This window comes from Mediterranea sp. ET5 (assembly GCF_023337025.1).
Taxonomy (GTDB): Bacteria; Bacteroidota; Bacteroidia; order Bacteroidales; family Bacteroidaceae; genus Phocaeicola_A.
On the sequence record NZ_JAMBLN010000002.1, the window covers coordinates 230,686 to 327,857 of the forward strand.

At 49.0% G+C, this 97,172-nt stretch carries 79 protein-coding genes and 3 pseudogenes (1 of these 82 running past the window's edge); 38 read left to right on the top strand and 44 right to left on the bottom strand.

From position 1 onward, the window contains the following. The 4 genes and pseudogenes from M3087_RS02455 to istA form a co-directional block, all read right to left on the bottom strand. A protein-coding gene (locus tag M3087_RS02455; RefSeq protein ID WP_249093486.1) for a relaxase/mobilization nuclease domain-containing protein crosses the window boundary here: on the bottom strand, positions 1–498 show its beginning. The gene continues 1,062 nt to the left of window position 1, outside the view; the window shows 498 of its 1,560 coding nt (coding positions 1–498); the start codon lies at positions 496–498; its stop codon lies beyond the left edge, outside the window. 39 nt (positions 499–537) lie between these two features. Continuing rightward, positions 538–924, bottom strand: coding sequence for a plasmid mobilization protein (locus M3087_RS02460; RefSeq protein ID WP_087330311.1), 387 nt, complete (start codon positions 922–924; stop codon positions 538–540). A gap of 1,227 nt (positions 925–2,151) precedes the next feature. Further along, positions 2,152–2,940, bottom strand: coding sequence for an IS21-like element helper ATPase IstB (gene istB / locus M3087_RS02465; RefSeq protein WP_249093488.1), 789 nt, complete (start codon positions 2,938–2,940; stop codon positions 2,152–2,154). Between the two features lie 11 nt (positions 2,941–2,951). Beyond that, positions 2,952–4,516, bottom strand: a pseudogene (istA, locus tag M3087_RS02470) (IS21 family transposase). A gap of 171 nt (positions 4,517–4,687) precedes the next feature. Here istA and M3087_RS02475 point away from each other — a divergent pair. Then, on the top strand, positions 4,688–5,266 hold the full coding sequence (locus tag M3087_RS02475) for a lysine exporter LysO family protein (RefSeq protein ID WP_289551390.1): 579 nt from the start codon (positions 4,688–4,690) through the stop codon (positions 5,264–5,266). A gap of 41 nt (positions 5,267–5,307) precedes the next feature. Here the strand turns inward: M3087_RS02475 and M3087_RS02480 are convergent, their stop codons facing one another. The 8 genes and pseudogenes from M3087_RS02480 to M3087_RS02515 form a co-directional block, all read right to left on the bottom strand. After that, positions 5,308–6,000 (bottom strand): LrgB family protein, encoded by a 693-nt coding sequence (locus M3087_RS02480; protein ID WP_249093491.1) that lies wholly within the window; start codon positions 5,998–6,000, stop codon positions 5,308–5,310. Further along, a complete protein-coding gene (locus M3087_RS02485; RefSeq protein ID WP_205110691.1) occupies positions 6,000–6,356 on the bottom strand; it encodes a CidA/LrgA family protein in 357 nt (118 codons plus the stop codon). Before M3087_RS02485 ends, M3087_RS02480 begins: the two co-directional genes overlap by 1 nt. A 10-nt stretch (positions 6,357–6,366) precedes the next feature. After that, entirely contained in the window at positions 6,367–6,942 is a 576-nt protein-coding gene (locus M3087_RS02490; RefSeq protein WP_249093493.1) for an AAA family ATPase, read from the bottom strand. A gap of 205 nt (positions 6,943–7,147) precedes the next feature. Beyond that, a pseudogene (locus tag M3087_RS02495) lies at positions 7,148–7,336 on the bottom strand (tyrosine-type recombinase/integrase); the annotation flags it as partial. A 185-nt stretch (positions 7,337–7,521) separates the two neighbouring features. Then, positions 7,522–9,015: a tyrosine-type recombinase/integrase gene (locus tag M3087_RS02500; RefSeq protein ID WP_177894694.1), complete on the bottom strand. Its 1,494-nt coding sequence runs from the start codon at positions 9,013–9,015 to the stop codon at positions 7,522–7,524. 555 nt (positions 9,016–9,570) lie between these two features. Next, entirely contained in the window at positions 9,571–9,870 is a 300-nt protein-coding gene (locus M3087_RS02505; protein ID WP_249093494.1) for a hypothetical protein, read from the bottom strand. Between the two features lie 110 nt (positions 9,871–9,980). Then, positions 9,981–10,364, bottom strand: a complete 384-nt coding sequence (locus tag M3087_RS02510; RefSeq protein ID WP_249093496.1) for a hypothetical protein — start codon at positions 10,362–10,364, stop codon at positions 9,981–9,983. A 521-nt stretch (positions 10,365–10,885) separates the two neighbouring features. Beyond that, complete coding sequence (locus M3087_RS02515) at positions 10,886–11,185, bottom strand: hypothetical protein (RefSeq protein WP_249093498.1); 300 nt, start codon at positions 11,183–11,185, stop codon at positions 10,886–10,888. 115 nt (positions 11,186–11,300) lie between these two features. On the opposite strand from M3087_RS02515, the gene M3087_RS02520 reads away from it, so the two are divergent. The 18 genes from M3087_RS02520 (at position 11,301) to M3087_RS02605 (ending at position 21,884) form a co-directional block, all read left to right on the top strand. Beyond that, the gene (locus tag M3087_RS02520) at positions 11,301–11,495 is read left to right on the top strand and encodes a hypothetical protein (RefSeq protein ID WP_249093499.1); all 195 of its coding nucleotides are present in this window, start codon (positions 11,301–11,303) and stop codon (positions 11,493–11,495) included. Positions 11,496–11,507: 12 nt separating this feature from the next. Continuing rightward, a complete protein-coding gene (locus tag M3087_RS02525) occupies positions 11,508–11,780 on the top strand; it encodes a hypothetical protein (protein ID WP_249093501.1) in 273 nt (90 codons plus the stop codon). Positions 11,781–11,799: 19 nt separating this feature from the next. Then, positions 11,800–12,768, top strand: a complete 969-nt coding sequence (locus M3087_RS02530) for a recombinase RecT (RefSeq protein WP_249093503.1) — start codon at positions 11,800–11,802, stop codon at positions 12,766–12,768. Between the two features lie 33 nt (positions 12,769–12,801). Further along, the gene (locus M3087_RS02535) at positions 12,802–13,998 is read left to right on the top strand and encodes a hypothetical protein (protein ID WP_249093505.1); all 1,197 of its coding nucleotides are present in this window, start codon (positions 12,802–12,804) and stop codon (positions 13,996–13,998) included. 2 nt (positions 13,999–14,000) lie between these two features. Next, positions 14,001–14,672 (top strand): hypothetical protein, encoded by a 672-nt coding sequence (locus M3087_RS02540; RefSeq protein ID WP_249093507.1) that lies wholly within the window; start codon positions 14,001–14,003, stop codon positions 14,670–14,672. Positions 14,673–14,676: 4 nt separating this feature from the next. Further along, positions 14,677–15,114 (top strand): DUF1367 family protein, encoded by a 438-nt coding sequence (locus tag M3087_RS02545; protein ID WP_249093509.1) that lies wholly within the window; start codon positions 14,677–14,679, stop codon positions 15,112–15,114. A gap of 7 nt (positions 15,115–15,121) precedes the next feature. Further along, positions 15,122–15,316 (top strand): hypothetical protein, encoded by a 195-nt coding sequence (locus tag M3087_RS02550; protein WP_249093511.1) that lies wholly within the window; start codon positions 15,122–15,124, stop codon positions 15,314–15,316. Continuing rightward, on the top strand, positions 15,304–16,734 hold the full coding sequence (locus M3087_RS02555) for a DEAD/DEAH box helicase (protein ID WP_249093513.1): 1,431 nt from the start codon (positions 15,304–15,306) through the stop codon (positions 16,732–16,734). Before M3087_RS02550 ends, M3087_RS02555 begins: the two co-directional genes overlap by 13 nt. A gap of 1 nt (position 16,735) precedes the next feature. Then, the gene (locus tag M3087_RS02560) at positions 16,736–16,918 is read left to right on the top strand and encodes a hypothetical protein (RefSeq protein WP_249093515.1); all 183 of its coding nucleotides are present in this window, start codon (positions 16,736–16,738) and stop codon (positions 16,916–16,918) included. Further along, positions 16,896–17,168: an HU family DNA-binding protein gene (locus tag M3087_RS02565; protein ID WP_249093516.1), complete on the top strand. Its 273-nt coding sequence runs from the start codon at positions 16,896–16,898 to the stop codon at positions 17,166–17,168. Before M3087_RS02560 ends, M3087_RS02565 begins: the two co-directional genes overlap by 23 nt. After that, positions 17,165–17,797: a DUF4494 domain-containing protein gene (locus M3087_RS02570; protein WP_249093518.1), complete on the top strand. Its 633-nt coding sequence runs from the start codon at positions 17,165–17,167 to the stop codon at positions 17,795–17,797. Before M3087_RS02565 ends, M3087_RS02570 begins: the two co-directional genes overlap by 4 nt. Continuing rightward, the gene (locus M3087_RS02575) at positions 17,787–18,200 is read left to right on the top strand and encodes a VRR-NUC domain-containing protein (protein WP_249093629.1); all 414 of its coding nucleotides are present in this window, start codon (positions 17,787–17,789) and stop codon (positions 18,198–18,200) included. The genes M3087_RS02570 and M3087_RS02575 overlap by 11 nt, the downstream gene beginning before the upstream one ends. A gap of 2 nt (positions 18,201–18,202) precedes the next feature. Then, positions 18,203–19,003: a DUF4373 domain-containing protein gene (locus M3087_RS02580; protein ID WP_249093520.1), complete on the top strand. Its 801-nt coding sequence runs from the start codon at positions 18,203–18,205 to the stop codon at positions 19,001–19,003. After that, positions 18,987–19,652: a hypothetical protein gene (locus tag M3087_RS02585; RefSeq protein WP_249093521.1), complete on the top strand. Its 666-nt coding sequence runs from the start codon at positions 18,987–18,989 to the stop codon at positions 19,650–19,652. The genes M3087_RS02580 and M3087_RS02585 overlap by 17 nt, the downstream gene beginning before the upstream one ends. Positions 19,653–19,733: 81 nt before the next feature. Beyond that, positions 19,734–20,366, top strand: coding sequence for a hypothetical protein (locus tag M3087_RS02590; RefSeq protein ID WP_249093523.1), 633 nt, complete (start codon positions 19,734–19,736; stop codon positions 20,364–20,366). Between the two features lie 159 nt (positions 20,367–20,525). Then, positions 20,526–20,723, top strand: a complete 198-nt coding sequence (locus M3087_RS02595; RefSeq protein WP_249093525.1) for a hypothetical protein — start codon at positions 20,526–20,528, stop codon at positions 20,721–20,723. After that, positions 20,720–21,592 carry a phosphoadenosine phosphosulfate reductase family protein gene (locus M3087_RS02600; protein WP_249093527.1) on the top strand — a complete coding sequence of 291 codons (873 nt, stop codon included), beginning with the start codon at positions 20,720–20,722 and terminating at the stop codon, positions 21,590–21,592. The genes M3087_RS02595 and M3087_RS02600 overlap by 4 nt, the downstream gene beginning before the upstream one ends. A 76-nt stretch (positions 21,593–21,668) precedes the next feature. After that, entirely contained in the window at positions 21,669–21,884 is a 216-nt protein-coding gene (locus tag M3087_RS02605) for a hypothetical protein (RefSeq protein ID WP_249093529.1), read from the top strand. A gap of 442 nt (positions 21,885–22,326) precedes the next feature. Here the strand turns inward: M3087_RS02605 and M3087_RS02610 are convergent, their stop codons facing one another. Then, positions 22,327–22,527, bottom strand: a complete 201-nt coding sequence (locus M3087_RS02610) for a hypothetical protein (protein WP_249093531.1) — start codon at positions 22,525–22,527, stop codon at positions 22,327–22,329. A gap of 209 nt (positions 22,528–22,736) precedes the next feature. On the opposite strand from M3087_RS02610, the gene M3087_RS02615 reads away from it, so the two are divergent. After that, positions 22,737–25,679, top strand: a complete 2,943-nt coding sequence (locus M3087_RS02615; RefSeq protein WP_249093533.1) for a hypothetical protein — start codon at positions 22,737–22,739, stop codon at positions 25,677–25,679. Positions 25,680–25,773: 94 nt separating this feature from the next. Here M3087_RS02615 and M3087_RS02620 read toward each other — a convergent pair whose 3' ends face one another. The 14 genes from M3087_RS02620 to M3087_RS02685 all read right to left on the bottom strand — a co-directional run bounded on the left by M3087_RS02620 (position 25,774) and on the right by M3087_RS02685 (position 40,355). After that, entirely contained in the window at positions 25,774–26,304 is a 531-nt protein-coding gene (locus M3087_RS02620) for a hypothetical protein (protein ID WP_249093535.1), read from the bottom strand. A 31-nt stretch (positions 26,305–26,335) separates the two neighbouring features. Then, positions 26,336–26,848, bottom strand: coding sequence for a hypothetical protein (locus M3087_RS02625; protein WP_249093537.1), 513 nt, complete (start codon positions 26,846–26,848; stop codon positions 26,336–26,338). 9 nt (positions 26,849–26,857) lie between these two features. Further along, the gene (locus M3087_RS02630) at positions 26,858–27,307 is read right to left on the bottom strand and encodes a hypothetical protein (RefSeq protein ID WP_249093539.1); all 450 of its coding nucleotides are present in this window, start codon (positions 27,305–27,307) and stop codon (positions 26,858–26,860) included. Positions 27,308–27,405: 98 nt separating this feature from the next. Further along, the gene (locus tag M3087_RS02635; RefSeq protein ID WP_249093541.1) at positions 27,406–27,915 is read right to left on the bottom strand and encodes a DUF6808 domain-containing protein; all 510 of its coding nucleotides are present in this window, start codon (positions 27,913–27,915) and stop codon (positions 27,406–27,408) included. Between the two features lie 62 nt (positions 27,916–27,977). Then, a complete protein-coding gene (locus M3087_RS02640) occupies positions 27,978–28,553 on the bottom strand; it encodes an N-acetylmuramoyl-L-alanine amidase (protein ID WP_249093543.1) in 576 nt (191 codons plus the stop codon). Between the two features lie 106 nt (positions 28,554–28,659). Continuing rightward, entirely contained in the window at positions 28,660–29,031 is a 372-nt protein-coding gene (locus tag M3087_RS02645) for a hypothetical protein (RefSeq protein ID WP_249093545.1), read from the bottom strand. A gap of 73 nt (positions 29,032–29,104) precedes the next feature. After that, positions 29,105–29,491 carry a hypothetical protein gene (locus M3087_RS02650; RefSeq protein ID WP_249093548.1) on the bottom strand — a complete coding sequence of 129 codons (387 nt, stop codon included), beginning with the start codon at positions 29,489–29,491 and terminating at the stop codon, positions 29,105–29,107. Positions 29,492–29,493: 2 nt separating this feature from the next. Further along, positions 29,494–36,036, bottom strand: a complete 6,543-nt coding sequence (locus tag M3087_RS02655) for a leucine-rich repeat domain-containing protein (RefSeq protein ID WP_249093550.1) — start codon at positions 36,034–36,036, stop codon at positions 29,494–29,496. A gap of 144 nt (positions 36,037–36,180) precedes the next feature. Continuing rightward, the gene (locus M3087_RS02660; protein WP_249093553.1) at positions 36,181–36,354 is read right to left on the bottom strand and encodes an MFS transporter; all 174 of its coding nucleotides are present in this window, start codon (positions 36,352–36,354) and stop codon (positions 36,181–36,183) included. Continuing rightward, complete coding sequence (locus M3087_RS02665; protein WP_249093554.1) at positions 36,351–36,929, bottom strand: hypothetical protein; 579 nt, start codon at positions 36,927–36,929, stop codon at positions 36,351–36,353. The genes M3087_RS02660 and M3087_RS02665 overlap by 4 nt, the downstream gene beginning before the upstream one ends. Continuing rightward, positions 36,926–37,564, bottom strand: a complete 639-nt coding sequence (locus tag M3087_RS02670; protein ID WP_249093556.1) for a hypothetical protein — start codon at positions 37,562–37,564, stop codon at positions 36,926–36,928. The genes M3087_RS02665 and M3087_RS02670 overlap by 4 nt, the downstream gene beginning before the upstream one ends. Positions 37,565–37,575: 11 nt before the next feature. After that, positions 37,576–37,974 (bottom strand): hypothetical protein, encoded by a 399-nt coding sequence (locus tag M3087_RS02675; protein ID WP_249093558.1) that lies wholly within the window; start codon positions 37,972–37,974, stop codon positions 37,576–37,578. A gap of 88 nt (positions 37,975–38,062) precedes the next feature. Next, complete coding sequence (locus M3087_RS02680) at positions 38,063–39,505, bottom strand: hypothetical protein (protein WP_249093559.1); 1,443 nt, start codon at positions 39,503–39,505, stop codon at positions 38,063–38,065. 61 nt (positions 39,506–39,566) lie between these two features. Beyond that, positions 39,567–40,355, bottom strand: coding sequence for a hypothetical protein (locus tag M3087_RS02685; RefSeq protein ID WP_249093561.1), 789 nt, complete (start codon positions 40,353–40,355; stop codon positions 39,567–39,569). A 139-nt stretch (positions 40,356–40,494) separates the two neighbouring features. On the opposite strand from M3087_RS02685, the gene M3087_RS02690 reads away from it, so the two are divergent. From M3087_RS02690 to M3087_RS02705, 4 genes are read left to right on the top strand one after another with little or no spacing between them, the layout of a single operon-like run. Beyond that, positions 40,495–40,908 (top strand): hypothetical protein, encoded by a 414-nt coding sequence (locus M3087_RS02690; protein WP_249093563.1) that lies wholly within the window; start codon positions 40,495–40,497, stop codon positions 40,906–40,908. Beyond that, positions 40,869–41,378 carry a rhomboid family intramembrane serine protease gene (locus tag M3087_RS02695; protein ID WP_249093565.1) on the top strand — a complete coding sequence of 170 codons (510 nt, stop codon included), beginning with the start codon at positions 40,869–40,871 and terminating at the stop codon, positions 41,376–41,378. The genes M3087_RS02690 and M3087_RS02695 overlap by 40 nt, the downstream gene beginning before the upstream one ends. Continuing rightward, positions 41,375–43,468, top strand: a complete 2,094-nt coding sequence (locus M3087_RS02700; RefSeq protein WP_249093567.1) for a terminase — start codon at positions 41,375–41,377, stop codon at positions 43,466–43,468. The genes M3087_RS02695 and M3087_RS02700 overlap by 4 nt, the downstream gene beginning before the upstream one ends. An 18-nt stretch (positions 43,469–43,486) precedes the next feature. Continuing rightward, positions 43,487–43,852, top strand: a complete 366-nt coding sequence (locus M3087_RS02705; RefSeq protein WP_249093569.1) for a hypothetical protein — start codon at positions 43,487–43,489, stop codon at positions 43,850–43,852. 223 nt (positions 43,853–44,075) lie between these two features. Here M3087_RS02705 and M3087_RS02710 read toward each other — a convergent pair whose 3' ends face one another. The 5 genes from M3087_RS02710 to M3087_RS02730 all read right to left on the bottom strand — a co-directional run bounded on the left by M3087_RS02710 (position 44,076) and on the right by M3087_RS02730 (position 67,523). Next, entirely contained in the window at positions 44,076–44,546 is a 471-nt protein-coding gene (locus M3087_RS02710; protein ID WP_249093571.1) for a hypothetical protein, read from the bottom strand. 52 nt (positions 44,547–44,598) lie between these two features. Beyond that, the gene (locus M3087_RS02715; RefSeq protein ID WP_249093572.1) at positions 44,599–46,536 is read right to left on the bottom strand and encodes a hypothetical protein; all 1,938 of its coding nucleotides are present in this window, start codon (positions 46,534–46,536) and stop codon (positions 44,599–44,601) included. A 118-nt stretch (positions 46,537–46,654) separates the two neighbouring features. After that, complete coding sequence (locus M3087_RS02720; RefSeq protein ID WP_249093574.1) at positions 46,655–65,629, bottom strand: LPD38 domain-containing protein; 18,975 nt, start codon at positions 65,627–65,629, stop codon at positions 46,655–46,657. A 286-nt stretch (positions 65,630–65,915) separates the two neighbouring features. Then, entirely contained in the window at positions 65,916–66,998 is a 1,083-nt protein-coding gene (locus M3087_RS02725; protein ID WP_249093576.1) for a hypothetical protein, read from the bottom strand. A gap of 9 nt (positions 66,999–67,007) precedes the next feature. Then, on the bottom strand, positions 67,008–67,523 hold the full coding sequence (locus tag M3087_RS02730) for a hypothetical protein (protein ID WP_249093577.1): 516 nt from the start codon (positions 67,521–67,523) through the stop codon (positions 67,008–67,010). Positions 67,524–67,606: 83 nt separating this feature from the next. On the opposite strand from M3087_RS02730, the gene M3087_RS02735 reads away from it, so the two are divergent. After that, positions 67,607–67,906 carry a hypothetical protein gene (locus M3087_RS02735; protein WP_249093580.1) on the top strand — a complete coding sequence of 100 codons (300 nt, stop codon included), beginning with the start codon at positions 67,607–67,609 and terminating at the stop codon, positions 67,904–67,906. A gap of 561 nt (positions 67,907–68,467) precedes the next feature. Here the strand turns inward: M3087_RS02735 and M3087_RS02740 are convergent. Beyond that, complete coding sequence (locus M3087_RS02740; RefSeq protein WP_249093582.1) at positions 68,468–69,949, bottom strand: tyrosine-type recombinase/integrase; 1,482 nt, start codon at positions 69,947–69,949, stop codon at positions 68,468–68,470. Positions 69,950–70,187: 238 nt separating this feature from the next. After that, positions 70,188–72,914, bottom strand: a complete 2,727-nt coding sequence (gene ppdK, locus M3087_RS02745) for a pyruvate, phosphate dikinase (RefSeq protein WP_022383586.1) — start codon at positions 72,912–72,914, stop codon at positions 70,188–70,190. Positions 72,915–73,109: 195 nt separating this feature from the next. Between ppdK and rlmD the strand changes: the two genes are divergently transcribed. Together rlmD and M3087_RS02755 are read left to right on the top strand one after the other, a co-directional pair. Continuing rightward, positions 73,110–74,543 (top strand): 23S rRNA (uracil(1939)-C(5))-methyltransferase RlmD, encoded by a 1,434-nt coding sequence (rlmD, locus tag M3087_RS02750; RefSeq protein ID WP_249093583.1) that lies wholly within the window; start codon positions 73,110–73,112, stop codon positions 74,541–74,543. Between the two features lie 37 nt (positions 74,544–74,580). Beyond that, positions 74,581–75,549: an RluA family pseudouridine synthase gene (locus M3087_RS02755; RefSeq protein WP_249093585.1), complete on the top strand. Its 969-nt coding sequence runs from the start codon at positions 74,581–74,583 to the stop codon at positions 75,547–75,549. A 680-nt stretch (positions 75,550–76,229) separates the two neighbouring features. Here the strand turns inward: M3087_RS02755 and M3087_RS02760 are convergent. From M3087_RS02760 to M3087_RS02770, 3 genes are read right to left on the bottom strand one after another with little or no spacing between them, the layout of a single operon-like run. After that, the gene (locus M3087_RS02760; protein ID WP_249093587.1) at positions 76,230–77,036 is read right to left on the bottom strand and encodes a Cof-type HAD-IIB family hydrolase; all 807 of its coding nucleotides are present in this window, start codon (positions 77,034–77,036) and stop codon (positions 76,230–76,232) included. A 53-nt stretch (positions 77,037–77,089) separates the two neighbouring features. After that, positions 77,090–77,620, bottom strand: a complete 531-nt coding sequence (locus tag M3087_RS02765; protein WP_022383581.1) for an FHA domain-containing protein — start codon at positions 77,618–77,620, stop codon at positions 77,090–77,092. Between the two features lie 14 nt (positions 77,621–77,634). Further along, positions 77,635–78,753 carry an SPOR domain-containing protein gene (locus M3087_RS02770; protein WP_249093590.1) on the bottom strand — a complete coding sequence of 373 codons (1,119 nt, stop codon included), beginning with the start codon at positions 78,751–78,753 and terminating at the stop codon, positions 77,635–77,637. A gap of 120 nt (positions 78,754–78,873) precedes the next feature. Here M3087_RS02770 and M3087_RS02775 point away from each other — a divergent pair. After that, positions 78,874–79,023 (top strand): annotated as a pseudogene (locus M3087_RS02775) (dTDP-4-dehydrorhamnose 3,5-epimerase family protein); the annotation flags it as partial. Positions 79,024–79,069: 46 nt separating this feature from the next. Then, a complete protein-coding gene (locus tag M3087_RS02780; RefSeq protein WP_249093592.1) occupies positions 79,070–79,882 on the top strand; it encodes a DUF4738 domain-containing protein in 813 nt (270 codons plus the stop codon). A gap of 74 nt (positions 79,883–79,956) precedes the next feature. On the opposite strand, the gene M3087_RS02785 is transcribed toward M3087_RS02780, so the two are convergent. Both M3087_RS02785 and serB read right to left on the bottom strand, forming a co-directional pair. After that, positions 79,957–81,276: a DEAD/DEAH box helicase gene (locus M3087_RS02785; RefSeq protein WP_249093594.1), complete on the bottom strand. Its 1,320-nt coding sequence runs from the start codon at positions 81,274–81,276 to the stop codon at positions 79,957–79,959. Between the two features lie 49 nt (positions 81,277–81,325). Further along, entirely contained in the window at positions 81,326–82,567 is a 1,242-nt protein-coding gene (gene serB, locus M3087_RS02790; protein ID WP_022383576.1) for a phosphoserine phosphatase SerB, read from the bottom strand. Positions 82,568–82,854: 287 nt separating this feature from the next. Between serB and M3087_RS02795 the strand changes: the two genes are divergently transcribed. Continuing rightward, positions 82,855–83,349: a thioredoxin-like domain-containing protein gene (locus M3087_RS02795; RefSeq protein ID WP_022383575.1), complete on the top strand. Its 495-nt coding sequence runs from the start codon at positions 82,855–82,857 to the stop codon at positions 83,347–83,349. Positions 83,350–83,535: 186 nt separating this feature from the next. Here the strand turns inward: M3087_RS02795 and cbiB are convergent, their stop codons facing one another. After that, positions 83,536–84,474 carry an adenosylcobinamide-phosphate synthase CbiB gene (gene cbiB / locus M3087_RS02800; protein ID WP_249093595.1) on the bottom strand — a complete coding sequence of 313 codons (939 nt, stop codon included), beginning with the start codon at positions 84,472–84,474 and terminating at the stop codon, positions 83,536–83,538. A 10-nt stretch (positions 84,475–84,484) separates the two neighbouring features. Then, a complete protein-coding gene (locus M3087_RS02805) occupies positions 84,485–85,498 on the bottom strand; it encodes an aminotransferase class I/II-fold pyridoxal phosphate-dependent enzyme (protein ID WP_249093631.1) in 1,014 nt (337 codons plus the stop codon). A gap of 242 nt (positions 85,499–85,740) precedes the next feature. On the opposite strand from M3087_RS02805, the gene M3087_RS02810 reads away from it, so the two are divergent. The 4 genes from M3087_RS02810 to M3087_RS02825 all read left to right on the top strand — a co-directional run bounded on the left by M3087_RS02810 (position 85,741) and on the right by M3087_RS02825 (position 90,560). Then, positions 85,741–86,823, top strand: a complete 1,083-nt coding sequence (locus M3087_RS02810) for a UDP-N-acetyl glucosamine 2-epimerase (protein ID WP_249093597.1) — start codon at positions 85,741–85,743, stop codon at positions 86,821–86,823. Between the two features lie 145 nt (positions 86,824–86,968). Continuing rightward, positions 86,969–87,949, top strand: coding sequence for a 6-phosphofructokinase (gene pfkA / locus M3087_RS02815; RefSeq protein WP_022383570.1), 981 nt, complete (start codon positions 86,969–86,971; stop codon positions 87,947–87,949). 213 nt (positions 87,950–88,162) lie between these two features. Beyond that, a complete protein-coding gene (gene aspS / locus M3087_RS02820; protein WP_249093599.1) occupies positions 88,163–89,923 on the top strand; it encodes an aspartate--tRNA ligase in 1,761 nt (586 codons plus the stop codon). Positions 89,924–90,065: 142 nt separating this feature from the next. Beyond that, positions 90,066–90,560 (top strand): hypothetical protein, encoded by a 495-nt coding sequence (locus tag M3087_RS02825; protein WP_022383568.1) that lies wholly within the window; start codon positions 90,066–90,068, stop codon positions 90,558–90,560. Positions 90,561–90,664: 104 nt separating this feature from the next. On the opposite strand, the gene M3087_RS02830 is transcribed toward M3087_RS02825, so the two are convergent. Further along, complete coding sequence (locus tag M3087_RS02830; protein ID WP_249093601.1) at positions 90,665–91,549, bottom strand: carbon-nitrogen hydrolase; 885 nt, start codon at positions 91,547–91,549, stop codon at positions 90,665–90,667. A 6-nt stretch (positions 91,550–91,555) separates the two neighbouring features. Then, positions 91,556–92,671 (bottom strand): agmatine deiminase family protein, encoded by a 1,116-nt coding sequence (locus tag M3087_RS02835; protein ID WP_249093602.1) that lies wholly within the window; start codon positions 92,669–92,671, stop codon positions 91,556–91,558. A gap of 207 nt (positions 92,672–92,878) precedes the next feature. On the opposite strand from M3087_RS02835, the gene M3087_RS02840 reads away from it, so the two are divergent. Further along, positions 92,879–93,661 carry a Nif3-like dinuclear metal center hexameric protein gene (locus M3087_RS02840; protein WP_022383566.1) on the top strand — a complete coding sequence of 261 codons (783 nt, stop codon included), beginning with the start codon at positions 92,879–92,881 and terminating at the stop codon, positions 93,659–93,661. Between the two features lie 4 nt (positions 93,662–93,665). Beyond that, on the top strand, positions 93,666–94,427 hold the full coding sequence (locus tag M3087_RS02845; protein WP_022383565.1) for a zinc ribbon domain-containing protein: 762 nt from the start codon (positions 93,666–93,668) through the stop codon (positions 94,425–94,427). A 130-nt stretch (positions 94,428–94,557) separates the two neighbouring features. On the opposite strand, the gene M3087_RS02850 is transcribed toward M3087_RS02845, so the two are convergent. Then, positions 94,558–95,007 carry a type I restriction enzyme HsdR N-terminal domain-containing protein gene (locus tag M3087_RS02850; RefSeq protein WP_106484909.1) on the bottom strand — a complete coding sequence of 150 codons (450 nt, stop codon included), beginning with the start codon at positions 95,005–95,007 and terminating at the stop codon, positions 94,558–94,560. Between the two features lie 60 nt (positions 95,008–95,067). Here M3087_RS02850 and M3087_RS02855 point away from each other — a divergent pair, with 60 nt between their 5' ends. Together M3087_RS02855 and holA are read left to right on the top strand one after the other, a co-directional pair. Next, positions 95,068–95,844, top strand: coding sequence for an AMP nucleosidase (locus tag M3087_RS02855; RefSeq protein WP_022383563.1), 777 nt, complete (start codon positions 95,068–95,070; stop codon positions 95,842–95,844). A 17-nt stretch (positions 95,845–95,861) separates the two neighbouring features. Then, on the top strand, positions 95,862–96,881 hold the full coding sequence (gene holA, locus M3087_RS02860) for a DNA polymerase III subunit delta (RefSeq protein WP_022383562.1): 1,020 nt from the start codon (positions 95,862–95,864) through the stop codon (positions 96,879–96,881). Positions 96,882–97,172 lie beyond the last annotated feature (291 nt).

Here is a 97,172-nt window from a genome sequence, read left to right on the forward strand (position 1 = left end):
ATATTGCCTGGCCGCTTCAATGTCGTCGGCGGTCTTCTTCTGCCTGTCCGTGCCAAGAATACGGTCTATGACTTCCTGGGAACGCCTGCGCTCGTGGCTGTGTGCTATCTTCCTGCCGTCGGGGGCGACCCGTGAGGTGATGATATGCAGGTGAGTGTTGTCGGTGTCATGGTGGGCGTAGATGAGCCACGGTTGTCCGGGTTCGGCATATCCCATTTCCTTGAGGTAACGGTGCGCGAAGTCCAGCAGCTCGGATTCCGTCATCTCACGGCCTTTGCAGCTGACGGCCACATGGAATTGGGGTTTTCGGATGCGGTTATTGGTGGAACTGTATTTTTTAAGATAGCCGGTAAGTTCTTCTGTAGTGGGTCTGTCTGCCAGGCCGACCGTCCCGAAGTTCCGCATCTCGATGAGCCGGGCAAGCCCTTTCGACACCTTGTGCTCGTTGTAACCCACGGCATGAAAGTCCGCGCTTCCGGGTAATATGGTCGCTATCATCTTGGGGTGGTGTTATCTGGATTGGTGATATGTCTGGTTCTAAGGCTTGTTTATTCTTGATGTGAGGATGTCAAGTTGTCTTTTTATCCCGTTGACGGTTTCCTGTGTGTCCCGGATGAGCGGCAACAGAACTTCCCGGATATAGCTTGGGGGCAGCAACCCTGCAACCGCCAGCTCGTTGGCGCGCTTTACTGCCTGGTTGAGGTTTCCGCCTATATGGGACAGTTCGCCCTGGTATCTTCGGTAAAACGAACCGAGTTCCTGCATGAGTTCAAGCTGCTGCCTGACGCTTACGTTTGAATACTCTTCGAGTGCCTTGCGCACGTAGTGGCTTACGGTCTTGTATTCAGCCGATTTCTCCTTGAACTCCCGGACTTCTTCCGGGGTCATCCTTACCTTGATGTACTTGTTCCTATGTTCCTTCATGTTCCGGTTTGTTTGCAACCGGGATTGTCTTACCTTATTTCGCAGGGCGAAACAGCGGCGGTGCCGCTCCGGTGCAGGGCATCCGGCAAGTTACTTTTTGGGGAACAAACGGAGTTTTGCATGAAACAAAAGTACAACTTGCTTGGAGAATCCTGCAACGCAGGGCAATGTCATTCCAGGTTCTTTTTTGCACCAAAATTACCGTGGAAAGTGGCTTCCGTACAAAATGCACAACACTATTCTTCAAGGAGCGTACCATTTTGACCGTGGTATCAAGGACATCCGATTGCCGGGTATGCCAGTGAATTTTGCTTTGTATTTATGTATATGATGTTTTTCGATTGTGTAGAATTTCGATATATGGGATGAAGATTAGGCTAGTTTCAGGTGGGTGGTTATGTCGATTCATCCATCCGTGAATTATCGGGAACATTATCCGCTCGTCCGACAACAGGAGGGAAAAGGAAACTGCGGTTTTCATTTAACAGATTAGTAATGAGCTTGGATTTTTCAGTAGAATACAATAAGGTTATGGGTGGTTAAGTAGTCCATTACATTCCTTTGCATCCATTCATCAGACTTGAATAACCAGAAATATATGCACTTGACAACCTTGAATTTTGGGAAATACGACACTTGTCACCCGTATCTTCCAAGCTATGGATATGAAGCAATCTTGATATGCAAGCGTAATGGATATTCATCTGACAATTAGTGATTTTACCGGGAAATAGTTGCTGTAAAATTTCCATATCTCGTTGATTTTTAGTATATTTAAAGTGAAAAAATGGCCTCGTTTGGCTTATGGCTTTACTTAAATTTGAGTATATGTTTGAACTGTTACTGATAATATACCTGGTACCGGTCATCATCGTGCTTTCGCTGTTGTTGCGATTGGTATTATAGCTGGCAAGGAATGTGTTGCGGTTTGCCGGATGGCTGGTGGAGAAGGAATGTGTAGTACAATGGAACAAAACCCACAAAGCAACCGTCAGCAAATAGGTAACAACAGAACGTAACCCGTTTGAAATGAGCAGTTTTTCATTATTCTGCCAAATGCCGGAAACGCAACGGAGTGCGGAATATTGCACCATTTCAGTTACCAAGCCGTTTGGAAAAGCCACGCGACTTTGACCCTTTTGGCCAAACAGGATTTGCCCACCTTTGGCTACAATATGATTGCCCCTTTAAAGTCCTGGTGTTGGGGGTCAATTTTATTTTACCCTTTTAAAATTTCCCGTTTTTCTTAGACCTTAACTTTCGCATACTTTCACCATATAACTCTATGGTATGAGCCGTATGTATGATGCGGTCAAGGATTGCATCGGCTATTGTCGGGTCACCTACCATGTCGTACCAGTTGGAGGAGGGGTACTGCGATGTGATGATGATGGATTTCCGTTCATGCCTGTCCTCGATGATGTCAAGCAGTATGGGACGCTCCTTGGCGTCGAGAGGCACGATGAACAGGTCGTCAAGGATGAGCAACTGGCATCGCTCAATCTTCTTGAGTTCCGTCTCAAGTGTACCTTTGACTTTGGCGACTTTCAGCGCTCCGAGCAGTTTCGGGGCATTGGCATATAAGGTACGGAATCCCCTTTTGCATGCTTCGTGGCCGAGGGCGCAGGCCAGATAGCTTTTCCCCGTTCCTGAAGAACCGGTAATTAAAAGGTTCTGTGCCTTATGCACAAAATCAAGGGTGGCGAGACGTTCCATCTGGTTGCGATCCAGCCCCCGGTTCGTGGCATAGTCGACCTGTTCAATATAGGCCTTGTAGCGGAATGCCGCATTCTTGGTAAGCCGTGCAATGGCAGCCTGCGCACGATAGTCCCATTCGCGTGCAAGGAGCATGGAAAGGAACGTGTCCGCAGTCATGGATTGCGGAGTGGTGCCGGCAAGACTTTCCCTGAAAGCCTCTGCCATGCCATGCAATTTCATACGGTTCATTAAATCCAGCGATATGGTATTCTGGTCCTGTTGTCCCGTAACGGGAGCTGTTTTATTGTTTACTTCCATAAATATGAGTTTTATTGTTTGTCCTTTCTGTAATATTCACGTCCACGTATGTTTTTGTGGGTCAATGGAGCCGGGGAAGTCATGTCGGGCTGTACTTTCCCGTCCTCATCGGGAAGGAAATCCGCGTCTTCTCCCAGTTCAAGCACCTCGCGCAAGGCCTGATACCCGTATTGCAACTTCTGGTCCGCACATGCGCAAGCCGCAACCAGACGGTCGCGACCGTATTTTTTCTCCAACGTCAAGATACCCCGGCATGACCTGAACGCTTTTGGCGGATATTGCATGGCACGCTCCACTTCCCGTAGATAGTTCAATACGATATTGTCTATTTCCGAGGCACGTCGGAAGAGTTCCTCCAAGTCCTTGTCATAGGGGCCATAGTGTCCCGGCAGGTTGTGCTCCTTTTTCCAGGAATAAGCGTAGGGAATGTCACAGCGGTCATGGGTGGCGACAAGGTTCATGCCACAGTAGATTTCCACCGTGCCGGCATCATAGAGAATCGTCATGCGCCTGCCTACATACTCCTTCGGAACGCTGTAATGGTGCTTGAACAACGAGACGTAAGAGTTCTTCCCGACAGTCATCAGCTTCCTCTCTTTCATTACGTAACGTTTCACGGGAAGCGGCCGAAGATAATCCTTCTCTCCCTGAAGGAACATTTCCTTGCGTGACACCTCCCGTCCGGCCATCACCTTTTCATTGAAATCAAGCAGGGAGACATGGATGGCGGCATTGAGTTCCTCCAGGCCGGAGAATGTCATTCCCTCTATTTCAAGGTAAATGGAACGGTAGAGAAGCTTTACGGCATTCTCTACCAAAGCCTTGTCTTTGGAATGACGCGCACGGGCGGGATAGACCGCACAGCCGTAATATTCGGCAAAAGCGGCGAAATCACCATTGATGACAGGCTCGTTGCGGTCGCTTCGTGTGACGGCAGCCTTCAGATTGTCGGGGACGATAGCCGCAGGAACGCCTTCAAAATATTGCATGGCATTCTCACATGCTTTTATCAGGTCTTCCTTGCGTTGAGACCACACGGCTTCGCAGTAGGTATAATGGCTGAACGGAAGGAAGGCAACGAACACCTCGGCTTTCTTCGTCTCGCCCGTCATTTCATCAACGACTTCAAGCCTGTCACCGGCAAAGTCAATATACATCTGGTCGGCGGCATAGTGCTCGACATGACCGACGACCTTGATGTGAAACTTGTACTGACGGACAGCCCGTTTGAAGGAAGACAACTGATAGCCGTCAGGATATTCGGCATGGTATTCCTTGAACAGTTTTCGGACACTCATGCCTTTGCGTGACAGGCGGGATACATATCCGGGAAGCAAGGCCTCCAGTTCAATCCTCCTGGAAGAAGGCTCCCGATGCCGGGATGCCGTACAGCCGAACAGTTCATCCAACTGCCCGTCGGACAGGGAAAGAAGCTGTTCAATACTCTTGCCGCTTGAAAGGAACAGGCGGACATACCTGCGGACAGTATTACGGGAAGTATGAAACGTGGACGCCGTTTCCTTGATTCCATGCCGGCCGCATAACATCTTAAAATGTTTTTGATTCGTTTATCCATTTGTATAGATTTTATCATTATCCCCGTTACACCAGGACTCGGGCACTCAAATCTACACAAAAAATCTATAACAATAGGTGAGCTAAGTGGTCAATACTATTTTGGCCAGAAGGGTCAATCATATTGTAGCCAAAGGGGACAATCCTGCTTGGCCAAAAGGGTCAAAGTCGCGTGGCTTTTCCAGCAGGCATAGTGCTGGGCCGGCTTCACGCCGTGCCCGCCACGGCAGACCTCGACGCCATAAGCCTCGGGGTGCTCTGCACACTGATATTCTTCGTGGGCTACGGCATAGGCAACGACACCACCATGCTGGCCCGGTTCCGCAGCCTCAGCCCCGGACTGGCACTGCTGCCGGCCGTGTCGATACTGGGCAGCCTGGCCGGAAGCCTGGCCGTGGCCATGCTCGCCGGAGGCCACAGCCCGGCCAAATGGCTCGCCGTGGGCAGCGGCATGGGCTACTACTCCATATCGAGCGTGCTCATCACCGGCTACCGGGGCACGGAACTGGGCACCATCGCCCTGCTCTCAAACATTGTGCGCGAGATGATTGCACTGCTCGGGGCAGCGCTGCTCGTAAGGCTGTTCGGCACACTGGCACCCATAGCGGCTGCAGGGGCCACGGCCATGGACACCACGCTGCCCGTGATAAGCCGCACATGCGGCCCGAGGCTCGTGCCCGTGTCGATATACTGCGGCATGGCCACCGACTTCAGCGTGCCGTTCCTCGTCACGCTATTCTGCTCGATGTGAGCCCACGGCGGCAGCCACGGTCAGCCAGGCCACGGCCGGCATCACAGGAACAGGGCAAACACCGAGGCGCCTATCACCGTAAGTATGCCGCTCACCACTATCGACAGGCCGCTCGTGGCTCCCTCGACCACACCCATCTCCATGGCCTTGGCCGTGCCTATGGCGTGTGAACTGCTGCCTATGGCTATGCCCTTGGCTATGGACTCCTCTATCCTCAGCAGCTTTAGGAACTTCTCGGCGAAGATGTTGCCGAGCACGCCGGTGACAATGATCGACACCACGGTGACCGACACTATGCCGCCCAGCTCTTCAGACACACCCATGCCTATGGCCGTGGTTATTGACTTCGGCAGGAAGGTGACGTATGCCTCGTGGCCGAAGCCAAACGCCAGGGCAAGCAGCAGCACCGTGACGAGGCTTGCAAGGGCACCGGCCGCGATGCCGCACACTATGGCGCGGTAGTTTTTCTTGAGCAGCTCCACCTGCTGGTATAGCGGCACGGCAAGGCACACCGTGGCCGGGGTGAGCAGGTAGCTCAGCCATGCCGCCCCGCGGCTGTAAGACCCATAGTCGACACCGAGCACAAGCAGGGCTGCAATGACAAGCACTATCGACACGAGCAGCGGGTTCATGAAGCCCCAGCCCGTCTTGCGGCGCAGGGCCACGCCAACGGCATAAGACACCAGGCTGATGCACACGCCGAAGTAGACCGAATCGCAGAACAGGCGTTCCATCAGCGACCCTCCTTTCCGCGGCGTATCATCCGCTGCGTAACCAAGCCGGCCACACCCATGACCACAAACGTGGTAAGCACGGTCACGGCCACATAGGCCACCAGATGGCCGGCAATGTCGGCCCACGAGTCAACCAGTCCGACGGCCGCCGGGATGAACATCACCGGCATGACAGCTATGAGAAACGTGCTCACCTCGCGCACATCCTTCACCTTGACCCATTTCATCTGCAAAGCCACAAACAGCATCACGATGCCGTAGATGCTGGCCGGTATGGGCAGCGGCAGCATGGCGTGCAGAGCCTCACCCGCAAACGAGAAGGCGAGTATTATCAGAAACTGTGTGATATACTTCATGACAAAGCCCTCACTTTATGCCAATGCCTTCGATATATTGCCTTATAAGTGCCACGGAACGCTCGGCCCCGAGCCTCACGCTGTCGAAGCACAGGTCGTAGTCGCTCGAGTTGCCCCACTGCAGGTGGGTGTAGTACCTGTGGTAGCGCACCCGGCTGTCGTCCATGTCGCGCACTATCTCGCGCGCCTCGGCCATGCCTATGCCCTGCTCGGCGACCACAGCCCTTACACGCTCGTCCTCGCGCCCCTTGAGGAACACCGACACGAGGTCGGCCCTCCGGCGGAATATGTAGTTGCCGCAGCGGCCTATTATGATGCAGTTGCGCTGCCCTATCATGTCAGACAGTATGTCGAGCGCCCTGCTGTGCACCGGGCCCTCGCTGTGGCCGAGGGCCGAGATGGCAAACAACAGTTCGTCGACGGGTCGCTCCTCAAAGAAGTCGTCCATCTCTTCGAGCACACCCTCTGCGCGGGCCATCTCCAACAGGCCCTTACGCGTGTAGAACGGTATGCCGTAGGCGGCGCCCAGCATCTTGCCGATGGCCAGTGCGCCACACCCGTATTGCCGGGCTATAGTGATAATCATTGGCGTTTGATTTTAAGAAAACGGATGCAAAGTTAGCAATATTAGCCGAGAAGCGTATGCACCCGGCCATGTTTTTTGCCTCGCGCGCATTCCCACGGCTTGTCACTTCGTCATCACATTCCGCAAATCGGCATAGCTCTCCTCCACATCGCAGGTAACGGTGGAGCTGGATATGGTGGCAAAGTGGCGGCGGGCACACTCCAACTCATTGCTCTGCTATCCCAAGAAACTTGTTCATACGCTCAATACATTTCTTTTTTTGATGGATGTTTGGATGAACATACAGGTTGAGCGTTGTTGCCACATTTGAATGACCGAGTATGGCGCTTACCGTCTTGTAATCGCATTGGCTCTCTATGCAACGGGTTGCAAAGGTGTGGCGCGAGCAATGGAAGGGGTTGTTGCTGTTAGTCGGCATCTTCTTGGGGCGATGTGGCGCAAACCGTCCGCCGAATTCAAGATAATGGCGAAACAGCAAAGCCGCACCTGTCTCGAAAGGGCAGGTACGGCTTCGTGCTGTATTCGGATGGAATGGTGTTTTTCCCTCATGTCAGGTGTTAGCCCTTACTGACAAACGGGCTAAAATCCTTTTCCCTTGCTTCTCTCATATACCACTTCCTTCTGGGTGTCGCAGTTGGTGATACGGAACTGTACGGTGCATCCGGTCGGTATGTCGCTCGGAAGCTTGTTTGCCAGCTTGGCAATCACTTGGTCAACATTGCTGAAACCGATGTCCGTAAATTCGGAAAGCACCTTTCCTTTGAAATAGGCCCGTCCGAGAATCATCATCTTTTTGGATATGCGGAACAGCTTGTCTGCCGGAGCCTCAATGTCACGCGCTTTGCCTTGCTTGCTCTTCTCGTCACTGAAAAAGATGAAGTCGATGACCTTGGCGTTCAGCCTCCATGCCGGGGTGAAGTCTATCTTGACATAGCCACGGGTGACATTCAGCCCGTGGCTGTGGTTCATGCCGAACGCCACTTCATAAAGGTTGGCATCACAGTCATTTTGGGCGATGGTCGCCCACGTGTGCCGGAACGTGTAATAACAGTAGTAGTCCTCCTTTTTCATGCCCATGTCGGCGCATATCTTGCGTATTCCGATATTCACGTTGGCATTGAAACTGTCGGAGTTGCTGTAACGGCTGTGGAATACGAACAGGTATTCATCATCTTCGCCGGACAAATACTTCTCAAAAGTGGACTGGATAAATGGTTCGATACGCATTTCCATGTATGCCTCGTCTTTCCGGCTGTTGCGGGTCTTGGCTCTTTTATAGCCGATAATGCCATTGTTGTAGTCCTTCTTTTTGAGTTCGTAAAGGTCAACGGTATTGATGCCACCAATGCACAACGAAAGAAGAGCCACATCCCGGCCAAGCTCCGGAAGGGGAGACAGCATCTTTGTTTTTGGAAGCGGACGGTTGAAGAACTCACGGCAAGCTTCCGCACTGATTGCCCTTTGCACTGTGCTATCTGATTTTGGAATCTTTATTTTCAGCCAAGGGTTGAACTTTATACGCATGATGCCACGTTCTTCATCGTTTAACTCGATAATGGCTTTTTTGAAAATCTGTCTCACACAAGTAGGATACATTTCTTTGGCTCGGTTTGTTTTTGCCAGACTGTCTATCCATTTTTTCAAAACAACAGAGGTAAGTGTGCTGAACATAATTTGTGTCGTTCCCAAATATCGCTCAAGATGATTAACGGCAAGCTGATAATTTTTTGCATTTCGAGCATGACCACCATTTATCATTTGAGCAATGAAATTAGCTGCGAACTCACTAAAGTTTACATCACCATCCGAGTGCTGAAGAAATTCTATCAACTCAGAGACTGAATAGTTTGATACCTCATGACGATTAATCATATCAGAGTAGCGTAATATTTCACGCGAACAAAATTCATTCACTACCGCATCCTTAATTTCACCAGCTTTGGTAAGTTGCTTATCGGTGATAAACTTGTCTGTCTTTATATATCCCATTTTTGAGCGGTGAACGACACGGATATAGACTTGGTAGAAGCCATCGGCTCTCTTGTACCTTACGATTGCTTTAAATGTTGCCATAAATTGTTGGTTTGTAATGAATTACTTTTGTATGTCCTTTTGTATGCGCAGCATCAGAATTTCGTATGTAATTTGTATGCAAGAGCCGTTTATTTGGCTCAATTTATGCGGTCAAATGAACGAACCGTATAAAAACAGTTTAGGCTGTAATGCCTGTCATACAGGACATTACAGCCTAAATCAATGCCTAAGATATTTTTAGAGAGTATCCTCTACTGCAGCCTGCGCCGCAGATAAAATCCCTTATTTATCAACCTATTAGATATATTAGGTAAATGTTCTCATTGTCTCTTTTAATTTTTCTATTTTTATTTCTTCTTTCATTAGATATTCGAAATACTCATCACTGACAATTCTATGGAATGCTTTCAATTCCATAAGCCTACTTCATTTCCTCAAAACTCCCCGTATCAGGATTGAATATCAATGCCTGCTTTGTCCATTTATCAAAGTATACAGCTTGTTCTGCGTGTGAGTATCTGCCATTCAATGCAAACAGGTACAGAATCACCAGCACAAAAAAGGCAATAATTGATTTAATGACAGTTGATTTATTCATTTCTTCTCCTCCATTACTCTTCTATTATCAATGCTTCTTGCTATTGTAATGATGACAAACGGTATCAACATGGAAATTGCAAATAACCATTTCGAAGGGTCCACAAAAGCTAAGTACACTGCGAGTAGTTCTATCAAAGCCATAATTACAATAGGAGAAACGGTATTCTTCTGTTTTGACCAAACAATGGCACTTCCATAGGCTATAAACCATACTCCAATTGCCATTGTCAAACACGTAGTGTCAATGGCATTTTCCACGCATATACCAAGTTTGCCTCGATAAAAGATTCTCATGCATTCATCATTTATACAATCGTGATGCTTGCAATTAAAATAGGCTATAATAGGTAAAAATAGGGATAACAGAAATAATATAGAAATCATATTGTCAATCCGTCTCGTTTTCATTTCCTCCCCTCCATCAATACCTGAATCAACCTTTCCTTCTCCGCCAACAACGCCTCAAGTGCCTTCACACGTTCCTGAAGAAGTGCTATCTCACCACCCGCAACCACGTTGCTGTTATTATTGCCGTTTACAGCAATGGAACCATTGCCAGTGGCTGTTGCTGAATTGTTAGTTTTCAGCATCTCTCCTTCACCATTACCGAGCAACCAGTCTCCTGATATTCCTTCGCATTTTGAGTATATTAATTCGGCATCAAATGTATTACGAGCACTCCATGTATTAATGGTCTGAGGTTTAACCCCAATGATAGCCGCGAAACGGGCTTTGTTTCCGTCTGTATAATAATTAATTATACATTCAAGCATGTCTGATTTTTCCATATTGAATAGGTTTAAATTTCGAATTGAGAATAAATTATTCGCATTTTGCTTTTATGATATTCTCATAATGCTTATATTTGCACCATAAAGTTAAACATTAATCATTAAAGACAAGAAGAAAATGCCGAAAAAACAGACGTTTACAAGCGAATTAGAGCAAATGAAAGTCGGGGAAGTAAGGGAATATCCGGCGGCAAGATGCACCTCCGTGCGCTCAATGGCAAGCACGTTGAGTTTCCGCTTCAACCGAAAGTACACCACCGAGAGCGACAAAAAGCGTCGCATTGTTACAGTTACACGTGTACAGTAATAATAAAAATCATGAATTATGGAAAAAATAAGAATCACCCTGAATAATGAACCCTTAAGCGAATGGGGACAGACAGTTTCGATTGAGATTACAAATCTTGACTTGAAGCATGTTTCGAACCTCAACAATCTTCCTGAAATGATAATGGAGCAATACAGGCACGTCAACAAGCTATGCGGCGTGCCTGATGAAGTTACGGAGAGAATGCTGTCTAAGATTCACTGCGAAGCTCAATCACGGTAATGAATTTCTTCAGGACAGATTCAAGCTCCTCGAAGTGCCTTTTGCCGTAGATATTCCCATATCCCTTGCACCATTCGCGCATAGCGCTCACTATTGGTAACAATGGAATTTTGGGGTCAAAGCTATATAGCAGTAGTTCTATATCCAAAGCGAGCTCATCTGCTTCCTTTGATTTGCCGTAGAAATAGCTTTCACTTTCGGTGGTATTGGATATACATTCTTTTACCCTTTCCAACAAGGCTTTTGCTGCATTTTCAAATTTACACATAGTTCTTAATTTTTTGATTAGACACCACAAAGTTAAGAATTCCCCGCGAAGACACGTCTTCCAAGCCCGGGTGAGCTTACCGGGGCGGGAACAAGAAAATTAAAACAAAAAGATTATGGACAAAACATTCTCATTCATTCAACTGATCATCGCCGCCGTGCTGTTCCTCTGCGTTATCGCCAGCGTAATAGGCCACATCGCTATGGGGCACGTCACCTCGTTCCTCGGCTATCTCACGTGCCTGGTGTTCATCGCCCTCTCGTGGGCGTTTCTGCGCATCGCGTTCAAAGAGCTTCGTGAAAACCCCTAAATGTGTCCTGCCATGCTTACTCTCGATTTCTCCGACAAGTCCGTGACCTACGCCACATTCGTCCGCGATGTGGCATCCGAAGTAGTACGCCAACTCAAGGAGCAGCGCGACGAACCTGAAATGGTCAGCCAAAACAAAGCGTATGCAATGTTCGGGCGCAGCAATGTGGACCGCTGGAAAAGACAAGGAAAAGTAAATCCTTTCATCCGACCAGGTAAGATTGAATACTTTGTCACCGAATTGAGAAAAGCGCAACGTACCCAGCAAGATTATTTCGATTTATAACCCTATAAATAACAAGATTATGAACAATCAAGAAACATTAAACCAAGCGCACATCATCGCGTCGCTCAAAGCTACCGAAGTAGTACGAAACGAATACGTGCGCCAGCAGTTCATCAACGTCTACAATGCCATTTGGAAAGAGGGCGGCGAGGGCGCGTATGAGCGTGAAGCAATGTATTTCAACAATCAGCTACGTGAAAAAGACAACCTGCGTAAATGCACGGGAATGTCTGTGTTCCTTGCATTCATCGACCTTGCCGTCCGTGGTCTTTCGCTCGAACCGGGCGCACAGGCGCTCTGCTACCTCCTCCCGCGCAACTACTGCATCGGCAAGAACCAGCAAGGCCAAAACATCTACGAATCCCGTTGCAGCCTCACCATTTCCGGCTACGGTGAGTTGGTGCTCCGTGCCAAGGCAGGGCAGATACTCCATGCCGACAACCCCGTCATCGTCTACGAGGGCGACGGCTTCGAGTTCGGCGAGAAGGACGGACGCAAGTATGTGAACTACTGCTGCCGCATCCCGCGTCAGTCGGACCGCATCATTGCCTGCTTTCTCAAGATCACCCGCCCCGACGGTACGGTAGACTACTCCGTGATGACCGAGCAGGATTGGAAACGGCTCTCCGACTTCTCCGGCAAGGCCAACCGCTACTGGGACAACGATGCGCGCCGATACGTCGAAACCCCTAATCAGCTCTATACCTCCGCAGGTGGCCAGATTGACACCGGCTTCCTCAAGGCCAAGTGCATCAAGCATGCTTTCAAAACGTACCCCAAGATAGCCATCGGCAAAGGCACGCAGCTCGAGAGCGAAGTCCTCGAAGAAAACAACCAGCCCGAAACGTCCTTCGACCCCTACGGCGGCATGTCCGGTGGCAATGCGCCTGTGCCGCAAGAGGAGCAGTCGTTTGCACCGGCTCCCGATGTGTCTGCCGGGGTTACGGTAGACCCTGCGGCTAATGGAAACAACGATGACGTGTTCTGACTATGCAAAACCTAACCTAAAAAAGAAAACAATATGAACAACAACGAATTGGCTATCATCCGGCCCGAAAACATACAAACCATCGTACAGGCTGCCCCCCAGTCCTACAACGACAACAAGACATCCCACGACCGCTGCATCAGCTTCGGCCTCACCATCCTCAACACCGTGCGGACGCAGGGTATGAATGACACCCTCGACCAGCAGGCGGCATCATTCATCGAGAAGGCTCGCCGCACCCTCAAGGCCATGAACGAACGCCGCTCGCCCGTCACCAAGCTGTTTGACGAAGTACGCTCCGCCTTCACCACCCTGGAGAACGAGGTCGACCCCTCCAGGCCCGGCACCGTTGCCTACGACCTCCAGCAGTTCCGCAACCAGTACGCCGCGCAGAAACGCGCCGAGGAGGAACGCCGCCTGCGCGAGGAAATGGCACGCCGTCAGGCGGAGGAAGCCCTGCGCAAGTTCCGCCTGGACGTGGAGGACGACTTCAAGCGCAAGTTCAAGGAAATGGTGAACGACACGATCAACCAGATCAATGACATTGATAACGGCCTGACTCTCGACAACTACGACAGCTCACTGAAGAGATTACACCTGATCAAGGGAACGACCGACAACTGTGTTCCTGCATGGATTGACACGCTCCACACCTCCTGCCGCATACCGTCAGGCATCAAGGTGGCTGACGTCGAAAAGGAGGTGAAGCAGAAGCTCTGCAAACAGCTGACAGACCAGTATCTGGCGGAGGTAGGTAATACGGTGGACTACACCATCGACCGTCTCCCCTCCAAGCGTGCCAACCTCGAAAAGATAGCGCAGGCAAACGCCGAGGAAGCGGCTCGAATGAAAGCCGAAATGGAAGCCCGCCAGCGCGCCGAGGCCGAATGCATGGAGAAGGAACGTGCCGAACGCGAGGCGGAGGAAAAGCGCAAGGCGGAACTGGAACGCAAGACGGCTGAAATGACCTCCCTCTTTAACGGTCAGGCAGCAGCTTCCACCTACCGGCCCAAGGCAAAGGTTTCGAAGAAAATCAATATCCTCAACCCCGAAGGCATCATGCCCGTCATCTCCCTGTGGTGGAGCAAGGAGGGCTGCAACCTGCCTGTTGACGAGCTGGTCAAGATGTTCAAGAAGCAGATCACCTTCTGCGAGAAATTAGCCAACAAGGACGAGATTTTCATTCAGAATGAGAGCATTGAATACGTCGACGAAGTAAAAGCAAAGTAATCATGGCAAACCATAACCCCGATGAATACTACAACCGGACGGAGGTGTCGAACAGCGACCTCACGGCCCTGCGCGACATCCTCCACCCACGTCCGCAGTTCGGCAACCGCGAGGCGGCGTTCCGCTTCGGCACGTTGGTCGATGCGCTCATCACCGAACCGGCACGGGTGGACTACTACCGCTACACCGTCGACGACGTGCAGTACACCGACGACGAGTTCCGGCACGCCCGCGAGATGCAACGTTCTCTCCGCATGGAGGCGCGGCGCGACCCCTTCCTGGCAAACGTGCTCGAACTGGCGGACACGCAACGTTTCATGGTCAACCACGGGCAGCAGTTCACCTACTGCGACTGGCCCTTCCACCTCGATACCCGTTGCAAGTGGGACTGGTACCTGTCCGCATTCGGCTTCGGCGGCGACCTGAAAACTACCTTCGCCCGCTCGCAGGCGGAGTTCGACGAGGCGGTGGACTTCTTCGACTGGGACCGCTCGCGGGCATGGTATATGGACATCGCTCACTCCGACCGTGATTTCATCTACGCCATCAGCAAGAAGAATTGCAAGGTGTTCAAGAAGTTCATCAACCGGGACGATGCCATCTACACACGCGGCCGGGAGAAGTACGAGGAGCTTGCCTTTCAATGGTGGCTCTTAACCCCTCAAACTGCATGAAGCTATGGACATCTATTGCCGCGTAACTCCGTATGGTCTTGTTCCGCTCTACGATAGCGACCAAGATTTGAAACAGCGTTTGCGTGTAGGCTCAACTGTGCGTTGCCGCGTCAGCCTTCCGCGAAACTACGAGTTCCATAAAAAGTTTTTCGCCCTGTTACGACTGACTTTCGACAACCTGCCCCTGCCGCTCGTCGAGCGATGGAACATCCGCAACGAGCAGGACATGCTGCGCCGATTCAAGCGCGACCTCGGTTACTTCACCAGCAACCGGAACGAGTATGGTGAACTCGAAATCGAATACCTCAGCATCTCGTTCGCGGCAATGGACCAGAAGGATTTCGAGGACTTCTACAACGAATGCATCGACCTTGTCCTGCATCGCTACATCAACGGCCTTGACCGTCAGGACCTGCTCGACGAAATAGAACGATTTAAATAAGACTATTATGAAACCGAAAGTAGGACAATATTGCTACATGCCTCGCGGACGGGTGTTCCGCATTTACCGCTACGATTTCGTGTCGGCGACGGCATCCACGCTTGCCGCCGTCCCCGAAGAGCCTGTTTACTACGACCGCGAGGAAGCCCGCCGCCGTGTCTACGAACTTAACGGATGGAGATACAAGCCATGCAAGAACTGAAACATCATCTGCGCGTTGAGCCGTACCCCTACCAGCGCGAAGGCATCCTCTACGGGCTGGACAGGAAACGCCTCATCATCGGCGACGAACCGGGCCTGGGGAAGACCCTCCAGAGCATCGGCATCGTCGATACGGCGGGCGCTTACCCCTGTCTCGTCATCTGCCCCTCGTCGCTGAAGATAAACTGGCAGCGTGAGTTCGAGAAGTTCACCGACAAGTCAGCCCTTGTCCTTGACAATGCCGTGCGCACCACTTGGCCCTACCTGCTCCGCATGGGCATGCACCATGTTGCGATTGTCAACTACGAAAGTCTCCGCAAATACTTTGTGTGGGACATACGGGGCGGCAAGTCGTTCCGGCTGAAAGATGTGGTGTTCTGCCCGCCAATCAAGATGTTCAAGTCCATCATTATCGACGAGTCGCACCGCGTGAAAGACCCGTCGGCACAGCAGACCATCTTCACCAAAGGATTGTCCGTCGGTAAAGAGTGGATTATCCTCTTGTCAGGAACGCCGGTTGTCAACCGTCCCGAAGATTTGGTGTCGCAACTCTCTATCATGGGTCGCTTGCAGGACTTCGGCGGAGCTACACAGTTCAAGGCCGACTACTGCACTGACCCCAAGGACAAGGACGCCGAACCTGCCGTTCCGCTCTCCGTGTTGAGCCGCAGACTATATGATACCTGCATGATCCGCCGCGAAAAGGCAAAGGTGCTGCCACAGCTTCCCGATAAGACACGCGTTGACCTGTATGTGGACATCAGCAACGCGCCGGAGTACAACCTTGCCGCTGCCGACCTCGCCGAATATCTGAAGCAATATACGGAATGCTCCGACTGGGAGATTCGCCGGAAGATGCGCATGGAAGCTTTGGTGAAGTTCATGACATTGCGCTCTTTGGCCACCAAAGGCAAGATTGCACAGGCTGTGGACTTCATAAAGACCTTTTTGGACAGTGGCAAGAAGCTGATTGTATTCTGTTCGCTCCACGACATTGTGGACGAGTTGAAAAAGGCATTTCCAAAATCGGTTACCGTGACAGGTCGGGACAATACGGCAAACAAACAGGCTGCGGTCGATGCTTTCCAGAACAATCCTGCCGTGCAGCTTATTATCTGCTCCATCAAGGCGGCTGGCGTGGGACTGACACTTACGGCTGCTTCCAACGTGGCGTTCGTCGAACTCGCTTGGACGTATGCCGACTGCTGCCAGTGCGAAGACCGTGCCCACCGCATCGGGCAACGTGACAACGTCACGTGCTACTACCTGCTTGGACGTGGCACCATCGACCAGACCATCTACTCGCTCATTCATCAGAAGAAGTCTATCGCCGCAGAGATAATGAGCTCCGACGATGACATTCCCACCGATGAAATGTACTTCGACGAATTGGTTTCATCGTTCCTAAATTCAGACTGATATGGATGTATGCAAGACCGATGTGCGGCGAATCATCCAATACCTCGATGATGCAGCCAAGCTCTACGATACCCAGACGGGGCTGCGCTCCTCATGCCGGGCACAGATGCTGAGAAGATTAAGTAAGAAACTGAATAACAAACTTTCAAAAAATGAAGAAAATGACAAAGCAACAACTCATTGAACAGATTTCGGAACAGACGGGCCTCCGCCGTTCCGAAGCGAAAAAAGCCGTCGAAAGCACGATGCAGATTCTCTCGCAGGCTTTTGCATCCGGTGATAACGTTTACCTCCGTGGCTTCGGCACCTTCGCCGTCCGTTTCGCCAAGGAGAAAAAGGCACGTATCGTTGCCACGGGCGAAACGTGCATCGTTCCTGCCCACCGTACCGTGAGCTTCAAACCGAGTAGTGACCTTAAAAAACTGATGAAATGAAACTATTTGAATGTGGCATCCGCTACGAAAAAACTCTTGAAAATGGGATGCAGAAGAAAGTGACGGAGCTGTATATCGTAGATGCGATCTCTTTTACAGAGGCCGAAAGCCGCATCATAGGTGAAATGTCCGCCTTCATCAGCGGCGAGTTCGCTGTGGTTTCCGAAAAGATTACTAACTATTCCGAACTGGTAGAAACCGTGGGTGGCGACAAGTGGTATAAGGCCAAAGTCAACTTCATGACACTCGACGAAAAGACCGGTAAGGAGAAGAAACAGGCGTTCTATTACCTCATTCAGGCAAACGACATCGACCATGCACGTTCCCGCCTCACGGAATTCATGCACGGCTCGTTGGCCGACTGGGAATGCGAGGCGTTGCAGGAAACCAAAATCATGGATGTGTTCCTCTATGCACCTGACGCTCTCATGGGCAAGGCACAGACTTACGAAGGCAAGGTTCTTCAAGAGGCATCGGAAGCTGTCGCCGCTTCTCCGAGTTGCCAGCGTGCCGCCAAGCGTTTCATAGACAGTATTCCCGACGGGCAGAAGGTCACCATCAGCGTGCCGGGCTGCAAGGATGTGGTGATTGACAAAACGCACGGTCATGAAACGCAGGATGACGCTTGACGAAATGCTGGCCCGCTCCAACGCTGGGGCACGGCGCAAAGCTCCCTCCGACGAGGAGCACCGTATACAGCAAACCTGCGTGCGGTGGTTCAACCTCAAGTATCCTCATCTTCGGGGAAGGCTTTTCGCCGTGCCCAACGGCGGGCGGCGCGATGCCGTGACTGGTGCCAAGCTGAAGGCCGAGGGTGTGGTTCCGGGTGTGTCCGACCTCATCCTCCTCAAAAGCAATCATCATTACGGCGCGCTGCTCATAGAAATGAAAACGGCGCGAGGTCGCCAAAGCGCCAGTCAGCGTTGGTGGCAGTCGGTTATCAGTGAAAACGATGAGTATAAATACGTGGTCTGTCGCTCGCTCGATGATTTCATGCGCGAGGTGACGGCCTTCTTAAATGACTGTGAATGAATATGGCACGTACCGCAAAGCAAGGTTTGGGATATTTCCCTTTCGATATCGACTTTTTTCAGGACTTGCGCATTAGGAAACTAATCAAGTATCAAGGTGGCAAGGCTATTACCGTATATGCTCTCCTGCTATGTCTTATCTATCGTGATGGGTATTACATCAGGTGGGACGAAGAGCTGCCCTTCATAATCTCGGAACAGACTGGGTATGACGAGGCGTATATACGCGAGGTCATCACGTGCTGCCTGAACATCGGGTTGTTCTCTAAGGAACTATACAAGGCCGAAAGCGTGTTGACATCGAAAGGAATACAGGTAAGGTACATGAATATCAACCGTCTTTGCAAGCGTGTGGCTACCGTCACGGTCTATAACCTCATCATGGACAACATGGGTAGTGGACAATCCGGTAAGGACATACCGAAAAAGCGTAACCCCAAACAGGCTACAGCCAATCCCTGTGAACCACCTGCCGGACAATTCCCGGTTTACTCGCTCACGCTTGATGAAGAGATAGCGGCGTTGAAAGCCGAAGCCGCCTGGCTTGACCAGCTTCAGGTGCTCCACCACATGGATGTGGAGGCGTTACGCGCCAAGCTCGATGAGTTCCGGCTTCACTGCGCTTCCGATGGTAGGGAAAGGCACGACAGCCTTACTGATGCCAAACAACATTTCAACAACTGGCTGCGCATAGTGGTCTCAAAACAGAATAACGATGTTAAAAATAGAACCGAATCAAGAAATAGACGTAAAGGAAATCTTCTCGTCCCTGATGAGCAGAAAACGTATGGTAGCTCGTTTTAGGCTTCCTTATACCGCGCGTCAGGTCTACGTCCTCCTGCTTGCCGCCTGTCAATCCGAAGTGGCGTTGCGTCATCGCCAGTTTATGGCTTCTGCTGCTTACTTGAATCATATCGCCGATATTGCCCGGTGGCTCACGTCTGATGATACCACTTTTGGCCTATTCCTCTGCGGCAACCGGGGCAACGGAAAGACTACGCTGGTAAAGGCCATGAAGTCGCTCTACAATTACCTTCACTCCGATGAGGGATACAGCACACGCGAAGACCGCTTTCCTTCCTACGGCTTCGAGATAATTACGGCCAAAGAACTGGTCTTGCTCGCCAAGTCTTACAACAACCGCACCCGTGACAATGCTTCCGATGTCGGGCGTTACAAGCGTCTGCGCGATGTGGAAGTGCTCTGCATAGATGACCTCGGTACAGAGCCGCGCGAAAGCCTCAACTATGGCGAATATGTCAACGCCGCTATGGATATGGTGGGCTACCGCTACGAGGAACAACTCTGCACCATCGCCACCAGCAACCTCGCTCCCGACGAGATACGGACGTATTACGATGAGCGCTTTGCCGACCGCTTCCGAGAAATGATGCGCATCGTCGATTTCGGCAACGAAACGTCTTTCAGAACCATTAGCAGGATTGAGCCATGAACGTAGCGTTGCTTGCCGTAAGATGTATGCAAGAAAGCCTGAACGATAATCAATATCATAAACTTTTGGAATAAGAAAATCATGAAAAAAATTATGTTCTCAGACAAATACGACCTTACGAAAGCTGTGCTTGAAGGTCGCAAGACGCAGACAAGGCGGATAATGAAAGGCAAACCGCTCTTTCCAGCCGATGAAATAGAGAGTGCTGGTATTTTGGGTGATGAAGTGCAAATCATAGCAAACGGAGGGGAAAGTCTTATCACAATGAAACTGCCTTTTCGAGTTTGTGAAGTAGTTGCCGTGGCGCAAAGTTATCGTGATTGTGGCGGAATAAATGAAGAAGGAGTGCCCATGTGGGAGATTATATCCCAAAAAGTAGGAAGCACGAACGCTGGATGGAATAATAAAATGTTTGTTGTTAGTAGTTTAATGCCACACCAAATCCGCATAACCGATGTGCGAGTAGAGCGTCTACAGGACATTTCGAACGAGGATTGTATCAAAGAAGGAGTTGAATTGAATACCCGCCAATATGAATATGATGGAACCAGATACTATTGTGTCCGCGGATTAGGATATTGGCGAGGATTTGGCTGTACAAACTTTCATACTCCCCGTGAAGCCTTTGCCGCCCTCATTGACAAGGTGAGCGGCAAAGGAACATGGGAGCGTAACCCCTACGTGTTCGTCTACGACTTTGAACTTGTAAAATGAATAATGATGAAAATATATATCAGTCTCCCAATCACCGGCCATGACATCGAAGAAGTCGAAGCCAGTTGCATTTACGCCTCCGGAGTAATCCAAGCCAAAGGTCACATCCCAGTGTCACCGTTCGACATATCGCCAGATCCGGATGCACACGCACTTCATATGTTCTCAGACCGTGAAGGAGGCCTGACAGACGAGCAGTTCTGCGACGAAGTCCAGGATTACGTCCGTGAGAACCACTACGACGACCGTCTCGGTGACATCGCACAGGACTGGTGTCTGCCCCTTCACGGATTGGTGAAGAAGATTCTCCAGGAACTATCAATCGCAGACAGGACTGTGGAAGGAGGTGAGAAATGAAAGCAGTAGTAAGTTGGAGCGGTGGCAAGGACAGTCAAGCCAGTCTTATATGGGCTGTTGAAAACTACGGAGTGAAACATGTGGAAGCAGTGTTCTGTGATACAGGTTGGGAACACCCATTGACCTACCAACACGTCCAAGAGGTGGCTGAACAACTTGGAGTGAATTTGACAGTGTTAAAGTCAAAGAAATACACCGACTTTGTCGATATGGCAATTAAGCGTAACAGATTTCCTTCTTCACAGAGTCGGTTCTGTACTCGCGAATTGAAAATAATTCCCATGATTGACTGGATGCTCTTGCAAGATGAGAGTATGATTGTCATTCAAGGAATTAGAGCAAAAGAAAGCCGATCACGGGCTTCAATGGATGCCGAATGTGCCTATTTTAAAGAATACTTCGGAGACACAAGAGGTAAATCGCTTTACCGAAAGAAGGATGTATTGTCTTGGTGTAAGACGCATGATGCTTTGGTACTTCGTCCGATATTTAACTGGGATGCACAACAGGTAATTGATTACATATTGGATCACGGCCAGCAGCCGAATGAACTATACCGGAGAGGTTTTTCCCGTGTAGGATGTTTCCCGTGTATTATGTGTCGCAAGCGTGAAGTACAGCTGATTTCTAAGGACACTTGGGCAGCAAACCGATTGATTGAAGCCGAACAGAGAAGTTATCGTGAAACAAAACGAGGCTCTTCTTTTTTCTCCCCTGGTTATATCCCTAGAAGGTTTTGTACCAATCGAAAATATCCAACGGTGCAAGAAGTGTTTGACTACGTAAATCGTAATGATGCACAGCTTGATATGTTTGAATCGGAGGACGAATATAGCTGTATGTCCCCCTATCACGGTTTATGCGAGTAATAAAATAACAGAGCAATTTAAAAATCATGAAAAAGAATATGCTCATTGAAATAGAAAACCTAAAAATAAAGTGATTATGCAAACTACAGTATTGAAAGAAATCATCGCCTTTCTCTTTGGTCGTAAGTACTACGCCAACATCGTAGGTACGAAAGGCACTGCCGAAATGCAGATTTGCTCGTTCATATTCCGAACTAAGGAAGATGCAGATAAGCACCGGGATAGCCTGATGGGTACATTGTCCTTCCGATATATTGAGACCATCTCGTTTCGCTCACGCAAGGAATACTAATAACAGTTGCAGAGCCGGTCGTTAAAACATAAACCTCCGGCTCTGCCTAAATAGACTATTTTCGCAATATGATATTCTTTAAGCTTATACGCAAATGGCAGTCGCTTCGTTACTACGTGATAGCCGACCCTGCTGACAATTCCCTTACGCTTTCCAAACGTCTATTCCAGCATATCAGGAGCAACGCAGAGGAGGGCAGGGATACCTCCGTGTTCATGTTCCGCATACCGGGAACCGGCACATTCGGATTTATGGCAAATCACGGCATCGCTCAGCCTACCCAGCTTTGCCAAATCCAGTACAACGGCAAGTACCGCTGTATCGGCTTTGAAACACTCTGCCCATCAGTCGGGCGCATCCTCTACGAATACGGACTTTCTGCATTTCACCCGGTCAAGCTATCCGTTTCCATCAAGCGCACGCCACAAGACAAAGTGTATTATCAGATAGACGTTCCAACCATTAAACAACCCCGCTTATGCAAAGCATCCTTGGCAATACGCGCAAAACGGACATAACCTTTCACGCCAATGGGCGCATCGATATTTCCGCCCGTGTCGTCAAGGCTTTGTCTATCCAGGAAGGAGATGTGCTCGACATCATGGCCGATGAGGGGGAATATTACCTCTACGTTCGTTTTCATGCCCCTGTTGTCGGCAGACACGAAGCCACTTGTTTCCCTACCAATCCGCGTAGCAATCACTTTCGGGCTTGGTCATCCCGTCTTTGTCGTTTCATGTTGGAGCAGAGTGGGAGTGTAGCCGATTCCGTACCACTCGGTTTGGGGATGCCCGTCATTTTGCCATGCTTGGGCATAGCCCTACCTATAATATGCAAACACATATTAAAACCATGATACAAGAGATTAAATATAACGGTTTAACAGCCATCCCGTCTGACTACGAATGTGACGACGGGAATCTTTCCCTGTCGTTGGGCATGTTGCCCGAAGACGGCGCACTGCGTCCCGTCCTTCCGCCAAAGACTGTATATCAGTTAGACGACGGAGAAAAAGTGGAGTTTATTCATCAGACCTCGTCTTTTCGTCACTATATCGTAAGCCAAACGGGCCGTATGGACAACGTAATTACTGTTTATGCTGACCAGACCGTCACCTGCCAATATCCCCTCCATTCCGACCTGACACTTGAAATTGAATGGACAGATGTCGATGGCATTCATTTCACCCACGAGACCCTGTTCCTCCCTGCCGGTACTTACAAAACGCAAACTGCCAAAACATATGATGCCATACACAGCGTCACGGTAAGCATTCCTCAAGACGAAATTTTCAAATACAAGGTAGAAAGAGACTTTTATTATGCTGGGAGTGGGGGATATTCCACGCAGCCCATTACCTCACTTCCCTTTCGCTTGGGCTATTTCACCGACGAAGTACCTCAAGCACAGGAAACCTTACACACTTTTCCCGATGGGGTGGAACTGCATGGTTACAATGCCATCGGCAACACGCTTGTTGTCTTGGCTTCAGATGGTATGCACTATTTCCTTTGGCGCAAGGATGCTTATGTTCACCTAGGCACGCAGATGCCGCATCTGCCCCTCACGCTGGGTTTGCAGGGAAATCTGGTAAACAAAACTATGAAGATAGGAATAAAGGGTGACTATTCCGCCGTGAAGAATGTTTCGCAACCTATTGGGACACGATATTATCTCACTGAAGAAGACCGCGCGGCAGTGAACGAATCGCTTCCAGCCTCTGTGAACAAGCTACTGAACGATGAGACAGAACGTAACCACTTTGTTTTTCCCTTTTTTGCGCGCTGGGGATATGAAACGGTATTCGGCGACATGCTCTTCTCGCCGCCTGTGCTGATGATTCCCAACAGCGGGGGAACGGTCAACGTGGAGACACAGCTTGAACAGAGTGCAGATTGCAATTTTTACGTATCTTTCTTCTCCACGGCACTGGACTACCATCTGCCCGACATGGAAACGTGGAAAGCCGAGTTGGACAAGTGGAGAGACGTCATCACGGGCATTAGCTTTTACGTATCCACACCCATTGCTGCCTACGTGTCCGACGGGCAGTATTCCGAAGTGTGGAACGACCAAACGCCTGGCACTGAATCGATGGATCGGCGGGCTTCCGGTTTTGGTATCTTGGGAAACGAATACGAAGACTATTGGATGCAGTCGAGCGAAAAGCAGTCTTACCACATCCATTTACAAACCCCTGTCATCACGAAAAAGGAATATATTGAGAAGTTCTCTTCAGCATCCATATTCTGGAAAGTGGCGACCATCAAGCCCGATGACTTGGAAGCGGATTCCTTGGTAAAGATGGAGCCAAATACGGTGCCCAACCTCGCTACGCAGCCGCATATCGAGACGGAGGCTCTTAACGAACACGATACCCTTATTCCACGTTACTCTTTCATCTATAATTCCCGTCTCAACATTGCACACATAACAAGGCGTTTGCACGCTTTCCCTGCCGAGACACTTGTCACTCGTTGGGATGGACTCCGGAATCAAATTAACTACCGCTATGCGTTCTATGTATATTGCAACGACAGCGGTGGGCAGCAAGTGGTACAATGCGTCGCCGAAGGAACAACACAGGCTACCACGTTTCATTGGCTCTATTACCCTAATCCGTCAGCCTACAAGATGATTATCGAGCAGATTGCCGAGGCTGACGGCACGAAGAAGTACGCCGAAGTTACGTTGAAGGAACACCCCATGTTAAACGGAGCTTATTGGTTCAGCGGTTTTCAAGACCTTATATTTGAAACAGATGTTTCGTTTGTTCCACCTGCGGAACAGCCGTTGGTAGATAACCCCAATAAAATCTATACATCTGAAGTCAATACTCCTTTCTATTTCCCGACGCTTGGCATTAATACCGTAGGCACCGGTCCAATCCTCGGCATCAGTACGGCGGCAAAGGCTCTTTCTCAGGGTCAGTTTGGCCAATTCCCCCTATATGCCTTCTCCACGGACGGTGTTTGGGCATTGGAGGTCTCCTCCACAGGCACATACTCTGCCAAACAGCCCATCACGCGCGATGTCTGCATCAATCCCGATAGCATCACGCAGATTGATAGTGCCGTTCTTTTTGCCACCGACCGGGGCATAATGCTCATCAGCGGTTCGGAAACCGTCTGCCTGTCCGATAGCATCAACAGCCGTGACCTTTTTTCTTTGTCCGATTTGTCCGCCGCTGATAAGCTTGTCAATGTGTTCAATCATTTTTCCAACGAACAGGAGCGCATAACGCTCGAAAATGTTTCACTACTCCCGTTCCGTGAGTTCCTTGCCGGGTGTCGCATGATTTACGACTATACAGGGCAACGTATATTTGTATACAATCCGTCCGTCACTTATGCTTATGTCTATTCCCTGAAGTCTAAGGCATGGGGCATGATACACAGCAAAATCACGGACAATGTAAATGCTTATCCCGATGCGCTCGCTATGGTGTCCGGCAATAAGTTGGCAAACTTCTCCACCTCCGATGCAGAAGGCATAACAGCTCTCATCGTCACACGTCCGTTCAAATTGGGCCAGCCCGATTTGCTCAAGACGATAGACACCATTATCCAACGTGGATATTTCCGGCGCCGCCATGTAGCCCAAGTCCTCTATGGTTCTCGTAACCTCTTTGATTGGCATCTCGTATGGAGCAGTACCGATGAATATCTGCGCGGCTTCCGTGGCACGCCATACAAGTATTTCCGTCTTGCCCTCATATGTCAGCTCGACAAACACGAAAGTCTCTATGGATGCACCGTGCAGTTCACACCACGGCTCACAAATCAGCCAAGGTAAAGCATATTGTTTATAGGCTAGTTTTTTAGGTAAGATTGTTATGGAAAAAGCCGGGATGCGTGATGCACCTCGGCTTTTTCCTGATAGCAACGCCCTAGAACGGCTTCAACTTCCGTCTGATCTTCCCGCTTCTCGACACCAGCGTGGTCTGTATCTTCTTACGTAATGTGGTAAACTTACGTTGCCAGTTTGCTTCGCTCTCCGGGTTGGTGATGCTCATCCAGTCGGCAAGCACCCTGCACACCAGGTATTCATGTATTAGCTGCTCCAGCAACCGCAAGGTGGTCAGCGAAAAGGTTGCAGGCAGCGTCAGCCTGATTTCGTAGGCTTCAGGCTCCTTCAGCACATCGTCCAACGCTTCCTGCCCGTCCGGAATCTCTTCCTTGGTGTAGGGGTAGAGCATCTCCACACATTCCGCATGGACGGTATTCAGCACCCGCGTCACCCGGTTCACATTCCCATCCTGTGCGATGTCAAACACCTGGTGCCGCCTGCACTCGTTGCCCTCCGGAATGATGTCCCCTTCTACATACGAGTAATTGCTCGCATCATAGATTAGCTCTGCACGCTTGAAAGTCAGGACTACTTCCTTATGTTTTGATTCTTTCCCGCAACAGTACGCCATAATCTACCATTATTAATTTATCATTCTTCATTTAAGCGTATGTCGGACGTTCAGGTCGGCTTCGCTTGTACAAAGCCCGTTTCACGGTTTCAAGGCTAGCCGTCGAGTGGTTCAGATAATCAGCTGCGTCATTTTTGTTCGTGATGGTGAACCATTCATACAGGGCCATATCCACCAAGTAGGCATGGATGCCGTTTCCCAGACTGTCAGCGGAGGCATTGTTATAGTTCGAGGGTAGTTTGAACGCCAATACCAGTTGCCCGTCATTGTCAATCTCCGTGGGAATACGGTCGTTTGAGGATGTCTTGTCCTCGTCCAAGTATTCACCGAGCAGGCTTTTCAGGCTGCTGAATGCGTTGGAGAGGCTTCGCCTCAACTGGTAGCTGTTTTCGTTGTCCTCCGAGGCTTGCATGTTTGAGCTGGCCTCATAGGTCATGCCTCCGGCTTCTCGTGCCTGACCGGTCAGGTAGGCTTTGTTCATGATGTCATACATCAGTTCTTTCACCTCTTGGGTGACTGTCAGTGTCTTTTTGTTCTCAGCCATAGTCGTAAATTAGTTATATGTGGGTCTCCGTGGCTTTTTCTTAAAAAAAGCCTTGCGCATGATGTCCTCTAAGTTCGTGGCCGCTCCTGCCGCATAGTCGGTTGCCTCATTTTTATTAGTAAACGTGTACCATTTAGCGGTGATGTTCATCACAAAGAAGCTGAACAGGCTGCGCTCCATGCTTTCCAACAGGCTATCGTCAAACGATGCCGATAATTCCAATGTCAGCGTATAGGTGCCGTCCATTTCTGTTTCATTTTCAAGAAACTTTTTCAGGTTTCCGGCAATGGCATTCTTGCTCTCGTTCCAAAAACGTTCCAGCATCGCCTTGTCTTCATCTGTGGTGAAGATGCGCTCGTAAGCCGTTACGTCATCCATTTTGGCACCGGTGTACGAAGTGGTCTGTGCTACTTCCTCATACACCATGTCTTTGTTCACGCGCAATGTGTATAGTCCCATATTGTCAGGTTTTTGTACAAATGTATAGGAGATTTTTGCTCCCTGTAGTTTATCTTCTTACAAGCGTGGACCGGACAGTTCGTTTCGATATACCGTCTTCACCACTCCCAAATCTTCCACCCCACGCTCAAACCGACAACCGGTTCAAATTGCTTTGTGGAAGGATTCCATCCCACCGACACCCCGGTGCTGAGCACCCACCGTTTCGGTTTCGTTTCTTTGGGCTTTAGGTAGTATCTTTTCGGATATAGACGGATGCTGTCCAGCCGGGTACAGAAGCCCGACACCCAAGCCTCGTAGTCGTCTCCCCGGTAATGCTTCTGCGTGATAGGGACAGACACGGTCATCGAATCATTCGAAATATTTCCCGTGTCAATGTTGCCATTTTTTTGAATATTTTCCATGGAAATGTTGCCCACCACTGGAAGCCTTACCAACTCATACCGCAATACCACGCTGTCGCGCGGCACAATTCGGTTGTGTACGATAGTGTCATACACCGGAATCGTGTCCCACACCGTCTCGTGTCGCTCCGGCATGTTCCCGAACCGTTGCCAGACGAGCGCACCCAGCAACGTGGCGCAAATTATCCAAGGCAATGTTTTCATAACGTTTCATTCGTTTTAACCCAAATCATTAGACTTAAAGCGGTCTAATGACCGATTGGGATTTAAGTCAATTGTAAATAAGAGCATATCCCCTTCACATGCAGCTCCACGACGGAAGCCTTCCCTGCTGCAGACAGCAGCAAGTCCACATCCTCACGGTTGTCCTGAAAGAGGTTCTCCGTCAGCACCGCTGGGCAACGCGTGTGTTGAAGAAGATAAAGGTGCCCCTCCTTGTCAGGGTCGCCGTCGGTGCTGTCCTCGCGCGTCTTGAAGCCCTGAAGGCGGGCCGCGTCGTAGAGGCACGTGGCCAGCTTGTCCGCCTTCGTCCGCCCAGGAGAAGTCCAGCACTCCCAGCCGCGGGCCGACTTCCATTGGTCGCCCATGCCCGCCGCGTTCACGTGGATGGAAACGAGCACGGCCTCCGATGCCTTATATTCGTTCACGCGGCGAACGCGCTCTGAGAGAGGCACGTCCAGCTCTTCCTTCACAATGCGCTCGGACTCGATGCCGCGCTTGCGCAGTTCCGTCTCCAGCCGCTCTGCAATCTCGCGGGCATAGGCATACTCCCTCAGCTGCCCGTCGGGCGACCGCTTGCCCGGGGTGTTCGCCCCGTGGCCGTTGTCTATCAATACTTTCATAGGTCTTTAGAATTTTTTATGGGGGGGGGGAGGAGACAAGTTCAGTGGACCAGTTAACAAGGGTCTCCTTGCCAACTAAATCCTCATCCCCTCGTTAACTAAAAAATCAGTAATCGCTCGGCGGTCTCCTGTCCTTGCAGCCGCGTACCTCGCACTTCTTGAATTTCAGGGCTTGGTTCTCCAGCTCCAGCTGTTGGTTGCGAGACATCAGTTCGCGGATGCTGCCACGGTCGTCATTCTTCTCGGCATAGAGCTGGTCGATTTTCGCGTTCAGCTCCTTGTTGGTAGCTTTTTCCTCCTCATAGTTCTTACGCCACTCGGCAGCGTAGCTGGTGATATTGTCCGCTTCGGCGGCGCGGGCTGTAGCCTCTTCCTTGCGCCGCTTTTGGTCGTGGTAGAGCAGCGCGCCCAGCAGCGGTAGAATGATACTCGATACCATCCCGCCCACGATGCTTACCCATTCGTTTAAATGTTCCATATTTTTTTAATTGATAATTGATAACTACGACGTCGCATGTATAATCCACGGAACGTACCTCTGTCAATCCTATTTATCCTCCGTTTCCCTCCACAGGCAGTGCCAGCACCCTCTTTGCCATGCCGGCTGACCACTCGCGCCACGCCTGCATCCGTTCATATTCCTCCAGGTCCTCTCCACCGTTCTCACGGTTGAGCATGATGGCTATCTGGTCATCGTTCGAGTAGCGCATTCGGATGAAGTATCGCTTGTACTCGTCATATCCATACTCCGGATGGTATGCCATCACGATGTCTCCCCCGGAGCATACCAGCAGTCCCTCACGCACCGTCAGGTCCGTCAGGTCGATGTCGTGTTCAGTGAAGGTGGAAGCATCCCCCTCCACGTCAAACCCGATGAAGCCGGTTCCCTTCAGGTATTTCCCGGGCTCTGCATAAAGATGATTCTTTTTCGTATACATACTCATAATGTTTGTTGTAGAGTGAAGCCACATTTTTCCTTGTTCAACAGGATGTCGCCCCAGTCTCCCCAAGTATAACAACTAGATTCAACTGGGACAATTAGTCGGTTTTCCCCAGTGTTGTAGGTATTCCGTCCAGTATAGGTTGTTTCGTTAAATCCAAAGATATGACCATATGTCGCTCTATATCTGTCCCCATAAGGGCCTGGATTTCTTTCCAACACGGGGGCAGTTTTTGGCTTGCATATAATAGTTCTTAAGTTGATGCACTCATTAAAAGTGGCATTTAAGTAGGTGACCGATTCTGGAATAGTGATACTTTCCAATACAGAGCAGCCGGCAAATGTGCCTTCTAACGAAGTGATACCTTCCGGTAGAGTCACTTTACGTAACTTTTTACAATCAGCAAAATTTCTTCCTAATGATGTAACCCCATCCGGTACCCTCATCTCTTCGATATCGGTTCCGCTAAAGTTAACAAAGCTGGTATTTCTGAGAGCTGCTGGCGGAATGGATAGGTGGGTGAGCCCGATAGCGTATGCAAAAGCGCTCCCTACCCACGTTACCGTCTCCGGTATAGGGAACGTCCCATTCTTCATCCGTACATTAGAGAAGAAGTAGTTCGGGATATAGTCAGTAATTTCTGGATAGTGATAATTATCTATGTCAATGATACATCTTCTAAATGTCGTAGGTCTTAAAAGATGTAGGGGCGGCAAGCTTTTCCATGTCACTTCTACAACTCCTGAGCTCTCAAAAACATCGTCACCTAGACCTGTTAAAGACCTTGGGAAGGTAACACTAGTCAACGAGGAACAACGCTGGAAAGCATAACTCCCTATCTCTTTCAACCCTTCAGGAAAGGTAACACTAGTCAACGAGGAACAATCGGCGAAGGCCTCTCTGTCTATAGTTTCCAACCCTTCAGGCAAGATCACACTAGCCAACGAAGAACATCTGGAAAAGGAATTTTTTCCTATAGTCCTCACCCCTTCAGACAAGATCACACTAGCCAACGAGGAGCAACCATTGCACATAAAAGAAGGAGTGGTCTTCATATTCTTCTCTATGATAAGCTCTTTCAGTTGCAGACATTCACTTACTATACCTGTATCCATTGTAATATTTTCTGTTACGCGGAAAGATTCAATTTTAGTATTTTTGAAACAGGACATCCCCAAGCTTATAGGGGTTGAGGGTAGAGTTATCCGTTTGAGCGAACTTCCCAAAAAAGCTTCTGCAGAAATGTTTTTAACAGACGATGGGATCTCTATTGATTCAATTCCGCAGAAACTAAAAGCGCGATAACTAATGCCCGTCACCCCTGAATGCAGTGATACTTTTTTCAGTTTTGAACAGTAATAAAAGGATTTTTCGGGGATACCAGTGATTCCCTCCGGAATGGCAATACTTTCAATGCTGCTTCCCTGAAAGGCGTTTGATTGGAGAATACGTAGTCTTTTAGGTAGCATCACTTCTCCGCTGACATAGTTCATGCCAGAGAAGGCTCCGGAGAGTATTTCTTCCACGCTGTCAGGAATGATTAATTGTCCTTTCCCTCTGAAACCAGAGAAAGCATCACTTCCGATCCTTCTCAAATTATGAAAACGTTGTAGTGGTTCTATAGGTTCTACTGGCGTGGCTTCGTAGGATTCTACCTTACAGACTCCTTCTGGGAACTCTATTACTTTATCCGCCTCCTCCTGCGTGAGCTTATTGGGGGATGCGGAAAAACCGGCGCGGTGCATGCGGAACATGAATTTTGGATTGGAGACGGAAGTCATCACGATATCTTCCCCGAGAACCGTAACACTAAAGGTATTGCTGACGATGGTTTTTCCGCCCATATCCTGTGATAGTTCCAGCTTGAGTGAGTACTCTCCCGGTGTTGCATCCAGCACCTTGACCTTGCAACTGGTTGGTGTTGGGTCTACTATTTGCAACCGTGTGTCTGCCCCCTCTCCGGACAATGTCCACTTAGGGGTCAGCTGGGTTTCATAGTCCGCTGGGGCCAGGCTCGCGGTAAAGACATTTTCTTCTCCGCTCTTCAATAGAGCTCTTCCGTCAATTTCTGCCGTTTCTAGACCTTTAAATCCGGTTGTGTATACCGTAAACACTTTTGTGATACTCAGCTCTCCGACAGGTTTAAATAGAACTTTGACGCTTGTACGAAATCTTCCACCAATGAATTTGCGGGTCGTAGCAAGTCCGTCTTTCGTGATGTCAAAATGGGAAGAAGATTCGTTACGCTTAAACTCCACTTCCCCCTCCATCTTTCCTTTCGTGTTGAACGCCACGACACGGTATTGCTCAGACTCTCCGGCTTTGAGTTCCGTGCGGCCAACGATGAAGAGGCTCTCCGGGGCAGAGAGGGAGAACACCGCGCCCAGCTCGAAGCAGTCGTTGCCAAGCAGGGCGGACAGCTGCGACACCTGCTCCTGCGTGATGGCCCGCAGGGCGGCACGTCCGCGCACGTCAAATGTGGCAGCCGTCCGTTTCAGCGACAGGAAATCTATCAGCTCCTGGGCATCCACGTCGTGCCAGTTCACCCCGTGCAGCGTCAGGCTGCATGCGGCATCCTCCGTTGCCTTGTTCTTGCGCCAGTCGCGCCAGCGTGCAAAGTCCCCTGTCAATCCGGGACAGCCCTTCACGTCGATGTACGACACGCCGTTCATCTCCACCTCCAGCGTTGCCAGTATGGGCTGCCTCGTCAGTTCCAGCCGGGTGACACCTGCCGGCAGCGACAGCACCTCCAGCGAGCCGCCTTCCGGAAGCGTCAGGCTGCTCAGTCCGCTGCCCGCCGCATACAGCTTCCTCAGCCGCCGGTGCTTCGACAGGTCCAGGGTGTGCAGAGCCTGTAGGCCGCGGACGTCCAGCTCTTCCAGGTTGGTAGCCTTACCCAGTCCCGACAGCGCGGTCAGGACCGTGTTCGTCTTTTCCGGATGCCCCACCACGAGCCGCTCCAGCCGGGTGCCCAGCGTCTCCTCGCTCACCTTGTCCAGCGAGAGGATGGAGATGCGGTCTGCCATAGCCGACAGGTCCAGCCCCTTCAGGTAGGGCGCCGCATAGATACGGATCGGATCCCCCAGGTTCAGCGTCTCCGTCGTGGTGAACCGGTGCGTCTCATTCTCGCGCAGGGCGACATTCCCCTCGCGCGGCACGTTGTTGATGCCATAGCCATACTCCATCTCCGCCCCGGCGGTGATGGAGAACTCCTGTCCGGCAGGCGTGTTGTTGATGCACTTTATCTCCAGAGAATTCGCCTTATAGCCACCCGAGATGTATTTCGCGTCGAAGTGGGCAAAGCGCCGGGCAATCCAGTACCGGCGGTGCTGCGACCGCGTGCCCTGCAGCATGAACAGGTTGTCGATGCCCTCGTTCACATACGGACCGATGTACTTGTACTGCGCGTCCCGGCTGTACACCCGTTCCACCCAACGTCCTGCCTGCAGCCCGTCGAACATCTCGATCACCTTGTCATAGCGCAGCCCCGCCGTGTAGAGCGCGTTGTCCACCTTGCGCACCACCTCCATGAACTCGGCATCCTCCTCCAGGCGATTCCACAGCACCGACTCTCCACCGGCATAGTACGGCTGCCCGTCCGCCCCCAGTGTCGTCCGCGTCGCGGTGGGAGGAACAATCAGACGCCCGTCGTTCGTCAGGCCGTTCACCGTGTCGTTGTCGTAGTTGATGAAGAACCAGTGCACGCCGTCCTCGGTCGTGAACATCGCGTTCTTCACCGTCTGGTCCACTGCGCCGAAGCGCATCAGGTAGACATAGTAGGCAGCCACCTTCCACACGTCCAGGTGCTCCCACTTCTCCGTGCGGAAGCGTTCCGCGTCATCCTTGCAGCCCACCATCCAGGCGGCAAATGCCTTCAGGTCGGCAGTATCCTTGTTCCCGTCAGGATAGCGTCCCTCGAACGCCTTGTCCCAACCCGTATCCCAGTCCTCCACGTCCTGGAACAGCGCGAGCCGGTTGCCGTTGTTCAGCACCTCCCAGCACTGCATCCGGCTGTTGTCAAAGCCCGGTATGCCCTCAAACCCGAACACCGATTCGGTCGACTTGTCGTTGTTGAAGTTATACTTGCCGATGAAGATGAGCGGGTCGTTCTCGCTCATCCTGTAGAACAGCGCAATGGGGAATCCGTCCACCGTCGTCCGCACGTCATACTCATAGCCTGCCTTCACCGCCGCCTGCTGGGCCTGCGTGCGCAGCCGGTACTCCCCGTCGACGACGGCATCATACATCACCTTGTTCCACAGCCGCGCCACACCCGTGTTGTGCGTCCCAGACGACTCCGCATAGTCCGCTTTCAGGCACCAGCAGTCCACCGGTTGTGCTCCCCGCTTGAAGGCATACAGGCGGTCCTTCACCACCTTCCCGTCAGCATCCAGCAGCACCGTGTCGTCCCTCCGCCGGGTGTAGAAGCGGAAGTTCTTTTTCGGGTATCCCATCGACGACGTACCCTGCGGGCGCAGGGCGGCACGCTTCAGTGTGAACGAGCGCGACGGGTCCTGCAGGTTGCGGTATTCGATGTCCACCACCGTCTGCAGGTTCTTGTCGGTCGTGTTCTCCAGCAGAGGGATGTCACCCGTGATGACCATCACCGGCAGCCGTCCCGCCATCCGTTCGGGGGAGAAGTCCGTAGTCCCCTCCTCGTAGATGTCGTTCCGCTCATACACCGCGGTCATCTCCTCCACGCTCTCGCGGTAGAGGATGTAGTTGTTCAGCAGCTGGTCCGAGGAGAGGGGAGCGTCATACAGGCGGATGCTCCGCAAACGCATGCCCGCAGCTGCCGTCCCTGCGATGCGCAGCGCCTTTTCACACCGGAAGCTGTCTCCCGGCAGGTAGGCGGCGGCGCGCTCCGGCACGCCGTTCACGTAAATCATTACCAGTCCCTGCAGCGACTCCCCCGTGCGGCGGTGCACCACCACGGCTATGCGGTTGTTCTCCCCGTCCTTGTAGGGAGTCTCCACCCGGACGCCCGCCTTCGAGGTCAGGCTGACGCGGGAGGCTGTCACCAGCAGTCCGGTGCCGGCATTGTCTGTCAGGTCGAGCAGCACCGCCCCGTCATCGCGCACCCCGGTCGATGCGAACTCCATCTCCAGCGTCAGCCCCTTCACCGTCACGTCGCCGCCCAGCGGACGCTCCGCAAAGCTCAGCGAGTTCCCCTCGGCGAGCAGCAACGCGTTGCCGTCCCAGCCAGAGCGCTCGTTCCACTCAAATCCCTCCAGGGTGGCAGGCTGTCCGCCCGTCTCATACACTTCGGGGTGTTCGTCGTGGTTTGTCCGTCCCGTCGCGTCGAAGCTCAGGCGCAGTCCGTTGCTGATTTCCCCGATATTCATGCTCGTGGACTGCACGTCGCAGAGAACCTCGTGCGTGACGGTCCCGTCGCTCAGGCGCAGCGTGTGCGCCCCGTCGGCCTTGGGCAGGATGACCGCCTCGTTGGCTATCCCGTTGGCAGACACCAGCGTCGAGCACACCGTCCCGTCCAGGGCTACCGTCATCGTCACCGACTGTGCCGGGGTGGGAGTATAACTGGCGAAACGCAGCCGGTAGGGCACGTACTGTGTCAGGCCGTACAGCCTGCGCTCCCGGGCGATGCCCTCCTTCGCAGGAATTGTCGTCTCGATGGCAAAGAGCGTATCGCTCCCCGCGCCGGTATAGACCATGAACTCCCGATAGAGCGTGTCGCTGAAGAAGTCCTCCCCCTCCACGTTCGTCCGTGCCCGCACCTGCAGGCTGTGGGTACCCTGTTGCAGGTCCGCCAGGGGGATGTAGCGCGTCCGGCGCGACGACAGTTCCACCACCTCGTCGTCTTCCTTCGACGCCGGCAGCAGCTCACCGTCCAGATAGCACTCCACCACCTTGATTCCGTAACCGCTCACGTTCACCACGGCCTCCAGTGTCTGTGCGCCCTCGCTCAGGTCGTACACCCGTGCCACGTCCGTCTCACAGGAGATGCTCAGGTTCACCACGCGATAGGTCAGCGTCAGGCTGGTGGCAGCCAGGGTGTTCACTCCCTGGATGGCTACCGTCACATGGTTCGTCCCCTCGTTCAGGTAGTCATCCAGGGGGAAACTCACCACCTTCCCCGGAGCATACTGTTCCGTCACGGTCTGCTTGTACGTCCCCCGGCGGATGGTGTACGTGCACAGCACATTCTCACCCATCGACTGCCCCTGCTTGTTCTGGGTGTCGAAGCTGAACTCCACCCGGTTGCCCTTCGAGCCTGCCTGCACCGCGTTATACATCGGGGTGAGTAGCTCAATCTTCGCCGAGTAGTTGAACGGCGCATCGAATGCACCCAGCAGCAGGTCCTTCAGGTCCGGATTCTCCAGGTACCGGTCCCGGCTCTCCCCGTCGGCAAACACCAGGTACCGGTTGTTCGCCGTGTCGTAATGGAACACCCCGGCACGCCGTCCCAGCTCTCCCTTGATAAATTCCTGCACACGTCTTCCCGACACCGGCAACCCGCCGGTCGACTCGTCGCCGCCCCAGTCCGTTGCCTTCGTTATCTTCTCGTCATATAGTTTTGCCATAACCTGATTGATTAAAACACGTTACACATTATCCATTGTCAATTGAATAGGATGTCCATTGAAACGATTGTCAATTGTCCATTGTCAATTGTCAATTGAAACGATTGTCAATTGTCAATTGTCCATTGTCAATTGAAACGATTGTCAATTATTCCTCCAGCCTTCCTCGTTCAGCCAAGGCTTTACGTTCACCCATAAGCCCGCCCCGAAGCAGGAGCGCACGGCCTGCCATACCAGCCGCGCACCTTGGTAGATGGTTGACAGTGCACGGTGTCCCGCATAAACGGCTCCAATCTTGCGTCCCCCGATACGTATCATCCTGCGCCTCCTTCCTCATCTTCATAAACGAGGTACAGCTTCGCGGGGTCTTTCTCTACCAAGGCTGTATACGCTGATTCGCTCAGCACCACGTGAGAGGCTTGCAGAGAGGCGATGTTCTTCGACATGGTTTTCAACTGTTCGTTCATCGTTTTTTCCCTTTCAGCCATACCGGCTTCCATGTTATCCAGAGTGTCTTCCACGGTCGCCTCCCATTCCTCTATGGAAGTTTGAAGCCCTTGGTAATAGGTATCCAAGTCTACCTCTGGGTTGCCTCCCGTTCCGCCGGTGTCCGTCCATGCGCCTTCATGGCCTACGTAGATGGTTCCTGGCAACGACTTGCCCACAATGGCCCACCATCCCTCTTTGGGGTTGGGATAGGCGGCATCGAGCTCTTCCACACTACGAAACATGCCCTTGCTGGCTGCTTTCACGTTCTTTGCTTCCAACCAGCCGTCCACTTTCAAGCCCCCTTTCACATGTCCGCTGCCCTGTGTGGTGAATTTTCCTCCAATGTTTACGTTGCGACCAACTGCCACGTCACCATCCACTTGTGTTGTCCTTATCGAACTCATATTAATGCAGATTTAGCTAGCTCGGCCAACGCGTTGCTCTTCTCCACGTCGCCGTATGTTGTCAATACCAATGAAGCCGCAGTGTAAATCACGGCCATGTAACACCGGCGGCAGATTTCAATACCTCCGGCGTCATCAATTCTAGGATAAGGTAGGTAGACGGCCTTGCTTACCATTGCCTTCGTGCTTTTGCAGGAATAAAATTCCAGCACCCTCCCTTCCGGACGTATGCCGATGGCGCATACCGGTTTCTGGGAAGTGCCCCGTATGCCTTTGAACCGGCTACTCTGCAATTCATATTCTGGGTCGTCCTCACTGATGGCATGGTACACGGCTCGTGCCCAATCGTTCATTTGGAACACCACCAGTCGCATGAAATCCTCCGGCAGCAACACCCAGCCGCTTTCTAACTCTCCCCAATACACGGCATCCCCGAAATTGTAACCTCCATCAAGCAGGTACGAAGGGGCTTCGCTGTGCACTCGGGTCACGGCTTCTGTAATCTTCGATTGGATGATTTCATCCAGCGAAAGGGTATCCACGTCCCTCAGCTCGGCCAGCACGTCGCTTGTCATGTTATGGTCAAGTGCGATGCGTACATCCTTGGCAATCTCATCAAGTTGGTATATGGCCATCTTCTATGATTTTACAGTCCGTCAAACTTAATGCCATGCTCCTGTGCCGCTGAGAGGATGGCTTTCTCCGATCGCAGCGAAGTACGGCTGATGCCGAACGTATCGGCCAAGAAGTCTTTTGCCGCCGCCAAGTCGCTCACTTCCACTGTCCGGATTTTGCTCTCCGGATTTTCATCCGTTGTCTCGGGATTATGGCTTTCGGGTTCCTCTTTATCGTCCCTTGCGTCCACGAGTCTGAACAGCTTGCCATACTTGTAATGGTGCTCCAGCGCATATTGGATGTTGGCATTGTCGGTCACATACACGCTGCTACCGTCCGATTGGGCGGCAAATGCAATGTGTATGCTCTTCTTGCTTGGCAGTACGACATTGACGCTGATTGCGGTCTTTGATTTATATTGCTTTATCATATACTATCCTCTTTGAAAGGTTTATTCAGGGAGGTTTTCCCTCCCTGAATTATTACATATTGTTTAACTACCGGTATCTCCGGAATCACTACGCAGTGGGCGCTTTGGCCAGTCTCATGCGGGCGTGTGCCTTTGCGTAGCGCAGGTACAGACAGCTTACCTCCTGAATCACTACCGCATCCGTGCGGCGGATACCGGCTTTTTGCAAGTCAAGCACGTTGCGAGCCCAGCTTACATGAGTTTTCTTCGACAGGTATTCGGGATCCATCGCAAAGCCGCAGTCGCTCATGCCGTTCATGTCGAACAGTTCATGATGGATGGTCAGCACCTCGCCGAAGTCGGTATCCCAGCTTTTGAACTTCAGGTTCCACACTTCCACCGTCTCCTTCAGGCGGAACTTCTCGCTCTTGATTTTCGAGAAGGCGGAGAGCATATCCGAGCCGCAGAACAGAATCTTGCGCTTGTTACCGATGCCCGTGCCTACGAACAGGTCTTTCGTGATGTCAACCAAGTTGTCATCCGAAATGATGGCACATTGCTTGTCGGCATCCCATTCGCCTACTTCGATATCCTTGCCTGCCATCCACCACAAGCCGCCGGTGAACCACGTAATCATGCCGTCTTTCGTCACGTGCTTGATGGCGTTCTTCACTCCGAAAAGATAAGTATTCTCCATCGCAAGGCGCATGTCATAGATGCCGTCCTCCTCGATGTCGGAGAAGCTCCAGTTCACCTCCTTCTTGGCAATCTTGTCAAATGTGGACTGCTCGATTTGAATCATGAAGTTCTGGCAATACTGCGTCTCGGGCATCGGGATGTTGTTGAAGCGCCCCGTCTGCACGTCAAGCTCGCCGCACGCCTTACCCATGCGCACAAGTACCGTGTTCTGTGGAATGGATGGAACCCATATCGGTTGCTTGCTCGACGAATCCATTGCGCCGTTCACGGCATACACCGTCGGCATGTTCGTTGTCGCGTCCTTGCCGCACACGCACAGCACAAGGTCAGGCGTGTTGGGGTCTTCTGCGTCGTATGCCTGTCCTGTGTCGGGATTGGTCACGCCCTTGACACCGACTACGCGGATAGTGTCGTCCAGCGTAAACATGTTGGCATCACTTACCGGAAGTTTCGTGCTGGCACCGCTTGACATGGCGGTAACGGCATCGGTGGTCATACACTTGATTTCTCGCGTACCCACGCTGTAATACTTCACCTCGAAGCTGTCGCAACTGGTAGATTTGGCGTAGCGGCTGATTTGGTCGATAGGGCTTGCCATAGGGCGGATTTTGACAATGCGCTTGTCTACGTCCGCCATGTAGAAATTCGGGTCGCCGTCCACACGTCCCTGTGTCTCAGTGGCAATACCGGCAGTAGAGTCACTGCCTCCGTCACCTTCCGCACCTGCGTTGGTCTTACCGGCATCGGGCAGATTGCTGGCTGCGGCCATCGTCACGCCGCTCGATGCGCCAATCACGAATGCCAGCAACGTCAGCATCACGTGATACAGAAAACTTGTACTTTTCTTTAACATCTTCATTTCTCTGTGATTTTAATTGGTTATTGATTATGAACTGTTTTCTTTAAGTTGATTCTCATCGGACAGGTCTTCGTCGTTCCCCTCCGCGCTCCCAAATGGTCTGACCGCCGTCGTCATAGCGGTTCAATGCACCCAGGTCGGGCATGTCCCTTGCCCTGCCGCCGCCTCCGTTCTTTCCGTCAAGGTTGGCGGTACCGTCTCCGCGCTGGTTGCGGCGAAGCCGTTCCTCGATTCGGGTGTTCCGACCTTTCACTTCGCCTTCCCGTGCAGCGGTTTCTACATCCGCATCATGGTTTATTGCACGGAAGGCCATTTGTATGCTTTCTGGAGAGAATTTCCCGACAATGCCGTCCTTTACGATGCCTACGAGGAACTCCATGGCACGGTCAATCTCATCATCGCTCACACCATCTGTCTGTTGCATGGATTCAAGGGTGTTCAGTGTTTCGGAGATGTTCTTTTGATACTGCTCGTCAAATTCCTTTTCTTTGGCAAGTCGCTCCGCATAGTCCTTGCTGGCCTTGGCAAGCTCTTCCTGCTTGGCAGGGTCTTTTAGTTCCTCTAAGAAGTCATCACCGAACATACGCACCAGTTCCACGGCAGGATTGCCGCCTTTGCGCCAGTTCGTCAGGAAGGCCGCGCTTCTCGGGTCACTGGTAAACAGGTCGGAGAAGGCTTTTTCCCGTTCCTTGTACCCGGCCAGTTCCTTGTCGTAACCGTCGTAATCTTCATTAACTTGCCCCCACAAGGCTTCATCGTCTGCGTATTCACGGTCGGGATGTGCCGCCTTCGCCCGTTCCGCGTATCGGTCGCGGTTGCTCTTAACTGTTGTCTTATCAGGCATATTCTTGATTTTTAATTGATTCTTGATTTGTAACAATGCAAATTTAGAGTAACGGAAGCGGATACACGGTATAACTTTTTACGCTCCAACACTTAACTTTGAAACATAGATAACGGATTCTATGAAGCACCACGGAGCAATGATGGAATACACCGAAGAGCGTATGCAAGACCTTATGCGGGCGTATGACGAATACATTTCGTCCTGCGCTTATATCCGTATGCCCGATGTGTATGCTGCTATTATCAACATGGAATCCATGCGCTTTTGGGTCAGCGAAATACGGGCGACCAAGGTCATATACGCCATGCTGAGAGGTGTTCCGTTGAAGGGGATGCGTCCGCTGAAACGTGAGATGTTCGAGGAAATACTGAAAAGAGTGCTTGATTTGAAGAAAAGGAGACCGGAACTCACTGTCAAGGAATGTTGCTGCATTGTAGTGGCGCAACCTGCACCTAAGTTTTATCTCGCTCCGGGAAGTGCGAAAATCATGATTTGTAAGGCTCGTAAGAAATGGGTGCAGGAAAAGTTGAAAAGATTACGGCTGTTGTGATTGCATTGGGGGAGACGGTCTTGTCGTGCTTCCACATTGCCGACTGGCATTCGGTTGGCATCTATGCGCATGCCCCTTTGGCTGGGCGTTTGCTATATCCCTTCTTCCATTCAGGTGTGCTTCATGCAACGTTGAACGCTTGGTGGTTGCTTTCATTGGCGTTTCTCTACAATGTTACGTGGAAGCGGATGCTCACAGCTTATCTTATAGCCGTTACTGTGCCTGTAAATATGCTCGGTTCATTCTTGCCTTTCGATAATCCTACGGTTGGACTTTCGGGCGTGGTCTATGTCTTGTTCGGCTCGATCTCCTTCGAGGTGCTGCGTAGGGTGTATTTCCAATGCTGGATGCTCTTCTACATCGCTATCGGCTTCCTCATGCCGAACACCAATGCCTGGCTGCATCTGTACTGTTATCTCTGCGGCTTCATGGCCGCCTTGCTAAACAAACCAATACACATAAAGCGATGACGGTACGGGAAAAGGCCATACAGGAGATTATCAAAGAGAACGAACGGCGCAATGCGGAGATCTACGCCAAGTTCGACCCCGTTACCGGATATGGTTCGGTAGGGGAGCGGAAGAAAATCGTAATCGACGATTTTCCCATTCAAACGCAATGGGTGCCGGTCGAAATGATGAAAGTGCCGCTTGTTCGCCAGCTTGTCGAGTGTGGCTCTATCCGTGCGTTCCTGACAGATTGCATGGAAGTCAAATACAACGAGGCAGACCGCCTGAAGGTCATCGAGCAGTTTGTCCGCCTGCGCTACCGCTACGACTTCGCTTTCTGGGCGGCCACGCTGGTCTATATCAAGAACAAGGACGGCGGCGACGATGTGCTTTTCCGGCTGACACGTCCGCAACGGCGGTTTGTTGAAAGGCTTGAAAAGCTGCGAAAAGCAGGGAAGCCTATACGCATAGTCCTGCTTAAGGCTCGCCAGTGGGGAGGCTCTACCACTTCACAGATTTACATGGCGTGGCTGCAACTTATCCACAAGGTGGGTCTGAACTCGCTCATCATTGCGCACCAGGGAACAGGCTCTGATGAAATAAAAGACATGTTCGACCGCATGATCAAGGCATATCCGGTCGAAATGCTTCATGAGCTGAGCGAAGCCTATAAAGAGAATGAACCGAAGCTGGTGGGTGTGGGCAAGTCGGGCAGCATCTACCGGGTTCCGCAACGTAATTGCAAAATAAAGATTGGCACGGCGGAACGTCCTGATGGTTGCCGTGGTGGCGACTACAGTCTTGTTCATCTTTCCGAGGTGGGCTTGTGGAAAGCCACCGAGGGGAAAAAACCGGAGGATATCGTGCGCTCCGCCTGTTCGGGTGTCCTCTACCGACCTTACACGATGATTGTCTACGAAAGCACGGCAAACGGAACGGGCAATTTCTTCCAGCGTGAATACGATGCGGCAAAGAAAGGTGATTCGCAGTTTGAAGCGATGTTCGTGTCGTGGTTCGACATTGAGAAATATTCACAGCCGCTAGACGACATCAAAGCCTTTGCAGCCCGTCTGTACGACAATCGGGAGAATGCCAACGTCTCTTCTGCACGTGAGGAAAGCGGACGCTATCTTTGGGCATTGTGGGAGAAAGGGGCTACGCTAGAAGCCATCAACTGGTATATCCTCGAACGTGCCAAGTACAACGACCATGCTTCAATGGCTTCCGAATATCCGTCTGATGATATAGAGGCGTTCGTCCATTCCGGAACGATGGTGTTCGACAAATATAAGGTCGAGGACTTCGACCGCTATTGCAAGAAGCCGCGCTACGTGGGTGACGTCTATGCCGATGCCGACGAGGGAAAGAATGCGCTGAAGAACCTGCGCTTTTCAGAGGACAGGCAAGGGATGCTTTGGGTGTGGGAGTTGCCGGAGGTGGACGAATCGGAAAAGGTACTCAATCGTTACCTGACGGTGGTCGATGTGGGCGGTCGCTCCAATAAGGCGGACTGGTCAGTTATCGTCGTTTTCGACCGTCTGTTTATGGCGGACGGAGGCAAGCCGGTGGTCGTGGCGCAATGGTACGGCCACTGTGATATCGACTTGCTTGCATGGAAGGCGGCACAGATTGCAGCCTTCTACGACAATTCCCTACTGGTCATTGAAAGTAACACCCTCGAAACTCACGACAAGGAACGGGACGTGGACGGCGACCAGTCGCAGTTTATCCTCAATCAGATAAAGAACGTCTACCCGAACCTCTATGCTCGCAAGCAGTCCGAAGAAGATATTATGGCAGGACTACCCACCAAATACGGCTTCCATACCAACGTGGCCACCAAGCCGATGGTCATTTCTACGCTCGTGAAGGCCATCCGCGAGAACGCTTACATTGAGCGTGACCGCCGTTGCCTCGATGAGTATTTGGTTTATGAGAAGAAGCCCAACGGGGCTTTCGGTGCGGTAGTTGGCAAGCATGATGACCTTCTCATGACACGGGCCATCGGGCTGCACATCTGTTTCTACGAAATGGAACCGCCCAAATTCGTGAAACGCACGAAACGTATGTTGGTGAAGAAGAAAAAGGCTGTTTCGGCAGCGACAATATAAACTAAAAACGGATTTGTTATGAACGTATTTCAGAAATTGAAGGCAAGCCTCCGGTTGCGTGAGGCGGTAAAGAAAGCCGAGGACGCACACTGTCAGACGGGCGAGCGTTATTATGTAATGCCTCTTTCGGGGAGCAAGGGAAAACTTATCATCATGGACAGGTTCAACTTCCGCAAGCTCAAACAGAAAGGGTATATTTCCTATGATGCACACGTGCGCGACCTCGAAACGGAGTGCTTCTACTTCACGGCTTATCGTAATGGAACGTGCGGCATTGTCCCTGAAGTGGAGAATTTGAAGCGGCAGCAGTTTTACCACTGGTATGCCGGATGCATCAGAAACCATAAAAAGAAGAAACGCCATGAAGTACACAGCCAAAAGTAAACAGGACTTGGACGGCATTCGGACGCTGACTGGTGACCCGCTCGTAACTTATCAGGTAGTTGGGAACGGCGGTAAGAAGATAAAACGTCCTAAGAAAATCAGATGAATAAATAAAGGCGGACGCATCATTGCTGTGCTGTCCGCCTTTTCATAATCCGTTGGGGAATGGCATACCCATAATCATGTGAGGGGTGCTTTTTGCCAACGGAATGATTGTTGTATGTTACCAACTTGAGGTATCGGCTTTTATTCTTTTCTCATTGCCTCGCTCCCAAATGCTATCCTCCGTTTTCCCGAAGTTGGCCAATTGTTCCATTTCCTTTTTCCTGCGTTCTTCCCACGGCTCGAAATCGAGTATTTCTCTCACGAGCCACTGGTCCCAAGTTCCTCGGAAACAAATACCTCTGTCATCAAGATACACGTCGGCTATCAGTTTGCCGCTCGTGTTTTCGGGCTGGTTGGGGTTTTCATTGATGTAGTCGTAAGTAATGTTGTGGTCTTTCAGCCATTTCTCTAACTTGTCCGTTTTCTTCCTCGTGGTGAAGATGATGATTGTCCAGCCTTTCTGTTTCAAAACGGACGTGCCTGTATCTGCGTTCGGTATCATCTGCCCGAATTCATCAGCACCTTGAAAGCCCTTGCTGTAATCGTGGATTACGCCGTCGAAGTCAATGCAAATTGTTTTTTTATCCATAACTTTATACTTATTTTTTGATTTTGTACTGATACAAAGGTAGTACAACCATTTATGCCACCATTGCGTTATGCAGCATGTTTACTGCTTGCATGTTTGCGCCTTGTTGTGCCTGTTGCATGAGTTGTGGCGATATGGCCTCCGGCGTTCCGCCTCGCTCTATTTGCTCACGCTGTGCCTTGATGCTCTGCAATAGTTCGTCCGCAAACGGAAAATCGCCGAATTCCAGAAGTTGTTCCACGCTGATAGCCCGCGATTGGAACAGTTGCATCAGGATGTCATTGGCAAGCTGTCGGTAGGCTGGGGTAGAAGTGCTTTCGCTAATCGACAAGTCAAATTCCACGTCACGTATCTTCTTCGGGTCGTATTCAATCTGTGCTCCGCTCTTGCCTGCAATGTTGAACACACGCTTCGTATCGTAGAACTGCTGCATGTTCTTCACGTCCTTATAAGCACCGTCTATCGTGAATTGGCTGTAACACTCCAGCATATCCAGCAAAGCCATTGTCGAGTTCTGTACCTGCTGGTTATACATGGATGCACTTTGCCCTGAGAATCCGGGTTTACCTTGCAGTGCTCCGTTCACGCCGCTGATGTCCTCAAAGAATTTCAGTTGCAGATTGAGCAGCTCCGTGATTCCGATATTCGTCGAGTTGTTGGCAACCTGTTGTGGAACTTGTCTGCTTGACGAGGGTTTGTATACAATCACACCGTTGAACTCCGCCCAGCTTTCCGCTATGTCCTCCATGCTCACCCCGTCTGGCAGGCAGTCTTCTGGCATCAGCAATACGCCTTTGGCGGAGGCACGCATAATCCAGTCGTACAGCGTAATCAATCGGTTGGTGTAACGCTGCTGGTCTATCACGTCCGACACAAACGAGTGTATCTCGCCGTCAATGAACGGATATGCCTTGAACACGTAGGGGTGGCTTCCATGCTCGTAGGGCGTTTCACCTTCTTTCAGGATGTCGCCGAACGGTGAAAGGTAGTAGAAGTACCAGTAATCATCCACAAACCACGTGGCTTTGATCAGCGGGACTTCTTCTTCAGGCATTCCTGCGGCTTTGGCCATTTGCATACGCCCGCGGTTCACTTGCTCCACTTCCGTAGCGTAGTCCTCGATGTCTATCTTGAAAATGTCGCCGTTTTGATAATCGTGGCATCGGTAACGGGGTTTCTGCTCTTTCCGCCATACTTCTATCACCCTGCATCTTCCCGGCTCATTAGTCAGCAGAAAATCGTAGTTTTCCAAACGGCTGTAACCGAACCGTTCGGCATAGCTGGCAATATACTCCCTGCGTGCGGCCCATTTGTAGATGTCTCTCAGCCTGCGGTAGTCTTGTGGCGTATGGGCGAACTGTTCGCACAACTGTCCGAAACTCACGTCATGCACTTCGCCAAGACACGTCACATCCCACCCTCGGAAGTCTCGCATATTATTGTCAATGAAAAAATTGTTTGGCTGAACATAGTCTGTCCAGCAATCCTCCTTGTTATTCCGCCAACCGTAGCTTTTCCGGTGAACGATGAAGCCTGAAATCAGGAATTCTTCCATCGTCCGGGCGTTCACCTCGTTCATTCGGTTCAGCTGCATGTTGCATTGAAGGATAGTACTCATCGTTTCACCCAGCTTCTGTTCGTCACGGTCACGGGCGGTACAGGTAGGTTCTTTCATTTGGCTGCGGTAAACGCCAAGCACGTTGCGAACCAACCTTCGGATGAGGTTGTTTTTCAAAGGGATGTTGCCTTGCATTTCAATGTATGCCTCCTCCGTCATGCTCTTGCCGTCCACGCATATCACGTCATCCCACTGTCTTCCGTAGGTGTATCGCTTGTTGCGCTCCCTGTTATGCCGGAAGTCGTCCATTTGGTTCCAGTAATGCTGCGCTTCCATGAGCACGTCAAATGCCCGGCGGTCGCCGAAGTTCTTCTGCGAGAACGCCACGGTGTCTATTCCCGTATCGCCGCGTTTCGGTGTGATTCGGCTCATCGGGAACAGTTTTGTATTCTTATTCGTGTGCTGCATATCGTTTCATTTTAGGATGCTTGGAATGTTACTTATGCTTTGCCAGCAAAAATAACCATTCCAAGCATATGAGACTGTTTAACTATTTACGAGTCGCGTCCATGTCCTTTATCATCATCTTCTTGACTTCTTTCAACTGGGCTTCGATGTCTTTCACCGCCTCTTTGTCGCCGTTGGCATTGGCTTCTTTAAGGAGGTTATACAGATCGTCAATGTCAGACCGATAGCTTTCGAATATCTCATACCTTGCATATTCGGGTGAGTTATAAAGGAAATCTATCTTCTCCGCATAGTCGAATACGCCGTTGTCGGTGTCCCGTTCGTAATTCCTTAGCCGTGTTCTCAACTTGTCATGCTCTTCTTTCAGTCTGAAATACTCGTTGTTGATAGCCTTGTATTCCGTTCGTTCATCACCGTTTTTCAGGATACGGTTAAGCACAAGGAAACTGTTTGGGTCATACTCACGTTGGCCAATAAGGGTTTCACCCATTTTGGTCATGCGGTTTATCGTATTAGCAATGCCGCCGAAATAGCCGTTCAGTACGTATTCCACCTGTGCCGGGTTAAAATCAACAGCTCCTTTCGTGTATTGGTCGCCGCCGGACATTTCATTGAGTGTTTCTGACAAGTCCACGAGGTATTTGTTCGCACTCTTGTAAGCTTTCGTCCATTCGGGCATATCCTTGTTATAAGGAGTATCCTTATACAGAGGAAGCCCTGTCCAGCTCTTTTTGTAGCCGTAAGCCTCGGCAAACGGCTTGATGGAACTCGGAATGAAAGCCTTGAAGCCTCCTCCTCCCTCCATGAAGTCAAGCGGCAACAACTGGCTTACCTGTCCGGCTATCTTGCCTGCCAGCTCTCCGTCCGTAAAGTGTTCTTTTCCGCTCAACGTGCTGGTCATAAGTTCGCCAAGTCCGTACACGGCTCTGTATTCCACAGGCAACGGTATGCTTATCCATTGGTCACCGGCACGGAACAACAGGTTGCTTCTCCTTACGTATTCGGGCAAGTTCCAGTAGTTGTTCTTGTCGTCCTCATCGTCATCACCATAACCAAGTGAAGCTACGATTGCACCGAGCAGGAACATCGCGGCAAGACCGGTCAGCGCCTTTGCAGGGTGTCTCTTGGTCTGCCGCCCGAAGTTTGCCGTGCCTTGTATCGCGGCGTTCCAAAATACAAAACCGCTTCTTCCGAGTCCTGACATGAATGCACTGGCATTGCCTAACTTGGTCTGTCCGGTGGCTCCCATGAATTTGGCACCGCTCCCTTTCTTGTTAAAGTTCACGCTTATCTCCTTTGCATCGTAGATAGACCGGTCTATTGTCCTGCCCATTTCGCGCGATGTCATGAAGGCGGCAAAACGTGCGCAGTTTTCCACGCCACGGTTCACCTCGTCAAGCCGTTCAGCCAGCAAATCCCATGCTTTACGGATGGGCAGTTGGCCACCGGCCTTGCGTATTTCCCTGCGGATGTCGTTCTTATGCTTCTCGATGTCACGCATGTTGGAGTATCCTGTTTCGCCTCCGTTCATCATGAACTGGTGGAACATTCGTTCGGTGTCGTTGCTCATGTCGAGTTCATTTTTGCGATACTTCGCAAGCAGCATCTTCATCCTGACAGGGTTCACCTTAGCAAAGTTCCGATGGAAACGCAGGGCATAATTCGGACTCTCCTTTATCCACATCATACTGTTTGAATACAGCATATCACGGATGAAGTTCGACACCACGAAGTCGGGGTTGCGTGTGGTATAAAGCGCACTCAACTCACGGTTAATCCTTTCACCGGCTTTCAGTATCGCGCCAACTGCGCCTGACATATCGTTGTCGGGGTTGGTCTGTCCGTTGAGTGCCTGTGCTGCCCTCGGATTGCCGTTTATCGTGATGACGTAATCCCTTCCGCCACGTTTCACGACAATTTGGTGCTGGCGCAGGTCGCGTTTCTCTACTACCCGGTAGGGTATGTTCACCGTGTCTTTGCCGTGCTTGTACAGGTCAGGGTCTTGCTCGGCAAGCTCTTTCATCTTGTACTCGAAGTCCTGCATCTTGCGTTCCACTTCTGATGGTGTGTCGTCTGCGTTGATGTTGTCCGGGAACACGGGTTTCCATTCATCTGCCACCTTGTTATATTTCAGCCAAATGTCGCTCACGCTGGCGAGGTCGCTCGGATGATTGAGTACGAAGTTCAGGAACTTCTGCTTCACCAACTTGTTGCGGTTGCCCTGCACGATGGCACTTTCCGCCATGCTTTGCAAGTAGGCGAACGGATCGTCTGCTTTCGACTTTCGTCCTTTGGCTGTCTTTATCGGGGCATTGAACGCACTGTTCTTGCTGTTAAGGTAGGCGTATGCTTCCTCGCCGGTCTTTTCGTCGAAGCCGCGAAGCGGAATGTAGTAATCGTACATGGAGCGGATATTGTCGTAAGTCTCCTTTGACATCATGCCGCTCTCGTACAGCTTGGAGAGTGTCGCATCGCTCACTGCGTTGGTGCGTTTCCAAAGCGTATCGGTGTCGTGGCCGCTCTCATAGTCATTAACCATTTGTTGTGCTTCAGCTTCCGCATCGGCTACGTTGTCGGTATCGGTCAGTGCGGTCAGTCCGGCAAAGTCGCGCTTGTCAATGACTTCAAACTTGTCGCCAAACTCATCTTCTACCTGTTTGTTCCAATCTTCCATAGCCTTGTCGAAAGCATCCATTTTCAGGTCGTAGTCGTCATTGTCGATGTTCGGCTGCTGGGGCTTTGTCTTGGCTAATTCGGAGTTGGCAATCAGTTTCTCTTTCTCACGTTCACGCATCACTCTGTTGCGTTCCAGTCCGTGTTTGGCCATCATATAGTCGGTCAGTTCCTCTCGTGCTTCTTTGGTAGGAGCAAGTTTTGCCACCTCGTCGAGCAAAGGCTTGAACAAAGTATGTGCGAAAGCGTCGGCTTCTGCTTTGTTCACCGAGGAAAGCCTGTTTTCGCCAAAATAGGCATTCTCGAAGCCGTCAACGTCTTCTATGCGTATTTTCTTCTTGCCCTCTCCTTTGAGTATGGCTTCCATCGCTTCACGCAGTCCGAGCATACTGTCTTGCAAGGCTTCCTGCGTCTGGTACACGCCGCGTTTCACGCGCTGCTCGTATCTGTCGCGTGCCAACGTCCGCTCATGTATTTCGGGGTCGCCGTCCCTGTATAGCTCATCGCGGCCTTCCGCCACGTTGCGCGTCGCATTATCTGTTACGGTATAGTTGCCTACTTTCAGTTCGTTCTGCTTGGCCACATCCTCGGCTTCTCCCAATATGCTGCGGTATCTGCCCGGCTCGGCAAGGTTCTCGTAGCTCCGCCAAAGGATGTAGCGCAGCTCGTTGTCCGACAAGGTTACGCCTGAGAAGTTTTCAAAGCCAATCTTATGCAGCATACGCAAGAACAGCTCCTTTATCTTGCTCCACCAGCTTGAATTGGTATTCTCGAAGTTCGTCTCCTCGGCCAGCGAGGCAAGGTATTCCTCGGTGGCTGTCTTGCGATAGTCCCCGTTCCTGCGTTTCTCATTAGCTTCAGTCACAGCTTCCGCACGGGCAAATACACCACCTCCTTTTTGTTTTGCACGTTCCTCGATATCTGCTTGGTATAAACGTTTCTCCATTTGGCTGATACGCTCCTTTATACCAGTTTCTGCGTTTCGGAAAACGTTGTCAAGAAACGTATCGAAATGCTCGCCGAACAACTGTCTTAGTCCGTAATGTGCCACGGCCTCATGCAGCAATGTCTGTTCCGCATCAAACACACTACTGTGGTTCGGGATCACAATCGTAATCTTACCGGTGCTACGGGAATAGAACCCTTTGGCTTTGCCTCTTCTCCCTTCAAGAGTGGAGGCATCAGTAACAATCTCCACATTGTCAAGATGCAACTTCTCAGCTAGTTCCTGTATATGAGCGATCATGCGTGCACGTTCCCGTTCGGCAAACCGCTTGTACTCCTGGACAGTCCGGACAGACTTGCCCAATACCTTGGACACGGGATCGTTCGTCATCGACAACTCATCATCGGTCAAAGCACCGTCCCCATCGCGGAGATTATCTTCCTCAACACTTGAATTCTCGAAACTTTCAACTACCTTTGCAGCAGAAGATGTACCGGGAGCGACAGCCGTGCTCCCATAAGTGCCATCAACGGGAGCCTTGGTGGTGGCAGGTGCATCTTTATTATAAGCCGTCAGAACCCAGTTCTTGTCGGCTATTTTTATACCCTTTTCTCTTACGTTACGACGTATCGTAACAAGATAACCATCCTTCACCAATACAAGTTTGTCGGTATTAGAATGTCGTTCGTCAATCTCTCCTTTGTTTATGATGTCTTCTATGCGAGATACCAAATCCTTAACACTCGGGAAATCCTTGTCGTTGACATGCTTGTTCAGAATATGGCAGAGTCCGCCACCTTCATCGCCCCAAACCATATCAATATCACCTATATCATTTCTATGGAATACTCCAAGCAAATCTCCGCTTTCGTGATTGACCAAGAATTTCACGGCTTGAAGAACTTTACCCTTGAACTGATTATACACGTTCCCGAATATGCTACGTCCTATTGGCTTGGGCTCATTGGGCTTGTTTTTACCATCCCTGAACATGATGTCATTATTCTCCCGCGAGAACTCACCATTGTTCCCCGTGGCAGACTTGATGTTGTTCGGGTCATACACCACGTACACGTCATGCGGAGCGTCATCCTCCACCTGCGTCCCGTAATCCCGGATGTTCCGGAAGATGATGCCGTCACGGTCATCATGTGTCAGGTCGACATCCCTCGTTGCCAATCCCGAGCTCAGTTCCGGATCAGCCGAACGGAAGTACCGCTCCATCTCCTTGCGCAGACGGCGCATCTTCACCAGGCGGGCTGCTGCCGCAAACACATTTCCCGGTTTCTCGCTCTCTACCGCACGATAAGCCGACAGCAGACGGGGCACACGCAGCTCGCTGAGACGCTGTGCATACTCGTCAGCGTTGCCGCCACGTCTCCTTCTCGCTTCCACTTCCGCTTGGTACATCCGTACAACTTTCTCCGCATGTTCCACCACGTCTTCACCACTGTTCCTATCGTAAGGTTGAGCCAACGTGAGATCCTCCCAGTTGCGCCCACGACCGTCAAACTCATACACCTCACGCAGGTTCAGGAACACCGGCATCAGGTGCTTGCCGCCCTTGTAGCTCGCAGCCATCTCCTTCGAGTCTGTGAAGTACATCCCTCGGTGAGCGCCGTCCCCACGCTCCGGGTCGAACGTGGTGAACTCGGCATCCGTACCGTGATACACCACCAGCGGCTCGCCATTCTCGTCCAGCACCACCGTCGCATGCTCCGGGTCATTTTCCCAGTCACCTGCCCACGCCTTGAAGGCAGACGTGCGCACCTGCACCCATTGCCGGGAGTCAAGCTTCGACTGAGCCCCGTTGGGAGCCTTCATATACCGACCCTCACGCACAGCATCCTCCATGATGGTAGACGCTTCACGGGTGGATTCAATAGTGGAGGGGGCACTATTCAACCGCTCTATCTCATTTGCATCATCTACTATTCGGAACAAGTCGTTGGCCTCTTCCCCGTTAGTCATATAGTCGTCAAGCCTATATAACACGTCATCCTCTTTAGCTTCTTCCTGTACCTTTACACCCAACTTCGACAACTCCTTTACCACGCTTTCGATATTCTCTGCCGGAATGTCCGCACGCAGCTTCCCCCGGTATGGATAGAAATTGTGCCCATGAACGGCGTTGAGAATCGCATTGTTCTCGTAGTAGACGGAGCCGTCTTTCTTTGTCTTGGGCACAGCTAGGTAATATATTTTCGCCCAACTGCTGCCTGTTATTTCCACTTTACCGTCATGGCTGGTGACTGGTTGGTAATCTTTTATCTGCTTCAACCGGCTGATGATAGGTACACCGCTGGTTTTCAACATAGACCTGTTCCATTTGTCGGGCATCAATATGCCGTCATGCACGTTTCCGTCAATGTCGGTGTAACTGATAAGCTGGCCGGGGAAACCTCCTCTTTCGTCTTGGGTGTCAGCGATGGCTTGCAGGATGTTCCCCGTCATGATATAACCGGTCTTTCGTGTGCCTGTTGGTATTTGGCTGTCCCAATTATCAAGCGTTGTGGAACGCGCGGCATCCCAATTGTCATTGGTTGTCTTGTAGATGCTTCGCAGTGCCGCTATATCGGATAGTTTGACTTCAACGCGTCTGCGACCGTCAAGGGTCGCGAATACAGCAAGCGTGGTAGAGGCGGTTATCTTGCTGTCCTTTGCCTTGTAGCCACAGAATATGGCCGGTGTGGAGAAGTCAAACGCCATAGTATCAAGGTTGTCGGGCATTAGGTACGACTTCCCAACCTCAAACATGCGCAGACGTTGTTTCAACATGTCGCTGTTCGTGTTGAGGCGAACCAAATTGTCGCTGTGCTTGGCTTCCACATTTTCATGGGTTTCTTTCGCATAGTCGGCAATAGCGGCTTGCTTCTCTTCTGCGGAACGTTTCTGCTGGCGGTTTATTTTCTCGGTCTGCTTGGCAATATCTTCCTGCGCCCTTACCTTCGACCGCTCGTAACGGGCTTCCTCGGCAGCAATTCTTGCCTCGTCCTCCTTTTCAATGGTGGAAATTACTTGGCGTATGTAATCCTCCGGACGTTTCCCTTTATTAACCTGCTCGATAGTCTTGCGTATCTCGGCTGCTTTCATCGGCTTGCGCAGCACGTCCATTTCAACCTGCTCAACATATGAGTTTTGTGCAAAGGGATTGGTGCCGGTCGGGTCTATTCCTTCAGATGACACACGCTTTTCCAACGTCTTGGCACGGAGCGGCATGACGGTAATCTTCAAATCATTGTTCCCCGTGTCGTTCAGGTACTTGATGAGTTCGTTATACCGCCTTACCACATCATCATAAAATTCTTCCTGTTCTTGGGTATTCAGCAATGCCACATAGCCGGTTATCTTACGTGCGTCATCCTCTTGCGGCTTGTACTCGTCAAGCTCGGCTATACTAACGGTACCGCCGTTTTCACCATTCTTTTTCAATGGCCTGCCCATCTTATCGTAGACGTCGGGATTGTCACGCAGGTATTCCACGACTACTTGGCTACCGTATTTGTTCAACAGGTCGGGAGCTTCCACTTCGTTGCTTTCGCTGTCCTGCGAGGTGGTCGTATTGGCATTCAGCGATTTCAACTTGGTGGACAACATCATCAGGAAGCGATTCTCCGCAGGAACTGGTAAACCGAGGTTGATGTAATATCCCCTGTGTACCTGCCCCGTGCGGTCGATGCGGCCAATCATCTGCATATAGTCGTTGATGTCGCTGAGTGGCTGGGCGATAATCATTGTTCGTTGACGCTGGTCGCTGAACTTCTCAGATGCGTGTAGACTGATACCGGTCGAGGCGGACTTATTTAGGATGAGCACGTCAAGTTCACCGTTGTTGAACTCACGCTGCATCCTCTTCTTGTCCTTGTCCGTCCTGCGCTTCACGACAACACGGTCCTTATCATCACGCTCCACGTACATATTGCGCCCTGTCAGCTCACCAATCTTATAGCCCATTTCATGCAGACGCTCGATAATGGCATCAAGCGGACTGATGAAAATGTCGCTGGTGCTCTCCCGGATGAAGTCCTGCAATTCATAGTAAGCTTTCTCCCCGGCTTCGCCTAACTGCTTAGGCGAATAACGTGCGTGTTGTTCTTTCCCGTTCTCGTCCTTGATGGTATATTGCATCACGGTGTCAAGTCCTCTCAAAAGACTGGCACTGAAGGTCGGCTCTACAATGACTTCACCTGCGGAATAGTCCTTGATACTGCTTTCCATCGTGCTTTCCAATGCGATGACCGGGTGTCTGCCTGCCTTAATCTCAGTATCTACTTCATTGGCTATGGCATCCACTTTAAGGGCAAGCATGAGTTGCTTGGTATAGTTGTAGGTCTTGCTGGCAAACGGAACGTTATCTATGCCCATTTTATCCGTACCCCTCTTAATACCCGCACTCTCGGCCATGGCCGCAAGCTCCTTATCCATTGTGTCAACCATCGGCTTGACATAATCCTCCTGGAATTTGATAATGGCGTTGAATGCAGCAATCGTACGGTCGTAGTTCTCTCTCGCTCGCCTGACGGTTTCAGGGTCGTTTATCGTTTTCCAGTCGGTCACGACATCGCTCATGTCGCGTTCCCTGCGTACCATCTGCCCGGCATTGGTCAGTTCGCGGCTCATTATCTCCTGCAAGGTCACTCCACCTTTCTCGATGATGCTTATCAGCTTGTCGGGTTCTACCTTGGCTTGGCTCATGGCGGTCCGTATGGCATACAGGGGCATGGTGTCAGGACGCTTGGCGAACGTCGCACTGGCAAACGTGGCCGCTTTTGCGCTGCGGAGAATACTTTGCAAGTATGCACCCGTATTGCTCGAACCTGCTGCAGTGTGGCTCTCGTCAAGGAACAGGTAGTTGTCCTCGGCAATGGCACGCAGGAAGGTAGCTTTGGGTGTGGCTTTCCCATCCTTTGCACTCTTGCTTTTCTTGGAACGGGTCTTATTCTTCTTGGCGGCTTCCTCCATTTCCTTTTGGCTCACCTCGTCACCTGTATTCACTTGAGAATAGGTAAGGACGGCATAGTCGCATTCGTCAGGTAGCTTGCCTGTAGCCAATACTTTTTTCATCTTCGCATCAGACAATCCTTTATACACGACCTTGCCGTTTGCATCCACCATCTCGCCTTTGTTCTCCTTGGCTGACGGAGAATTGAATATGAACGGCACAAGGTCGCCGCTTCCAATGTCTACCAAGTCTCGGTAAATATCGGAAAACAGGTCGGCTTTTTGGGTAATGAAAATAGGTTTCTCGCCCTGTCTTACTGCCCAGCGGATAAGTGCGGCCATTTGACGGCCTTTTCCTACGCCGGTCTGGTCGCCAATGATAAGTGCCTGCCCTTGCTTCATCTGATAGATGGCCATTGCCACGCTGTCAACCTGCTCAGCGGCAAGTGCCTGATGCAACTCGTCCGTCGTGTCATAACCGAGTTCCTTTCTTACGAACTCGTCTATGTGCCCGTACTTCTTTTCAATTAGGGAGAGGGTGCGGTCCATTGCCTCCACCATGGCGGCGGGAGCGACGCTTTGCAGGGAAAACGCACTATTGTGTGGTCTGTACGCACTTTTTTCTTCGGTAAGGGTGCGTCTCTTCGGCTGTTCGGTGCTTGTCGGCTCTAATCCCACTCGCTCCGTGGAAACTCCCACTGTTTCCACTCGCTGAACGTCAGGTTCTGATACTCCTCGGCTTCCTCCTCCGGTATTTCCTCCAGTTCTTCGCCGGGTTTCACCATCTCCAATATCCGTTCTATGTTCTCCTCGTAGAACCACCTCGCCCGGCTCCTGAGTTCTTTCCACGGAAGTTCTTCCTCCAGGTCTGCCTGCATCATCCTTTCGAGGTTGTTCAGTATGTCGCTCTCTGTCAGCGTTCCGGGATGGTTGGTCAGCGACAGGTAAGAGTTGCCCTTGCTGGCTACGTAAAATTTCTGTTCCATTTGTCTTTTCCTTTGAGTTGATTATTTCTTCAATGATGTCATAAAGTGCTTCAAAGCTGTCTCCCTTGCGGATGGCCTTACTTTGCACAGGTGGATATACGGCACTCTGCGCTCGTTCTTCCTCGCTTCTCCGGCCGTCTATCAGTATCATTCGGGTGGGGTAGGTAGTACCTTGCTTGGCATACAGGCTACCGTCCATGTCCACCACGCCCTTCACGTTGTAGTGGTCGTATAAATAGGTGAAGAAAGGCTTCATGCTTTTCAATCCACCGTTGGAAGCGTACTCCATGTTACCGCCAATAATAATGGCCGCACGCCCGTCATCCTTCATGCTGGCGAGGGCATTGAGCGTTATCTGCGGATCAAGACCGCTTATCAGCTTTCCGTCATAGTCCACAGCCTCACGCTTGCCAAACGGTGGGTTGGCTACCACCGCGTCATATTGCTTTCCACCCTCGAACGGCTCTGTGGCATCCTGCTGCGTCACCTGTGCAAAGCCTTGTTCACGCAGGTTGGCCAGTCGTGTGCCATCAAGCTCGTTGGCGTGTACTTGTCCGGCGGGTATAGCAAACACCAGCATGCCGTTTCCGGCTGTCGGCTCCAGCACCTTGCCGTCTTTCTTCCCGGTCATTGCGAAGCGGACCGCATTCCATGCCATGGGGAGTGGGGTGGAGTATTGCTGCATCTTGATGCGGTTGCTGCTCCGTGCGGCAATGGTGGGCTGCATCTCATACAGCTTGCAGATGAGGTCGTAGGTTTCCTTGCTGTCACTTCCGTGACGTTTCACCACCTCACGGGCTGCTCTCACCAGTCCGTCCTCTACAAGTTCCTGAAGGAGAATGTCGGTACGTCCGTCATTGTCCACTTCCATTCCAAGACCGCTTGCACGTTTGCGCAAATCCAAAATGCTTCGGTACGGCTTCGTGCCATTGTCAAGGGCTGCAAGCATGTCGTTCTTGACCGTCATAGCGAACTTGCGGTGAAGCTCGTTGTCTTGGCTTTCTGTGGCTTCCGGATTTGCTTCTTCCTCAAACAGTCCTCCGAATAAGTCGGCTACCTGTGTTTGCGAAAATACTGTTTTTTTCTTATTCCCAGCATCTTTTGGTTTGTCATTCTCACCGATTTCCTCCTTTACGGGAATATACTTTTTAGATATTCTCCGAATGTCTTTTAGTAAATCAGAATAGGTCACATCCGAATCTGCAAAGTTGTTGAACTCGTATCGTTCACCGCCATTCGCATTTGGCTGCTCAATACGGTACATGATTCTTTCAACTTCAAGATTGTCACCTTCCCAACGTCCGCCTTTGCCTCTATCTATTAACGGTATCGAGGCATTCCGCTCGTATGTGGGTGCCAAACCTATTGACAGATAAAGATTGGCTTCACTTGATAAAGGTAGATAAATGGAAATATCGCCTCCTGCCGGAGCGATATTCGCCACAGCATAACTCTTGCGTTTTTTGCCTTTCTTGTCAACAATCGTATCCGGGTCAATGCCCAAATCATTCACAAGTCGCTTGGCGAGGCGGTTAGCGTCCCTGACGGCTTTTTTCTCGGCATTGCGCATATACCCGTATGCCTCGTTGAAGTCGCTCTCCACTGGCTCCGCCTCATAATAACCGAGCAACGCAAGCTGCTTGTCAACCTCTTCCAGTTGCTGGTCTATGCGCTCAACTACTTTGTTTACTTGCTGCTCAGTTGTTGTAGCTTTGATGTCGCTTTCCGCTTGGCTTGCAACAGCCTTTGCTTGGCCTGCAATAGCTTCTGTATCTGCTGTTGTTTGTTCATCTTCTTTTCTCCTTTGTTCGTTACGTTGTTCAATCAGTTTCTCTTTGGCTTCGTCGGCCTGTCTGTTCACTTCCTGCTCCTGCACCACCATTTCAGCGGTGGCCAAAGCGTCAGAATGTCCCTTGTCGAAGTTGGCCACATCAAACGTGCGCACCTCGTCATACGGGGTCATTTCATCGGCAAGACCGGATTCCTGTGCCTCTGGAGATTCCCTTACACCATTATAGAACATTTTAAGGTAGGGTCTGTATTCATTACCCACTTCATCAATCATGACCTTCGCATAATCTGCGAACTTCTTGATGCCACGGTCTATGTACCCTAAGGTCAATTCTATTCCAAGTAGCATGGTTTCTGGGTCTAAACCCATATTGAGCTGCCCGCGTTTCATCTTCAACCTCCTCTTTATTTCTTCCATGCGTTCATCACTCACGAAACCGAACTGACCGCTGTTTTTAGGATTTGACTGTGTTTCTCGTGTCGAAATATCCTCTTTCTGTTCCGATTGTGGTACATGGTGTTCGCTCAGCTTGGCTTCACCGTTCTCTCGTATCGCCTGCATCAATCCCTCAACATCAACCTGTCTCATTGCCGGCTCTTCTAACTTGCGTATGTCGGCAATCGACAACGGTTGCGCATTGCTCACGACTTCTTCATTGCCGGTTATAGTGTCGGCCAGTTTCCGTGCGCTTTCCTCGCTGCGCATCATGAAGCCGCCCTTGTCGCGGTCATACCATCCTTTTTCTGCCTTGGCAAGTTCCTTTGCCGCCCGTTGCTGTTCTTTGGTCAATGGTTCTGCGAAGGTCACAAGGAACATGTCAAGCACCTTGCCACGCTTTGTGGTGTACTGTGTAGGTGCAATCTCAAATCCAGCCTCCGGCGCATTCGTCTCATTGGCCACATTCGCCTTATTCACGCTTTTGTACTCCGCAAACGGCTTTGTCTTTCTGTGGCTGCTGTTTATCCACTTCTCGAAGTCAGGAAGGTTGACCGAGGACATGACGAGTTTATGCTTATATTCCCAGCCCTTTTCATAGTTGGAAAGATAAGCGTCCTGTGCGTCGGCCTCGTCGTTGAAGCCGAGCATCACCTTATGTTCGTCAAACGTGCCGTCCTCGTTGTACTGATCAACAATGTACACACGCCTTCCGTTCCAGCCGTCAATATCGTTCGTCAGGAACACGTCGATGTGGTCTCCGTCTACGCCCTCCGTGCCACGGATGTAGCCGTAGGTGTTTTGCATCGTATGTTCCCACGCCTTGCCGCTGGCATCAACACCACGGCGCACGCTGCCCTTCGGGTTCTCAACGGTGATGTCAAACTGCCCGATACGTACATGCCCCTTCTTGTAGTTACCAGCCTCTTTCTGTCTCTCCGTAGGCTCCGTATTGGTTTCCGCTTCCGCTTGGGCAATCTTCGTGGCAAGTGCCTGACCATTATCGATGTAATCTACAATTTCGGCAATGTCCCCAAACCGCTTGTTGTCGAATACGAAATAGGAACCGGTATAATGTCCGTTTTCGTCAGGCTGATCCACTTGCGTGGCGGTATGTTTACCGTCAATGATGATGCTCCGTTTGTAGATCGGCTTGTCAGTGTCTCCCTCTTGCCAATCATCATCACTTACTTCCACCCGCGAAGCCAGTTCTGCTTCACGTTGCTCCGTTTCTTCCTCCGTTTTTGCAATTTTTTCGCCAATAATTTGAGTAACTGATGATTTATCAGTTTCTTTGTGGAAAGAAACAGTTGGCTTACCGTTGGGTTCTGAAGATGTAATGCCGCCCCTCTCATTTTCAGAAAGCGAAGAGCCAGTCGAAACGGCATTATTCGGTTGTTGAGGTTCGGTCTTAACAGGTGTTTCAGGAACGATATTAGAGGCAGGAGCGTTCATGCGGGAGGAAGTAGTTGTGCCGCTTTGTTCCACTTCTTGCGATGCTCCAACAGTTTCGGCAGACTGTTCGTCCGTAGCATGGAGGATATGTGCCTCGTCATTCTTTGAATGACTTTTGCTTTGGTGTGAAGCGCTGCCGGACTGTTCGCCGCTTAATGGACTCTTACCGGTGGAAACACTTGCAGATGCGGCATCTGTAGTAGAGGATTCTTTTTTCGCGCCCCTCTCCCAAAGCAAAGGTCTTTTACTCAGTCCGTTTACAGTCTCATATCCGGATGTCTTCAATCCATAGAACTTTCCATTATCCGAATTTATAAGTATGGTGACGGCTCTTTTGCCTGTACGTTTGCGTCCATTTTCAATAGAAAATATTAACGCTCCATCATATCCCAATCGTACATGGTCGAAATGTGTCATTACATCAAGCACAAAACGCACAGTATCTTCCACTGTACTTACGCCCAATTCTTTCCCATGCCCGTTGAGTACATGAAGTATCATACTCGGGGTAAGACGGAACGGAGCCTTGCTGTATCCAATCTCGTCAAACACTTCCTGTGGAATATCCACAAGGTCTATGTTCCCACTTGCGTCTTGATAGAAGTGTTCACCATTTCCTGATTGTTTGGAACTTAGTGTGTATTCTTCTTGCTTTGACGAACTATTTCCTTCAAGCTGGCTATTGTCGCTTCCCTTTGCTTGTCCTTGTTCGCCAGATATTTCAGTTCGTCCACTACTGTCATCAGCCCTTGCTGCGTCCGTTCCTCGTCCTCCAGCCGGAGCACTTCCATCGCTTCCTTGTCGCCCTTGTTGGCCTGCTGCACTACCGACAGCCAATACATTGCTTCTCCGTTGTCCATTGTATATAAAGTTTCCGTTTAACAATAATTCTTCTCTCAGGTTGCTCAATGTCTTGTTGATGGCTTCCACCAACGTACGCGGCGTGTTGTCCGGCTCATCGAATAAGGTCGTCTCCTGCGTGCCTTGCACAAGGTCGAAGATGTTCCCCAACGTGTTTTGGATGAACATCTGCGACTGCCCCTTGTACATCGTGGCCAGCAACAGCGCAAAGTTACTGAACCTTTCCGAGGGCAGGTAACTTTCGCCCGTCACATCGTCAAAGGCAAGCTGTCTTTTCCATGCCTCCGCTGCCATACGCGCTTCCTTGTAGTTCTTGGCTCCGGCAAATGCTACATCTTGCGACAGCGCGTAATATGCGTTTATTGAGTCCTGTATCTCCGCATTCATCCGTTCTGCGTTCGGACTGTCATAGTCACGATACGCAGTGGCGAGTATGGCCTTTTGCGCCTTCACCGGCAAAGCATTGAACATCTCCTCCAAGTGGGTGTTTCCATTTTGGAAAATACTCTGGTACATCACACCCTTCAGGTCGTTCTTGGTTTCTGCCGTCAGTCCTCCCTTGCTGTCGAATGCACTCTTATACTGTGTCGGAGTGATGTAACCTTTCTGCTGCATCCATTTCAGTACGCCGGGTCCGTTACGGTCCACCAGTTCGGCGAACGACATTTCTTCATCCGGAGAGGCAAGCAGTTGTCCCGCAAAGCTGCGCATGTCATTTCCCATCTTCTGCACGATGTTCTTGGGCTTGATGCGTTCCGTGCCGCCGCTCTCGGTGTCCTGCGCCACGAATTGCCCCAACGTGATGGCTTCATCGTCCGTCACGTCCAGCATGTTCACCAGCACGGGCTGCTGCATGGTTTCCACATCTTCGGGTGTCAGTCCGAAATCTGTGGCATGTTCTGTCAGGTATTGCTTGTACCGTGCAGCCTGTTCGAGGTGTGCTGCCCACATCTCGCGCAAGGCAGCACTGCGGTTGTTGCCCTGTATCACTTCTCCACGGCTGTTTACAGTGGGCGCACCGGTATAAGCCGTAACAGACGAGGTAATTTCTTCCGGCCGGATATTGGCGGCAATCTTCCGTGCCGACATCACGCTGGCCTCGTCGTTGCGTTCTTTAGGCTGCGCCTCGTCAATGAAGTGCAACGGATTGCGCAGACCATTGATATGGCTCGGCTGCAACTGCGATGCGTCAATCAAGGCTACATGCCCGGTCGGGATGTTGTTATCGTCAAACTTCACCTGCACCTCGTTGCCCTGCTTTGCCGGTATCGCCTGTTGGCGGTCCACCTTGTTGCCATTCACCCTGCGGTAGCCTCTTGCCCGTGCGTCCTGCGGCGTGTCTTCAATGAAATCAGGCACACCGTTTAAGGCTTCCCTGCGTATACGCTCGGCTTCCTCTCGTTCGGCACGGAGTTTTTCTTCCTCTGCCCGGCGAAGTTGCGCGGCTTCCTCGGCGGCTTTCGACTGTGCGGCAAGTGCGGCCTGCTTCCTGCGGATCGGAGTGTTTGCAATATTCCGCCAAATAGCAAGCCGCTTCTTTGCAACATCCACATTGGCTTGTGCTTGGCTCAGCTGTTCTTTGGCCACTTTCTTTGCAGCAATACGTTCATCCATTGTCAGGGGAGCATCGCCTTTTTTCTGCTGCGGCTTACCCTCTTGAACTTTTTTTAATTCCTTTTCAGCAGCTTTCAAAGCCTTATCCTGTTCTTCCACCAAATCAGCAACCACCTCGCCGACTATCTCCTCATCGCCTCCGGTCTGCTCAACGATGGCATCCCACGCCGTTTCCGGGTCTGTCTGTTCATACAGAGGTTGCCCTTGCTTATCCTTCGGGATGCGCTCAAGAGCCGACCAAACACTGGCACCTGCTTGCAAGGTCTCATCCGATGCAGGAATAATTTGCGGCTCACTGTTGCTATTCTGCGTTGAGGAGTTTCCAGACGCTTCCCCGGTTTTCCATAATGTATGGCCGTCCTCGTTCCTCACTTCCTGCATCCTGTTGTCAAGCTCTTCTCGCGAATAGGGAATGACGCGCTCTCCCTGTGGGGTGTCTATTTGCACAAGCATGTAACCGTCATCGTAATTGGCATCGACGACGATGCCCTCAGTCAGGCTTCCGTCATCGTTCCTGAGCGTTACCCCGTAGTTCAAGGCATACTCCGGCTGTTCGGAACTGCCCGTTTGCTCGTCTGCTGAAAGGCTGGGGGAGGCCTGCGCCACTCTTCCGTCTATGCGGTCGGCTTCCTGTTGCCCGTACTGCTGCCGTATGGCTTCCGCCGCCGTCATCTTCTCCGTTTCAGGGTCTACAGGCTGTTCCATTCTCAATATCACCTCGGGAGACACCATTTCCATTGCTCCCGTGTCTGCGTCGCGTACGATGATGCTACCATCCGACTTGTCATGGTCGATGCCCGTGCCGTCTGGAAGCATTACGAGGTTACCACTTAGTACATATCCACGGCGGTCATTGTGATTCTCATCCTGTATCTTCATGATAATTCCTTGTATCATGCCTGTATCGTGGTTGGTACGTTCGTCTACTATTCTGTTGCTCTGCTCGATGCGCCCGTCAATGTCGTCACGCATGCGCTGCACCATGCCCTCGTAGGCAGACCGGGCGTTTGCATAGTCCACCGCTGCCTGCACCCGTTCCTCGTCGCCCAGCTTCCGCTGCTCCTCGACAAACCCGAGCGGGTCGCCGATGTGCCCGTCCACCTCCGACGGATTGTCCAGTCCCAGAATCTCCGCCAGCCGCTTCCGTTCAGCCTCCATCCGGCTCCTGACAGCTTCCATCCCCTCGGGGTCGGTCGTCTCATAGCCGGTGTCATAGCTCGCGTCATACATCCGTGCGGCAGGTTCCTGCTCGCCGTTCTCCACCTTGTTCTCCTGTGCACGCGACAGCCCCTCGTACTTCTGTGCCGCCTTGACGAAGCCCAGCACGCCCTTGCGGAATGCCCAAGGCAGTTCCTCGTTGTTCATCACTTCACGCAGTGCGGACTCCTTCTCCTCGTCCGTGCCGATGAGGAACGTGTTCCGCCACTTACCCCATTGCTCCATCAGGGGATAGTTCCCTTCCAGGGCGCTGTCAATCGCCTTCCCGGCTTCCGACATCTCGTCGAGCGCCCGACGCTTCGGACCACGGTAGGACACCATCTTCGCTCCGGCAAGGAATCCGCCCATCAGCCCCACGCCCAGGAAGGTCTTGATGTTCTCCTCCCGGTTGAACACACCGCGCCCCTCCTCCGTGTCAAGTGTGTTGTCGCCCACCAGCAGGGCATTCTCGATGCCGCCGGCAACCTCCTCGGCATACTCCTCCACCGTGCCGTTCCATCTCGTCCGCTTCTTGAAGTCGTCCAGCATCCGGGCGGCATTCGTCGCGCCGAGGTCGTCGATCAGCCGGTTCACCTTGCCCAGTCCGATCTTCTCCATCCCTTTCCGTCCCAGCTTCGCGGCCTTGCCCAGGATAGGAGCGAAGTAGGTTCCCAGCATCTCCGAGTGGTTCTCGATGGTCTGTGCGCCGAATGCCTTCAGCAGTGCGGTCGCCATGCTGTCCTCCGCACCCTCGCGTCCGTCATACACGATCCGTCCGTTCCCGTCCTCGCGGAACTGCACGTCACCCGTCATCCGGTTGAGCATGTCAGCCGTCACACGTCCCTGTCCCGTCGTGCCCGCCATGACCGCCGCACCGGCAATGTCGCCCGCCACGCGCGTGCCGATTTTCGCCGCCAGGTACTTCTTCGCCGCAGCCTTCACCGCAGCCTTGCCGTAACGCTCGACAGCCACACGCATCATCCGGTTCACCGCGGTCTGCCCCAGCCGCGACGCCGGGTTCAGTATGAATTCCATCATGAACGGCAGACTCTCTCCCGTGATGTTCCCGGCAGCGTAGCCGTATCCCAGGTCCTTCCCGTACTTCGCCTGGATGGCGTTGGTGTTCGCCGCCAGGTTCAGCAGGTCGCGCTCCTCCTGGCTGATGTTGTCAATCCCCTGCCTGTCCGCATCAGTGGCAGCCTGATACAGCATGGCATTGTTCGCCATGTCCGTCATCCCCATGTCCCAGGTGCTGACCTTCCCGACGGCATGCGCCAGCCCGCGCCAGCTCCCGATGCCGAATGCGGCAAGCTGCTTGGCCTTCCTTGCAGCCCAGTTCGACGAGTCGTCGATCCACCGGTCGGCAGCCTTGTTCCGCTTCGACGCGTCCAGGACGGCAAGCCCCTCGTTCACCTGGTGGAGCTGCGCCGTCAGTGCCTTGTACGCAGGGTCCGCCAGACGCCCGTTGACCGTTGTCGAGTTGTACGTGTGCACCAGGGCGCCGCCTCCGCGCGGCATGTCACGCCACGAGAACCCCGCCGACTCCACATCCAGTTCCTTGCCTCTCTTGCCCATCTCCGCTTCGATGCGCCGCTTCTCCTTCAGCAGGTACTCCGTCTGCACATCCTCGGGCTGCTCCGGGTCCAGCCCCAGGGTGCGCATCCGGTCCGCCAGACGTTGCTCGTCCCGTGCCTGACGCGCCGCATACTCCGCATGCTCCGCATCCATTCGCGAGGTCGTCAGCGAGCCGTCCGGCAGCACCCATTCCGTCCGGGGCTTCCCGTCCTCATACACCACACCGTGAGGCACGGGCGACTGTCCGCTCGCCTTCACCTGCTCTTGCTCCTGCACAGGAGCATCACCTGTCGGGCTCTCATCCTTGACGGCAGCCTTGGGCACACCCAGCACCCTCGTCGGCGTCCCCGCTACGTGTGCGGCCCATTCCGCCTCCCGTGTCGCCTGACGTCCCTGTGGCGTGTTCCTGTCAGCAATCCGCTTCGACCGCTCGATGACATCCTCCGTGCCCGCGGCAATCCATTCACGTTCCCCTTGCAGGAAGTCGCTCATCTCGTCAGGTGTCAGCATCCGGGCAGACTCTTCCGCCTCCTTGCCTCCATCCGGATTCTTATCCTCCTTTCTCCATGTGGAAGTTTTCATTTCCCATCCACCGATTTCCTGAGGAGCCAAAGGCACAGTGATGCCTTCATTTTTGCTAGAGGCTGCTTGCGGGGCTACAAGACTGTCAAATTCGGCTTGGTCTTTCCCTACGTTCAACCCCTTGGCCTTTGCTGTTGTGTATGCCCATTCACGCGAAGCCTTGTTTGTACGCATGAGATTGTCAAACTCGTCCACGTCCCGGCCCACTTGATATCCTTGTTTGGTTAGCTGTTCATACAACCATATTGTGCTTTTATTGTCTGTCGGCATAGTTGTTCGATTTAGATTATTTTACTCCCGGCATGGTATTGCCATTATTCCAAGGTACAGCGTACTGAAATGTAGTGTTGTCGCCAACTCCCGGCATGATGATACCGTATGGACTGTTTTCCTTGAGCTTTTCTTCCGCGTCGCGTCTTTCCACTTCCGCCGCGATGAGCGCAAGGTCTTTGTTATACCGCCGCGTCTTGGTCGGGTTGCCGTTGTAACCACTACGTTCTGTCACGACTTCTTCATAGGGTAGGATGCCATACTCCTTGGCCGCATTCAGCACGTCCCTTTCATAATCTGCCTGCGTCTTGTAGTCTTTCTCCCTGAATCTGCCGTAATACTTGTTCGCACCCGAACCGCCTCCATTGCGGTAATAGTTGGCCCGTTCCTGCGAAGCGATAGCAGATGCTTGGTTCTTCTGTACCTTCGATTTCTCATAAGCGCCGGCATATTCGGCTGCTATTTCGGCTGTCTTAGCTTTGCCCTCGGCTTCCCGTACGGCATACGGATGCAACTCCTTTTTTCGTTTCTCTTCCTCCTCCGCACGTGCGTCCGCCACTTTGTCCCGTTCAGCCTTTGCCTTGTCAAGACCAAGCTGGCGTTCCCACGCACGTTCATTATTGGCATTTTCATCATCCATCTGCCGCGCCCTCATCAGTCCGTTGATGTAAGCCGTCATGTTGGCATTTCGGTCAGCCGTAAGTTTGTCCCAACGGTCTTTAACCCGCTGTGAAGCCGTGTTGCGCCCTGAATACATGTTCGGAGCATATTGCGTGGTAAAATACAGGTTGGAGAGTGCCGATATGCCGTCACCAATGGCGGCAAATATTTGCTCCCGCCGCTGTTTTTTCCGTTCCTTTTCCAAGTCCTGCTCGGTAGGAGGCTGGTACGGATTGAGTTTCTTGAACATATCTTCGTAGCCGATTCTTTGCGGCTTCGGTGGTTCTGTCGGTTGCTTAGGAATGGGAATGGCCTGTGATGGGGAAACGCCCTTCTCTACGCCCGATATAAGCTTGTCGGCATATTTCGGCACAATCGGAAGGGGAGTGGTCGTTTTCTTCTCTCCACCCAATATGGTGTTTAGTGTCTCTGTTGCCATAACAATATTTTAAAGTGAAATATCCTTGCTACCAATCTTGACCGTACCGAAGTCCATACTACCGACTGCATTGCCCAATGCACTTGTTGCTCCTGCAATAGCCTGTGCCTTACCTATCTCAAGCTGCTGCAACTGGTTCTGCAAGTCTGCGTCACGTTGCAGGTATTGTTGTTCGATCTGGTCCTTCCTCTGTTCCCCGTTCACAGCAATCTGCGCCGTTGCATCGACAAGGGCTTGGTTGTTGGCCGCTTTCGTCGCTGCCGTGCTCTCGTCAGTACCTCCCATGACGGCCTGAGTTCCTGCCGCCTGGCGGTTGCGGTTCTTGATGCTCTCCTCTGTCATTGTGAGGACGCGTTGCGCATCAGCCCGCTGCGTGGCATCTTCGTTATACCTACGGTCATACCAGTCCTGATTCTTCTGCATCTGTTGCTGTACATTCTTCTTTGCCTTCTTCATCGCTTTCGATGCGGATATGCCGCCGAAGATGCTGCCGACGGCTCCCAATGCGCTGCCAATTAATCCCATATCTGTCTGTTATAACTTATCATTATGCGGCGAAGTTAAAGCCTTATATTTGCAGCTAAGGTTTAACTTTTTACACACGTATAATGCGAGGAAAGAAAACAGGAGGAAGGCAAAAAGGCACTCCGAATAAAATAACAGCATTGGCAAAAGAGATGATTGAGAAATGGCTTAGGGCACATGACACTGTTCCCAAAGGAGAAGCCATGACGTTAATGATGAAAGATTTCATGGAACTTGACCCACGAGACAGGGTGAAAGTTTCCATGGAGTTTATCAAAATCATCATGCCTCGGAATATCAATATTGATGATAGCGAAGTTCATCTTACCATCGAGGACAAACTTCTCGCACTCTCTTCCGATGAAAGTTCGGACGAAGATTAGCTCCGTCTATTTCCCTCTACTTTAGACCGACTTCTTTTTCATTTGTGCTCATAACCAATGGCGGTGCCTTACATTCCGGGCATCGCCTTTTTCATGGGTAAAAACCGCTATTCTTTACCCATTTATAGCTATTTCTTCGTAATAAAAGGGTATTTCTTCCGAAGTTATGCCCATTTCTTCCGAAGAAATACGTATTCTTTCCGAAGAAAAGTCTTTTTCTTCCGAACATACACAAAAACAGGGCGAAAAAGGCCGTTTTTAAGGCAAAAAACAGGTCTGAAAACCGCTTTATTTCTTCCGAAGAAATAGGCTTTTCTTCCGAAGTTATTGCTATTTCTTCCGAAGGAATCCGCATTTCTTCCGAAGAAATGCCCTTTTCTTCGGAATTTGGGGAACAAAGAAAAGAGAAGAAATATATAAGTATATATATTTCCTTCTACTTCTTCTTCTCCATCGCGCGCGTAGCGCGTGCGCGTGAAGGTTCAAAAAGGCAAAAAAAGAAAGCCCACAAAAAAGTAGCGTTTCTTGTGGGCGTAAAAAGATAAACCACAATGTGTAGGATTAAAATCCTTTCCCCTTCATCCGCTGGTACACCACCGTCTGCCCCTTGTCAACGTTCTCTATCCTGAACATCATCATCGAACGTGTGGGAATGTCGTCAGGCAATAGCCCTGCCAGCTTCGCTATCACCTCATCCACGTTGTTGAATCCTGTATCGGTAAGCTCTGCCACCGTTTTCCCCTGAAAGAAAGCCGTGCCGTGCACTTGGTAGCGGTATGACAAGCGGAAGTGCGGCTCCTCCTCCTTGCGTCCCCCGACCGATGGCTTGTCCGAGAAGAAAATGAAGTCCACCACCTTTTCATTCAGTTCCCATGCCGGGGTGAAGTCCAGTTTGATATAGCCGCGCGTCACCTTGTGGCCGCTGCTGTGGTTCATCGCAAACGCAACGTCGCTGATGGACGCTCCACAATCGTTCTGCGCCACCGTACCCCAGGTATGCCGAAACGTGTACGATGAATAGTCCTCGTCCTTTGACATTCCCATTGCCTGGCACACTTGCTTGATTCCCCCGTTCACATTGGCACAGAAACTGTCATTCGTCGTATGCCGCTGACTGAACACAAACAGATGATCATCCTTCTCATCCATGTTCGCATACTTCTCGAACAAAGGCTGGATGATGGCCGGAACACGCATTTCCATATACGCACCGTCCGCCCTGAACTTCTTGGTCTTTGCTCTCTGGTAATGGATGATGCCTCCGTGGTAGTCCTCCCTACGAAGGTTGAACAGGTCGACCGTGTTGATTCCGGCAAGACACAGCACCATCATCGCCACGTCACGGCCAAGCTCCATGAGCGGCAGCTTCATCTTGCTCTCCGGCAAAGGAAACGAGAAGAACTCTCGGCAGGCCTCCGGCGTTATCGCCAGCTTCTCTGTGCGATCCGCCTTTGGTATCTGCACCTTCACCCACGGATTTGTTTTTATGCGGATGATGCCGTTGTCGTAGTCATTCATTTCCAGCTGCGCCGCCTTGAACACCTGTCTCATGCAGATGGGGTACATTTCCTTCGCCCTGTGCGTCTGTTCCAACGACTGTATCCACCGGGCCACAAAGTTGGAAGTAAGGTGCGAGAACATAACCCTTGTAGTACCTGCAAACCGCTCCATGTGCTGCAACGCCAGTTCGTAGTTCCTTGCGTTGCGCTGCTGCCCCCGGTCTATCATGCGGTCAATGTGCTTACGCGCATAGTCCGAAAAACAGATATCGCTATAACCACTCTTAAGATAATCCACAACGTCCTTGACTGTCCAATTCTCCGTATCAATCTTGTTGAGTATTTCCATGTACTCCACGATACGGGCCGTACAGTACTGCAACACATACGGGTCATCAATCTCTCCCGTTTTGGTCAGTCCCTTGTCATTTACCATCTTGTCAGTCGGCATATAAGCCACTTTCTTGTGATGTATCACCCTGATATACACAGGATAAAAACCGTCTTTTCGTTTTGCTTTGACACAAGCCTTTAATGTAGCCATGTTCCAATCATTTTATGAAGTTATTATTCGGTTCCTTTGTTTAAGTATATAACTTGTTGAACTTATGACTTTTATCTTGGTAAACCTTGGGTAAACCACCACTTAGTTTTAGGTAAACATTTGGTAAACTTTCCTGCATATTCTGCATGAAAACCATGTAAAACCGTACAGAAACAAATAGGCGGTAAACCCTTTACCAATAAGGGATTACCGCCTATCTTACTGATAGTTAGCTATTTTATAGCGTATCTTCAACCGCTGCCTGCGCCGCAGCCAGACGTGCAATAGGCACGCGGAACGGAGAGCAGCTTACGTAGTTCAAACCGACACGGTGACAGAACTTGACAGAAGAAGGTTCACCTCCGTGCTCACCGCAGATACCACATTTCAGGTCGGGGCGTACAGAACGTCCTTTCTCGGTAGCCATCTTGATAAGCTGACCTACACCATTCTGGTCAAGTACCTGGAAGGGGTCGAACTTCAAGATCTTCTTCTCCAAATAGATGGGCAAGAAGGAAGCGATATCATCACGCGAATATCCGAAGGTCATCTGGGTCAAGTCGTTTGTACCGAAGGAGAAGAATTCAGCATGCAATGCAATACGATCAGCAGTAAGGGCTGCACGCGGAATCTCGATCATGGTTCCCACCTTATATTCGATGGAAGTATTCATTTCACTGAACAACTTGTCAGCCTCTTCACGGATAATCTTTTCCTGTGCTTCGAACTCGTAGCGAATACCGGTCAGCGGTACCATGATTTCCGGACGGCAGTTGATGCCTTCAGCCTTCAACTCAAGAGCTGCGCTCAAAATGGCGCGAGTCTGCATTTGAGTGATTTCAGGGTATGTATTACCCAAACGGCAACCGCGGTGACCCAACATCGGGTTTTGCTCCTTCAAAGATTCCACACGTTTTCTGATGTAGTCCAAGCTTACGTGCATGGCATCTGCCATTTCCTGCTGGCCCTTGTCATCGTGAGGAACGAACTCGTGCAAGGGAGGATCGAGCAGACGGACTGTTACAGGATAACCATCCATTGCGCGGAAAATACCCTTGAAGTCTTCCTTCTGATAGGGAAGGATCTTTTGAAGAGCTTTTTGACGTTCTTGAGAGGTTTCAGCGAGAATCATCTCACGCATAGCCTTAATCTTTTCACCTTCGAAGAACATGTGTTCTGTACGGCAAAGGCCGATACCTACAGCACCAAAGTTACGTGCAACCTGTGCGTCGTGGGGAGTATCGGCATTGGTACGAACCTGCAGACGGCTGTATTTATTGCAAAGGTCCATCAAGTCGGCAAAGTCTCCGGATACTTCAGCAGCCTTTGTCGTCACCTGACCTTCATAAACTTGTCCGGTAGTTCCGTTGAGTGAAATGAAATCACCTTCTTTCAATGTTAATCCGTCAACCTCAATGGTTCTTTCCTTATAGTTAATGTTCAGCATGCCTGCACCAGAAACGCAGCATTTACCCATACCACGTGCAACCACGGCAGCGTGTGAGGTCATACCGCCACGAGCAGTCAGGATGCCTTCAGCCACCTGCATACCGGCGAGGTCTTCAGGTGAAGTCTCGATACGAACCATGATGACTTTGTGACCATCTTTAGCCCATTTTGCTGCATCATCAGCAAAGAAGACGATACGTCCACAGGCAGCACCCGGAGAAGCGGGCAGACCCTTGGCGATAACTTTAGCCTTGGCCAAAGCTTCCTTCGCGAAGATGGGGTGGAGAAGTTCGTCAAGCTTGTTCGGTTCGACACGCATGATAGCTGTCTTTTCATCGATCATGCCTTGACGCAACAAATCCATGGCAATCTTGACCATGGCAGCACCAGTACGTTTACCGTTACGGGTTTGGAGGAACCAAAGTTTGCCTTCTTGTACCGTGAATTCCATATCCTGCATATCGCGGTAGTGGTTCTCCAATTTTGTCTGGATGGCATCAAGTTCCTTGTAAATTTCAGGCATGGCCTCTTCCATCGAAGGATATTTGGAAGCACGAGTCTCCTCGTCAATACCAGCCAAAGCGGCCCAGCGACGAGAACCCTCCAAGGTGATCTGTTGCGGAGTACGGATACCGGCAACGACATCTTCGCCCTGAGCATTGATCAGGTATTCACCGTTGAACAAGTCTTCACCGGTAGCTGCATCACGGGAGAAGCAAACACCAGTAGCGGAAGTGTCACCCATATTTCCGAACACCATAGCCTGTACGTTGACAGCAGTACCCCATTCAGCGGGAATACCTTCCATCTTTCTATACAGAATAGCACGTTCGTTCATCCAGGAATCAAAAACTGCGCAAATTGCGCCCCACAGCTGTTCGTGCGAATCGGTCGGGAAGTCTTGTCCGGTTTGTGCTTTTACGGCAGCCTTGAATCGTTTTACCAATTCTTTCAGGTCTTCTACATCCAACTCATTGTCCAACTTCACACCTTTGGCTTCTTTCACCTCTTCGATGATAGCCTCGAAGGGGTCAATATCGTCTTTATTGGTAGGCTTCATACCCAATACCACGTCACCGTACATCTGTACAAAACGACGATAGGAATCCCATGCAAAACGTGTGTTACCGGTTTTACGAGCCAATCCTTCTACAACTTCATCGTTCAGACCTAAGTTGAGGATTGTATCCATCATGCCCGGCATGGATGCACGTGCACCGGAACGTACAGACACCAACAACGGGTTCTCTACATCACCAAACTTAGAGTTCATCAGATTTTCAATATGTTGGACGGCTTTTGTCACATCATCTTTGAGCAACTCTACCACTCTTTCCTTACCTATGGCATAATATTCGTTGCATACGTCAGTCGTAATTGTAAACCCGGGAGGCACAGGAACACCGATGAGGTTCATTTCTGCAAGGTTAGCACCTTTACCTCCTAGTAGATTTCTCATGTCTGCTCTACCTTCAGCTTTTCCATTGCCGAAGATATACACTCGTTTTTCGGTCATAAGATTTTGTCTATTAGTTAAAAATCACATTTGAGTTATTCGCGCGCAAAACTAGTTCTTTCTTTGGAATACAAAAAGCATATTGTCGAAAAAAATAGGGCCCCTTACAAAAAAAATAAGAGTTTCATAATAACTTTCATCATTCTCATGAGAAAATATCTATCTTTGCGAAAATTTTCATTAGATTGACTAAGAATGGCTCGAAAGAAAAAACAGCTGCCCTTGTTGGAAAAGGTATTGATAACCGATGTCGCAGCAGAAGGAAAGGCCTTGGCGCGTGTAGATGATTTAGTCGTATTTGTACCTTATGTGGTACCGGGAGACGTCGTCGATTTGCAGGTGAAACGCAAAAAGCATCATTATGCAGAGGCTGTTGCCGTACATTTTCATGAATATTCCCCCAAGCGTGCAGTTCCTTTTTGTCAGCATTACGGTATATGCGGAGGATGTAAATGGCAATGCCTTCCTTATGAGGAACAAATCAAGTATAAGCAACAGCAGGTAGAGGATAACCTGACGCGGATTGGGAAGATTGAATTGCCTCCGATTTCCCCTATATTAGGCTCTGAGAAGACTGTATTCTACCGCAATAAACTGGAATTTACGTTTTCCAATAAGCGTTGGCTGACGGAAGAAGAAGTGAACCAGAATGTGGTCTATGAACAGATGAATGCTGTTGGCTTCCATATCCCGAACGCTTTCGATAAAGTGCTCGCTATTGAAAAATGCTGGTTGCAGGATGATATTTCCAATCAGATACGTAATGCTATTCGGGATTATGCGTATGCACATGATTATTCATTCTTTAATTTCCGCGCCAAGAGTGACGAGCCACGTGGGCTGCTGCGAAATCTCATGATACGTACTTCTTCGACGGGAGAGCTGATGGTGTTGCTGCAATGTTGTGTCACCAACGAAACTGAGCACACACAGATGACCAACCTTCTGCAGTATGTAGGGGAAACCTTTCCGCAAATTACATCGCTACTTTATGTTATCAATAATAAGTGCAATGACACTATTACTGATCTAGAGGTTCATACCTTTAAGGGGAATGATTATATTTATGAGGAAATGGAAGGTCTTCGCTTCAAGATTGGTCCTAAATCATTCTATCAGACCAATAGTGAACAAGCTTATCAATTATATAAGGTTGCACGTGAATTTGCTGGTCTGACTGGAAAAGAATTAGTCTATGACTTGTATACCGGAACTGGAACGATTGCGAATTTTGTATCGAGACGAGCACGTCAGGTTATTGGTATCGAATATGTACCTGAGGCCATAGAGGATGCTAAAGTCAATTCGCAGGTAAACGGTATCGATAATACGTTGTTTTTTGCCGGTGATATGAAAGATATCCTTACGGAAAGCTTCATCAGGCAATATGGGCGTCCTGATGTCATCATTACAGACCCTCCACGTGCCGGTATGCATTCCGATGTCATCAATACCATACTTTTTGCTGCCCCAGAGCGAATTGTATACGTCAGCTGTAACCCTGCCACTCAAGCACGGGATTTGCAACTATTGGATGTATCTTATCAGGTAAAGGCAGTTCAACCTGTTGACATGTTTCCTCACACTCATCATGTTGAGAATGTGGTGTTGTTGGAGAAAAGAAAATAATGAACCGAGATTTTAATAGTACTCTAAATCGCATTGTATGAGCAGAACAACCAAAGACCGCATACCACAGCGCCCCCGTGCGGCTTCACAATATACGACGTTTAATGTGTATGAACCGGAGGAGTTGATGACTTTTCTTTTGAAAGTCATGTCAGGTATTAGCCGGAACAAGGTAAAGGCATTGCTGACCGGGCGTGCGGTATATGTTGATCAGGTGATCACTACGCAGTATAATTTTGCCTTAAAGCCGGGGATGAAGGTACAAATCAGTAAGAAAAAGGGACAAAAAGAATTCCACAGTTCGCTGTTGAAGATTGTTTATGAAGATGCGTATCTCATTGTAGTAGAAAAACGTGAAGGACTTCTCTCCATTGCAACTAATCGCGAGAAGGAGCGTACTGCTTATTCTATCCTGACAGATTATGTACAACGTTCAGGCAGACAGCACCGGATATTCATAGTTCACCGCTTGGATAAGGATACGTCGGGACTGATGGTATTTGCAAAGGACGAACAAACAAAACGCAACTTGCAGGATCATTGGCAGGAGATTGTAACCGATCGCCGTTATGTGGCTGTGGTATCCGGAGAAGTTGAAAAAAATAATGGGACCATCACTTCCTGGTTGAAAGATAATAAGGTTTATGTCACCTATTCCAGCCTCTCCAACAATGGGGGAGACAAGGCCATCACTCACTATACGGTAATCCGTCGTGCCAATGGTTATTCATTGGTGGAACTAGAATTGGAAACAGGCCGTAAAAACCAAATTCGTGTGCACATGAAGGACCTTGGTCATCCGGTTGTAGGAGATACTAAATACGGTAATGGTGATGACCCTTTGAGACGTCTGGCTCTTCATGCCTTTAAATTATGGTTCTATCATCCTGTTACCGGCGAACTGATGAAATTTGAGACTCCTTATCCTTCCTCTTTCAAGAATCTGGTGACAGGTAAATCATCTTCAGGCACGGCATTGCAAAACGCCGAACCGACACGACAATAGGTTGAAAAATGAATTTCAGATGTATATGCGGATAAGGCTATAGGCTTCCGATTTATATACAATGTGTATTTCTAAAAGATACCATTCTGTGTATAAATGGAGACAATAGATAGCAATTTGCTGTATCTCCAGACAAATTTCAAGAAGGGAGTTGGCCCTAGCCTTATCTTGCGTATACATAAATTAACTCTTATACATCACACTATCATTTAATTTTGGGAAACTTAATATTTTATTGTAGGAAAAGATAGATTTTGAGGCGAGATTCCTGGAAAACGTTGCGGTGAAATTGGAAAATTGATGCGACGAAATCTTGAGTTTTATCCCATAAATCCGCATTTTCCTGCTGTGAAGGGATTAATTTGACGATTCAAAAGTCGGTTTTCTGATTTTTCCGCCTTGGGATGTCTTAGGAAATGCTTGTTTTGTATTTGACGAAATGAATGCATAAGGCATGCATTTCGTACACTAATATACTTTATGTAAGGAATACCCGTAGCAACTGCTGCCAGGTTTTATCAATATAGTAGCATCCTGTTATCTGTGAATTACATGAAATGGCAAAGAAGATTCCTTTCAACCGGGCTGAGTGCGAAAATGGAGTCACCTCAGAGGACCTCATTTGACAATTTGACAGAATGACATTTCGGGGAAAACAGTTTTGTATCTATAACCCTGCTTCATAGAATAAACTCTTCCACCACATGAGCGACACCATCCTCATCATTGGATCGGGTCACATAATCGGCATGTTCACGCACCACCGGTTGTGCATTGGCCATGGCAACTCCTAGTCCGGCATACTTGATAAGAGGCAAATCATTAAAGCCGTCCCCACAAGCAATCACTTCCTCAGGAACAATATCCAGCCTTTTAAGCAAGACCGCAAGCGACTGAGCCTTGTCGATTCCTTTAGGAACAAGTTCCAGAAAATAGGGTTCAGAACGGAAAACTCCCATCCGGTCTTTCAAATAATCAAACATTTCTTTTTCTAAACGAATCAAACGTGCCGGATCACCGACAATCATGCACTTTACAACAGGGAATTGTATGGCATCAAGAAAATGGTCCACTTTTTTCAGCTGCATGACATTCAACAAGGCCTCCTTTTGTACGTATTCGTCATCAGGATATTCAGTAATGACGAATTCATTATGATAAGTCACAATGGCAAAGTCATTCTTTTGGGCGCATTCGTATAAATAAGGAAGGGCTTCCGGTTCGAGTACATTTTCATAAAGCATTTCTTTGCTTTTCCAATCCACGATTTCTCCACCATTATACGATAGAATGTATCCGCCGAAATCAGTCAAACGCAGTTTATCAGCTACCGGTGCCACTCCATAAGTCGGACGTCCTGAGGCCAGGACTATTTTAATTCCTCTTTCCTGTGCATGAATTAATGTTTCCAAGGTATGAGGAGTAATTTCTTTTCGGCTGTTTGTTAATGTTCCGTCAAGATCAAGAACCAGAAGTCTGTATGCCATGTTCGTATTGATTAGATAGGTTATATCCGATTGAAAATATAAGGTTACCGAGATTATTGTCTTTCTTCAGCGGCACGTAAGATCACAGTGGTGGCTCCCAAAGTCAGAATAGCTCCGTCCTCAATACGCACCTGTTCACGATCTCCGACCAACTCATTCATGACGAATGTTCCACACAGGCTTCCATTGTCACGCAAGGTATAGAGAAGTTTTCCCTGTTTATTCCGTTTGACATTGATTGTGCAATGCTTCCGGTCCATATTAGGATCATTCGTTTCAATAGGCACCTCAATATTCATGCCTTTATTGCGTCTACCGATTACGTTGTCACCTTCCTTCAATGGTAGCACTTGTTTGTAAGCAAATGCATTTTCGACAACTACAATACTTCCGAAGCTGTCTTTATTTTCTTGCTCATCAATCTTTTCTTCTTTCCGGATGGCATTAAGTTTAGATGCTCCAATACGAATACTGAACTGTTTCTTGCATTCATCACAAATAAATACAAGCGATTGTCCCTCTTCATACTTGGTCTCATCGAAAATAATGTAGTGATCACACTTCGGGCAACGTACTCTTTTCATCTTTACTCTGTAGGTTAGTTTCGCGTTGTAAGCATCCACGCACCTTTAAACATGTCATTCTTTCTCAGTTGGAGCATACGGTTATTCAACGTTTCCTTATCCGTTCCTGACATCAGTGCAATGCGTACACGACCGTCACGTTCTATGATCATTGCTCCCGGATAACCTTTGGCCGCCAAGTCTTTCACGGTCTTTTCCGCATCAGCCCGATTGCCTACACTTGCCACAATGATGTGGTAAAGTTTTCCTGCATGCACTTTCTCGCTTTTGGCTGCAATCGCATTTTGTTTTTTTTCAGACGTAACAGGTTTCTTCTCGGCAACTGTTTTTGTTGCACTAGGCTTCGTCTTTTCAACCGATTTGCTTACCAATTCGATTTTCTCTTCATGAATTGTCGGGTGCGTTGTTTTCGTTTCCTTCTCTTTTTGCGGAACAGGAGTTTGTGGCGCAGCCAATAGGGTAGTGGCAAGCGAACGAGAACGCAGCTGGTCAAACCATTCGCGATTACCCAGCGAAGCATAACTTTCTGCTTCCACATAAGTATTATCTACCGGAGTGGAAAGAAAGAAGAAAAGAATGACGGCTGCTGCAATCGCTACCGCATTATTTAGCCACGTGCGGTTAATATTGATAACTAGTGTATTGCTCTTTCTGTTGCTGTCAATATGCTGCGGAAGCATCGGTTCCATTTCCACCTTTTTACTGCGTAAGTCTTTTAACTCACTCATTTCAAAAGCACCCCATCCATAGAGACTCATGGATTCAACATGCTCTTCCGCCGGCTTAAAGTGGATTGTATTGTCAATATTGACAGACAGTCTTCCCAGTCGTCCAATCTGTACTTCACCTTCTTTATACAGGACCTCGCACAGTTCATTCACGGCACTTTCCACCATCTGGTGTGCAACCGGATAACTGACTTCGTAGGTTTGCATGTAAGATTGGATAAGCAGTCCATCATTCATGCGTAACAAAGGATTGAAACCGATGGTACGATAGGGGGGAAGGAAACGGTTTTCGCTGTCAATGTGCCGTGCCGGTGTATAATAGGTAATAAAGCCACCTAAATCCGGTATGATAACACATTCGTTGTCTGCCAACAGCCTCTCAATATGTAATAACAATACTTTCATACTGCAAATGTAGCCTTTTCCTTTGAAAAACGGGGTATGCACCGGAGATTAATTTTCTTTAATAAGAGTGTTATTACCTGACGAGTTTTATGTACTTTTGTGTGATAAAAAACAAAAGCAATGAATTACATTCCTACAAATATAGAAGGAGTATGCCTGATTGAGCCGCGTGTGTTCACAGACTCAAGAGGCCATTTTGTTGAAGCTTTCAAACGTGCCGATTTTGGACAACATATAGGAGCAATAGATTTTATACAAGAACATGAATCATCAGAAAAGGATCTGAAAGCCGTTTGGCTACGCAATGCTGAAGGATATGAATAAGTTGATACAAGTCGGATGTGTTCTTGGAGCGGCTCTTGGAAGTCTATGTGCCTGTCATCGCCCGATGGAACCGGCTGAGACAGCCATTGTGGTTGAAGACACTGTCGCAAAAAAATCACTGCAAGGTATTTGGGCTGACGATAGTGGAGATGTTGTCCAGTTTCGTGCTGAGGGTGATTCGCTCTATTATCCAGGAAGAGAGTCACAACCGCTTTATTTTAAAGTGCTCAATGGACAACTGATGATATGTGGGACCGATACGGTTTCTTATAGGATTATGCAGCTGGATAGCAACAAATTCTGGTATCATTCCATTACAGGTGAACTCATCAAGCTCCATCGTTCCGAGTATGAATTGGATTCGTTGGAATTTTTAAATGTTCTCCGTGAGCCTATCGCTCTTTACGACAGTGTGGTTCAAAAGGATTCCGTGGTAATGTTTGATCGCCATCGCTATCGAGGTTATGTATATATTAATCCTTCGACCATGCGTGTCGTCAAAACATCTTATAATGAGAATGGAATAAAAATAGAACAAGCCTTTTATGACAATGTCATTCACATCTGTGTGTATGAAGGGAAAAAGTCACTTTATGCCAAGGATTTTACCAAAAAAGACTTTGAGGCATTAGTTGACGCCAAATTTTTGCAGAATGCAGTATTGGGCGATATGGACTTTATTGGAGTGGATAGCCGAGGATTTTGGTATGAAGCTTCTCTATGTATTCCTGACGAGACCAGTTGCTACCAGGTTTATATTCAGATATCTCCAGAAGGGGAGATGTCACTTCACAATGAGATGTAAACTGCTCCATGAATAAAATAAAGCCCCTTGAGAGCTGAAGGTATTGTTTCCTCCTGTTTTCAAGGGGCTTATTTTTATGACTGCTTTTGTGAAGATTGTTGCTTACGCTTGCGAGAGGAATGACCTCGACGGGAATTGCCGTTCTTTTTCCCTACAGGTTTTTCTTCTACACAACCCTTCTTGGGTGTTTTATCATTCCGTCTACGTCCATGTGCGCCTTTTCTGCCACCATGTCCAGTTGTGGGCTTGTATTCCGGAGCCTCACCTAATTCGGATGGAAGAGGTAGCTTGTAAATATCTTTCTCCAGGAAGTCTTCAATCGCTTTGAAGTTCGTTTGCTCCTTTTCACTCACAAATGTGATGGCGCATCCGTCATGATTGGCACGAGCCGTACGTCCGATTCTATGTACATAATCCTCGCAGTCATGAGGTACATCATAGTTAATCACCAAACGGATATCATCAATATCAATACCTCGCGCTACAATGTCAGTGGCAACCAATATGTCAATACGCCCGTTCTTGAATTCATGCATGATATGATCACGCTGTTTCTGATCCAAGTCAGAGTGCATCTCTCCGACATTCAGTTTCATGCGTTGCAGTGCCCGGGTGACATCTTTCACCTTAAGTTTGGATGAAGCAAAGATAATAACCCGTTCCGGCTTGGTTGTGGCAAACAATGATTGGATGATACCTAATTTCTGCCGTTCATAGCAAATGTATGCGGTCTGTATAATCTTTTCGGCAGGTTTGGACACAGCAAGTTTCACCTCTACGGGGTCATGGAGTATGGTCTGTGCCAGCTGCTGAATCTTGTTAGGCATGGTTGCAGAGAACATAATCGTTTGTCGTTCCTTAGGCAAGCGATTGACAATCTGCATAATGTCATCATAAAACCCCATATCAAGCATGCGGTCGGCTTCATCGAGAATGAAGAAAGAAACCTCAGAGAGATCGACATTTCCCAAATTCAAGTGACTGATAAGGCGTCCAGGAGTTGCGATGATAATATCGGCTCCCAAGGCTAACCCTCTTTTTTCCTGCTCATAGCGTATTCCATCATTTCCTCCGTAAATGGCAACACTGGAAACCGGCATAAAGTAGGAAAACCCTTCAATCTGCTGATCAATTTGCTGGGCCAATTCACGGGTCGGAGCCATAATCACACAATTGATGGCATCCTCTTTATAAGTACCCCGACTTAACTGATTCAGCACGGGCAGGAGATAGGCTGCCGTTTTTCCAGTACCTGTCTGAGCAACACCTATCAGATCTTTCCCTTCCAATAGAATGGGAATTGTATGTTCTTGAACCGGGGTGCATTCGCGGAAATTCATCGAATCCAGCGCATCCAGAATGCAATCCTCTAGGTCTAGGTCGGAAAAGTTCATAGATTATTTTCTGATTAAAAGTTTTTAGAATGTGTTTATTATAATGTGATCAAGAAAGTCTTTTTCCACGTTCATCCAAGTAGGAATCCTTAAACCCAAGGAAATATAGGACACCGTCCAAGCCTATGGTATTGATTGACTGTTGGGCAGTAGCAACCACCTTGGGCTTGGCATGGAAGGCGATACCCAATCCGGCCAACGAAATCATCGGAAGGTCATTGGCACCGTCGCCTACAGCAATCGTCTGTCGTATATCTACATTTTCCACTTGTGCTATCAGACGTAACAGTTCAGCCTTACGACGCCCATCCACAATTTCTCCTACATACCGTCCTGTCAGTTTGCCATCCACAATTTCCAGCTCGTTTGCATAGACATAATCAATGCCAAACTTGTTTTTCAGGTAATTGCCAAAATAGGTAAATCCTCCGGAAAGAATTGCAATCTTATATCCATAGCGTTTAAGAACATACATCAGACGTTCCACTCCTTCCGTAATAGGCAGATGCTCGGCAATGTCCTGCATGACGGATTCATCAAGCCCCTTCAACAGTGCAACACGTTCACGGAAGCTCTCGTTAAAATCAATTTCACCCCGCATGGCTCGTTCGGTTATTTCCCGAACCTCCTTTCCGACTCCTGCACGATCTGCCAGTTCATCGATAACTTCTGTCTTGATAAGCGTTGAATCCATATCAAAGCAAATCAGGCGGCGCATACGTCGGTACATGTCATCCAACTGAAAAGAAAAGTCCATTTCCAGGTCGCGCGACAGTTTCATGAGATCTTCTTGCATCTGTGCTCTGTTATTCGGAGTTCCACGAACTGAGAATTCGATACAAGCTCTCGTGCTGGCTGCCTTCTCATCGAGTGGTATACGGCCGGTCAAACGCTTGATGGCATCAATATTCAGTCCTTGATTTGCCAAAATACGAGTGACAGCTCCGATTTGCCGGGCAGTAAGTTTACGGCCCAATAATGTCAATATATAGCGGTTCTTCCCTTGCAGGCTTACCCAATTCTCGTATTCTTCGGTTGAAATCGGATAGAAACGAATGTTAACCCCTAAATTTGAGGCCTCAAAGAGTAACTCCTTCATGATATTGCCCGATTGATCTTCACGTGTCTTAAAGAGAATACCTAACGACAAGGTACTGTGTATATCTGCTTGTCCAATATCTAGAATTGTTACATCATATCGAGCTAATATCTCAGTCATAGAGGCAGTTAAACCAGGTCTATCCAATCCGGTAATACGAATTAGGATAAGTTCTGTATTGATGTCATTCATATCTTTCTTCAGTGGTTATGGTTTAGAATGAACAAAAGTAGTTATTTCGGACGGAAGTGAATGAAAATGCTCCTTGAAAAAGGCGCAATATATGTTATAAAACATGATTTTCTTTAAAATGCTTGTCTGTTAGCGAAATATGTTGGAACTTTGTGCCCGGATTTCATAATTATGATATCTTCTATCTCTTGTTATTGTGATAGAGGATAAAGAGGTAATAGTCCGGATGGAAATCACTGTCATCTTTTAGGGCAGGTCCGGATAAGTATGAACTAAAATCATATTGCATGAGACATGTAAGATGGATTTTTGTTGCAGTATTACTTTTTTCCTTAACGGCTTTCATTGATAAAGACAAACCAACAACCGGACTGAGTGTTGGAAACAAAGCTCCCGATTTTTCAATTGAAGAGCATAATATGAGAGCCTGTCTTAAAGCACTGAAAGGTAACTATGTGCTTTTGAGCTTTTGGGCAAGTTATGATGCATCGGCACGTGTGAACAATATGTTGCTGGACCATGCGCTCAATGACTTGCCACGAAATGTAAAGATGGTCTCAGTCTCATTTGACCGTTATCAGTCAATATTTGACGAGACCCTCAAACAGGACCGTTTAGGAAATGCCCGTTATTTCGTGGAACCTGACGGTGAAGCTTCGAATTTGTTTAGTCTCTATCATTTGGACAAAGGCTTCAAAAACTATCTACTGGATGAGCATGGCGTGATTATAGCCATGAACGTTCGTGTAGAACAACTCCCGAACTATCTTCATAATAAGTAGTTGGGTAACTGATTTGATAAGGTTACAATGAAAGCCTTATCCAAAGGAAATAAAGAGGTATGCAACAAGGCGTCGTATCCAATTGGGGTACGGCGTTTTTCGTATTATTTCTGCCCATTCCATGTGTTATCTTTATTCTTGCTACTGAGTAATGTCATTTTTGAGTACCGGAGCCACTCCCATATTCTAGAGATACATTACCAGTTGTATGGCTACTACAAGTAATACCATCATGCATTCTACACGAATATTGATTTGTAGGGAACGTTCCAGGTCTACGGTCGTCAAAAGCCGCTCTTGGGTACCAATGTATGGTTTCCAGACCGTATTGCCAAAATAATCGTGCGGACCTCCAAAACGGCATTGCAGGATGCCGGCTAACGCTGCTTCCGGATAACCGGAATTGGGACTGGCATGCTGGTTCCCATATTGCCTTACAAAATGAAAAAGCTGCAGATGACCGGAGGCAATGACCATCAGCAAGGCAGTCAGACGTGCCGGCAGGTAATTTGCCATATCATCCATACGTGCGGCAATACGCCCAAACAGATTGTAGCGTTCCGTCTTGTATCCAATCATGGAATCAAGTGTGTTCACCATCTTGTATGCCATCATTCCGGGAACTCCTAACAGCAGATACCAGAATAGGGGAGCTACAACACCATCACTCAAATTTTCGGCCAATGTTTCCAGGGCTGCCGTTCGTATTTCTTGAGAAGATAGCGTATGGGTGTCACGACCAACGATGCGGGACACTTGCTTTCTTCCTGCCTCTGTCGACCTTTCTACGGCACGGAATACGGCACGGACTTCACGAATGAGTGTAGTACCTGCCAAGCAATAGAATACCAAGACAGAGGACAGCAGGTAATAAAGCCATGGCCAACCAGCTTCCTGAGTTGCCTGTAAAACCGTATAAGTACATATATAAATGCCTAAGACCAAGGTTATAGCCATGACAGCTCCTTTAAGGAGGCGGAATTTTCCACGATTCAGCCAACGCTCTCCTTTGGCAATCAGTTTGCCAAAGCCAACGATCGGATGGGGCAACGCAGGTGGATCTCCAAAAATCTTATCAAGACTCCAACCTGTAATCAGGGATAATATAGGTGTAAGGATATACATAAAATGAATATTATTGTTGCAACCAGTGCATAAATGCCTGGATAAGCATCTTGTTTTCACGGGGTGTTTGGGTGGCGAGACGGAAAAAACTTTCGTCAAGTCCACGGAAATTAGATGCATCTCGGATTAATATTCCATACTCACGAACCAGAAAATCTTTGAGTGCTGCAGCCTTTCCTTGACGCAAACGAAGTAAAAAGAAGTGGGTATCACTGTCCCATACATCTACCATTCGGGTCTGTTTCCAGGCATTTACAAATTTTTCTTTTTCGTTGAGATAGCCAACCAAGTCAAATGGAAGAGACAAATGTTGTTCCAATGCATAAAACCCCGCTTCAATAGCCAGAGCATTCACTGACCATGGCATCCGTTGCACACGTATATCGCGCAATATCTTCGGGTGTCCTGTCAAATACCCAATGCGAAGACCAGGGATAGCAAAATGCTTTGTCAGGGAATGAATTAAAAGAACATTGGGTAGAGCTGCTGCTTCATAAACGCTATACAGCGGATGCAAGGTAAAAGCCTCATAAGACTGGTCTATAACGAAAAGCTTGTGAGGATTGCAGGATATCCAGTTTTTCAATTTGGACAAGGTACGCACTTCTCCTGTCGGATTATTCGGATTGCACAACCATACGACTTCAGCATCTGCCGGAAGGCTATCGTAGGTGTAGAAATAGGAAATCTTGTGATGATGCAAACGACATGCATCCGCATATTCACTGAAAGTTGGTGCCCATACGGCGCTTTTGCGCCCGCGAAAGGCTTGGGCGATGAGATAAATGGCTTCTGTTGCACCATTGGTGACACATACGCTCTCCCCGGTTACCTGAAAAAAATCAGCAAAAGCCGTTTCTAACGTGACAGGTGCAGGTTCAGGATAATTACAAAGGCATGAAATTTTCGAGCCAAGTCGTTGGAATAACTCTTGATGATCGATTCCGCAGTATACATTGGAACTGAAATTACTTGTTATCGGATGAGTATAGTGATGGATGTCATCGCCGTGTCCGTTAATCATTTTTGTTACAATCTTTTTAGTTATACGGTGCAAATATACACTTTTTTATCTGCCGTATGATAAGCTGGACAATACCAGATTGGCAACAGACAAGGAGGTCTGCCTGCTTATTAAATGATATTTAGTGCATTGTGAATGTTGCTTGATTACTTAAAATACTCTACATTTGTGGGCTATTAGCTCTCCTATAATTTATAAGGATTCAGCAGTACTGTAAATCTCTAAATATTCATTTTTTAAGTATGAAGATTACGATTATTGCCGGCGCACGTCCCAATTTCATGAAAATAGCCCCTTTAGCACGTGCAATCAGAGCTGAACAGGCTCAGGGCAAAGATATTCAATATCGTTTGGTCTACACCGGTTCACGACAGGATGCAAGTTTGGACTCTACATTGTTTGAGGATTTGGGAATGGATGCTCCCGATGTATATCTCAATGTGGAAGCAACGGACTTCTTTGAACGTTTGGCGGGAATCTTGGTTTCTTTTGCACATGACCTGGATGCTCACCCTACAGACTTGGTGATGGTTGTCGATGATATGACCCCAACCATGGCATGTTCCATCGTAGCAAAAAAGAAAGGCATCAAAGTAGCGCATTTGGTTGCAGGAATCCGTTCCTTTGATATGAATATGCCCAAGGAGGTTAACCGGATGATTACAGATGGATTATCTGATTATTTCTTTACTGCGGGGATGAATTCCAATCGCAACCTGAATCAAACGGGGACAGAACAGGCCCATGTCTATTTCGTAGGTAATCTCCTAATTGATACATTGCGTTACAATCGACAGAGATTCGTGCGTCCCGATATGCCGGCTGATATCACTGACGGAGCCTACCTGTTGTTCACTCTGAACCGACGCGCAGTGGTCGATGAGCCGGAAACATTGCAGAATTTGTTGGAAACTCTTTTGCGGGAGACGGATTTGCCAATCATGACTCCACTTCATACGTATGTAGCAGATAAGATACGTTCTTTGCATCTTGATTTGTCCCGCCTTCATTTGTTGCCTCCCCAGCCTTATTTGCAATTTGGCTATTTGGAAGCACATGCAGCCGGAATTATCACAGATTCAGGCAATGTGGCGGAAGAAGCAACGTTTCTCGGAATACCTTGTATTACCTTACATGATTATGTGGAACATCCTGAAACAGTAAACCAGGGGACCAACGTTGCCGTAGGTCTGGATATGAAAGAACTGGCAGAAGCCCTCCGGGTTCTGAGAAGAGGAGAGTGGAAAACAGGCTCCCTTCCGGAACGCTGGGATGGACGTACGGCAGAACGTATCCTTCAGATATTGGAAGAGATTAAATTCTGAACTTAAAAGACTGTTGCAACCTATTACACATATATTAAATAAGGTATAGACAGCTTCTAAATTAGAAAAGATTCTTGCATGCGTACAACTATTTTTTCTACTTTTGCAGCATCTAAACAAATTATTCATAGGTAAAAAGAACATCATGGGAACAATTAAATGTATTGGTATCTTAACCTCCGGGGGTGATGCTCCGGGAATGAATGCAGCAATCCGTGCGGTGACTCGTTCAGCCATTTACAACGGATGGAAAGTAAAAGGAATCTATCGGGGCTATGAGGGATTGATTAACAATGACATAAAAGACTTGACCTCAGAGAGTGTCAGCAATATTATACAACGTGGCGGAACCATTCTTAAAACAGCGCGTTCGAAAGAATTCATGACTCCTGAAGGACGTCAGAAAGCTTATGAGAATCTTCAGGCACATGGAATCGATGCACTGGTTGTGATTGGTGGAAATGGTTCCTTATCGGGAGCCCAACTGTTGGCCAATGAGCATAATATGATTTGTATCGGATTGCCTGGTACAATTGACAATGACTTGTATGGAACCGACTCCACAATTGGTTATGACACAGCCTTGAATACTATTATCGAATGTGTTGACAAGATACGTGACACAGCAACGTCACACGATCGTATTTTCTTTGTAGAGGTAATGGGACGTGACGCCGGTTTCCTGGCACAAAACAGTGCCATTGCTTCAGGAGCTGAAGCTGCCATTATCCCGGAAGACGAAACCGATATTGACCAGTTGGAGGAATTTATTGGTCGTGGTGTACGTAAAAGCAAGAGTAGCAGTATCGTAATCGTGTCGGAAAGTCCCAAAAGCGGTGGTGCCATGCACTATGCAGAACGTGTACGCAAGGAGTATCCGCAATATGATGTACGTGTGACAATCCTCGGACACTTGCAACGCGGAGGTACCCCTAGCGCCTTTGACCGTATCTTGGCAAGCCGTCTGGGAGTAGCAGTCATTGAAGCTCTGAAAGAGGAACAGCGTAATGTGATGATCGGAATCAGTAACAATGAGATTGTTTATGTTCCTTTCAATAAGGCTATTAAACGGAATAAGCCCATTGATCGGGAACTGATTAATGTCTTGAATGAACTATCTATCTAACTAAATAGAATCGGATAATTAATCTTGATGAGCCTTGCATGTTACGTTTTATACATGCAAGGCTTATTTTATGCTTGAAAAAGTATCTGAGTAGAAGTTATTTTAAGGCTTTTTTGTAGGTTAGCCGTATATTCTCCCAACGGATGATGCTTCATCCTTATTATTTTCACTAATTTTGTCCGCAAATTGAAAATACATAAAAACTTAATCGCAATGTTCAGAACACATACATGTGGAGAACTGAGACTCTCCGATGCAGGTAAAGAAGTAACTCTTGCCGGCTGGGTGCAGCGTTCACGCAAGATGGGAGGTATGACTTTTATTGATTTGCGTGACCGTTATGGCATTACACAGTTGGTTTTTAATGAAGAAAATAACGCAGCACTTTGCGAACAGGCTAATCGTCTGGGGCGTGAATTCGTCATTCAGGTGAAAGGTACCGTCAATGAGCGTTCCAATAAGAATACCCATATTCCAACAGGTGATATTGAAATTATTGTCAATACTCTCACCGTATTGAATACAGCATTGACTCCTCCGTTTACCATTGAAGACAATACGGATGGAGGTGATGACTTGCGCATGAAGTATCGCTATCTTGATTTGAGACGTAATGCCGTACGCAAGAATCTGGAACTGCGCCACCGTATGACCATGGAAGTACGTCGTTATCTCGACAGCAAAGGCTTTTTGGAGATAGAGACCCCCATGCTGGTAGGTTCAACTCCTGAAGGAGCCCGTGACTTCGTCGTTCCTTCCCGTATGAACCCGGGGCAATTTTATGCTCTTCCACAATCACCACAAACATTGAAGCAACTCCTGATGGTTTCCGGAATGGACCGTTATTTTCAGATTGTGAAGTGTTTCCGTGATGAAGACTTGCGTGCTGACCGCCAGCCGGAGTTCACTCAAATCGACTGTGAGATGAGCTTTGTAGAGCAGGAAGATATCATTGAGACCTTTGAGGGGATGGCCAAACATTTGTTCAAGGAACTCCGTGGAGTGGAATTGACAGAACCTTTCTTGCGCATGCCTTGGGCAGATGCCATGAAATATTATGGTAGCGATAAACCAGACTTGCGCTTCGGAATGCGTTTTGTTGAACTCATGGACATTCTTAAAGGATATGGATTCTCTGTGTTTGACAATGCAGCTTATATTGGAGGAATCTGTGCCCAAGGTGCCTCTCATTACACCCGTAAACAGCTTGACCAACTGACGGATTTTGTAAAACGTCCACAGATTGGCGCCAAGGGGTTGGTATATGCTCGTGTTGAAGCTGACGGAAATGTAAAATCAAGTGTTGATAAATTCTATTCACAAGAAGTGTTGCAACAGATGAAAGCAGTCTTCAATGCGCAACCGGGTGACTTGATCCTGATTCTGAGTGGTGATGATGCTATGAAAACTCGTAAACAACTTTCAGAGCTACGCCTGGAAATGGGAAATCAATTGGGATTGCGTGATAAAAATAAGTTCGCATGCCTCTGGGTCGTAGATTTCCCGATGTTTGAGTGGAGTGATGAAGAGGGACGTCTGATGGCTATGCACCATCCCTTTACCCATCCGAAGGAAGAGGATATTCCTCTATTGGATACCGACCCGGCTGCTGTTCGTGCCGATGCTTATGATATGGTAGTTAACGGTGTTGAAGTCGGAGGTGGTTCTATTCGTATCCATGACTCACAGCTTCAGGCAAAGATGTTCGAAATATTGGGATTCACTCCCGAACGCGCACAAGAGCAGTTTGGCTTCCTAATGAGTGCGTTCAAATATGGAGCTCCTCCTCATGGAGGATTGGCTTACGGGCTTGACCGCTGGGTATCGTTGTTTGCAGGTTTGGATTCCATCCGCGATTGCATTGCATTCCCCAAAAACAACTCCGGTCGTGACGTTATGTTGGATGCTCCTGCAGCTTTGGAACAAAAGCAATTGGACGAACTACATTTGATTGTTGACTTGAAGGAAAAGTGATTGGAATAAAATAACTATTCTGTTATAAGGACCTTATTTATGGACATTTCAGTAAGAACGGTTCATAAATAGGGTCTTTTTTATTCAATCACCATCAACTTAATAATAGTCGATTGGAATAATTGATTCGTATCGTAAATTTATGGAAATACGTAAGGCCGAATTGGGCGATCTGACTCGCTTGATGGATATTTTTACTCATGCCCGTCAGCTAATGATTGCTACAAATAATCCCCATCAATGGATTGACGGCTATCCTTCCGAGCAGTTGATTAGGGAAGAGATTGAGCAAAAACATTGCTATGTCTGTGTGGGGAGAAACGGACAAGTAGTCGGTGTGTTCTGCTATATCGAAGGAGAAGACCCGAACTATGCACATATTGAACAAGGAGCTTGGCTAAATGATTTGCCGTATGCCACAATTCATCGATTGGCGACATCCGGAGAAGAGAGGGGAGTAGCGGATGCTTGTTTCCGCTGGTGCATGGAGCGTAGCAATAATTTACGCGTAGATACTCATCGTGATAATCTTATATTACAACATCTCGTGGCTAAATATGGATTTACCTATTGCGGTATTATCTACGTTTCAAACGGGACTCCCCGCTTGGCCTATCAGCGATATGTCGGGAAGTGAGAAATAGTCTGAATAACTACTGACGCGGATAACAGGGTCACAGACAGACTCGTATTATCCGCGTCAACTAAGAAAAAACAAGGAATAGCTTCAAGATTCTGCAACTAGTCTATAAATCTCCTAGTCAGCTCTTGAAACTCATCAATTCGTCTATCCCGTAAGAACGGCCACCAGCGACGCACATTCTCCGAACGTTCCAAGTCTACTTCCACTACGAGGTTCTCTTCTTTGAGACTGCCGGCTTGTGCCAGAATTTCTCCTTGCGGTCCGGCAACAAAACTATTACCCCAAAACTGGATACCCCTGGTCTGCCCGGAAGGATCAAGCTCATGTCCAACACGATTGACAGCCACGACCGGCAACCCGTTGGCTACGGCATGGCCCTGTTGAGAAATCATCCATGCACCCAGTTGTCTGGCCTTTTCATCGTCAGTGTCACTGCTCTCCCAACCAATCGCTGTCGGATAAATCAAAATGTCGGCACCTTGCAATGCCATCAGACGCGCTCCTTCAGGATACCATTGATCCCAACAGACTTGCACACCAAGTTTTCCAATCGAAGTTTGTATTGGTTTGAAACCCAAATCTCCAGGAGTAAAATAGAATTTCTCATAATAAGCAGGGTCATCAGGAATGTGCATTTTCCGGTATTTTCCGGCAATACTTCCATCTTTATCGAATACAACTGCTGTATTATGATAAAGTCCCGGCGCACGCTTTTCGAACAATGAAGTGACCAGAACAATATGAAATTGTCGTGCAATCTCGCTATAAAACCCGGTAGACGGACCTGGAATAGGTTCAGCAAGGTCAAAATTCGTTGTGTCTTCTGTCTGACAGAAATAGAGTGTGTTGTGTAGCTCTTGCAATACGACCAACTCAGCCCCGTAAGCTGAAACGGCAGCTATATTGCGATTAAGCTTTTCCAGGTTGATACGTAAATCGTTACTGTTTGCCTGTTGGATTAAACCAATCTTTATCTTTCTCATATCGTGTTATTTATTTTCTTTAGCTGTTACAAAACATCCTGAAGGATATTGCATGGTGGCACAATGCAATGAACCATGCTGCTTGATGAGTGCCCGGCAATCCACCCCGATGATGTCGTGATGGGGGAAGGCTTGTGACAATACTTTTTTAGCTCTCTCATCATTATCTGGCTGGGCATAAGTCGGATATAATACCGCTTCATTCATAATAAGAAAATTGGCGTAAGTAGCTGGCAGGCGTTCCCCGTTACATACAATAGCGTCAGGCATCGGAAGAGGCAACAGGCGGTAAGCGCATCCGTCGAGTGTACGGAAAGAAGACAATTGCTCCTCCATCCGTTGAAGTGCTTCATAATGCTCATCATTTTCATCCGTGCATTTCACATAGACCAATGTGTCTTCCGGGCAAAAACGTACTAAAGTATCTATATGGCTGTCTGTATCATCACCCGATAAATATCCGTAGTCCAACCATAAAACCTGTTCGAGATGGAACAGAGATTTGAGATGGTTTTCGATGTCCTTTCTATTCATGGTTTCATTGCGGTTGGGAGCCAGCAGGCAAGTGGAAGTCGTCAGTAGCGTTCCTTTGCCATCACTTTCAATCGAACCACCTTCCAGAACGAAATCAAGGCAGTTGCGATAAGCTCCATGCAATAATCCGGAAGCGAACAGCCGACGATTGATTTGATTGTCCTCATTGGCAGCAAACTTCATACCCCATCCGTTGAAACAAAAATCAAGTAGGAGAGGCCCTTGTTCGGTAAGCATTGTGATGAAGCCATGGTCACGTGCCCACGTATCATTGGTCGGACATTCCAGGAAGTAGACATTATCCATATTCACCTTATTATATATAAGCTCTCGTACACGTTCCGGTTCCGGTGTGACAATGAGTAGCGGTTGTCTGTCAGTAATCTCTTTAGCCAGCTCCATGTAGCAGGCATCCACCTCGCCAAGCATGGGTGCCCAATCTGTATTTTTATGGGGCCAAGTCAGTTGGATCAAACTCTGTAAATGCCACTCAGCAGGAAGAAAAGCGGCAACAGTCTCGACTCCAAAGTTCAATTGCAACGTTTTTTCTGTACCGCCTCCTTGGGGTAGGCTAACAAATAATCCCATAGTGTTCTATCAATTTATAATATTCTGTTTTTTGTTCAATTGAATGTCTGATCATGATTTGTTCTGATTTTGCGAATAAAATGAGATCATGGATTGACATTCGTATTTGTTTGTGCGGCAAAGATAAGTCTTTTCAACCAAAAAATGTATTTGGTACTAGGATAGCGCATAGATTTCCACTATCTTTGCGGTAATTTTAGAAATAGAATGAAAATAAAGGAACTTGTATGCGCCCTTGAAAGCTTCGCGCCTCTGCCTTTGCAGGAAAGCTATGATAATGCTGGCTTGCAATTAGGATTGACAGAGTCGGAAACGACAGGGGCTTTGTTGTGTCTTGACGTCACCGAACCTGTCATAGACGAAGCGATAGCATTGGGGTTTAACCTCATTGTGTCGCATCATCCACTGTTGTTCAAAGGAGTAAAATCCATTTCCGGTTCAACTTATGTGGAGCGCTGTATTTTGAAAGCTATAAAAAATGATATAGCAATCTACTCAGCACATACCAACTTGGACAATACAGTGGGAGGTGTAAACTTCAAGATTGCCGAAAAGATTGGTTTAAGGGATGTTACCTTCCTGACTCCGTCTCAGAATGACGGTATAAGCGGAAGCGGAATAATAGGTACATTGTCGGAGCCTGAAACTGAGACCGACTTCTTGCGACGCATCAAAAAGCTCTTCGAGGTCGGTTGCCTTCGCCATAATAAAATGACCGGACGTCAGATTCAACGTGTGGCCATTTGTGGAGGAGCCGGTGCATTCCTGATTCCGGATGCTATTGCGGCTGCGGCCGATGTTTTCATTACGGGGGAAATCCGTTATCATGAATATTTTGGACATGAACGAGAGATTCTTCTGGCTGAAATAGGCCACTATGAAAGTGAACAATACACGAAGGAATTGCTTGCAGAATATCTGCAGAGACAATTCCCCGGGCTTAAAGTGGAACAAACAAAGATCAATACAAATCCCATCAAATATTTATAATCATATGGCAAAAGACGTAAAGAAAGACCCTCAAGATCTGTCGGTAGAAGAGAAACTGAAAGCACTGTATCAACTGCAGACTATGCTCTCTGAAATTGATAAAATTAAGACTTTGCGCGGTGAACTCCCCTTGGAAGTACAAGACTTGGAAGATGAGGTGACAGGCCTGACGACCCGCATCGAGAAGATCAATAAGGAAATAGCTGAGCTGAAAGAGAACGTCACCACTAAGAAAAATGAGATTTCTGAGGCACAGGCATCGGTAGATAAATATAAGACTCAATTGGATAATGTACGCAACAACCGTGAATACGATGTGTTGAGTAAGGAAATCGAATTTCAGACTTTGGAAATCGAATTATGCGAGAAAAGAATCAGAGAATACAATGCTTCTGCAACTGCTAAAGCCGAAGAGTTGAAAAAGAACACGGAGTTACTTGAGGAACGTAAGCAAGATTTGGAGGTCAAAAAGACAGAATTGGATGAGATTGTGTCTGAGACCAAACAGGAAGAAGAAAAACTGCGTGAAAAAGCAAAGGCATTGGAAACAACTATTGAGCCTCGTTTGCTTCAAGCATTTAAGCGTATCCGTAAGAATTCTCGTAATGGTTTGGGAATTGTCTATGTACAACGTGATGCTTGTGGCGGTTGCTTTAATAAGATTCCCCCTCAGCGTCAATTGGACATTCGAATGCGTAAAAAAATCATCGTATGCGAATATTGTGGCCGTATCATGATCGATCCTGAACTGGCTGGCGTTGAATAAGTCTTGTCATTCCTCTAGAATTAATAAAAGCGGTAGCATATCCCTGAATAGAAAAGGATGTGCTACCGCTTCTTCTTGTTCATTTATTAAGAACTTTGGGAAGTATCCAAAGAAGAACTTATTGTATTTTTTATAAAGACGAGTAATCCGGTATCTCTTGGAGAAAGGTATAGGTTTGTCGGGCATAATCCATCTTACAGCAGAAATGCTTCAGCCCATTGCTGACTATCAAATAATCTACCCTCAAGACAATATTATAATTGCTGATTTGTGAAAAGACCTGTTGGGTTATCTCGATATGGGGGGCTTTGTATTCTATAATCATTTTTGCCGACAGATCACGATTATAAAGGACCGTGTCGCAGCGCTTGGTCGTTTTGTGCAGCTTCAGCATGACTTCATTGCCCATTAATGCTTGAGGATATCCCTTATGCTCAATAAGAAAATGGACAAAGTGCTGCCGGACCCATTCTTCGGGAGTTAGCACTACATATCGCCTGCGCAGAATGTCGAAGATAGTTGTTTTCCCATCATGAAGTTCTATTTTTGGTTGGAAAGGAGGTAAGTTTAATGATAACATTTGCTACTTTTGTGAGAGTTTATATCAAGCCATATTCATTTAGACAAAAGTATAGAAATTATGAGGACGAAGCAAGAAATTGTCGAGAATTGGCTTCCGCGCTACACACACAGGCGTCTGGAAGACTTTGGAGAATATATATTGTTGACAAATTTCAACAACTATGTGGAGTTGTTTGCAGAAGAATGTAATTCTGAAGTTGCAGGTGAGGATGCTAATATGAGATCATCTTCTGCCAATGGTATCACAATAATCAATTTTGGAATGGGAAGTCCCAATGCGGCTATCATTATGGATTTGTTAGGAGCAATTCGACCAAAAGCCTGCCTGTTCCTTGGAAAATGTGGAGGAATTGACAAGAAAAATCAATTAGGAGATTTAATACTTCCCATTGCTGCAATACGTGGTGAGGGTACATCAAACGATTATTTTCCCCCTGAAGTTCCGGCCCTCCCGGCTTTTATGCTACAGCGAGCCGTTTCTTCTACAATCCGCGATCATGGACGGGATTATTGGACAGGTACTGTATATACAACCAATCGGCGCATTTGGGAACATGATGTAAAGTTTAAGGAATATCTGTTGTCAACCCGTGCTATGGCTGTTGACATGGAAACAGCAACTCTATTCAGCGTGGGCTTTGCCAATCATATACCAACAGGGGCGTTGCTGCTGGTATCAGATCAGCCAATGGTTCCCGAGGGCGTTAAGACGGAAAAGAGTGACACACTGGTTACGCACAATTACGCGCGCGAACATGTACGAATCGGTATCGAATCCCTCCGCATGATTATTGATGAAAAACGGACGGTGAAGCACTTGAAATATGAATGGTAATCAAAAATGAATTTAAGATGGCTAAGCAGGAAATAAGCATTGAGGAAATAATCCGTAACTTAAAAAATAGACAATATGCTCCCATTTATTATTTAATGGGAGATGAGTCTTATTACATTGATAAGATTGCCGATTATATGGCAGATACAATCCTGACTCCTGAAGAGAGAGAGTTCAATCAAATGATTTTCTATGGAGGAGATACTGATATAGAAACTATCATCAATGCAGCCAAACGGTTTCCGATGATGAGTAAATACCAACTGCTTATTGTCAAGGAAGCCCAAGGCTTAAAGAATATCGATAAGCTGTCTTACTATTTGAAGAAGGTACAGCCCTCTACTATCTTAGTATTCTGCCATAAGAACGGCTGTTTGGATCGAAGAAAAAAAGTTACATTAGAGATTGAGAGAAATGGGGTACTTTATGAATCCAAGCGTTTGAAGGAATCACAGCTACCTGCGTTTATTACAAATTACCTGAAGCGAAAACGGGTGGATATAGAACCTAAAGCTTGTGAACTGATGGCTGGTTTTGTTGGTTCTGACCTGTCCCGAATGAGTAGTGAGTTGGATAAACTGATTCTCACTTTACCCAAAGGGATGAACCGGATTACTTCTGAGCAGATTGAAAGAAATATAGGTATCAGTAAAGACTTTAATAACTTTGAATTGAAAAATGCATTAATTGAGAAGGATGTATTTAAGGCAAACCAGATTATTAAATATTTTGAGGAAAATCCCAAAAATAATCCTCTCCAGATGACATTGGCTGTGCTCTTTAACTTCTTCTCCAATTTGATGCTTGCTTATTATGCACCTCAGAAGACAGAAGCTGGAATAGCTATTCAATTAGGATTGCGAAATCAATGGCAATCTCGGGAATACATGCTCGCAATGAAAAAATTCAGTGGAGTAAAGGTTATGCAGATTATCGCGGCCATTCGCCAATGCGATGCCAAGTCTAAAGGAGTAGGTAATTCTTCAATAACAAATGGAGAGCTTCTCAAAGAACTTGTCTATACAATCCTTCATTAAATATGTCCCTGTAAGATATTATTTCTTATAGGGACTTTTTGTATTACTATTGTAATAATCATTATAAAATGCGCTACATCACATTACAATCATATAATAAAAGGGTGATAAGATAGGTGGGATAAAACTTGATTTATTACATTTAAATATTACATTATATATCGTAACATAACGATACAATTGTTTTAATGTATATTTATCCACTCTTTTCAACTGGCAATATATCAATGAATACCAATATATTAGTTCCTAAACAGTGAGGTTATATGGTAGACAGGATTAAAAATGAAA

Excerpts from the sequence above, each read along its gene's own strand:
- M3087_RS02610 (WP_249093531.1), bottom strand. The coding sequence starts at position 22,527 with ATGAAAACGAACGTAGAGGTAATATTCCCCCTCATCGGCCATGATGTC.
- serB (WP_022383576.1), bottom strand. The coding sequence starts at position 82,567 with ATGAATGACATCAATACAGAACTTATCCTAATTCGTATTACCGGATTG.
- M3087_RS02835 (WP_249093602.1), bottom strand. The coding sequence starts at position 92,671 with ATGGGATTATTTGTTAGCCTACCCCAAGGAGGCGGTACAGAAAAAACG.
- M3087_RS02635 (WP_249093541.1), bottom strand. The coding sequence starts at position 27,915 with ATGAAAACATTGCCTTGGATAATTTGCGCCACGTTGCTGGGTGCGCTC.
- M3087_RS02590 (WP_249093523.1), top strand. The coding sequence starts at position 19,734 with ATGAAAAAAATTATGTTCTCAGACAAATACGACCTTACGAAAGCTGTG.
- M3087_RS02555 (WP_249093513.1), top strand. The coding sequence starts at position 15,304 with ATGCAAGAACTGAAACATCATCTGCGCGTTGAGCCGTACCCCTACCAG.
- M3087_RS02585 (WP_249093521.1), top strand. The coding sequence starts at position 18,987 with ATGGTAGCTCGTTTTAGGCTTCCTTATACCGCGCGTCAGGTCTACGTC.
- ppdK (WP_022383586.1), bottom strand. The coding sequence starts at position 72,914 with ATGACCGAAAAACGAGTGTATATCTTCGGCAATGGAAAAGCTGAAGGT.
- M3087_RS02795 (WP_022383575.1), top strand. The coding sequence starts at position 82,855 with ATGAGACATGTAAGATGGATTTTTGTTGCAGTATTACTTTTTTCCTTA.
- M3087_RS02480 (WP_249093491.1), bottom strand. The coding sequence starts at position 6,000 with ATGGAACGCCTGTTCTGCGATTCGGTCTACTTCGGCGTGTGCATCAGC.
- M3087_RS02680 (WP_249093559.1), bottom strand. The coding sequence starts at position 39,505 with ATGTTAAAGAAAAGTACAAGTTTTCTGTATCACGTGATGCTGACGTTG.
- cbiB (WP_249093595.1), bottom strand. The coding sequence starts at position 84,474 with ATGTATATCCTTACACCTATATTATCCCTGATTACAGGTTGGAGTCTT.
- M3087_RS02660 (WP_249093553.1), bottom strand. The coding sequence starts at position 36,354 with ATGATACGTATCGGGGGACGCAAGATTGGAGCCGTTTATGCGGGACAC.
- M3087_RS02510 (WP_249093496.1), bottom strand. The coding sequence starts at position 10,364 with ATGGAAAAATCAGACATGCTTGAATGTATAATTAATTATTATACAGAC.
- M3087_RS02525 (WP_249093501.1), top strand. The coding sequence starts at position 11,508 with ATGCTTACTCTCGATTTCTCCGACAAGTCCGTGACCTACGCCACATTC.
- M3087_RS02715 (WP_249093572.1), bottom strand. The coding sequence starts at position 46,536 with ATGAGCCGAATCACACCGAAACGCGGCGATACGGGAATAGACACCGTG.
- M3087_RS02785 (WP_249093594.1), bottom strand. The coding sequence starts at position 81,276 with ATGAACTTTTCCGACCTAGACCTAGAGGATTGCATTCTGGATGCGCTG.
- M3087_RS02500 (WP_177894694.1), bottom strand. The coding sequence starts at position 9,015 with ATGGCAACATTTAAAGCAATCGTAAGGTACAAGAGAGCCGATGGCTTC.
- M3087_RS02595 (WP_249093525.1), top strand. The coding sequence starts at position 20,526 with ATGTTCTCAGACCGTGAAGGAGGCCTGACAGACGAGCAGTTCTGCGAC.
- M3087_RS02520 (WP_249093499.1), top strand. The coding sequence starts at position 11,301 with ATGGACAAAACATTCTCATTCATTCAACTGATCATCGCCGCCGTGCTG.
- M3087_RS02770 (WP_249093590.1), bottom strand. The coding sequence starts at position 78,753 with ATGAAAGTATTGTTATTACATATTGAGAGGCTGTTGGCAGACAACGAA.
- M3087_RS02545 (WP_249093509.1), top strand. The coding sequence starts at position 14,677 with ATGGACATCTATTGCCGCGTAACTCCGTATGGTCTTGTTCCGCTCTAC.
- M3087_RS02530 (WP_249093503.1), top strand. The coding sequence starts at position 11,800 with ATGAACAATCAAGAAACATTAAACCAAGCGCACATCATCGCGTCGCTC.
- M3087_RS02735 (WP_249093580.1), top strand. The coding sequence starts at position 67,607 with ATGCGAGGAAAGAAAACAGGAGGAAGGCAAAAAGGCACTCCGAATAAA.
- M3087_RS02850 (WP_106484909.1), bottom strand. The coding sequence starts at position 95,007 with ATGTTATCATTAAACTTACCTCCTTTCCAACCAAAAATAGAACTTCAT.
- istB (WP_249093488.1), bottom strand. The coding sequence starts at position 2,940 with ATGGAAGTAAACAATAAAACAGCTCCCGTTACGGGACAACAGGACCAG.
- M3087_RS02640 (WP_249093543.1), bottom strand. The coding sequence starts at position 28,553 with ATGAAAGTATTGATAGACAACGGCCACGGGGCGAACACCCCGGGCAAG.
- M3087_RS02565 (WP_249093516.1), top strand. The coding sequence starts at position 16,896 with ATGACAAAGCAACAACTCATTGAACAGATTTCGGAACAGACGGGCCTC.
- rlmD (WP_249093583.1), top strand. The coding sequence starts at position 73,110 with ATGGCTCGAAAGAAAAAACAGCTGCCCTTGTTGGAAAAGGTATTGATA.
- M3087_RS02490 (WP_249093493.1), bottom strand. The coding sequence starts at position 6,942 with ATGATTATCACTATAGCCCGGCAATACGGGTGTGGCGCACTGGCCATC.
- M3087_RS02580 (WP_249093520.1), top strand. The coding sequence starts at position 18,203 with ATGGCACGTACCGCAAAGCAAGGTTTGGGATATTTCCCTTTCGATATC.
- M3087_RS02855 (WP_022383563.1), top strand. The coding sequence starts at position 95,068 with ATGAGGACGAAGCAAGAAATTGTCGAGAATTGGCTTCCGCGCTACACA.
- pfkA (WP_022383570.1), top strand. The coding sequence starts at position 86,969 with ATGGGAACAATTAAATGTATTGGTATCTTAACCTCCGGGGGTGATGCT.
- M3087_RS02805 (WP_249093631.1), bottom strand. The coding sequence starts at position 85,498 with ATGATTAACGGACACGGCGATGACATCCATCACTATACTCATCCGATA.
- M3087_RS02720 (WP_249093574.1), bottom strand. The coding sequence starts at position 65,629 with ATGAAAACTTCCACATGGAGAAAGGAGGATAAGAATCCGGATGGAGGC.
- holA (WP_022383562.1), top strand. The coding sequence starts at position 95,862 with ATGGCTAAGCAGGAAATAAGCATTGAGGAAATAATCCGTAACTTAAAA.
- M3087_RS02625 (WP_249093537.1), bottom strand. The coding sequence starts at position 26,848 with ATGGCTGAGAACAAAAAGACACTGACAGTCACCCAAGAGGTGAAAGAA.
- M3087_RS02600 (WP_249093527.1), top strand. The coding sequence starts at position 20,720 with ATGAAAGCAGTAGTAAGTTGGAGCGGTGGCAAGGACAGTCAAGCCAGT.
- M3087_RS02620 (WP_249093535.1), bottom strand. The coding sequence starts at position 26,304 with ATGGCGTACTGTTGCGGGAAAGAATCAAAACATAAGGAAGTAGTCCTG.
- M3087_RS02845 (WP_022383565.1), top strand. The coding sequence starts at position 93,666 with ATGGCAAAAGACGTAAAGAAAGACCCTCAAGATCTGTCGGTAGAAGAG.
- M3087_RS02570 (WP_249093518.1), top strand. The coding sequence starts at position 17,165 with ATGAAACTATTTGAATGTGGCATCCGCTACGAAAAAACTCTTGAAAAT.
- M3087_RS02615 (WP_249093533.1), top strand. The coding sequence starts at position 22,737 with ATGATACAAGAGATTAAATATAACGGTTTAACAGCCATCCCGTCTGAC.
- M3087_RS02550 (WP_249093511.1), top strand. The coding sequence starts at position 15,122 with ATGAAACCGAAAGTAGGACAATATTGCTACATGCCTCGCGGACGGGTG.
- M3087_RS02515 (WP_249093498.1), bottom strand. The coding sequence starts at position 11,185 with ATGTGTAAATTTGAAAATGCAGCAAAAGCCTTGTTGGAAAGGGTAAAA.
- M3087_RS02655 (WP_249093550.1), bottom strand. The coding sequence starts at position 36,036 with ATGGCAAAACTATATGACGAGAAGATAACGAAGGCAACGGACTGGGGC.
- M3087_RS02810 (WP_249093597.1), top strand. The coding sequence starts at position 85,741 with ATGAAGATTACGATTATTGCCGGCGCACGTCCCAATTTCATGAAAATA.
- M3087_RS02485 (WP_205110691.1), bottom strand. The coding sequence starts at position 6,356 with ATGAAGTATATCACACAGTTTCTGATAATACTCGCCTTCTCGTTTGCG.
- M3087_RS02685 (WP_249093561.1), bottom strand. The coding sequence starts at position 40,355 with ATGCCTGATAAGACAACAGTTAAGAGCAACCGCGACCGATACGCGGAA.
- aspS (WP_249093599.1), top strand. The coding sequence starts at position 88,163 with ATGTTCAGAACACATACATGTGGAGAACTGAGACTCTCCGATGCAGGT.
- M3087_RS02665 (WP_249093554.1), bottom strand. The coding sequence starts at position 36,929 with ATGAGTTCGATAAGGACAACACAAGTGGATGGTGACGTGGCAGTTGGT.
- M3087_RS02675 (WP_249093558.1), bottom strand. The coding sequence starts at position 37,974 with ATGATAAAGCAATATAAATCAAAGACCGCAATCAGCGTCAATGTCGTA.
- M3087_RS02840 (WP_022383566.1), top strand. The coding sequence starts at position 92,879 with ATGAAAATAAAGGAACTTGTATGCGCCCTTGAAAGCTTCGCGCCTCTG.
- M3087_RS02710 (WP_249093571.1), bottom strand. The coding sequence starts at position 44,546 with ATGGATAAAAAAACAATTTGCATTGACTTCGACGGCGTAATCCACGAT.
- M3087_RS02700 (WP_249093567.1), top strand. The coding sequence starts at position 41,375 with ATGACGGTACGGGAAAAGGCCATACAGGAGATTATCAAAGAGAACGAA.
- M3087_RS02690 (WP_249093563.1), top strand. The coding sequence starts at position 40,495 with ATGATGGAATACACCGAAGAGCGTATGCAAGACCTTATGCGGGCGTAT.
- M3087_RS02740 (WP_249093582.1), bottom strand. The coding sequence starts at position 69,949 with ATGGCTACATTAAAGGCTTGTGTCAAAGCAAAACGAAAAGACGGTTTT.
- M3087_RS02560 (WP_249093515.1), top strand. The coding sequence starts at position 16,736 with ATGGATGTATGCAAGACCGATGTGCGGCGAATCATCCAATACCTCGAT.
- M3087_RS02730 (WP_249093577.1), bottom strand. The coding sequence starts at position 67,523 with ATGGGATTAATTGGCAGCGCATTGGGAGCCGTCGGCAGCATCTTCGGC.
- M3087_RS02460 (WP_087330311.1), bottom strand. The coding sequence starts at position 924 with ATGAAGGAACATAGGAACAAGTACATCAAGGTAAGGATGACCCCGGAA.
- M3087_RS02575 (WP_249093629.1), top strand. The coding sequence starts at position 17,787 with ATGACGCTTGACGAAATGCTGGCCCGCTCCAACGCTGGGGCACGGCGC.
- M3087_RS02830 (WP_249093601.1), bottom strand. The coding sequence starts at position 91,549 with ATGAGAAAGATAAAGATTGGTTTAATCCAACAGGCAAACAGTAACGAT.
- M3087_RS02650 (WP_249093548.1), bottom strand. The coding sequence starts at position 29,491 with ATGTATACGAAAAAGAATCATCTTTATGCAGAGCCCGGGAAATACCTG.
- M3087_RS02540 (WP_249093507.1), top strand. The coding sequence starts at position 14,001 with ATGGCAAACCATAACCCCGATGAATACTACAACCGGACGGAGGTGTCG.
- M3087_RS02645 (WP_249093545.1), bottom strand. The coding sequence starts at position 29,031 with ATGGAACATTTAAACGAATGGGTAAGCATCGTGGGCGGGATGGTATCG.
- M3087_RS02780 (WP_249093592.1), top strand. The coding sequence starts at position 79,070 with ATGAATAAGTTGATACAAGTCGGATGTGTTCTTGGAGCGGCTCTTGGA.
- M3087_RS02670 (WP_249093556.1), bottom strand. The coding sequence starts at position 37,564 with ATGGCCATATACCAACTTGATGAGATTGCCAAGGATGTACGCATCGCA.
- M3087_RS02605 (WP_249093529.1), top strand. The coding sequence starts at position 21,669 with ATGCAAACTACAGTATTGAAAGAAATCATCGCCTTTCTCTTTGGTCGT.
- M3087_RS02765 (WP_022383581.1), bottom strand. The coding sequence starts at position 77,620 with ATGAAAAGAGTACGTTGCCCGAAGTGTGATCACTACATTATTTTCGAT.
- M3087_RS02825 (WP_022383568.1), top strand. The coding sequence starts at position 90,066 with ATGGAAATACGTAAGGCCGAATTGGGCGATCTGACTCGCTTGATGGAT.
- M3087_RS02630 (WP_249093539.1), bottom strand. The coding sequence starts at position 27,307 with ATGGGACTATACACATTGCGCGTGAACAAAGACATGGTGTATGAGGAA.
- M3087_RS02725 (WP_249093576.1), bottom strand. The coding sequence starts at position 66,998 with ATGGCAACAGAGACACTAAACACCATATTGGGTGGAGAGAAGAAAACG.
- M3087_RS02705 (WP_249093569.1), top strand. The coding sequence starts at position 43,487 with ATGAACGTATTTCAGAAATTGAAGGCAAGCCTCCGGTTGCGTGAGGCG.
- M3087_RS02695 (WP_249093565.1), top strand. The coding sequence starts at position 40,869 with ATGGGTGCAGGAAAAGTTGAAAAGATTACGGCTGTTGTGATTGCATTG.
- M3087_RS02505 (WP_249093494.1), bottom strand. The coding sequence starts at position 9,870 with ATGAGAATCTTTTATCGAGGCAAACTTGGTATATGCGTGGAAAATGCC.
- M3087_RS02535 (WP_249093505.1), top strand. The coding sequence starts at position 12,802 with ATGAACAACAACGAATTGGCTATCATCCGGCCCGAAAACATACAAACC.
- M3087_RS02760 (WP_249093587.1), bottom strand. The coding sequence starts at position 77,036 with ATGGCATACAGACTTCTGGTTCTTGATCTTGACGGAACATTAACAAAC.
- M3087_RS02755 (WP_249093585.1), top strand. The coding sequence starts at position 74,581 with ATGAGCAGAACAACCAAAGACCGCATACCACAGCGCCCCCGTGCGGCT.